This window comes from Rhizobium esperanzae (genome assembly GCF_014197615.1).
GTDB classification, from domain to species: Bacteria; Pseudomonadota; Alphaproteobacteria; order Rhizobiales; family Rhizobiaceae; genus Rhizobium; species Rhizobium esperanzae_A.
Genome location: NZ_JACIFY010000003.1, coordinates 115,344 through 230,686, shown reverse-complemented (window position 1 = coordinate 230,686; position 115,343 = coordinate 115,344). Strand labels below are relative to the sequence as shown.

Below are 115,343 nucleotides of genomic sequence, written 5' to 3'. Positions count from 1 at the left end.
GAGAAAATACTACCGTCCATTCCCGGCGGAAGATCGGCGATGTCTCTTCAGCCCGGCGGTTCCGACGGAGCCTGACCTCCTCGCCCCCGAATTAGCCGACCAGATGCAACCCTGACATCTCCGCCGCCTCTCAGACCCGAGAGGCTGCTGGGATATGTCCGGGAATTTCGCACCCCCGTATCTACTTTCGACATAAGGATATCTTCGTGAAGCACATGCGCAAATTCCACCTGATGATGGCAAGCACCGCCTTCCTGACGCTCGCCGGCCCGGCGCTTGCTCTTGATGGCGCAGATATGATGAAGAAGCTCAATGCTGCAACCAGTGCCGGCGGCACGGTCATCACCTTCGAGAAGGCCGATGTCGATGGCGACACGGTAACGGCGACGGGCGTCCAGGTGGGATATGCCAATCTGCCCGGCGATACTTTGAAGATCGGCGAACTTACCTTCGAGGGCGTCGAGGAAACCGAAGGCGGCGGTTACCACGCCAAGACCGTCTCCTTCCCGGATATCGACATGAGCCAGGGGGAAGGCCGTTTTTCCGCCAAGGATATCGAGATCACCGGCCTGACGATTCCCGCCAATGCAGCCGGCGACACTCTGAACGATATTCTCCTGTACGAGACGTTCAGCACCGGGCCGATCGCTGTCAATGTCAAAGGCAAGGACGTCTTTGCCATCGAGGGCATCGACTCGAACCTGGAACGCCAGGAAGGCGGCTTTGCCTATGACGCCAATGTCGCCGGCCTGAAGGGCGACCTGTCGCAGGTCGAGGATGCAAGCGCGAAGGAGGCCATCGAGAAACTCGGGCTGACGACGCTCGACGGCACGGTGACGATGAAGGGCAGCTGGGAAGTCGAAAGCGGCAAGATTGCCGTCGACGAATACGCTTTCGACTTCAAGAATATCGGCCGGCTGAATATCGCCGTCGACTTTTCCGGTTACACGCTGGGCTTCGTCAAATCGCTGCAGGAGGCAATGAAAACCGCCGAGGCCAATCCGAACAAGGAAGAGGCCAACCAGGCCGCCGGCCTGGCAATGCTGGGGCTGGTGCAGCAACTGACGTTCAACAGCGCCTCGATCCGCTTCGACGATGCCTCGATCACCAAGAAAGCGCTCGACTATGCCGGTTCGCAGCAGGGCGTCACGGGCGAGCAACTGACGCAATCCCTGAAAGGCCTTGTGCCGATCATGATGGCGCAGCTCAACCTCCCGGAGCTGCAAAACCAGGTATCGGCAGCCGTCAACACCTACCTCGACGGGCCGAAAAGCCTGACGATCAGCGCCGCGCCGGAAAAGCCGGTCCCATTTCCGATGATCATAGGCGCGGCCATGGGGGCTCCGAACACCATTCCTTCGGTGCTCGGCGTCAAGGTCACAGCGAACGACTAAAGTGCGCTTCATCTTCCAGAGGCGGGTTTCCGACCTGCCTCTGGAATCCCCGGATTTCTCAGCAGTGGCTAAAGCTCGTCACTGCGACGCTTCACGACGTGCTTCAGCGCCATCATATGTCTTCGCCGCTCCAGCAGATAATCGGTATAGCCGACGCAGATGAACAGAAATGTCGGCCCGGCGTAGATGATGATCAGAGCCAATGCGATAACGATGAATGCGGTCGTCATGGTTTTGTTTCCATATTGGTCGTGCCGCAGTTAGAGCGGCGGAAGCGGATAGGCCCTCGTCTCGACATTCGCTGTCCTTCTTTGTTCAAAATTCGCCGGCTCCATATTCGTTCCGTCCCCGATCGATATCCATTCGCGCAGCGCCAGATCGGGCGACAATCACGAAGCGGACAATTCGCTCAACCGCGATCACTCCCGTGGCCTTTCCTCCCGCATTGCCGCCGTTACGCGTTTAAGCAGCGGGCTCGACATCAGATCCTCCAGCAAATCCGATAGTTTCGGTTTCCAGTTCGGATAGCTGTCGCTGGTGCCCGGAATATTGGTCGGTCTTTTCTCGTCGGTGAGATCGGCAAGCCGCACGGCGGCAAGAATCGACGGCGTCCGGGCAATGAAACGGTAGGCGCTGACGGTCAGATCTTTGAGCGTCTCTTCGCTTGCCCGCGCAGCAGGAAGCCGGGACGGCAAGCTGAGACCGGCGGCCTTGAACGCCGCTTTCAGATACCTTCGCTCGCGCTTGCGGTCTTCAAAATGTTCTTCGGTGAGATCGGGCGGCACGATACCGTGCTCGCAGCGATCCTGAATGTCGGCACCGCGCCACCAGCCGGCGAGCGTCTGATGGTCATGCGTCGAAATGCAGGCGAGTGCGAGGACGGGATAGGCATCGGCCGGCTTGAAGCCTTTTTTGTCCTGTTCATAGGAAAGGATCCGATAGGAGAGAATGCCGGCGGCGGCCAGATCCTCCGGCAATCCCTCCGGAATCATTCCGAGCGATTCTCCGATCACGAGGCATCGATGTTCGGCAGACGCCTCAGCCAGGATCTGCAGCAGCCGGTCTTCGGGATAGCGTACATAGGCGCCGCTGTTCGGCCTGTCGCCCAAGGGAACCAGGAAAAGGCGGCGGACCGCCGGGGCGTGGTCGATGCGAATGGCGCCTGCATAGCGCATGGCTGCACTCACCATGCGCCGGTAAGGTGACATGCCGCCTCCGGCAATTTCGGAAGGCAGGTATCCGGCCAGATGCCAGTCCTGCCCCTCGACGGCGAATGGGTCGGGAGGGCTGCCGATCGTGGCCTTGGAGACATAGACGTCAGGCTCGCTCCACGTCGCCGAGCCGTCGACCGCTTCCCCTACGGCAAGATCGAGATAGAGCCCGATGCGCAGGCCGACCTTGCGTGCCCTATCTGCGGCCTGCATCAGTTGGCAGTGTGCGAGCCATTGCAGCCACATATGGAAGAAAACATCATCCGCGTGATGGCGTTCGAAATCGCCGACGGCGGCACTGTCGAAACGCTGGAACTCGGCCGGCCACCGCTGCCAACCGGCGCCCGCCCCGCGCTCGACCATGGAAAACGACAGGCATTCGAAAAGCGCATGCAGCCGCAAGCTGTCGCCGCCTCGCGCGACAAAGGTGTCGAAATCGGCGGAGCTACAGTCCCTATCACCGGCGCGGCGCTGTCGCCAGGCCGGCCAGAGATCATGAAGGACCCCAAGCTTGGCTCGCGCGACGCCGATGTAATCGACGAGATCGGATTGGCGGAGGCGCTCTAATTCGCGTTCGAGTTCGGGACTGCCGGAGAAACCTGGCACCTCGTCGGCCGCGATATAGAGTGGGTTGAGATGCTGGCGGCTTGAGGGTTCATAGGGGCTGCAGCGGTCGGGATCGGCAAGGAACGGCGCGTGAAGCGGGTTGAGTCCGATGAAATCGGCCCCCAACGATCCCGCCAGATCGGCCAGATCAGACAGATCCTTGAAGTCTCCGATTCCCCAGTTGCGGGCCGAACGGAGCTCGTAAAGCTGCAGGCTGACACCCCAGACCCTTGTGCCGGAAAGGAAATCCGGCAGAAACGACACCGGAATCCTCCTGCGCTCCGGTTTGGCTTGCCGCCCCGGCGCGCCACTCTGCGGATCTGCCGTCGCCGTCATGTCGATGTTGAGCGCGGCGAGTATCTTGCGCTTGGTCACTGCGGAGATCGCCACTTCCCTGTTGTCGGGGCTCGGCCTTGTCGGGCTGATGCCGTGAAGCCGGGCAAGCTTGTCGAGCTCGGCGGATTTCATCGTTCGATCCTCTCCTCCCACCGCCGTCACCCGGCGCTGATGCTCCAGATCACCGCCCACGGGCCGAGTCCGCCGCCCCCGCTTCCGCCGAGACGGAATATCGTCTCGGCGTCGTCCTGCTGCGGCTCGAGCAGCGCCGCTGCCGCGTTGCCGAGGTTGGCGCGCAGATGAAGACGTCGGCTTTCCGCAAGGGTCCAATCGACCGCGATCGCATTTCCCGCCGAGCGGTAGACCGCGTTTCCGCCAACGGCACCCTTCAGCAACGGAACGATCCGCCGGTGCCGGAGGTCCAGAAGTGTCCTGTAATAGTCAAGCATGTCGGAGGCGGTGCGTTTCGACCAGTCGAGCTTGGCCGCAGCAAAGGTCGATGGCGCCGTCGGGTCGAGAAGGTCGTCCGCGTCGAAGCCGGGCAGACGCGAAAGCTCCCGGCGCCGGCCTTGCCTGACCTTCTCGTTCAAATTCTCATCGAAATCGCAGAAAAAGGGAAAAGACTCTCTGGCGCCCCATTCCTCTCCCATGAACAGCATCGGGATCTCGGGCGCCAGCAGATAGATTGATATGATGGCTTTGACAGCATCGACCGGGCTCGACGCCAGAACCCGGTCGCCCAGTGCCCTGTTGCCGATTTGATCATGGTTCTGGATGAAGGATACGAAGGCTGTGGGTGGCAGGTGGCCGCTCGGCCTGCCCCGGCTTCCGCCGCGATATGGCATATGTTCGCCCTGGAACACGAAACCTTCCGCCAGCGCCCGCCCGAGCTTACCCATGTCGCCGGCGTAATCGGCATAATAGCCGAAGGTTTCATCCGTGGCGGCGACATGCAGCACATGGTGCACATCGTCGTTCCACTGGGCGGTGAACAGCCTCGCCTCGCCCTTATCGTCACGCTGCAGAAGGTCGGCGTCGTTCTCCTCGTTTTCGACGATCAGATGAACATGCCGGTTGCCGGCCGCAGCCCTGGCGCGGCGGGCAAGCGCCTGAAGAAGATGCTCGTCGCTGTCGTCCTTGATGGCGTGGACGGCATCGAAACGGAAACCGTCCAACCTGAACTCGGTGATCCAGTAGATGGCATTCTCAATGATGAATTCGCGGATCATCTCCGACCCGTCGCCGTCGTAATTGACCCCGTGCCCCCAGGGCGTTTTATGATGGTCGGTAAAGAGCGGCGCATAGGACGGGATATAGTTTCCGTCAGGCCCGAAGTGATTGTAGACGACATCGAGAAACACGGAGATGCCGCGCTCATGCGCCGCGTCCACCAGCGCCATAAAATCCTCCGGCCGGCCGTAGCTGCTGTCGGGCGCATAGGGTAGCACGCCGTCATAACCCCAGCTGTAACGGCCCGGGAATTCACTGAGCGGCATGATCTGCAACGCCGTGATACCCAACGCTTTCAGATGATCGAGGCGCTCGATCGCGGCCCTGAAGCTGCCCTCCGGAGTGAAGCCGCCGATATGCATCTCATAGATGACCATCTCCTCCCAGGGCCGGCCGGTCCAGCCGCCCGCCTTCCAATGATAGGAGGAAAGGTCGACTACTTCGCTCGGGCCGTGCACGTCCTGCGGCTGGAACCGCGAGGCAGGATCTGGAATTTCGAGACCGTCCGGCAGGACGAAGCGATAGCGCGCCCCCGGACGAGCATCCGCGACCGCGCAGCGGTGCCATCCGTCTTCGCCCGCCTGCATCGGGCGCGGGTCGGCGCCTTCGATCTTTAAGGACACGCTTTCATGCAGGGGAGCCCAGAGGCGAAACAGAATACCCTCTTCGGTGAAAACGGGGCCGAACGTCATTCTGGTCAAGGGAAAGCCTTCGATGAAGTGAAGATGGGATTTGAGTAACTTTTGCGGGAGCAAAAAGTTTCATCCGCGGAGCTGCCGCTGCTGGACGTGTATCGGCGGATGCCAAGAAGAGTAATATCCGTCCTATCCGGAGTAGGATTTTATCCTATCAAGTGCTATAAGAATGCAAACGATAGGAGTCCAATCGATGCGTTCGACGCAACAGATGAGCATCACATTGCCCGTAGAAATGGCGAAGCGCGTCAAGCAACGGGTATCCGATGGCGATTACGCCTCTGAGAGCGAAGTTATACGCGAGGGACTGCGGGCTTTGCAGGAACGCGAAAATGCCGTCGAGCACTGGCTGCGAACGGAAGTTGCGGCTACCTATGACGCCCATAAGGCCGATCCCACCAAGGCCAAACCTCTCGGCGAGGTCTGGAAGCGGCTCGAAGCACGAATGGACGAAATCGATCGGGAAGAGGATTGATGAAGCGCTATTATATCCGCTTCACCGATGAAGCGGAGTTAGATTTGGCGCGCATCTATGGTTTCGTCCGTAGGAAATCCGCATCTTCTGCAGTCGCCCGTAATTATGTGGCCCGCATCAAGACCTTTGTGGATGGGTTCGAAACATATCCCGAACGTGGCAGCGTCCGTGATGATGTCCGGCCAGGATTGCGGATTGTCGGTTTTGAGCGCCGGGTAAGCGTTGCGTTCGTCGTCGAGTCCGCCGAGGTTATTATCCTCCGTGTCCTCTATGCCGGGCAGCGGTTTGAAAGCGGCGAAAGTTAGAGTCGTCCGTGAAACACGCCTGCGCCCCAACCGTCAGGCCGCCGCGACCTTGCCCGAAAGCGCCTGATCCATGGCCCTCTGAAGCTGTTCCTGGGTGAACGGCTTGGTCATCCTCAGCATCCGGCCGAGCCCATGGTCTTCGGAAAACTCGGCATAGCCCGAGGCGAGAATAATGGGCAGGCCCGGGAAAGAGGAACGAAGATGACGAGCAAGCTCGGCGCCGGTCATGCCGGGCATGGCGTGATCGGTGATGACGAGATCGCAATTCGGTCCGCCGGCAAGGAATTCCAAAGCCTGGGAGGCCGAAGATGCTTCCCGCGGCAAATGTCCGAGATCCTCCAGCATCGCCACGGTTCCTGTCCGGACAAGCGCATCGTCATCGACAACGAGAATGGCAAGCGGCCGCGATACCGGCATCAAGGGTTCCGTCGCAGGGGGCTCGACGGCGGGCTCCGTCTTGACGAAAGTCTCGGCGACGGGCAGCCACAGGGAGACGGTCGTACCCTTGCCCCTGACGCTCGATATCTGGATCGAGCCGCCGGATTGCGCGGCCAGGCCATGAACCATCGACAGGCCGAGACCCGTGCCTTTGCCGACCCCTTTGGTGGTAAAAAACGGTTCGGCGGCACGCGAGACGGTTGCCTCGTCCATGCCTTCGCCATCGTCCGACACCGATATTCTGATGTAATTGCCGCCGGTCAAACCAGCCGGCCGGGCCTCTTCGGTGTGAGCCGCGGCAACCGTCACCGCCCCTCCGCTTTCCAGCGCGTCGCGCGCATTGACGAAGAGGTTGAGCAGCGCCAGCTCCAGCTGGTTGCTATCCACCAGGAGGGGCGCGAGATCGGCCGGGATGCTTTTGCGGATTTCGATACGCGGACCCACCGCCTTGGCGAGAAGATCCTCGACATTCTCGAACAGTCGGAGGAAATCGATCGCTTGCGGCTTCAATTCCTGGCGGCGGGCGAAGGCAAGCAGGCGCTGGGTCAGCGCCGTGCCGCGTTCGGCCGCCTGGATCGCGTTGGTCACCAGGCGTTCGCTGCGTTCATCGGCCGGAAGCCGTTTTTTCAACAGGCTCAGGCTGCCGAGCACCGCCATGAGGAGGTTGTTGAAGTCATGCGCCACGCCGCCTGTGAGATGGCCGATCGTGTCGAGCTTCTGCGCCTCGAAGAGCTGGGCGAGCGCCTCCTCGCGCTCGCGCGTCCTTTGATCAATCCGGTTCTCGAGCTCCTCGTTGAGCTGACGCAGTTGCGCCGCCGAAGCCTCGAGTTCGGCTGTGCGCTGGCGAACACGAGCCTCCAGATCGGCATTCAGGCGTTCGAGCTCCCGCGTCTTCCTGTAGAGATCGGCAAAGACCCTGACCTTGGCTCTCAGCACCTCCGGAACGATCGGTACGGAGACGTAATCGACGGCGCCGACGGCATAGCCGCGCAGCCGGTCGGGTTCGGCCAGCATCACCGCGGAAACGAAGATGATCGGCGTGTTCTGGTAGCGCGGATGCTGGCGGATCATGCCGACGAGCTCGAAGCCATCCTGCTCGGGCATGCAGACATCGACGAGAATGACCGCGATTTCGGTGCGCAACAGGTGCTCGAAGGCTTCGCGCGCCGATTGCGCCTTGATGAGGTTTTCCTCGAGTTCTTCGAGAATGACCTCATAGCTCAGGAGCTTGGCGGGCTGGTCGTCGACGAGGAGGATGTTGACGGGGTTCATGGCCGGGTCCTCAGCGATGCAGCCACATGCGCAGCGCCGACAGGAGCTGCTCGGTATTGACGGGCTTTGCCAGATAGTCCGACGCGCCGGCTTCCAGGCATTTCTCCCGGTCACCCTTCATCGCCTTGGCCGTCAGCGCCAGGATCGGCAGCCGCCGGAAGCGGGGCTCGGAGCGGATGACCTGCATCGTCTCGTAACCGTCCATTCCGGGCATCATGATGTCCATCAGCACGATCGCGACAGAGGCTTCGTTGTTGATGACGTCGATGGCTTCGCTGCCGGTCGTCGCGGTCAGCACCCGCATGCCCCGCCGCTCCAGCACGCTGCTCAGCGCGAAGATGTTGCGGGCATCGTCGTCGACGAGCAGCACCGTTTCGCCGACGAGATCCTCGTCCGAGCTGTGCAGGTCCTGCAACGTCGCCTGTTTTGCCGCCGGCAGGTCGGCGACGACCCGGTGCAGGAAGAGCGCGGTCTCGTCGAGCAGGCGCTCGGGCGACTCCACCCCCTTGACCACGACGCTGCGGGCCATGCTGTGCAGCGTCGCATCCTCCTCGAGCGAGAGCTCCCGGCCGGTGAAGACGACTACCGGCACTTCGCCGATCGCGTCGTCGTCACGGATCTGCTCCAGCACGTCGAAGCCGGACATATCGGGCAGCGTCAGATCAAGCACGACGCAATCGGCGGAGCCCTGCCGCAGAACGGCGAGCGCCTCCGATCCTGAGCCGACACTGGTGATGTCGATGTCGTCGTGCCCGAGAAGAGCGGTCACGCTCATGCGCTCGGCCTCATTGTCTTCCACCAGCAGCAGTTGCTTGCGGCGCGGCTCGGCATAGGCTTTCAGACGGGACAGGGCCTTGCCGAGGCCCTCCGGCGTCGTCGGTTTGCTCATGAAGGCAAAGGCGCCGCGGGTCAGCCCATGCTGGCGGTCCTCGTCGAGGCTGATGATCTGCACCGGAATATGCCGCGTCTGCGAATTCTGCTTGAGCTGGCTTAGCACCGTCCAGCCGAGCATGTCGGGCAGGAAGATATCAAGCGAGATCGCTGACGGCTTGTATTCCTGCGCGAGAACAAGCGCATCGCTGCCGCGCATCGCGACCAGCACCTTGAAGCCATTGTCGCGAGCCAGATCGACGAGGACGCGGGCGTAATGCGCATCGTCTTCGACGATGAGCAGCACGGAGTCGCCGACCGCTATCCGATGACGATCGTCTGCGACGTGTTCGACGGGTTTCTCGGCGCGGCGGGCAGCCGCTTCGGCAAATTCCACGACATTCGCCGGCGCCGGGGCGGGCTTGGGGCTAACCGCACCGGCACCGACATAGGTCAGCGGCAGGTAAAGCACGAAGGTGCTGCCGACGCCCGGCGTGCTGCGCAATTGGATCTCGCCACCGAGCAGGTTCGCCAACTCGCGGCTGATCGCCAGGCCGAGGCCGGTGCCGCCATATTTGCGGCTTGTGGAAGCATCTGCCTGCTGGAACGCCTCGAAAATGATGCGCTGCTTTTCCGGCGGAATGCCGATGCCGGTGTCGACGACTTCGAAGGCGATCACCGAAGGCGCATGCCGGAGCGACGGATGATCGGGCGACCAGCCACTGGTTGCCAAGGCGACGCGAAGCGTCACGCCGCCCTGCGCGGTGAATTTGAAGGCGTTCGACAGCAGGTTCTTGAGGATCTGCTGCAGGCGCTTCGAATCGGTAATGATGCTCTTGGTGAGATCGCCGCCCACCTCGACCGCGAACGACAGGTTCCGGTTTTCGGCCTCATGCCGGAAAGGCCGGGCCATCATCTCGAGCAGGTTGCTGACGAAGATCTCCTCGGCATCGACCGAGACGGTACCGGATTCGATCTTCGAGAGGTCAAGAATGTCGCTGATGAGGTTCAGCAGATCGGTTCCTGCGCCGTGGATCGTCTTTGCGAACTCGACCTGCTTGCCCGACAGGTTGCCGTCGGGGTTTTCCCCAAGCTGCTGGCCGAGGATGAGGATCGAATTCAGCGGCGTGCGCAGCTCATGCGACATGTTGGCGAGAAATTCGGATTTGTATTTCGATGTCAGCGCCAGTTCGGTCGCCTTTTCCTCCAGCGCGCGCCTTGCCTGTTCGATCTCCTGGTTCTTCGCCTCGACTTCGACGTTGCGTTCCTCCAGCTGCTGCGCCTTCTGGCCGAGCTGTTCATTGGTCTGCTGCAGCTCGCGCTGCTGCGTCTGCAACTCGGCAGCGAGTTGCTGGGATTGCTTGAGCAGCCCTTCGGTCTGCATCGTCGCTTCGATCGAGTTGAGGACGATGCCGATCGAGGTCGTCAGTTGGTCGAGGAAGGAGAGCTGCAGTTCGGTGAATTCGCCGGCCGAGGCAAGCTCGATCACCGCCTTCACCTGCCCCTCGAAATGCACCGGCAGCACGATCGCGCTCCGCGGTAGCGTCGTGAACACGCCGGAGCTGATCGGGACGACGTTGTCGGGAAGATCGGTGACGAGAATGCGGCGGGCGTCGCTGGCGCATTGCCCGACGAGGCCCTGGCCGAAGTCGAGCCGCAGCGGATGCGCTGCCTCGACGCCCTGCGCATAGACCGAAAGCAGCGACAGAAACGCCTGCTCTTCGTCGGCATCCACCTGGTAGATGACACCCTGATGCGCACCGACCAGCGGCGCCAATTCCGAGAGCATCATCTTGCCGACCAGCGTCAGGTCGCGTTGGCCCTGCAGCATGTTGGTGAAGCGCGCCAGATTGGTCTTCAGCCAGTCCTGCTCGGTGTTGCGCTCCGTCGTCAGGCGCAGGTTGTCGATCATCGTGTTGATGTTGTCCTTGAGCTCGGCGACTTCGCCGCGCGCGTCGACCTTGATCGAGCGCGTCAGGTCGCCCTTGGTGACGGCGGTGGCAACCTCGGCGATGGCGCGCACCTGGGTCGTCAGATTGGCGGCCAGCAGGTTGACGTTGCCGGTCAGGTCTTTCCACGTTCCCGCGGTGCCGGGCACGTTCGCCTGACCGCCGAGGCGGCCCTCGACGCCGACTTCGCGCGCAACCGTCGTCACCTGATCGGCGAAGGTCGCAAGCGTGTTGGTCATGTTGTTGATGGTTTCAGCAAGCGCTGCCACTTCGCCCTTGGAGGCGACGGTGAGGTTCTGCTTGAGGTCGCCGTTCGCCACCGCCGTCACCACCTTGACGATGCCGCGCACCTGTTCCGTGAGGTTTGCGGCCATGACATTGACGGTGTCGGTCAGATCCTTCCAGGTGCCGGCAACCCCAGGCACCTGCGCCTGGCCGCCGAGCTTGCCTTCGGTGCCGACTTCGCGCGCCACGCGTGTGACTTCGCCGGCGAAAGCGTTCAACTGGTCCACCATGGTATTGATGGTGTTCTTCAATTCGAGGATTTCGCCCTTCACATCGACGGTGATCTTGCGAGAGAGGTCGCCGCGCGCCACGGCGGTCGTGACTTCGGCGATGTTACGCACCTGGGTCGTGAGGTTGGCGGCGAGCAGGTTGACGTTGTCGGTCAGGTCCTTCCAGGTGCCGGCGACGCCGGGAACGACGGCCTGGCCGCCGAGGCGGCCATCGGTGCCGACCTCGCGGGCGACGCGCGTCACCTCGCCGGCGAAGGAGCGGAGCTGATCGACCATGGTATTCAGCGTGTCCTTCAGCAGCAGGATTTCGCCGCGCACATCGACGGTGATCTTGCGCGACAGGTCGCCATTGGCGATCGCGGTCGCCACCTCGGCGATGTTGCGCACCTGCGCCGTCAGGTTGCCGGCCATCGAGTTGACGCTGTCGGTCAAATCCTTCCAGGTGCCGGCGACACCGGAAACCTGCGCCTGGCCGCCGAGCTTGCCTTCCGTGCCGACTTCGCGGGCGACGCGTGTGACTTCGCCGGCGAAGGCGTTGAGCTGGTCCACCATCGTGTTGATGGTGTTCTTCAGCTCGAGGATTTCCCCCTTCACATCGACGGTGATCTTGCGCGAGAGGTCGCCGCGCGCCACGGCGGTGGTCACTTCGGCGATGTTGCGCACCTGACCTGTCAGGTTCGAAGCCATCGAGTTGACGTTTTCGGTGAGGTCCTTCCAGGTGCCCGCGACACCCGGCACCTGCGCCTGGCCGCCGAGCTTGCCTTCGGTGCCGACCTCGCGCGCCACGCGCGTCACTTCCGAGGCGAAGCGATTCAGCTGATCCACCATGGTGTTCAGCGTTTCCTTGAGTTCGAGGATTTCGCCCGAGACCGATACGGTGATCTTTTTCGATAGGTCGCCATTGGCGATCGCTGTCGAGACTTCGGCGATATTGCGCACCTGCGCCGTCAGGTTGCCGGCCATGGAATTGACGCTGTCGGTCAGGTCCTTCCAGGTGCCGGCGACGCCGAGCACGTTCGCCTGACCGCCGAGCCGCCCTTCCGTGCCGACTTCGCGCGCCACACGCGTCACCTCGCCGGCAAAACCGTTGAGCTGATCGACCATCGTGTTGATGGTTTCCTTGAGTTCCAGGATTTCACCCGACACCGTGACGGTGATCTTCTTGGAAAGGTCGCCCTGGGCGACCGCGGTCGCGACTTCGGCAATGTTGCGCACCTGGCCTGTCAGGTTCGAGGCCATGGAATTGACACTGTCGGTCAGGTCCTTCCAGGTGCCTGCCACACCGCGCACATTGGCCTGGCCGCCGAGCCGGCCCTCCGTGCCGACTTCGCGGGCCACACGCGTCACTTCCGAGGCGAAGGCGTTCAGCTGGTCGACCATCGTGTTGATGGTTTCCTTCAGTTCGAGGATTTCGCCCTTCACGTCGACAGTGATCTTTTTCGACAGATCGCCATTGGCGATCGCGGTGGAGACCTCGGCGATGTTGCGCACCTGCGCCGTCAGGTTGCCGCCCATCGAGTTGACGTTCTCGGTCAGGTCCTTCCAGGTGCCGGCGACGCCGCGCACGTTCGCCTGGCCGCCGAGCCGGCCTTCCGTGCCGACTTCACGCGCCACACGCGTCACTTCCGAGGCGAAGGCATTCAACTGATCGACCATCGTGTTGATGGTTTCCTTCAGTTCCAGGATTTCGCCCGACACCGTCACCGTGATCTTCTTCGACAGGTCGCCATTGGCGATCGCTGTGGAAACCTCGGCGATATTGCGCACCTGCGCCGTCAGGTTCGAGGCCATAGAATTGACGTTGTCGGTCAGATCCTTCCAGGTGCCGGCGACACCTGGCACCTGCGCCTGACCACCGAGACGGCCCTCGGTGCCGACTTCGCGGGCGACGCGCGTCACTTCACCGGCAAAGCCGTTCAGCTGATCGACCATCGTGTTGATGGTTTCCTTGAGTTCCAGGATTTCGCCCGAGACGTCGACGGTGATCTTGCGTGAGAGGTCGCCGCGCGCCACCGCCGTCGTCACCTGGGCGATGTTGCGCACCTGCGCCGTCAGGTTGCCGCACATGGCGTTGACGCTGTCTGTCAGGTCCTTCCAGGTGCCGGCGACACCGGGCACCAGCGCCTGCCCGCCGAGCTTGCCTTCGGTGCCGACTTCGCGGGCAACGCGCGTCACTTCGGAGGCGAAGGAGCGCAGCTGGTCGACCATGGTGTTGATCGCTTCCTTCAACTGCAGGATCTCGCCGCGCACGTCGACGGTGATCTTCTTGGAAAGGTCGCCGTTGGCGACCGCGATCGTCACCTCGGCGATGTTGCGCACCTGCGCCGTCAGGTTCGATGCCATCGAGTTGACGCTTTCAGTGAGGTCCTTCCAGACGCCGGTCACTTCAGGCACCTGCGCCTGCCCGCCGAGCTTTCCGTCGGTGCCGACCTCGCGGGCGACACGCGTCACCTCGGAGGTGAAGACGCTCAGCTGTTTGATCATCGTGTTGACGATATCGGCCGAGCGCAGGAATTCGCCTTTCAGCGCCCGTCCGTCGACGTCGAGCGGCACGGTCTGCAGCAGGTCGCCCTTGGCGACCGCGGTGATTGTGCGGGTGACGGCCGTCGTCGGCCACAGGAGATCGTCGATCAGGCCGTTGATCGAGCCCTCCATCTCGGACCAGGAGCCGTCGGACAGGCCGAAGCGCACCCGCGTGCTCGTCCGCCCGTCCCGACCGACGACCTGCCCGACGTGTTCGAGCTGCTGGGCCATGCGCTGGTTGGCGGCGATGATATCGTTGAGGGCATCTGCGACCTTGCCGGTGACGCCGGTGAGATCCGAACGCATCCGCACAGAAAAGTCGCCGCGCCTGACGGCGACCAGAACCTCCAGAAGCGCGCTGGCATCATCGAACGCCATGCTTTTGTGGTCATGCCCATTGAGGCTTTCGGCCGCAGCGTCGTCGCGCGAAAATTCACTGGTTTGCTTGCTCACGAAATCCCCCTGTTCGACAGAGGGTAATTAGTGCTCCGCTGGAAAAAGGGTATGGGTGTGCCGCAGGGTTGCAGAGATTGGCCTAACCCAACGTCAACGGCCAAACTTTGTCTGCGCGGGAACAGTTTCCCGCCGGCCGTCGTTTCCGTCCTGACAAGGAGAACGACATGTCGAACGTCTCAAGAACCGGCAAGGACGACATCAACAACGCGACCAGCCCGACCACCTTCGGACGGTCGGTCGAGAGCCAGGCGCAGATGCAGGATGCGGCGGCGGAGGCATCGCCCGAAGCCGGCGGCGAGATTCTCAACATTTACCGACTGCAGCCGATTGCTAAACCCAACGATCCCAGATGGGGCAATGCCCCCAACCACGGCACCATCGTTGTGGCCGCCCGGACGCCTGGTGATGCCAGGATCGTCGCCGCCAGCCGCGAGCTCGATTTCATGGAAGTCGATGCGGCGCCGGCCGAAGATGTCACGACGGCCAACGCCAGCGCTTTTCGGGACGACAAACTCTACACTGTCATCGAGATTGACCGGGATAGACGTGACGTCAAACGCGGGGTCGTCGACGGAGTGATTTCGGTCGACACGATCCGGCCGGTAGAGCAGGATTGATGTGGATTTGACAGCGGCGGGCGAGACCGCTTCTTTTCGTTGGAGGGCACGATGAATACAGCGAACCTGCAGCTCGAAGGCCTCATAATGGCCATGGCGTCGATATCCCAAGCGATCGTCGAAAAAGGACTGCTCACCCATGAAGAGATGGCAGTTGCGCTTTCGAAGGCCAAGAAAACGGTCGAAGACGACAACGGACCCGAACTATCCGACGCCAACCGGGCAGCGACCCTCTTTCCCCTTCGCGTACTTCTGCTTGCCAACGAGGCGAGCCAGAAGGGGGAGCGGCTGGCGTTCTCCAGCTACGCCAAGCTGGTGGCAAAACTGAGCTGAGTAAGTTCTGCTGCTTATTGCTGACCCTGCAGAACAGGTCCGCGTCGATATCGCAATCGGGAGCGTCCCGATCCGCCGGGTTTCGACTGTTCCCACGAGCGCTGTCGACTTTTCATATAAGTTGATTTTTTTCGTCTTGTTTTCCAGTGATCCCTCAGTCTATACCCCGGCAGACATACTCACGCACCGGGATTTCTTCGTGACCAGCCTCAAATCACTTCTGGCCGCCTGCGGCCTCTCCGCCCTGATCGGCCTTGCCGCAGCCCCGTCATTTGCCGGTTCGACGACATACCCGCTGACGCTCGAAAACTGCGGCGCTCAAGTGACGTTCAAGAAGGCGCCCGAGCGGGCGATCGGCCTTGGCCAGAACAGCGCGGAAATCCTGCTGCTGCTCGGCCTCCAGGACAAGATGGTCGGCACGGCCTTCTGGCCGAGCAAGGTGCTGCCGCAGCTTGCCGAAGCCAACGCCAAGGTCAAGCTCCTGACTGTGGAGATGCCGACCTTCGAATCCATGCTCGCCGAAAATCCCGATTTCGTGGCCGTCGCCCTGCCGAGCCTGGTCGGACCGAACAGCAAGATCGCCAAGCGCGAGGATTTCGACAAGGTTGGCGTTTCCACCTATCTCTCGCCGAGCACCTGCCTCAGCACCAAGGACGTCAAGGACCAGTACGGCAGCCGCGGCGAGCTGTGGAACATGGATCTCCTCTACAGGGAGATCGACGAACTCTCTCAGATTTTCGACGTCGCCGATCGCGGCCAGGCTGTGATTGCCGACTTCAAGGCGCGTGAAGCCAAGCTTCGCAGCAGCGTTGCCAAGGATGGCAAGAACCTGTCCTACGTCTTCTGGTTCTCCAGCCCCAGCCCGTCGGCCGATGCCTATGTCGGCGGCAAGAACAGCGCCTCCGGCTTCATCGCCGACCTGCTTGGCGGACACAATGCGATCACCGCGGATGCGGAATGGCCGACCGTCGGCTGGGAAGGCATCATCGCCTCCAACCCCGACGTCATCGTCGTCGCCAGCCTCGACCGCAACCGCTGGGAGCTCGACAAGCCCGAGGCGAAGATCAACTTCCTGAACACCGATCCGGCCGTCAGCCAGATCCCGGCCGTCAAGAACAAGGCGCTCGTCGTGATGGACGGCCAGGCCATGAACCCGACCATCCGCACGATCTACGGCGCCGAGCAGGTTGCCGAGCAGCTGAAGGCCCTCGGTCTGCTGAAGTGACCGACGCGGGCCGTCTCTTCCGGCAGCTGGGAGCCGCCACCGCACTGCTCCTGGCTTCCCTCTGCCTCATCGCTGTCGCCATCGGCGTCAGCGTCGGGATCGGCGACCTGCCGATTCCGCTTGCGACCACTTTTTCGGCCGTCACCAACCGGCTCGGCTGGACCGCGGTCGAGCTCAACCGCATCCATGAGACCGTCATCTGGGATTATCGCCTGAGCCGCGCGCTCGTCGCCGCCTTCTGCGGCGCGGGGCTGGCGCTGTCGGGCGCCGTCATGCAGTCGCTGCTGCGCAACCCGCTGGCCGAGCCCTATGTGCTCGGCATCTCCGCCGGGGCCTCCACCGGCGCGGTCGCGATCGTCATCCTGGGCCTCGGCGCCGGCGCGGTGTCGCTCTCGGCAGGCGCATTCGCCGGTGCTTTCGCGGCCTTCTTCTTCGTGGCGCTGCTGTCGAACGGCACGCGCGGCGGCGCGGACCGCACCATCCTTGCCGGTGTCGCCGCATCGCAGCTCTTCAACGCCTCGACCTCTTATATCGTCACCACCTCGGCCAATGCGCAGCAGGCGCGTGACGTCATGTTCTGGTTGCTCGGCAGCTTCAGCGGCGTACGCTGGCCGGAATTCGCGCTGGTCTCGATCGTCGTCGGCTTCGGCCTCGCCGCCTGCCTGCTCTATGCCCGCGTGCTCGACGCCTTCGCGTTCGGCGATGAAGCGGCATCCTCGCTCGGCGTCAATGTCGGCCGCGCCAGAATGGTGCTCTTTGCGCTGACCGCGATGATGACGGCCACCATCGTCAGCATGGTCGGCTCGATCGGCTTCGTCGGCCTCGTCGTGCCGCATGTCGCCCGCTTCGTCGTCGGGCCGCTGCATATCCGTCTCCTGCCGGCCTGCGCCATCGCGGGCGCCATCTTCATGGTGCTCGCCGACATTGCCGCGCGCGCGCTTATTCCCAACCAGATTCTGCCGATCGGCGTCGTCACGGCGTTGGTCGGCGTTCCCTTCTTCTCGATCATCCTCTACCGGTTCCAGCGCGCGTCATGAGCATCAAGGCCGACAACCTCACCTGGAAAATTGGCAGGAAGACCATTCTGGACGGCATCTCCATGGAGGCGCAGCCCGGCCGGATGCTCGGCCTGCTCGGGCCGAACGGCTCCGGCAAGACGTCGCTGCTCAGGCTTCTCGCCGGTCTGAAGAGGCCGCATTCCGGCCGCGTCACGCTCGACCGCAGCGATATCGGCACGATCAGCCGCCGCTCGATCGCCCGGCGCATCGCCTTCGTCGAGCAGCACGCGACGACCAACGCCAATCTGAAGGTCGTCGACGTCGTCAAGCTCGGCCGCTTCCCGCACCGGTCGATGTTCTCCGGCTGGACGAGAGCCGACGAAGAGGCGGTCGAGGCCGCACTGGCGCGCGCCGGCATGGCGGAAAAGCGCGACGAGCGCTGGCAGAGCCTCTCGGGCGGCGAAAAACAGCGCACCCACATCGCCAGGGCGCTCGCCCAGTCGCCGCAGGAGCTGATCCTCGACGAACCGACAAACCATCTCGACATCCAGCACCAGATCGGTCTGATGCGGCTCGTCTCCCGCCTGCCGATCACCAGCATCGTCGCCCTGCACGATCTCAACCATGCCGCCATGTTCTGTGATGCGCTTGTTATCATGCAGCAGGGCAGGATCGTCGCTTCCGGCGCGCCTGAGGACGTGCTGAGCGAAAAGCTCCTGCGCGAGGTCTTCTCGATCGAGGCGCGCGTCGAAGCCTCGCCCTATCACTCCCGCCCGCACATCCACTATCTCAAGTGAGAGCGGCCAGAACAGGATGATTTTAGGCCCGATTGGCCTAAAATCTGAATCCTGTTCTAAATTAAAGAGTTAGAGCATGATGTCGTCCGAAAACCGCTCACACTTTTCGGCATCATGCTCTAGTCCACGCAGGTCGACTTTGCGGCGTCCAGGCGAACGTTCTGCACGAATACCTGGAGTGCTGGCCACATTTCCCAATAATAACGATTCAGCGCTGGATCAACATGGTCGAGAACGGGGCGAGGCTGGCCCAGAATCGCGGCCATATCGATTTCAAACGCGCTCATGTCGCCGAACGGTCGCTTGAAATTGACCACGGGCGCGGGATAGCCTTCACCGGCGACGGTCGAGATGATCCGACTGTCCGGCCACTCGAAGCTCAGGTGGTGCAGGAGTTGGAGATGCTGGCGGGTGAATTGAAAAAAGCCATCTGGCTCAAGGCGCGGCATTTCTGCCAGATATGAATTAATCCGTGCACCCGGCAATCCAGCGAGATCGTTCCGAAGCCGGCGTTGCATCGTCGCATTATCGAGATGGTCGAGGTGATATTGTCCGTCCGCTAGGCCGCAGTTCGCAAGAGCCCAAGTCAGCAGTGTCGAGACCTCGCGGTGAAATCGGGCGATGGCAATTCGATCACTCGTGCCGATGATCGGGCCGAGGTCAGCGGCCAGATCGTCGCTGCCATATGGAGCGAGTGGATTGACAACAGGCCCCCCGCTTTCGATCGAGGTGCTCCACGCAAACTGCAGTTTCCGCAATGCCTCGATGTGCTGAGGTGTGATGGTCAGCGCGGGGTCTTCCGGATCGGCGTAGATCTGATGCTCGGCGTGCCACTGCCAAGCGATCCAGGCCGGCGAGGAAAGCACAGCCACGATCAGAGCGAGCCCAAAAAGCCGCCACCCGAATACCATTTGAGAGTTCTCCCGGTATCAATACGCAGAGATCATGATTTCTTGGCTATCGGGTCTTGGTGGGCTTTGGCAAGTTCGGTATGCGTGTCTCTCTGTTTGCTGCGGCAACTTCCATGCGCTGACACGCTCACGTCATGATTTGCAGCGGCAGAGCGGTGGTCTTCTTGATCGTCTTGAGCACGATGCTCGATTTGACCGAGGCCAGATTGTCGGTGACCCGGATCATTCGTTCGAGAAACTGGCTGAGATGGTCGAGGTCGCGCGTCATGACCTTCATCAGAAAATCGGCGTCGCCGGTCTGCGAATAGCACTCCAGGATCTCCGGCGCGGTCTCGATGAAGCGATGCAGCCGCTCATTTCCGCCCTCGGTATGCGCCCGGAGGCTGACGAGCGTATGCGCGACGACGGTAAAGCCCAGTTTGACAGGATTGAGGATGGCGACGACGCTCTGGATATATTGCTCCTTGCGCAGCCTTTCCAAACGGCGGGCGCATTGAGTGGCGGAGAGATTAACCTTCTGGGACAGCTCGCTCTGCGTCAACTCGCTGTTCTGCTGGAGGGCGGCAAGCAATTTGATATCGAACTGGTCGAGCATTGATGCCCTCTCATATAAGGGGAATTTCTGCGCAATATAGCCGTTATGCGCCGATTGTCTGCATCGATTCACCTATGAAAGGAGATAATCGCAGAAATTCGTCGCGAAAGTTCCGTTAATCTCCGGCCAATGACACTAAAAACGGAGGTGGAGCTCGTGTTTGAGGAACTGAAGAACCGGCCGGCCGACAGCCTGCTTGCACTCATCAAGGCCTTTCAGGCCGACGAGCGCTCCGGAAAGATCGACCTCGGCGTCGGCGTCTATCGCGACGCCATGGGACGCACGCCCGTCATGCGTGCCGTCAAGGCGGCGGAGCAGCTTCTTCTCGAAACCCAGGACAGCAAGAAATATCTCGGCCCCGAAGGCGATCTGCAATTCGTCCGCCTGCTTGAGCCGATTATCTTCGGACACTCGCCGAAATTTGCCCAACGCCTCGTCGGCATTCAGACGCCGGGCGGAAGCGGCGCGCTCCGCCTCGGCGCGGAGCTCATCCAAACGGCAAACCCATCGACGAAGGTTCTCCTGGGGACGCCGAGCTGGCCCAACCATGCGCCGATCTTCTCTTCGGCGCGCCTGACCGTGAAGGAATATGCCTTCGTCGACCTTACGTTACAGCAGGTGAAATTCGAAAGCGTGGTAGAAGCCTTGTCTTCCGCCAACGAGGGCGACGTCGTGCTGCTTCATGGTTGCTGCCATAATCCCACGGGCATCGATTTCACCATGGAGCAGTGGCGAGAGATTGCCGATCTCCTCGTTGCGCACAGGCTGGTGCCCTTCATCGATCTTGCCTATCAGGGGCTCGGCGACGGTCTCGAACAGGATGCCGCGCCGGCACGCATGATCCTCGATGCGGTCGACGAGGCGCTGATCGCCTATTCCTGCGACAAGAACTTCGGCCTCTATCGCGAGCGCGTCGGCGCGCTCTACGTCGTGGCCCGCAATGCCGACGACGTCGCAAAGGCCGAAAGCAATATGGCGGCGCTTGCCCGCGTCAACTGGTCCATGCCGCCGGACCATGGCGCGGCCGTCGTCAGGGTCATTCTCGAAAGCCCCGAAATGACGGCAATGTGGCGTGCGGAGCTCGAAGAAATGTGCGAGCGCGTCAACGGCAATCGCGCGGCACTGGCCGCCGCCTCTCCCGATCTCGCCTTCATCAGCCGGCAACGCGGCCTGTTCTCCAATCTCTCCATGCGTAGGGAAACGGCAGTCGCGCTCAGGGCAAACCACGGCATCTACATGGCGAATTCCGGACGCATGAACCTCGCCGGCATGCAGCCCACCGATGCCGGCGCCATCGTCGCGGCGCTCCGGGCCGAAGGCTGCCTGAAATCATAACCAATCGCATTCTTGGAGCTTTCGAATGAGCAGGAAAGAAACGACCGGCCAGGCGATCACCCGTTCGCTTGTCGCCCACGGGATCGACACGGTCTTCGGCATCCCCGGCGCCCATATGTATGATTTCAACGACGCCCTTTGTGACGCCGGCGATAAGATCCGGTTCATTCACACCCGGCATGAACAGGGTGCGGGCTACATGGCCTATGGCTATGCCAAATCCACCGGCCGGATCGGCGCCTATACCGTCGTGCCAGGCCCAGGTGTTCTCAACTCGGGTGCGGCCCTCTGCACCGCTTACGGCGCCAATGCGCCGGTACTCTGTGTCACCGGCAACATCATGTCGCACCTGATCGGCCGCGGCAGAGGGCAATTGCACGAACTGCCGGATCAGCTCGCGACGATGCGCGGGATTACCAAGACAGCGGAGCGCATCGACCATCAATCCGAGGCCGGGCCCGTCATGGCCGAGGTCGTCGCCAAAATGCTCTCCGGCCGCCAGGGCCCGGGAGCGGTCGAAGCGCCGTGGGACGTGTTCGGACAAGCCGGCCCTGAAATCGACGTTCCCGTAGCAACGCGCGCGCCTCATCCGGCGGTCAATCCCGATCAGATCGCCGCCGCGGCGGCACTGATATCAGGCGCCAGTAATCCGATGATCATGGTCGGCGGCGGCGCGGCGGATGCCGGTGCGGAGATTGCCGCGCTGGCGGAACTGCTGCAGGCGCCTGTCACTTCGCATCGTTCCGGCAAGGGCATCGTCGCCGACGACCACCCGAACTACCTGAATTTCGTCGCCGCCTATGAATATTGGAAGAAGGTCGACGTGCTGATCGGGGTCGGCAGCCGGCTCGAATTGCAGTTCATGCGCTGGAAATGGCTGCCAAAGGGGCTGAAGATCATCCGCATCGATGTCGATCCGACCGAGATGGTGCGCCTCAAGCCTGATATCGGTATCGTCGCGGATGCAAGCGATGGGACGCAAGCTCTGATCGACGCCCTCACGGGCACGCGTCGCGAGAACCGCACGAGCGAATTTGCCGAGTTCAACAGGGAGGCCAAGGCGCGCTTCTCGGCCGTGCAACCGCAGCTCGCCTATCTCGATGCCATTCGCGAAGCCCTGCCCAGAGATGGCTTTTTCGTCGAGGAGGTCAGCCAGATGGGCTTTACGGCGCGCTTTGCATTCCCGACCTACGGTCCTCGCCAATATGTGACATGCGGTTACCAGGATAATCTCGGTTTCGGCTTCAACACCGCCCTGGGTGTGAAAGTCGCCCATCCTGATAAAGCCGTTATCTCGGTTTCAGGGGATGGCGGCTTCATGTTCGGTGTTCAAGAACTTGCCACCGCCGTCCAGCACAAGATCAATGTCGTCGCCATCGTCTTCAACAATTCCGCCTACGGCAATGTGCTGCGCGATCAGAAGCAGACCTATAAAGGCCGTTATCTCGGCTCGGATCTCACCAATCCCGATTTCGTCGCCCTGGGCGAGAGCTTCGGCATCCGCTCCTTCAAGGCGACGAGCCCCGGCGAATTGAGGGAGGTATTGGAGAAAGCGCTTGCTCTCGATGAACCTGTCCTCATCGAGGTTCCCGTCGAAAAGGGCTCGGAGGCGAGCCCCTGGCCTTTCATTCATCCGGCTCCGCACGCGGAATGACCGGAAGGGACGTGAAGCTCTATCAAGGTGACTTGAGAAAAACCGTCGCCAGCGGCGGCAGCGTCAGCGAGAGCGAATGCGGCCTGCCGTGGGCGGGTACGGGTTCGCTCGGCACTGCGCCGTTGACAAGCCCGGAGCCGCCATATTCGCGCGCATCCGTCGTCATCCGCTCGATCCACACGCCGTCCCGCGGCACGCCGATCCGGTAGCCGTAACGCGGCACCGGCGTGAAGTTCGAGACGACGAGGACGGAGGACGAGCGCTCCGGGGCATAACGCAGCATGCCGAGAACGGAATTGACGCTGTCGTTCGCCGCCGCCCATTCGAAGCCTTCGGAATGAAAATCGCCGAACTGCATGGCCGGCTCTTCTCCGTAAAAACCGTTCAAATCCTTGACCAGCCGCTGAAGCCCGGCATGCGCCGGCCGGTCCAGCACATCCCAGCTGATTGAGGCGTCATGGTTCCACTCGCCGGGCTGGGCGATCTCGCCTCCCATGAACATCAGCTTCTTGCCGGGATGGCCCCACATGAAGGCGAGGTAGCTGCGCAGATTGGCGAATTTCTGCCACTCGTCACCCGGCATCTTGCCGAGCAGCGAGCCCTTTCCGTAAACGACCTCGTCATGCGAAATCGGCAGGATGAAGCGTTCGGAATAGGCATAGATCATCCCGAAGGTCATCGTACCGTGGTGATAGCTCCGGTAGACGGGATCTTTCTCGATATAGCTTAGGCTGTCATGCATCCAGCCCATGTTCCACTTCATGTCGAAGCCGAGCCCGCCCTCTTCCGGCGGCTTCGTCACCCCGGGCCAGGCTGTCGATTCCTCGGCGATCGTCATGGCATGCGGGCAGCGCTCGTGAATGATGCTGTTCAGGTGCTTGAAGAATTCCACCGCTTCGAGATTTTCGCGCCCGCCATATTGATTGGGAATCCATTCCCCCTCGTTACGGCTGTAGTCGCGGTAGAGCATCGAGGCGACGGCGTCGACGCGCAATCCGTCGATGTGGTAGCGTTCGAGCCATTCGAGCGCGCTGGCGATCAGGAAGCCCTTTACCTCGTTGCGGCCGAGATTGTAGATCAGCGTGTTCCAATCGCGGTGAAAGCCCTCGCGCGGATCCTCATGCTCGTAAAGCGCCGTGCCGTCGAAGCGGGCGAGCCCCCAGACATCCGTAGGGAAATGGGCCGGCACCCAGTCGAGGATGACGCCGATCCCGGCGCCGTGGCAGCGGTCGATGAAATAGGCGAAATCCTCCGGCGTGCCGTAACGGCCGGTCGGAGCGAAGAGGCCGAGCGGCTGATAACCCCAGGAGCCGCCGAAAGGATGCTCCATGATCGGCAGCAGCTCGATATGAGTAAACCCCATCTCACTTGTATAGGGAACGAGCCGCTGGCTGAGCTCGGCCCAGTCGAGTGATCGCCCGCCGCTTTCGCGCAGCCAGGAACCGGCATGCACCTCGTAGACGGAGATCGGACCGTCCAGCCTCTCCTGTCGCGACCGGCCCTTCATCCAATCATCGTCCGTCCATCGAAACCGCGTCGACGATGCGACGATCGATGCGGTGGACGGGGCGGCTTCGCTCGCTCTCGCCACCGGGTCGGCCTTCTGCGGCAGGCAATTGCCATGCGCGTCGATGATTTCGAATTTGTATCTCTCGCCGGGCGCGAGCCGAGACACGAACAGTTCCCAGACGCCGGCCGACTGCCGCAGCCGCATCGGGTTTCGCCGCCCGTCCCAGGCGTTGAAATCGCCGACGACAGAGACGCGGCGGGCATTCGGCGCCCAGACGGCGAAACGAACCCCAGCGACCTCGTCGACCGACATCTCCACCGCGCCGAGCGTCCGGCTCAGGCTGTAATGGGTGCCCTCGGATATCAGGTGGAGATCGAGTTCCCCGAGCAGAAGCCCAAAGCTATAGGGGTCCTCGGTGATCTGTTCGCCGTCCGGCCATGTGATCCGCAACCGGTAGGGCATCCTCGAACCCACCGCCGCCGCAAACAGGCCGGAGGGATGAGCGATGCTGAAAGGCGCCACCACCCTGCCGCTCGCCGCTTCGATGAGGTCGACGCCTTCGGCGCCCGGCAAATAGACGCGCACGATCGTCATGCCGCCGCTCTCATGCGGGCCGAGGATCGAGAAGGGATCGCCGTGGCGGCCTTCGATCAAGGCCCAGAGCGCATCGTGCCCGATGCCTGCGAGAAGTTCCGAGCGTTCGACATTCATGCCGTTACCCCCGCCAAGCGCGATACGATTTCGGTTAGGCCGGCAAGCGGGATCGGCAGCCACTTCGGCCTGATGCGGGCTTCATAGGCGACTTCGTAAGCGGCCTTTTCGAGAAGAAAAGCATCGAGAACCCTCCGCCGCTGTTCCGTCGGCATGGCGAGCGCCTTCGATGCGGAGACCGCTTGCCAATAAGCATCGAGAAAGGCCTTCTCGGCATGGCGCCCGAAACGAGCGATGGCGTCGCGGCGCACCTCGTTTTCGTGTTCGGTGACCGCGTCATTGTCGAGCTGGGCGGTGGCGACGAGGTAGCTGAGCGACCTCAGAAGCCCGGCGACATCTCGCAACGGAACCGTCTTCGCCCGGCGTTCGGCGAGATTTTTCGCGGGCTCGCCTTCGAAGTCGATGATGACGGCATCGCCCTCGCTGACCAGGATCTGGCCGAGATGGAAGTCGCCATGCGTGCGCGTCATCAGCGTGCCGCGGGCGCTCTCCGCCAGCCTCGCGCCAAGTTCGACGAGCTCGGAACGGCGCTCCAGAAGCGGGCGGGCGAGAAGATCGATCGCGGGATCGGCATTTTCCTCGCGTTCCGCCAGTTTCGACATGGCATAGGCGACTTCGCCCGCCACCGCCTTCCTGATCGCCTCCACCTCATCGTCGCCGGCGACGACGGGACTGAAAGCCTCGTCGTCATTTTCCCCGGAAAGCACGACATGCAATTCGCCGAGCCTCATGCCGACCATGGCGACGAAGCTGATCAGCGGCTGGAAGACGTCGTCGCCGGGCTCGACCGCCGGGTCGGCCAGCACGAGTTCGTCGGCGCCGCGGCGCAGATTGTTGAGCATCCAGTTCCAGGCGTCGCCCTGGTTGCGGATCGCGCCCTGGACGATGATCAGTGTCGAGCGCCGCCCGCTGGAATCGGTGTGCGCGACCTCGCCGAGCAGCGGAGCGGTGTGATCATAACCCGCGCAGGTCAGAAACCGCGTCATCTCGACCTCCGGATGGACACCCGGGAAAATGTGCCGGATCAGCTTGATCATGGCGGTATCGCCGACGATGAGCGAACTGTTGGATTGCTCGGCCGAAAGCCAATGAACCGGCATGTCGTCGGTCACATCAAGACGGTCGAGCCGCTCGGTGCCGAGAAATTCGAGGGTGCCGGTGCGCCCGGTGATGCGCGAGCGGTCGGCCAGCCCGCGCAGGATGCCGCGCGCCATCGCCTCCACAGCGAACCCATCCGTGAGGAAACCGACCCGCCTGCCCTGGCGAACCCGCCCGAGCGCAAGCTGCTGCGTCAGAGCGGAGGGCTGCGCATCGTCCCAGGCGACCGCCAGCGGCAGCTGGTAGGCTTCGCTGTGATCCGGCAGCTCCACCTCCAGTTCGCCGAGGACGATCCCGTCGGCATAGGGGATCGGCGTCGCCGAGATCAGCCGCGCCGCCTGAAGCGGCTGGTCCTTCGCGCCGAACCAGCGCCGCTTGGCGAGGTAAGCAGGTAGAATTTCGTTGCTGAGGACGCGTCCGAGCCGCGGCTCGTCGACGAGATCGAGCAGGCCGCGGCGGATCACCATCGTCACGAGATCGGGCAATTGTTCGGGCGGCGCGGTGCGCCATGCCGGCGGATCGGCATCGGCCTCCAGCAGGAACCAGAAAAAGCCGTAGGGCGGCAGCGTCAGCAGATAGGTCAGCTGGCCGATCGGCGGAAAGGGCGACATGCCCGTCAGTTCGATCGGCACGCGGCCCTCGAAGGCCGAGAGGTCAAGCTCGACCGCTTGCGGCAGCCGCGACAGGTTCGCGACGCACATCAGCGTCTCGCCCTCATATTCCCTGAGATAGGCAAGGATTTTCCGGTTCTCTGGCGAGAGAAACCGCAGCGAGCCGCGCCCGAAGGCCGGATGCCGCCCACGCAGCGCCAGCATCTTGCGCGTCCAGTTGAGCAGCGAATGCGCGTCGGTGCTCTGCGCCTCGACGTTGACGGCCTCGAACCCGTAGAGCGGATCGCCGATCAGCGGCAGGACGAGACGCGCCGGGTCCGTCCGGGAAAAGCCGCCATTGCGGTCGGGCGACCATTGCATCGGCGTCCTCACCCCGTCGCGGTCGCCGAGATAGATGTTGTCGCCCATGCCGATCTCGTCGCCGTAATAGATCACAGGCGTTCCTGGCATCGAGAGCAGAAGCGCATTCATCAGCTCGATGCGCCGGCGGTCGCGCTCCATCAGCGGCGCCAGACGCCGCCTGATGCCGAGATTGATGCGGGCGCGCTTGTCGGAGGCATAGGTCTCCCAGAGATAATCCCGCTCGGCGTCCGTCACCATTTCGAGCGTCAGCTCGTCATGGTTGCGCAGAAAGATCGCCCATTGGCAATTCTCGGGGATTTCCGGCGTCTGGCGCAGGATATCGGTGATCGGAAACCGGTCTTCCTTGGCGATCGCCATATACATGCGCGGCATCAGCGGGAAGTGGAAAGCCATATGGCACTCGTCACCCTCACCGAAATATTCGCGCGTATCCTCCGGCCATTGATTGGCCTCGGCCAGCAGCATGACGCCGGGGTGGGTGGCGTCTAGCGCGGCGCGGATGCGCTTGAGGATCGCATGGGTTTCCGGCAGGTTCTCGTTGATCGTGCCCTCGCGCTCGACTAGGTAAGGGATCGCGTCGAGGCGGAAGCCGTCAATGCCGGTTTCCAGCCAGAAGCGCATCACCTTCAGCAATTCCTCCATAACGAGCGGGCTGTCGAAATTGAGATCCGGCTGGTGGGAATAGAAGCGGTGCCAGTAGTAGGCGCCGGCGACGGCATCCCACGTCCAGTTGGATTTTTCCGTATCGAGGAAGATGATGCGGGTTTCCGGGAATTTCTGGTCGCTGTCCGACCAGACGTAGAAGTCGCGCTCGGGCGATCCCGCGGGCGCCTGGCGCGCGCGCTGGAACCAGGGATGCTGGTCGGAGGTGTGGTTGATGACGAGCTCGATGATGACGCGGATATTGCGCTGGTGGGCTGCGTCGACGAAAGCGCGGAAATCCTCCACGGTCCCGTAATCCGGGCTGACATTGCCGTAATCGGCGATGTCGTAACCATCGTCGCGGCGCGGCGAGGGAAAGAAAGGCAGGAGCCAGATGGCATTGACGCCGAGTGCGGCGATGTGATCGAGCTTGTCGTGCAGGCCGGCAAAATCGCCGACGCCGTCGCCATTGGCGTCGTAGAACGACTTGATGTGCAGCTGGTAGATGATCGCATCCTTGTACCAGAGCGGCTGCTCGGTGTTGCCGGGATTCATCGTGTCCATTCATGCCTCCGCTGCGCGAACGCGCCAGATCGCAAAGGGCAGGATCTGAGGATTGAAGCTCACCCTCTGCCGTTTGCCGTTCCACCTGAACCGATGCCCCGTGACCAAATCCTCGGCGTCGAGCCCGCCGCCGTCGCCGAGCGACCACTTCCAGAGCGGCAGCTCGACATCGCTTTCCTGAAAATTATGGGGGTCGAGGCTGATCGCGATCAGCAAAACATTGTCGCGGGCGCGGCTCGCCTTCTCGAAGAACAGGATGTTTTCATTCCACGCATTCAGCAGCGTCAGCCCGAGATGCGAATGCAGCGCCGGGTTTTCGTTGCGAATGCGGTTCAGCATCCTGATTTCGGCGATGATGTTGCCCGGCCTGTCGTAATCCCAGGCGCGGATCTCGTATTTCTCGCTGTCGGCATATTCCTTGCGCTTGGCATCGGGGCGCCCCTCGCAAAGTTCGAAACCGTTATAGACGCCCCAAAGGCCCGACAAGGTGGCGGCCAAAGCCGCGCGGATCAGGAAGGCCGGGCGCGGCGCGTTCTGGAGAAAATCCGGATTGATGTCATGGGTGTTGACGAAGAAATGCGGGCGGAAGAACTCCTTCGGCGCCGTCTGCGTCAGCTCCCGCATATATTGCTCGAGTTCCCACTTGGCGTTGCGCCAGGTGAAGTAGGTGTAGGACTGGGAGAAGCCGATCTTCGCCAGCCGGTACATGACCTTCGGCTTGGTGAAGGCTTCCGACAGAAAAACGACGTCGGGATGGCGCGTCCGGATATCGCCGATCAGCCATTCCCAGAATGGGAAAGGCTTGGTGTGCGGATTGTCGACGCGAAACAGCTTGACGCCCTGGTCGACCCACAGTTGGACGATATCCCGAAGCTCCACCCATAGAGAGGGCAGCGCGTCCTTCGTGTAGAAATCGACATTGACGATGTCCTCGTATTTCTTCGGCGGGTTTTCGGCATATTTGATCGTGCCGTCGGGCCGCCAGTCGAACCAGCCGGGATGCTCCGTCAGCCAGGGATGGTCCGGCGAAGCCTGGATCGCAAGGTCGAGGGCGATCTCCAGCCCATGCCGGCCTGCCTCCTCGACCAGCCGGCCGAAATCCTCGAAATCGCCGAGCTCGGGATGGATGGCATCATGGCCGCCCTCCTCGGAGCCGATGGCATAGGGGCTGCCGGGATCGTCAGGCGCGGCCTTAAGGCTGTTGTTGCGCCCCTTCCGGTTGGTCGAACCGATCGGATGGATGGGCGGGAAGTAAAGCACGTCGAAGCCCATGTCGCGGATGGCGGGCAGTCGCGGGATGACGTCATCGAAGGTGCCGTGCCGGTTCGGGTCGCCGCTCTGCGAGCGCGGGAAGATCTGATACCAGCTGGCGAAGGCTGCCGATTTGCGTTCTGAATCGACGGCGCTCGCCGTGGAGCGAAGCCGGAATGGCCGCCTGTCGGCCCGGTTCATCAACTCGGAAGTCTGGGGATCGAGCAGGATCGCCGTGCGTTCGGAATCGGAGGCGTTTTCGAGATTGCCGATGAGAGCCTGCAAATCGGCGCCGAGTGCCGCTGGCGCCTCAGCCTTCGCGGCGCGAACGAGGTTCAAGCCCTCCTGAAGCTCCAGCTTCAGGTCCAGCCTCGCATCGTTCTTTTTGGTCAGCTCGTAACGGAAGATCGCGAAGGCGTTCTTCCATGCCTCGACCGCGAATTCGTAGCGCCCGACGCGTTCCAGCAGGAATTCGGCGCGCCAGCGGTCGTTCTCGACCAGTTGCATCTCAGTCTCGTTCCACTCCGCCATGGCATCGTGCGGCTTCGAGAGCAGGACGGCGGCGATCGGATCCTGGCCGTCGGCGAATATGTCGGCCTCGACGGTGACGGTCTCGCCGACGACGCGCTTGACGGGGAAGCGTCCGTCATCGACCCGCGGCGTGATGTTTTCGATGGCAAGCCGCGGCGAGGCTGTCGCCTGTTCGACGTCAAGGGCCGGCCGCGATGTGATCGGTTCCGGCGCCTGGCCTTCGATGATCCGCATCTCCCCTGCCCGCAGGCGCAGGACCGCGCCATCGGCCGTGACAGGGAGATAACCGGAAACAGCCTCGCGAAGCGCCGTCACCGGCGCGGGCGCACTTCGCCGGAGGTCCCTGTTGATCAGGACGAACCGCACATTCGACGCGCTGCGAAGATCCTGCTCCTCGGACTGCACCAGCGCTGAAACCGGCCCGCTGGCGTTTCGGATCAGGCGAAGCGATGGAGCGCGCGCACGGCCGGCCTTGGCGATCTCGGTATTGGCGAGGCGTATCTCGGAGGAAATATCGAAGGCGAGATCATGGCGGAGCTTCCGCAAACCAGAGCCGTCTCCATGCGTGGGATCGAGCGGGGTGGCCGCACCGTATTCGAAACCCATGGGAACCATGAGGCCGCCGCCAAGCGAGGCGGCGAGCCGCAGCGCCCTGACGGCGCACCGCTCGAGGATTTCGCGGCTCTCGGTCCCATGCGCGATCCGCCTTGCAAAGGGCGGCTCGGGAAAGGCGACCTGCCAGCCAAGCGGCTCCTGAACGTTATGCTCCTCGACGAACCATCTCTCGTCGAGATCCCACCAGGCCATCGATGAGAAACATCCTGTAAAACCCGCATCCGCGATCGCTCGCCTCACCGCAAAATCGGTGCCGGGCGTCCATGCGAGGAATTGCGTGTCAGCCTTCTCACGGACCGCCGTGATCAGCGATTTGAAAAACGCGGGCGCTGCGCGATCGATCCCGAGCACCCGATAGCCGGAGAGGCCGAAGCCGGAGAACCGCCGCAGCCGTTCAGTCCATTCCGCCAGCAACTGCGATTGCCGCTCCGCTCCCATCATGGTCATCGGCTCCGCCGGGTCGAGCGGCGAGCGGCGGGGATCGACGGGACGAAAGCCCGCTTGCGGGTCTCGGGCCTTCCCGTCGAGCATCAGGTCCATCATCAAGCCGACGCCGCTCGTGCCGGCGGCCTCCACGAGGCGCGACAGCCCCTCCTCGACCGCGCTTCCCAGTTGCAATTCAGGGTCGAGGCGGTCGAAATCCCGAGAGGTAAAAATGCTGCAATCCCCACCCCGGTCGAAGAGCGGCGCCGTCAGCACATGGTCGAAGCCGGTATCCGCCGCATGACCGAAAACCTCGCGCCATGCATCGATGCCTTGGAGAAGTAGCGGATTGACATAATAGATCCGGGGTGGGGTGCTGAACGCACCCTGCTTCGCAGAGAGTAACATCGGCCGCCGCCTCGAGTTGCTTTTCAGGCAAACTTCCTTTGGCGGAGGTTGTTCCACTCAACCCGTCAATTCACGGCTGCATGAGGCATCGTAAGGAGAGATGGAAGACGACATCATCAGACAGGTCGACCCCGCTCAACGAGAGAAGGAAGGCCTCACATTTGCCGATAGAGATATTGCCGCCATGCGTTAAAAGACCCTCTGACTGTTTCCAACCCAGAAATTATCGAGCGGTTGAAAGCCCATCAATGCTTCGATCAATAGTTTTCATCACCGCCCTCACGGCTTGCATACCGTGCCTCGCCTCCTGGAGCATCGAGACCGACCGCTCGACACCGGATAAACATGGCCTGTTCGAAATCCGCGAGGAGGCCAGGCGCTTCATCGCGCAGGAGAACGCCAAGGGGCAGCCGCAATGGGACGCTCAGGAGCCCAATGCGAAAGTGTTCGTCCCCCGATGCGCTGTCCCGCTCCAGGCAGAATGGACGCCGAAGAGCCTCGGCCGCTCGAAGCCCAGCGTGATGGTGATCTGCCCGGCCGCCGTACCGAATACGGTGATGAAGCGGTGGGATGTGTTCGTGCCGGTAAAGCAGAAATCGGGCAGCCCTTAAAAGGCAGGTATCCGAACGAAACTTGATGTAGTGGATGAAGTCGCTGCGAGTGCAATGGAGGCAACCGGACATGAACCCAGCGGTAGAATTGTGCTCCTATCCCGGGCTCGACGAGCGCATCGTCATCGTCCGGGCGGGAGACGAAGTGGATGCCGTGTTTGTCCGGACCGAGAGATTCAACGTCCTGATCGATACGCTCGGCACCCCCGAATTATGCCGGATGGCGCTCGATCTGCTTGAGGAAAGAGCCGAGGCCCGTCCGCTGATCGTCGTCAATTCGCATATGGATTGGGATCACTTCTGGGGAAATGCAGCTATTGCAGGGCGTGCTCCCATTATCGCGCATGCCGCCGCACTCGACCGCCTGCGCGATGCCTCGACGCAGCAGGTCCTGACGGACAAGGCGAGCCAGGAGCCGCGGTTTCGCAATGTCGAACTCATCGGCCCGGATATCACCTTCTCCGGCTCGATGGTTCTCAACGGCGGCGATCTGACGCTCGAACTCATTCATACGCCGGGACACACGCCCGATCATATCGCCGTCTGGATTCCGGAGCTCCGCATTTGCCTCGCCGTCGATGCGGTGGAGTCGCCCATTCCCGAAGTCTGGAGCAGGAGTGCCGGGGATCTTCGCCTGATCCGCTCCTCGCTCACCCGGATCCGTGACCTCGATGCGAGGCTGGTCATCCCTGCGCACGGCAGAACATCTTCCCCTTCGGCAGTGGACGGGAATCTCGCCTATTTCGAAGCCCTGACCGATCGTGTCGCCACGTTGAGCGAGAGTCGGCTGGCCGACCCGCAACTCGGAGATATAGAGGGTTTCCGGCTCGAAGACTTCGTCGCCATCCCCGTGGGGATGCCTTCGGACACGGCGACTTTTTACCGAAGCTGCCATGAAACCAATCTCGGCGCTACGGTTCAGGCGCATATCGAAAAACTGAAATCCGCGTAGGAGACCACGGGTGAAACAGTTGGAGGGCGGGCGAGCCGGACAGATCTGGCGCGACGGCGACACCGTCATCAGACCATCAGGCGCGTGGACGCCGACGGTATATCGGTTTTTGCGCCATCTGAGGAGCCGAGGCTTTGCGGGCGCGCCGCAGCCGATCGACATCACCGGAGAAAACCGGGAGATCGTCAGCTACGTCGCCGGGCGTGTCTGCGAAGATTTGGGTGACCCATTTGTCGGATCGGAGCGCATGCTGCATTCGGCGGCCAGGCTTCTGCGTGATTTTCACTCGGCATCCGAGGGGTTTCTGGAGAGGGATCACGAGGCCCAGAGCTGGATGCTGCCGCCGCAGGAACCACGCCAGATCGTCTGTCACGGAGATTATGCGCCTTACAACCTTGCCACAGTAGGTCATCAGGCTGTCGGGATCATCGATTTCGACACGGCCCATCCCGCCCCGCGCTTATGGGATCTGGCCTATGCGGTCTATCGCTGGGCGCCATTGTCCGGTCCCTCCAATCCCGGCGTGATATCGGGCCTCGACGAACAGCTGCGGCGAGCGGAAATCTTCTGCGCGGCCTATGGGACAACGGCAGAGGAACGGCGCCAGCTCCCGGAGATGATCTGCAGGCGGCTGCAGGCTCTCGTCGATTTCATGCAGGCAAGGGCCTCTGCGGGAGACGAGACCTTCGTGGAGGACGTGGCGGCAGGAGACGCCCAGCTGTATCTGAGCGATATCGCCTATGTGCAGAAATATCGGGACCGGCTGCTGAAAGCGCTCTCCTGAACCGCCTGCAAAAACTAGAGCCATTTCCTCCGGCGGAAGAAGCCGAACAGCCCCAGACACAGGACGGCGATGACACCAAGCACGACGAAATAGCCATACTGGGTTTTCAGTTCGGGCATGTCGCTGAAGTTCATCCCGTAAATGCCGGCGATCGCGGTGGGAACGGCGAGGATTGCCGCCCAGGCGGCAAGCTTGCGGGCAATCTCCGTCTGTTCCGTCTGGCCGATCATTACGCTCGCCTCGAAGGCGAAAGCGAGGACTTCGCGCAGGGCGTCGATATCTTCCTGCACCCGGCGCACGTGATCGGTCACATCGCGAAACAGCGACTGGAGCGTCGGATCCATGCCGGGAAGATCGATGTGTTCATATCGCCGGCAGACGTCGACGAGCGGCACCACGGCATTGCGCAGCCGCAGCAGCTTGCGCCGCAACAGGTAAAGCCGCTCGATATCGGACTTTCCCAGTTGTTCGCGCAACACGAGATCCTCGAGCTTCTCGACCTCCTCCTGCACGACTTCGATGACAGGCATGTAGTTGTCGACGATGAAATCGAGGATGGAATAGAGAATATAATTTTCGCCGTGAGCGAGCGCCGTCGGAGTCGCTTCGCATCGTTGCCGAACCGCCAGGTAAGAGGATGAGTCCCCGTGGCGAACGGACACGACATACCCGCGGCCGACGAACAAATGCGTTTCGCCGAAGACGATTTCGCCGTCCTTCATATGGGCGGTGCGGGCAACGATGAACATCGCCTCGCCATAAATCTCCAGCTTCGGGCGCTGATGAGGCTGCGCCGCATCCTCGATCGCCAGCGGATGCAGATTGAACTCGGCCTGAACCTGGTGCAGCAGCACCTCGTCCGGCTCGTGCAGACCGATCCAGACGATGGCATTCTCCCGGCTGCGCCATTCGCCGGCTTCCTCTATCCTGATGTCGCGGATGCGTTGCCCATGCTGATACACGGCGGCAGCCACCACGCCCCGCCGCTCATGCGGCAGCGATGCAGAGCCGCTGCCGGCCCGCGGGGAAACACTGTCCAGATCCTTCAGCTGTTCCAAATCCTGCCGTCCTCCCACTCCCGCGCGGACAGATCCGCCACTAACGCCGGCTACGCCTTGCGTCGATCATAATGCTATTTCGTAAAACATGCATCTGCCTCGACGAGAGGACTGAGGAGGCTCGCCCCGCCCGGCAAAAGCGCGGAACGGGCGACCGAAATGCTTTGTACGCCTTACTTATCCGCTACGGATAGCCATGCGTGGATATCCTCCAAGGAGCGAATGAGGATCGAAGAGATCGATACATTTCCTGCGTTATCGGGATATGCCTTGCGCAAAAACGACCTCGCTTCTGCGCGAAGGTGGTAAACGGCATTTTACCCATTGAGCAAATCGTTAAATTTTTTTTGTTAGAAAATGCCTTATCAGTCCGGCCTGAAGCCGGAGGTTCTATTGAGGACTTTCAATGCGTCGCCCAAACATCAAATCCAGTTTGCTGTTGATTTTCAGTGTCATAGCCATTCTTTTCGGCGTTGTCGCCTACCTCGCGGTCGACGGTCTTCGCAAGACGAACGGCTCGACCGAGGAAATCGCCACCGACTGGCTACCGAGCGTGCAGGCCTCGCAGGCAATCAATCTCAACATGACGAATTTGCGCCTCACTTACCGCGATCACATCATCGCGCAGTCGGAGGCGGAAAAGAAAACACGCGAGGACGCCATCAAGGTCGCCGAGGATGCCATTCGCAAATCGGCGGACGCCTATCTTCCCCTGGCCTCGTCCGATCGGGAGCGCGACTTGATCAAGACGATCAAGGAAAGCGTTGAAGGCTACATCTCCAGCAGCTCGCAGCTCCTCGTCCTTTCGCGCGCCAACAAAACCGAGGAAGCCGGCCAATATCTGGGCGGAGAGATGCGCTCTTATTCCGACAAGCTCAAGGAAGCTACGGCGGCCCTAGTCGAATTGAACGTCAGCGGCAGCAAGAAGGCTGCCGACCTCAGCGCGGAGACTTTCGACTCCATAGAATTCTATCTGCTTGCAACGATCGGCGTCGCCGGATTGCTCGTTCTCGGCGCTGTCGCTTTCGTGCTGACGGCCATTGCCAATCCGATTACCGGCATCACCGCCTCGATGCGCCGGCTGGCCGAGGGAGACACCGGTTCAGAGATCCCATTTGCCGACCGCGCCGACGAAATCGGATCGATGGCCGGCGCGGTGGAGATTTTCCGCCAGGCCGCCATTACGAACAAGCAGATGGCACTGGAAGCCGAGGAAAATCGCGGCCGGGCGGAGGCCGATCGCCTCGACGCGCAAAGGCAGGCGGAAGCCGCTGCATCGGAGCGGTTGCGCATCGCCACCTCGGGTCTTGCCGCCGGTTTGAAGCGGCTCGCCGCAGGCGACCTGGCCTTCCAGCTCAACGAGGCCTTCGCCCCCGATTTCGAGGCGCTGCGCCATGACTTCAATCAGTCCGTCACCCAGCTCGGTGCAACGCTGAGAGCGATTTCCGAAAGCATCGGCACGATCGACGAAGGCACACGGGAAATCTCCTCGGGAGCGAGCGATCTTTCCAAGCGCACGGAGCAACAGGCAGCTTCGCTGGAAGAGACGGCGGCGGCACTGGAAGAGATCACGGCGAACGTATCGAACTCCAGCAAGCGAACCGAGGAGACCCGCGCGGTGGCCACCGAGGCAAATCGCAGCGCCGGGGTCTCTGCAGAAGTCGTTTCCCACGCCGAAGAGGCGATGGAGCGCATCGAGACCTCGTCGCAGCAGATTTCCAACATCATCAGCGTCATCGACGAAATCGCCTTCCAGACCAACCTTCTCGCACTGAATGCCGGTGTCGAAGCGGCAAGAGCGGGCGAAGCGGGCAAGGGTTTTGCGGTCGTCGCCCAGGAAGTGCGCGAACTTGCCCAGCGCTCGGCAAGTGCGGCCAAGGAAATCAAGGGCTTGATTCAGAATTCCTCCAAGGAGGTGGAAAGCGGCGTCAAGCTGGTGCGCGATACCGGTCAGGCCCTGAAGACCATCGGCGGCTTCATCACCCAGATCAATCACCATATGGATTCGATCGCCACCTCTGCGAAAGAGCAGTCCATAGGCCTCAGCGAAGTCAATGTCGCGGTCAACCGGATGGACCAGACCACGCAACAGAACGCGACCATGGTGCAACAGTCGACCGCCGCATCCGATTCACTCGCTCAGCAAGCCCAGACACTTCGCGAACTGATCGCCCAATTCAGGCTTGACGATGCGGCCAGCCAGTCGTCCGCCCTTCGCTCGACGGCGAGAACGATGGCGCAACCCGCGCCGCGTCCAGCCATGCACGCAGTTGCCGCACGCCGCTGAAACAGACGGCTGAGGGCAACCGATCATGAAAAAGCGCCCGGCTATTTGCCGGGCGCTTTTCATTCATTCGGTCACGACGCGAAGGCCGGATTGCGACGCGCGCCCATTCTCAGCACGAAATAGATCGCCCCGCCAATCCCGACGCCGAAGAACCAGCCATAGGTCCCCCACCAATCCGGCAGGATGCTGGTGAAGGTCGGCAGGATCGAAGAGAATAGCGCGCCGACCACAAAGGCGATAAAGGCATTGCCGTGCCAGCCGTTCTGGAAGCGGAACTCGCCATTCTCGTGATAGAGCGCCTCGACGTTCAACTGGCTCTTCCGGATGAGGTAGTAGTCCACCATCATGATGCCGAAGATCGGCCCCATCGTCGACCCGATGAAGTTGACGAAATGCGCCGCACCCGTTTCCCAGGGGGCAAACGGATAAAGCACGAGAGCGATCAAGGCGGCGATGTATCCGCCGCGTTTGAAGTTGATCTGGCGCGGGAAGACATTGGCGAAGTCGAAGGCTGGCGAAACGAAATTCGCCACGACGTTGATGCCGAGCGTTGCAATCGCGAATGTCAGCGCCGCAAGCAGCGCCAGGAACCAGCTGTCGAATTTCGCCGATATCATTTCCGGATGCAGCAGGACTTCGCCGTATACGGTGAAGGCGGCCGTGGTCGTGACACCCGCAACAAGGCAGAACGCCAGGAGGTTGATCGGCAGACCCCAGAGGTTGCCTTTGCGCAGCGCCTTTTCGCTCGTTGCATAACGCGAGAAATCGCAGAAGTTCAGGTAGAGCGCTGCGAAATAGGTGATCCAGGTGGCGGCCACCGCGGCAAGTGCGGCAAACGAGCCGGGCTCACCCGGTACGCCGGCGTCCTTGGTCTTCTCGATCAGCACGTCGCGCGGGATCTCTGAACCGAAGGAGAAGGTGCCCGACTTGACGACCAGATAGACGGCCAGGATCAGCATCATGATCCAGACGGCCGGCCCGGCCCAATCCTGGAAGCGGCGAACCGTTTCCATCCCCCGCTGAATGATCAGCAGCTGCAGCGCCCAGACGATGACGTAGCAGATGAGTTCGAGGGTCGAATGACCGAGCATATGGCTGTTCTGGTGGAAGGCGAGCAGGCTGTCGTTGCGGATCAGCAAGGCGACGATGGCGCCGGATGCGGCGGCGGTCTGCGCGCCGTACCAGAAGCAGGCGACCACCGCCCGCACCAGTGCCGGGACGTTGGCGCCGAACGTGCCGAAGGAAGCGCGCGCCAGAACCGGAAAGGGCACACCCGTGCGCACACCCGCATTGCCGACAAGGCTCATCAGCAGGAAGATGACCAGGGAGCCGATGCCGATGGCGATGACGAAGTTCACGAAGCTGCCGCACAGCAGGAACAGGCTCGCCGCCAGATAGTAGCCCCACAGGCTGTGAACGTCCGATGTCCAGACGTTAAAGATACTGAATGCACCCCATTTGCGCTCCTCGGCAGGTGCAAGATCCTCGTTGTATAACGAGGGAGACGGATTTCGAATGCTCATGAATGCCCTCCCATATCCCCTGAGGCCGACTCGACCCCGGACAGAAGTCTGCGCTTCATTTAGGCATCTGACAATTTAATAGTCACATTGTACACAATGTTGGCGGCCGCCTGTACAGATGCGCCTGAGCGTGCTCGCAGCTATTGGGCGCCGACGACCCGTCCGGCCAGGCGAAACGGGCTCGCGACTGCGGCGCCGGCGGCATCGAAGACGAAGGCGCCGACATCGCCGGCGGTCGAGCGTCTGCCGCTTTCGAAGGAGGCAAGCTGCGCCCCGAACTTGGCGAGTGACGCGTAGCGGTCATGGCCCAATCCGTCGGAGGTCTTGATCGATGTGATGTCGATGACCCGAAGCCTCGCTTTCAGAGCGGCCTCCTCGATGACGGGATCGTCGATATCGAGGCGCCCGACGCGCGGCCGCTCGCCCGCTATGAAGCTCGATGCCACGAGCGCCCGGTCGTCCTTTGAAACCAGAAGGGAGATCGGCATCGGCATCGGACCGATATCCCTAAGCTGCGAGCGGAAGACATCGACGTCGATGTCGGGGGCGGCGAGCACCACCGCCAGCTTACCGATGACGGCGTCGCGATGCTGCAGCTTGAGCTCTCGCACCGTTTCCATGACAAGGAACCCGCCCATGCTGTGCCCGAACAGGATGATGCGCTTCACCTTGGCCGATGCCGAGAGCGATGTGACGAGGGAATCGAGTTCGCTGCGCGAGGAAAGCGCGGCGTCGCGGTCGGCGACATATCCGGCGACGGATGCAGCCGAAGGCCAGGAAAACAGGATCGGAGCGCCCGGTAGCTTCGCATCGGCGGCGATCTGGGCGGTGCGGTAAAGCGCCTCCTGGTAACTGTAGTTGTAGCCATGGACGAAGATGCCGATGGTGCCGTCGGGCTGCACAGAGGCGAGCGCCTGCTGCACGAAAGCATCCCCAGGCAACTGCTTGCGCTCGATGACGGCAAATTGCCGTTCCGGATCCGGCTTCGCCTTGGGATAGGTGATCACGGTATCCTTCCTGCCGGGAGGAACCGAGAACGCGTATTGCTCATAGGTCAGTTTCTCGGCCGATGTGCTGCCGAAGCCGCCCCGCACGCTATCGGGGGTTCTGTTGGTCGCGACGAGCACGCTCACCTTGTCGGGAGCCGTTTGGGAAGAGGCCGGCTCGCTCAGATGAACAGGCGTCAAGACCTCAGGCGATGGCCGCGTGGCGCAGCCGGCAAGCATCGCCAGGCCGATGGTGACGATGATCGCCGGCATTGCCCTTGGCAGGCATCGGAAATGTCGCTGCATTATCGATCCGTTCTCCCTCAAGCCCAGACGCTCTCTTGCCTGTGGTTCTGTCCGCGTCATCAAGCCATGCCGTTCCCACGCCGGCGCGGGACGGCATCGCCTGGGCCGTCCCACCCATCTCCGCCGCGGCGGCCGCAGGCGATCGACGGCGAAGCCTGGTCCTCATGCCTCCGCCGAGGCTTCGGTCCGAACATTTTCATCCCTGGGGATCCTGAACCACGCGACATAGAGTGCCGGCAGGAACAGCAGGGTGAGTGCGGTGCCGATGACGATGCCGCCCATCATGGCGTAAGCCATCGGCCCCCAGAAGATCTCGCGCGAGATCGGGATCAGCGCGAGCGTGGCGGCCGCCGCCGTCAGCATGATCGGCCGCATGCGGTGTTCGGTCGCCTCGATGACCGCCTGCCATGGCGCCATCCCTTCGGCGCGCAGATGCTCGATCTGCACAACCAAGATAACGGAGTTGCGGATGAGGATACCGATCAGCGCCAGCACCCCGAGGATCGCGACGAAGCCCATCGGCGCATTGCTGAGCAGGAGTGCCGCGACCACGCCGATCAGAGCCGTCGGCGCCACCGCAAAGACCAGGAACAGGCGGCTGAAGCTCTGCAGCTGGATCATCAGGATCGTCGCCATCGTAAACAGCATCAGCGGAGCCACGGCGGCGATCGGCCCCTGGGCTTCGGCGCTGGACTCGACCGCACCGCCGATTTCCACCTTGTATCCCACAGGAAGGGCCTTCTGGAACTCCTCCACCTTCGGCTTCAGCTGTTCGACGATCGTCGCGGGCTGCGTCGGCCCGACAACGGCCGCCTTGAGCGTGATTGTCGGTTGACGGTCACGCCGCCAGATCGTCGGCTGCTCCAGCTCATAGCGGAAATTCGCGACCGCCGAGAGAGGCACAACCTTGCCGTTCGAGGTGGAGAGCTGCAGATTCTGCAGCGTCTGGACGGAATCGCGCTCGTATTTGCTCGCCCGGCCGATCACGTTGACCAGGTAGATATCGTCGCGGATCTGTGTCGCCGTCGAGCCTTCGACGATGCCGTTGAGGGCGGTGGCGATGTCCTCGGAGGAGACGCCGAGCTGGCGCGCCTTGTCCTGCAGGACATCGACCTTCACCACGCGGGAGGGCTCATTCCAGTCCAGGACCATGTTCGACAGCAGCGGATGTGTGCCGACGACGCCTGCAAATTGCTGGGAGATGTCGCGGACCTTTTGAATATCGGGGCCGCTGATCCGGTACTGGACCGGCTTGCCCACCGGCGGGCCGATATCGAGAAGTTTCACGAAGGCGTCGGTGCCCGGGAAGGTTTTCGTCAGATAATCCTGCAGCTCCGCCCGCACCTTGTCACGCACGTCGAGGCCTTTGGTGACGATGATGGTCTGTCCGAAGGTGACATCAGGCGTCTGCACGTCGAAGGACAGGATGAAGCGCGGCGCGCCCGCGCCGACATAGGTCGTCCAGTGATCGATATCCTTGTTATCGGCCAGCATCTCCTTTTCGAACTTGGCCATCTGCCTGTTGGTCTCGGCGATCGAGCTGTTGTGGGGCAGGTTCCAGTCGATGACGAGTTCGGTTCTGTCCGAGTTCGGGAAGAATTGCTGCTGCACCAGCCCCATGCCGCCGACCGAAAGGGCGAAGACGCCGACCGTCAGCACGATGGTGATCCAGCGCCAGCGCATCGCGAGCTTTAAAAGCCAGGAGAAGACGGAGGCGAAGCGTCCCTTCTTCTCGTGGTGCGACTTCATGGTCTTCGGCAGGATGGTGACGCCAAGAAGCGGCGTGAACAACACGGCGACGATCCAGGAAACAACCAGCGAAACCGCGATGACCACGAAAAGCGTAAAGGTGAATTCGCCGGCGGCGCTGCTGTTGAGGCCGACAGGGATGAAGCCCGCGACGGTGACAAGCGTCCCGGTCAACATCGGGAAAGCCGTCGATGTATAGACGTGGGTAGCGGCTTTCCTCAGGTCGTCGCCGGCTTCCAGACGGGCCACCATCATCTCAACGGCGATCATGGCATCGTCGACGAGCAGGCCCAGCGCGATGATGAGCGCGCCGAGCGAGATACGCTGAAGCGAAATGCCGGAATATTCCATCACCACGAAGGTGATGGCGAGCACGAGCGGAATGGAAATCGCCACCACCATGCCGGCGCGGGCACCGAGGCTGATGAAGCTGATGACCAGGACGATGACGATCGCTTCGAAGAGCGCGCGGGTAAAGCCCGAAACCGCTTCGTCGACGACGGCCGGCTGATCGGAAACACGGTGGACATCCACGCCGATCGGCAGATCGGCAACGACGTGCTTCATCTGCGCGTCGAGCGCCTCGCCGAATTCGAGCAGATTGGCGCCCTGCTTCATGCCGATGGCAAGCCCGATCGCCGGCTCGCCGTTAAACCGGAACAGCGAAGACGCTGGATCCACATAGCCGCGCGTGATCGTGGCGACGTCGGTCAGCGGGAAGAAACGGTTGTTGATTCTGAGGTTGATCGACCGCAGGCTTTCCTCGGAGGTGAACTGTCCGCTGACCCGCAAGGCGATGCGTTCCGGCCCGGCATCGACGAAGCCGGATTGCGTGACGGCATTCTGCGCCTGCAGGGTCTGGATGACCGACTGCTGGTCGATCCCGAGGGCTGCGATCTGACGCGTGGAGAATTCGAGATAGATCGCCTCGTCCTGAGCGCCGATGACATCGACCTTGCCGACATTGGGCACGGTCAGCACCTCGGAGCGGGCGTTTTCCACGAGGTCGCGAAGCTGCCGCTGGGTCAGCCCGTCACTGGTAAAGGCGTAGATATTGCCGAATACATCGCCGAAGCGATCATTGAAGAAGGGACCGACGACACCGCTCGGGAAATCGCCTTTGATGTCGGCGATCATGTTGCGGATGCGCAGCCAGGTCGGCGCAACGTCCTTAGCCTTCGTCGTCGGCAGCAGCTCGACGAAGACGGTGGTCTGGCCGGCAACTGTCTCGCTTTTGGTGTAATCGAGCGATTCCAGTTCCTGGAGCTTCTTCTCGATCCTGTCGGTCACCTGCCGCGTCACCTCGTCGGCGGAGGCGCCGGGCCATTGCGCGGTGATCACCATCGTCTTGATCGTGAAGTTCGGATCTTCCTCACGGCCGAGGTTCAGATAAGAGAAGGCGCCGGCGAGAATGAAGACGATCATAAAGTACCAGACGAGCGAACGGTGTTCGAGCGCCCAGTCGGAAAGATTGAAGGACTTCACTGGCTGATCTCCTGGTCGATCCTGATGGCCTGGCCATCTTCAAGTTTATGCACGCCTGCCACGACCACCTTTTCTCCGGGAGCAAGCCCTTCGGTGATGCGGACAGTGCCGCCGTCGACGACGTCGCCGTCGATCTTCACGCGGCGGAGCGTTACCTTCTTGGCCGGTACGTCGACGATCCAGACGCTCGGGCCTTCGCTGCCGGCAAGGATTGCCGAGGAAGGCAGCAAGATCTCGGGATCCGCGGCAATTGTGGCAGAGGCGGTGATCACTGCGCCGAGCCTGAAGGCTTCAGGCGGATCCGAGAGCGCGATCTTCGTCCTGCTCGTGCGGGTCGCGGTTTCTGCCTCCGGCGCAATCTCGCGCACGACGCCTGTCGTGCGGATCGAAGGTTCGAGCTGCAGCGTCACTTCGAAGGGCGCACCGATCTTCAGTTTCTGGGCGGCGGCCTGGGGCACGTCGACCACCGCGTCGCGCTTGTCCGGCCGCGCGATCGTGACGACCGTCTGGCCGGCCGAGACGACCTGGCCGACCTCGGCGGAGGTCGCCGTCACGACGCCATCGAATTCCGGCTGAAGCTGGGCGTAACCGAGCTGCTCCCTGGCCTTGTCGAGATTGGCCTGCGCCTTGGCGACCGCGGCTGCGGCCGTCCGCCTTGCCTGTTCTGCCTCTTCGAGCGAGGCTTCGGTGCCGGAACGCGATTCCACCAGCGCGCGCTGGCGTTGCTCCGTGGTCACCGCATTCCTGAGCTGGGCATCGCTGTTTTCCACGTCGGACTGGGCATTGCGCACAGCAAGTTCCAGCGCCAGCGGATCGATGGCGGCCACAACGTCACCCTTTTTGACGATGTCACCGACATTGACGTTACGGGCGATCATCCGCCCGAGGATCCGGAAGCCGAGGTCGGTCTCGATCGTCGGCTCGATCGTTCCAGTCAGGCCGAGGCTCGAAGCCGCTGTCTGCTTGACCGTCGTCGACAGCACGGGACGAGGCGCTTCATCCTTGCTTTCCTCCTGCTTCGTGCAGGAGATCAGGGCCGCACCCATCATCAGTGCGATTATCTTGGGACGAATACTCACTTGGAAGCTTCCTTGACATAAGACACGATTTCAGCCGGCCTCAGGAATTGGGTCCCCTCGGTCACCACGACCTCTCCTGCCGACACGCCCGACTTGACGATGAAGCTGCCGGTTTCGTAGCCGGCGACGTCGATCGCCTTCACCGAAACCGCAGAGGATGCGGGATCGATGATCCAGACCGCCGGCTTGCCGTCCTTGGAGGTCATGGCCGACCAAGGCAGTTGAATGACGTCCTGCGCAGCGTAATTGAATTTCCCTACGACGGGAGCGCCGAGCGGAATGGGGGCGTCGCTCGACAGCGCGACCTTCACCCTGACGGTGCCGGTGGAGGAATCGATCGTCGGTGAAATCTCGCGAACCTTCGCCGTGATCTTCTGCGTCGGGTCCGACAGAAGGTTCACCGTTCCGTCGCCGTCGATCGGGCGCAGGAATGCGCTTTCGACCACTTCGAAGACGGCGTCCCGGCCGCCGTCATGGGCAAGGGTGAAGACAACCTGGGCGGCCTGCGCCACTTGCCCAACCTCGGCATTGCGGGCGGTGATCATGCCGTCGGCGTCGGCCTTCAGCTCCGTATAGGTCAGAGTGTCCTGCGCGGTCTCCAGCAGCGCCTGCGCCGACTTCGTCGATGCCTGCGCGGTCAGAAGCGCCTCTTGCGCCTGGTCGAGCGCGGCGCGCGTCGTTACCTGCGTTCGAAACAGGCTCTGCTGGCGGTCGAATGCGAGCTGCGCCTGGGTCTGCTGCGCCTCAGCGGACTGAAGATTGGCCGCCGCAACATCCAGGTCGGCCTTCTGCTCTTCCGGATCGATACGTGCCAGGACCTGCCCGGCCTTCACCGATTGCCCGACGTCGACCAGCCGCTCGATGATCTTGCCGCTGACGCGAAAGGACAGATCGGTCTGGACGCGCGCCCGGACTTCTCCCGTAATTGCGCCGCCCTGAACCAGCGGCTCAGATTTGGCGACGACGACGCCGACCTGCCGCGCGGCAGGCTTGGTCGGCCCGCCCCCATCGCTGCAGGATGCGAGACCGGCGGCACATACGATCGCTGTGGCGACCAGAATGGTTCTCATAGTTGACCTCTTGCTCTCAACGGCAGCTCATATATAATTGACTGACGCATTAGTCAATGAAACTTTGTGCCGCGGGGAATGAGGGCGGTGCGACAAAGAGAGCCGAGGAAAAATGGCAGTTGAGAAAAAGCTCACACGCGCGGAACAGAAGGCGCTGCGGCCCATGCAGATCCTCGATGCCGCCTTCGAGGAATTCGTCAGATGCGGTTTCGCCGGCACGCGAGTCGAAGATATCGCCGACAGGGTCGGCGTCACCAAAGGCACCGTCTACGTTTACTTCGAGACGAAGGAAAAGCTTTTCGAAGCGATGATCAATCACTTCTCCGTGCCATTTCAGGAATTGCTCGCAATAACCGACGGGCTCAGCGGCACCACGACCGACAGGCTGAAGGCCATTCTCGCCCTGCTTTACGAACAGATCGCCGAGGATCGCACGACCCGCGAGCTGACGCGGCTCGTCATTGCGGAGGGGCACAGGTTCCCCGACCTGATCGACCGCCACCACGATCAGTTCATCGCACCTGTGATCGCCAAGCTCGACGCCCTCCTCCTGGAAGGCGTGGCGTCGGGAGAATTCCGCGAAATTCCGGTGGAATTCTCCGACATCGTGGTCGCGCCCATCCTGACGACGACGGTGCTGCGGCTGATATTCGACGACCGCCGCGTGCCCACTCCCAACAAGGAGGCCTTCCTGCGGACCTATTTCGACCTGTTGTTTAACGGCCTGCTCGCCAAGTCTCCCTAATCGCCAATGGCACCGACGTTCGTATTCATCGTTCGTTTGCTGCTCAGCCCTGCAGCCGGTTTTCGCCGAAAGAGGAAAAATAGACTCCAGCGCAACTAGCTTTTTTGGAGTCTTTGTGTGAAAACATCGAGTTAGCTTGTGCTTCGTAAGCACGACCTCAATTCGCGACGGAATAAAGTGGAACGCAAAGTCAATCTCAAGGATGTCGCGCGCGACGCGGACGTATCGCTGAGCACGGCCTCGCACGCGCTGAACGGTACCGCGCCGCTGACGGTCGAAGTGCGCGAAAGGGTGCTGGATTCGGCCAAACGCCTGGGTTACCTGGATCGCCGGCGGAAGAAGGCGACGATTGCGGCGCTGCGCGTCCTGCTTCTCGCCATTCCAGACGATGCCGCGCCGGAAAGCGACCTCAACCTGGTGAGCTGGACGATCCTCAACGGCCTCAGGAAAGAATGCGAGCGCCGCGGGATCCGAATCGTGCCCTTCGTCAGCACCGGCCGGCGCATCGATGGTGCCCAGGTCAGGCAGATCGCACTCATGGAGCGTGCCGACGGCATCGTCGTCCTGAATGACGATCAGCCGGAACTGATCCGCAGCCTCGCCTCCCCTGATATGCCGGTTGTCATCGTCAACGGCGAGGATCCGGCGATGCTGGTCGATACGGTGACACCCGAAAACCGCTTCGGCGCCCGGCTCGGCATCGAGCATCTGCTGGCGCTCGGGCATCGCCGCATCCTGCATCTGACCTGGAAAGGCCGCACAACGATCCAGCGCCGATATGACGGCTTTTCCGATGCCTATTTCGCCGCCCAGCTTCCGATGCCCAACGATATGATTCTAGAGGCCGAAGGATATGAGCCGAGGCACGGCGAGGCTGCCATCAATGCGCTGCTCGATCGCGATTCCAAGATGAAAGGCGCCACCGCCGTCTTCTGCGCCGCCGACAATCTGGCGCTCGGCTGCCTGAAGGCCTTGGCCGATCGCGGCATACGCGTGCCCGAAGCAATATCGGTGCTGGGCTTCGACGATATCGTCCCCGGCGAATTCAGCCGCCCGCCGCTTTCAACGGTCAGCGTTCCCACCGACAAGCTCGGTGCCGCGGCCTTGGCGCTCATCGAACAGAGATTGATCGCCAACGACCCGCAGCGGCCCGCCCATCGCCTGGAACTCGGGTGCCATCTCGTCTTGCGCGGCAGCATCGCGCCACCCCGCCTCTGAAAGATCGCGCCGCGCTCAGCGCGGCGAACTCTCCGCCCGCAGGCGGGTGTCGCGCGGGCTTTCTCCGAAAGCACTGCGATAGATCGCAGAAAACCTGCCCGGATGAAAGAAGCCCCACGTGATGCAGATGTCGCGAAGGGTTTGCTGGTTGAAGGGATCCCGCAATTGGTCGTGAACGGCTTTCAGTCTGATCGTGCGCAGATAGGCGCCTGGCGACGTTCCCCGGAAGGCTTTGAAGCCCGTTTGCAGCGCGCGTAGTGAAATCCCGACTTGATCAGCAACCATCGACATGGTGAAAGGCTCGGCGATATTGGCGTGCATATAGTCGATGGCGCGCCGGACGTGCCACGGTGCAACCGCCGATACTTTCTTCTTTTCGAAATGGCCGGAGAGACGATGATGGCCAAATCGAATCACGAGATCGGCGAGCGTTTCGCTCATCGTCGATACAGCCAGCGGCGAAGATAGAAGCGGGCCGCCGTTGCGCATGCCCTGCACGATGGTTTGCGCGAGGTTGCCGATAAGCCGGCCTGACGGCGTTGCAAGGTCCACGACGGGTTCCAAGTCGATCGAATCGAGGGTCGGCGTTTCCAGGAGCGAAAAGAGCGTTCGCCTGACGACCTTCCAATCCAGGAAAAGAACGTCCGAACAGTGCTGATCGCCTTGAACGACCCGATCGCCGGCTTGGTGGTTATTGGCCATGAGAATACGACCTGGCGCCCCTTCGACCGTCCGCTTCCCGACCGTCAGGCGAAAAGACCCGGTGTGCGGGATATAGAAAGCAAGGTGTTGCGGGGTTTCATCGAGCGTTCGAATCTCCCAGGAGTTCTGAAAAACCGAATGAACCGCCGTCAGCGTTCCGCTTGCCCTCAAATCCGTTGCCCAGGCGAAGCTTCGCTCATTGTGCAGCGGCTTCGCGCCAAAGACCCCATAGCCAGTCGTAAAGGCTTGTACCATCGACTCGAAGTCACCGCCTTCATGAGTCGGCAAGAAGCCGTAGTCACGTTCGCGCGGATAAGCCGGTTTCTGAGATCTCAACCATACCATGCAGCTCGGTTCTTCTCCTTTTTCACGCCCGCCGATCCACCGTGCTCTCCATCTTCTCGGATATAGTCCCTTCGTCTCCAGGAAATACCGTCACCTTGGCTGGCTTGGCCGACTTCGATGCGGTAAGCAGGACTTACAAATTGGGGACTGACCCTCGGTTTGACAGAAGCAAAGCATTTCCCTCGGCAGGTTTCACACCTGCAGTGTAAATCAAAACGATCTGAAAATGAAGTACGTCCCTCTCAATCATGTTGCGACGCAATTCTTGCGGGATACGCAACCTGCGCGCGTTGCCTCCCGCAATGAGCGGGACCTTTTGCGGCTGATCTGGAAGTCTCCGGGGATCGAACGCTCCGACCTGACCGAACCGCTCGATCTTACCCAGCAATCGCTGCACAGGATCGTCGGGCGGCTTCACGATCGGGGAATGATCGTCTTTTCCCCGTCGGAAACCCGACGCCCCGGACCGCCCAGTCCCGAGCTCAGCCTTTGCAGGGATTGGTGTTTGACGCTCGGCATCTCCGTGAATGTCGGCTCGATCGGTCTCTGCCTGATGGGTTTTGGAGAACCGTTGGAAAATATGGAAATTCCGCAGGCCGGATCGTCGCTCGCCGCGGAGATGGCGCGGATCGAAGCGGCGGTCGAAGAGCTTCTTGCCCGCCGGGATGCCAAGCGGCGCGATATCCTCGGCGTGGGTCTGGCGGTCGCCGGCCACCGCATGCTGGACACAGCCTTCAACTGCCCTCTGCCGCTTGCTCATTGGTCGTTGATCGACCTGGCGCCCGTGCTTGGAGCGCAGCTCGGCCTGCCTGTCTGGGCAGACAATGTGGCCAGAACCGCCGCTTTGGCGGAAGCGATTTTCGGCGTCGGCCGCAATGTCGCGGATTTCGCCTATATTGCCCATCTTCATGGCTATGGCGGCGGCCTCGTTTCCGGCGGCATGCCGTTTCGTGGCAGTTTCGGCAATGCCGGCGAATATTCCGTTCTTTTCGATCGCCAGGAATACGACGATCGCCCTGCACTCAGCCTGCTGCTTCAACATCTTCATGCCAAGGGTCGCTCCGACCTGACGCTGGCGGACTTGAAAAACGAGGCTTTGGTGGATTGGGACGGCGTTGCGGAATGGGTCGACCGCGTCGCGCCGGCACATAATCGAGCCATCAACGCGATCTGTGCGGTCTTCGACCCGGCCCTGATCGTGCTTGGCGGCGGGTTTCCGCATTCGCTGGCAAGAATGCTTATAGACCGGACCGAATTCAACAATCTGCCTCGGCACGGGGTCCTGCGCGACGTTCCCAGCCTTGCGGTGGCTGAGGTCGTCGATGCCCCCGGCGCCATCGGCGCGGCCTTGGTCCCGCTCTTCGAAACCGTTTTGTGACACAATGAATTCGCAGTCACAAAACCTCTGCGCCGCTTCATGAATGGATGTCGATCGTCCGGCCGACAAGCCGAAGGACCGCTGAGAGAATCGAGCGGCTCAAGCGACCAGGCCTGAACCACTCTTCTGCGAGGCGGGAAGGCCGAGCCGCCCCGCCGCATTGTCCCGGTTATATCAGAATTCGGTCCATTCTTCCTGCTTCAGGGCCGTATTGCCGCGCGCGACGGGCCGGCCGGCCCCGGGGCTGGGGCTGCGCACCGGCGCCGCCATGGCCGTGACGGTCCTGCGGAGTGCCGCGGCCTGGGATGAGCCGCCATCGCCGAGCTGGAAGCCGGCGATGAGATCACGAAGGCGGCCTGCCTCGCCGGCAAGCGTTGCGCTCGCTGCATTGCTTTCCTCGACCATCGCCGCATTCTGCTGCGTGACCTGGTCCATCTGGTTGACGGCGGTGTTGACCTCCGAAAGTCCCAGGGATTGCTCCTTCGCGGATGTGGCGATCGCGTCCATGTGCTGGTTGACCGTGACAATATAGTCCTCGATGGTCTTCAGCGCCTGGCCGGTTTCGCTGACGAGCCGCACACCGCTCTCCACTTCCACCGAGGAATTGCGGATAAGATCCTTGATTTCCTTGGCGGCCTGTGCCGAACGCTGGGCAAGCTCACGCACTTCCTGTGCGACGACCGCAAAACCCTTGCCGGCATCGCCGGCACGCGCGGCTTCCACACCGGCATTGAGCGCCAATAGGTTAGTCTGGAAGGCGATCTCGTCGATCACCCCAATGATGTTCGAAACCTGGTTGGAGGACTGCTCGATCTTCTGCATGGCGTGGACCGCATCGGCAACCACCTTACCCGACTGAACGGCGCTGGCATTGGCCTGCACCGCGACAGTGCGGGCCTCGTCCGCACGTTTCGAGGAGTTCGAAACATTCGCGGTGATCTGGTCGATGGCGGCTGCGGTCTCCTCGAGCGAGGAGGCTTGCTGCTCGGTACGCTTGGCAAGATCCTGGGCGCTGATGCTGATCTCGCGCGTGCCGCTGTCGATCTGACCGGTCTATTGGGCAACCGCACGCAGGGCCTGCTGGAGCTGCGCGACGGCGGCGTTGAAATCGGCTCGCAGGCTTTCGAAATCGGCGCGTCAAAACAGGCAGGCGGTAATGCCTATCCGGCAAATCAAACCAAACCGGCCAATTCGAATTACACCCGAATGAAATTCCTCGGAATAAATAATTCAAGGGCGGTTATTGCCCTGCGGCCGAGAGATATATTTATGGTTTTCTAAAAAAATACTGAATTATTTTCAGCCTTCATGGCCGGTATTATTTCTATTTCTGTTCATGCAAGAAATTGCACGTGGAAATTAAGATGGTGTAAACGCTACCGCGGCCTGACCCGGCAAGGCTCATCATTCTGCGTTATTTGGATACATATGCACAGTTCGTATAGCCGTGACTGCGAGCCTGCGGATCTGCATAAGAAATAAGCAGGTTGGCGCCAAGCCGAACAGAGACAAAAACCTGAAGCGCGCCGCACGAACCGAGTTCGATACAGCGCGCTTCATCGGCGCGTGAGACGTGGAATGCGGTTCTTGGACGCTTGGGAGGAGGCCTCCGCGCCTCGGAATTACGCGCCGGCCTCGTTTACTTCATGCCGGTTCCGGCAATGCCCGTGGTGATGTACTTCTGCAGGAACAGGAAGACGACGGTGACGGGCAGCAGGCTGAGGAAGGTCATCGCCAGAATGTAGTGCCACTGCACCGAGAACTCTCCCTGGAAGGCGTTCAGGCCGACCTGCAGCGTGAAATTCTCGCGGCTGTTGAGAACGATCAGCGGCCAGAGGAAGTCGTTCCAGCGCCAGAGCACCGAGAAGATTGCCAGCACCGCGAGCGCCGGTGCCGTCAGCGGCAGGATGATACGCCAGAAGATGCAGAATTCGCTCGCCGCATCGACGCGCGCCGCCTCGATCAGTTCGTCGGGTATGGTCAGCATATATTGCCGCAGCAGGAAGACGGCCGTCGGAGAGGCGATCGTCGGCAGGATGACGCCCCAGAGGTTGTCGGCAAGCCCGACCCCGACGATGACGAGATAGGCTGGGACCATGACGACGGCGAGCGGGATCATCAAGGTCGAAATGATGATGACGAAAACCGTCGTATCGCCGCGAAATTTATATTTCGACAGCGCAAAGGCCGCCATGGCATTGACAACAAGGGTCAGAAGCGTCGCAACCACGGTAACGAACACCGAATTTTTCAGGAAGGTCAGGAAGTTGAAGCGCGTCAACGGATCGGTGTAATTCTCCGTGGCGACGGTCAGGTGCTGCACCGGCGTGATCCCCTTGACGTCGACGCTGACCGGCTGCCCCGGATTTGCCGGATCGACCATCTGGGCCTTGAGGCCGATGCGCCTGATCATAGCCATTTCGCGCTGCTGATCGTCGATGGTGACCTGCCACAGGCTGAGCGGTTTGTCGAAGCCCGGCACGGTCTGCTCCACGGCAGCGCGCGGCAGCAGCGTCGGCGGAAAGCGGGTGATTTCGGCCGCCGGCTTCAGCGAGGAAAGGCCTGCCCAGACGACCGGAACGAGCACCGCCAGCGTTCCGCCGATCAGCCAGACCCATGACAAGATATCGGTGATGTCGATGCGTCCGGTCCGGCGCGTGCGCGTCATGAAGCGGATCGGATTCATAGAGCTGTTCATCTCAGGACTCCATTCGCTTGCCGAGGCGCAGCTGTATGAGGGTGAGAACCAGAAGCACCAGCCCCATGAGAACCGATGCGGCCGAAGCAAGTCCGAAGAGACGGAGATCGCTGCTGAATGCCATCTGGTAGATATATTGGACGATGAAGCTGTTGGCTGTGCCCGGGCCGCCGCCATTCGTCAGAACCCACGCCTCATCGAAGATCTGCACGGACTTGATCATCAGAAGGATGAAGACAACGAGCAGGTTCGGCGCAAGGAGAGGCAGCGTGATCCTGAAGAGGGTGCGGCGCGGCGAAGCGGCGTCGATAGAGGCTGCCTCATAGAGCTCCTTCGGGATCGCCTGGAGGCCGGCGAGCAGGATGAGGGTGTAAAAGCCCATGTGGAACCAGACCGACACCACGACGACGAAGAAGCGCGACCAGCCGACATCTAGCAGGAAGATCTCGGGGGGCACGCCAATCATCTGAAAGAAGGCGTTCAAGAGTCCGTTGCGGTCGAGGAACCATTTCCAGATCAGACCGATGACGACGGGCGACAGGAGAACGGGATAGAAGAACATAGCCCGGAAGAAGCCGCGCGCGAAGATCGCCCGGTTGAGGATCAGAGCCGTGATCAACGCCACCAGCAATGTGGCGGTGACGTTCAATGCCACGAACCAGAGCGTGTTCCACACCGCCGTCCAGAATAGCGATTCCTGGCAGGTTCCCGGCTGCAGGTAATTGCCGCAGGAAAGCAGGGCGCGAAAATTGGCGAAACCGACGAAGGGCCGCTCCGAGACGAAAAGATTGGTGCCGCCGGTGAAGGCGTAACCGACCGCGATCGCGATCGGAAGGAACGTGAAGATGGCGAACAGAACGAGGTTCGGCGCCAGGAACAGCCAGGGCATGCGCTTGCGGCCGAAGATGCGCTCGAACGCATTCATCGGAGCCTCGACCACCCTCATCGCCGTTTCGCCCACCTGGGAGAGCAATGCACCAGCCGCCATGATCAGCGCCTCCCCTGTCCCGATCGACGGGCAAAAGCAAGTTCGCTTTTGGGATCGAACAGATGAACACGTGCCGGATCGGCATCGATCATGAGCCGGTCACCCTGCTGAGGCGAGAAATGGCCGGCCTCATGGATGATGATCTGCTCGTCCTGTCCCTCGAGATTGCCATAGACATAGGTCTCGGTGCCCAGGCCCTCGTGATACTGCACGACAAATGGCAGGCCCTGACCGCTGGAGCGCGAGAAATGCGCCGGCCTTATACCGGCCAGAACCTCCTGCCCCACGGCAATGCCGGCGGGATCGACATCGCTGACGATCCTGCCGCCGTTGGCGACATCGATGGCAATGCCGCTCTCCGTGATGGCTGCAACCTTGCCCTTGATAATGTTCATGCGCGGCGAGCCGAGAAAGCCAGCGACGAAGAGATTGCGCGGGTGGTCGAAGAGTTCGAGCGGCGCGCCGACCTGCTCGACCCGCCCGGCGCGCAGTACGACGATCTTGTCGGCCATCGTCATCGCCTCGACCTGGTCGTGGGTGACGTAGATCATCGTCGTCTTGATTTCGCGGTGGAGCTTGGTGATCTCCGCCCGCGTCTGGACGCGCAGTGCCGCATCGAGGTTCGACAGCGGCTCGTCGAAGAGGAAAATATCCGGTTCGCGCACGATGGCCCGGCCGATCGCCACCCGCTGCCGCTGGCCGCCTGAAAGCTGTTTCGGACGCCGGTCGAGATAGGGTTCGATCGCCAGCATCCGGGCGGCTTCGGCGATCCGCGCCTCGATCTCGGCGCGCTTGAACTTCAGGTTTTCAAGGCCGAAGGCGAGGTTCTTGCGCACGCTCATATGCGGGTAGAGCGCATAGGATTGGAAGACCATGGCGATCTTGCGCTCGGCCGGCGAGAGCGCGCTGACGTCACGCCCGCCGATCGCGATCTTACCCTCCGTCACCTCTTCGAGGCCGGCGATGACACGCAGCAGGGTCGACTTGCCGCATCCGGACGGGCCGACGAAGACGACGAATTCGCCGTCCTTGATATCGAGTTCGACGTCGTGCAGGACCTTGACCGTGCCGTACGCCTTGTTGACGGTGGAAAGTTTCAGTTCTGCCATGCCCCACTCCCATCAGGTGCCGCCGTTTCGAAGACGACGTCGTTTTCGTTCCAGCCTTGCGGCAGCGGTGTCGGCCTTGTGATCCGCACCTCGTTCATCAGGATTCCGGTAACCCCCGCCACGTAGACGGTGGGCATTCCGCCCGGATAGTCTTCAAGACCGATCACCCGGCCGTCCGAGCCGCGGGTCCAGGCATTGGCGCGGCCGCCGCCTTCGGCTTTCGGCGCAAGATCGGCGTTTGTCGGACGCAGGTCGTAGCATTGCGCGGTGCCAAGTTTGCCGGGCTTCTGGTCTATGCCGATGCGCGCCAGCGATACGTTGCGGATGCCGCCGGGCGAAGCCGCAATGACGGTGATCGCCCCCTCCATGCACCCGGTAATGTCTTCGACAATAAGGTTTTCGATCGCGCCTGCCGTGCGCTCAGTAACACGGTCGACGACATTGACGGTCAATGCCTCGCCCGAGCCCCAGAAGCCATCGAGCGTTTCGCGGCACTCCACCGCAATCCGAGAAAACCTCACATTCGAGATGCGGCCGCCGTCGCGCGAAAATATGCCCAGCGCCCGGTTGGAGGATGAGACGCCGCAATCCTCGAAGACGACATTGGTGACGTCGCCATGCGTTTCCGTACCGATCTTCAGCGCGCAGCTGAGGCTCTGAACGGAGCAGCGGCGGACAAGAATGTTCTCGCATCGCCCGATGGCCACGCCCTGCGGACCGATGCTGGTCTTCAGGCATATGCCGTCATCGGCCGTCGAGATCGTGCAGTCCTCGATGACAGCGCCGCGGCAGGCATCGAGCACGATGCCATCCGTATTGGGAAGCCGGCGGTCGTTTTCGATGGTGACGTTGCGCACCGCGACATCGGTGCAGTCGACGAAGTGCAGCGTCCACATCGGCGAACGGCAGATCTGGACGGCGCTGATCTCGACCTCGTCGCAGCTCTCGAAGACGACGACGCGGGGGCGGAATTCCGCAGGAATAAAGGTCCCTACCGTCTCGTCGTCTCCGATGATGAAGCTCTCGCAGCCGGCTTCGATACGCCCCGGCCCAGTCAGGCTGATCCGCCGCGCGTCCTTCGCCACGATCATGCCGCGGTCCGATTTCTCGGCGACCACGGAAACACTCGTATGCGCGTAAGCCGCATAATCGGGGACGGGACGCAGGATCGCGCCGGCAGCCAGATGCAGATCGACGCCGGAGCGCAGCCGGAGCCCTTGGCAGATGTGGATGCCTGCCAGGAGCTCCAGGCGTCCGCCGCCGGAAGCCGAAAGGCTGTCGATCGCCGCCTGCAGACGGTCGGTATTGTCGCTGTCGAGCGCCTCAATCGCGACAAGGGAGGGAGCGCTCATTGGCGGCGGCCGTTCTCGATGACGACTTCCGTCAGTAGCAGCATGGTCAGCGCCTGGCCATAAGGGGTCGGCAGGTTCGGGATGCGACGGTAGAAATCGAGGTCATGGCCCATCGGCGTGCCGTCCGAGACGCCGTGGACGACGCCTTCCTCATCGATCTGCGTCAGCACTGCAGCAAGCGCGCGCTCCGCATGAACCTTGTCGCTCTTATCGAGAATGCCGGCGTCGACGGCGCGCAGGATGCCATAGGCGATGCCTGCCGTGGCCGAGGTTTCCAACGGCGAGGACGGATCGTCCAGAAGCGTCGTGAACATACCGTCCGGCCGCTGATATGCCTTCAGTGAACGCACCTGGCTGACGAGGACGTTCGACAGGAAACGCCGGTCCTTCTCGCTGAGGGTCGGCACGAGGTCGAAAAGTTCAGGGATGGCAACGGTGATCCAGGCATTGCCGCGCGCCCAGAAGGCGTTGGCGAAATTATGCCGGCCGTTGAAGGTCCAGCCGTGATACCAGAGGCCGCTGACCGGATCGGAAAGATAGCGGGTGTGGAGCACGAACTGATAGACGGCCTCGTCGATCCAGTCGTTGCGCTCACAGAGCACACCCGCCTGGGCAAGGAAGAGGCAGGCCATGAACAGCGTATCGTCCCACAATTCGCCGTCGTTGACGCGTTCCTTGCAGACGTGCTGAAAGCCGCCGTCTTCGGTCTTCGGCAATTCCTTGATGAGCCATTCGGCCCAGTCCTCGACAAGTGCACGAAAATCGGGGCGGTCGACATGCTGCACGAGGATCGCGAGCGGCAGCATCGGCGCCGTGCTGTTGATCTGGCGCGGCGGGATGCCGCGTTCGATCTGGGCGCCGTACCAGGCGACGAGCTCGTGCAGCGCCTTTTGGTCATTGGTGGAAATCGCGCGCCTGAGGAACCCGTAGAGGCCGACGCCGACTTCCCAGTCCCATTCGTCGAACTGGATCCCGGAGGTGGCGCTTCCGGTCACGAGACCTTCCTTGATGCCTCTGAGCCGGCTGAAAGCCGTCGCCACGCGATCGATCGTCGTCAGGAGCGCGGCGTTATCGACAGATGTTGTGTTCATGCTGGAGACCTATATTTCAGGAGTAGAACGGTCCGTCAGTGCCGGCACCGGCGGCCGCACTGTCGTGGGTGAGGATCGGCTGCGGCTGGTCGTGCGTGAACGGCCGAGGCTTGCCGGCAATCGAAAGACCGTCGGCATAAGAAAGCGAGAGCGCCGGGCCGCCCGGCGGCGTCAGCGAAAGACGCCGAAGTGCTGGATCGAAGGAAACCGTCGTCTGGCACAAGCGTTCGACGAAAGCCTTGAAGGCATCGCCATTGCCGCATCCGACAATGGCAGCCCAGCCGCAGAGCGGCCCATAGGAGCGCGCCTCGCGGCCAGCGGTCGGCCCATTGGCAATCAGTTCCAGGCCGTTCGACGCCCAGAGGGCGGAAAATCCCCGGCCCGATCGCGCGATCAGCCACTTGTCTTCGATGATGAGATCATCCAGGCCATCACGGCCGATATAGGCGTGCGTCCATGCATGCCGTGCGTCGCCCGTGTCTTCGATCAGGAGGGCGACGTCACGATGCTGGGCGACACGCGGCAGGATGCCGTTGCCTGCCCAATAGGACGGCCTTTGATTGCCCCACGGATCGTCTTCACCCGGATGATTGACCCACAACCTCGCCATCGGATGGCCGGCCAGCCTGACGTCGAGGACGTGCTGCTGGTGGCCTTTCTGGCCGGTCTTGTGATCGACGACCGTCGAAAGCTGCGCCGCCTCGTTCTTGAACAGCACAAGTTTGCCGCTCTCGAGCCCCTGGCTGTAACGCGCCTCGACATTTCGGCCCTTGGGAAGGACGGCAAGCTCGGTCAGATCGGCGGGCGGCTCGTAGCCGCCGGCGCAAAACATCGTCAATGCCGCCACGCCATTGTTGAGCCAGCCGGTGCCGAAGGCCACCTGGGCGAAGGGCGCAAGCTCGGTCAGCGGGCCGGCGCGCAGCTCTTTGTCGTAAGCGCGGCCCTGCGAGCCGGCCGGAACGCCGGCGAGCGTGTGAAGGGCGATCATGCGGAAGATAAGATCGATCTGGCCGCGGGCACGATCGGCGATCCCGCTCTCGGCCCAGCGCTCCAGCGCCAGCAGGCCGATGAAATCGATCGGGTAATAGGCGGCCGAATTCCATTCCGCCAGGCCATGGGCCTCGACGCTGTCGAACCAGCGTCCGAGACGCTCGACGGCGAGTTCCGCCTGCTGCCGTCCCGTCCGCCCCGAGGCCGAGAACAGCTCGTCGGGCAGGAGAAGTCCGGCCAGCAGCTGGCTGGTATGGAAGCAGAGCACATGGTTCTCACTCCAAAACCACATCGCATCGTTACCCGGCTCGTCGACCCAGTAGCGATAGGAGAGAACGGAATGGCGGATACGGGCAACGACAGCGTCGGGCATGCGGTCGCCATAGGCGCCGAGCAGCCAGAGCAGCGGCACCATGATGAAATCCGAGCAATCCTCCCGCGCATCGATCGAGGCGAGCGTCGCATCGACGATACGTTCGAAGCTCTCCGGGTCGTCATAGCCGGTTTCCATCATCGCGATGAGGCGGCCGGCGCGATTGGCGCCGAAGTGGGCGCTGTATTCCAGCGCTTGCCGCTTGCGAGCCGAAAGCGACGTCTCGGCGGGCAATGGCGCGATGCTGCTCATGAAGGCGGCATCGATGACGCGGGTGACCGAGCCAGGCCCGGAACCGATCGTCATGTGCACACCGTGATAACCGTCGGCGACGCCGCAGACATCCTCGACGATCAGGCGATCCTGATGGGCGTGCAGGCTCAGTTTCACATGGGCAAGAACCGGCCGCTCGTGACCGTGACCGATCACCTTGATCTCCACCGGCAGGTCGCGCACCGGCGCCGTGTCGAAAATGATCTCTAGCGGCTGATCGACGAAGACGTCGCGCGCCGGGCGCACGCCGCGAGAAAGCGCTTCCAGCTCGCGCACCTCGTCCTGGTCGAGCGATACCGGCAGCAGGACGCAGAGCGGCTCCTCGTCCAGCATTTCGAGCTCGAAGAACCACGTCGTGTCGCGCTCGGCCAGGTCTTCGGTATGGACGAGGATCTCGTTATCGCCCGCTTCGAGCTGCAAGCTGATCTCAGTCGCGCTTTCGATATTGCGCTTGAAGGGCTCGAAGCGCACCGCCTCCTGCCCGTTGACCCAGATGCGAACGCCGCCGCAAGTCTTCAGGGCCAGGTTGAGCGTACGCGCGGCCCCGGTCCTGAACGTGCCTTTCAGCCATTTGCTCACATGAGTCGGCACGTGCCAGAAGCTGGTGAACTCGACGCGGCGGTTCGAGCCGGGAAGATAAAGGCTCTCGGTCGACCAGGACGTATCGGGCAGCAGCGGCCGCCCCACCATGGTCGACCAGAAGGCCTTGCGGCAGGGCAGATCGCCGACATCGACGAAACCATTGATGAAACGATAGTTCACGCGATCTTCGGCCGGGGCCGGCTCGCCGGGAAAATAGCTGGCGATGAGGCCGGAAACGGCCCATGCCGTCACCGTCTGCCCCTTAGCCACGCTGTATGCCGGCTCCATGTCGCCGGGCTGCTTGATGCTTTCCGTTTTCACAGATCGCCTCCTCCGCAATCCTATGAAAATATTTTCATTAGGTTATTTGAGTGCGTGATTTTTGAAAATTGCTCAAAAACATCGCTATTCGCGTAGAAAATAGCTTGACGGGACGAATGTCAAGTATATGAAATTCACTTAGTCGATGGCTAAGGCCGCGATTGATGAAAATGTTTTCATGGGAGGATGAAAATGAAAACGTATCTTTCAGGGGCTTTCGCACTGGCGCTGGCCACCGTTTCTTTCGCATGGTCCAGCGTGGCCATGGCGGAAACCCAGACGATCACCTTTCTCTTCACCGACGACGACCAAGCTTACGTCGAGCGGATGGAAGCGCTGAGCAAGGAATTCGAGACGGCGCATCCCGACATCAAGGTGAATTTCGTTTCGTCGGGCTATGATGCCGTCGCCAAGCAGCTGCCGGTGCAGCTCGCCATCGGCGAAGGTCCCGACGTTGCCAAGATCACCGACTGGCAGCTGGCGCCCTATTACCTCGACATGCGCCCGCTGATGAAGGATCCGGACGGCTTCGCCAAGCTGCACGGCGACAGCCTGAACACGCTTCGTTTTCCTGGCGTCAACGATCCGAACTCGATCAACGGCTATGTCGCGTCGCAGACCTTCAACCTGCCCTTCGTCAACAAGACGCTGTTCGAACAGGCGAAAGAACCGCTTCCCCAGCCGACCGCCACGCTGAAGGACATCGTCGAAGCCTCGGCTCGCGTCGCCAAGGCGACGGGCGCCCAGATCCCCTTCACGATGGACCGCTCGGGCCATCGCTTCTCGGGAGCCGCCTTCTCCTACGGCTCCAACTACGTCAAGGACGGCAAGTTCTCGTTCCCGGACGATGCCGCCAAGCACTACATCACCGATCTCTACAACTGGACGAAGGATGGCTCTTTCCCCAAGGAAATGTGGGGTGCGGCCGGCGGAACCCAGTACAAGAACATGGGTGACGAGTTCGTCAACGGCAATGTCGTGACCTATCTCGCCGGCAACTGGATGGTCAATCCGTTCCAGAAGAAGATCGGCGATGCCTTCGACTGGACGGCGATCAGCGCGCCCTGTGGCGATGCCGGTTGCTACGCGATGCCGGGCGGCACCGCGATCGTCGGCTTCAAGCGCACCAAGTACCCGCAGGCCGTCGCTTCCTTCATCGAGTTCCTCGGCTCTGAAAAGGTCCAGCGTGAAATCGCCGAAAACTACGTCATCCTGACCGGCGCCGACATCAAGGACCCGCAGTACAAGCTCGAGAGCAAGAATGCCAAGGACGCCATGGCCGTCTTCCTCGCTGCCCGCAACAGCGCACCGAAGGCAGCTCGCGACCTGGAACGCCTCAAGGGATCGTCTGCCATCTATCAGCTCATCGTCCAGCGCATGAGCCAGCTGATCGTCGGCGAGCTTTCTCTCGACGATACGTTCAAGGCGATGAGCGCTGACGTCGACAAGGTGAACGTGGCGCTCGCCGCCAACAAGTAATCGGCCGCGCCTGCGCCCTCCGCAGAATGCGCGCTGAATCAGCCACGGCCTCGCAACGGGCCGTGGCTGATCGTTTTTTGTCTTACTCACATTCCGATCTCGGACAGTTCGATCAGTTTCGAATTGTCGATGGACCGAACCACGCTACGTCTTCCCCAAGGAAAGGTAGCGTCATGAATGTCATCGAACGAAACAGACAATCCCGCCCGGACCTGAAACCTGCCGCCCTCGCCATTCTCTGCCTGGGCGTGATCGTGGCACAGGTCGATACATCGGTCGTCAATCTCGCGGTCCAGCCGATAGGGCTCGATCTCGGAGCCTCGGTCACCCAGTTGCAATGGGTCGTCGACGCATACAATCTCGTCTACGCAGCACTTCTGATCAGCGGCGGCCTGTTCGCCGATCTCTACGGCCGGCGCCTGATGTTCGTCATCGGCAGCGCTGTCTTTGCCGTCGCGAGCCTCGGCTGCGCCTTCGCCCCGACCATCGCAATCCTGATAGCGACGAGAGCCTCGACCGGCTTCGGCTCCGCCCTGCTCCTTCCGGCCTCGCTTTCACTGATCCGGGTCATCTACCGTGATGAGAAGGTCCGGGCGCGCGCGCTTGGAATCTGGGCCGGCTGCAATGGCATGGCGCTGGCGATCGGCCCGAGTCTCGGCGGCGTCCTCATCCACGATTTCGGCTGGCGATCAGTGTTTTTCGTCGTCATCCCCGTTGGCTTGCTCGCGGCGGCGGGAGCGCAGCTTTTCCTTCCGGAAAGCACCGATCGGCAAGGCAGGTCCTTCGACATGCGGGGTCAATTGCTGGGGATAGCATCGCTGACCGTCCTCACGCTTGCCGCGATCGAATCCTCGCATCTGCCGCTCCAGTGGACCGCGCTGCTGGTAATTGCCGGCGCGGCGCTGTTATTGCTCTTCATCGGGGTCGAGCGACGCCTGGGGCAGCGGGCTCTCGTTCCCATCTCGATGTTTTCCGGCGGCCAATTCCGCGGCGCGATGGCCGGAACGGCAGCCATGACATTCGGCATGTACGGCACGCTCTTTCTCTTTCCACTCGCCTCCCTCGGCCTTGGCCGCCTGACCTCGATCGAGCTTGGGTTGTCGCTGCTGCCGATGGCCCTCAGCTTCATCGCCATCTCGCCCTTCTCCGGCCTGATTGCGGAGCGCTTGGGAAAGAAGAGCACCATCTCGGCGGGGCTGGCGATGATGGGTCTCGGCAACCTCCTGCTCGGCTTATCTTTTTTGGCCGACTGGTTCATCGCCGAAGAGATTGGACTGTTGCTGACCGGCGTCGGCATGGGCATGGCGACAGGGCCTCTGACGGCAGTCGCGGTGTCGACCGTGACCGCCGATCGCGCCGGCACGGCGAGCGCCCTGATCAACGTCGCCCGCATGGTGGGAGCGACTGTCGGCGTCGCCGTCCTAGGCGCTATTTTCGCTTTCCTCGGCGAAGCCGAAACGGCCTTCATCGTCGCGATGGCGGTCGGCGGCAGCGTGCAGATGCTTGGAAGCTTCGTTGCATGGCGCTCGCTGTGAACGGTCGAGCAGCGGTGCGACGATACGATGCAGCGCATATCCGGGTGGTCTTATATATCGGCCGGCAAAGCCGTCGTGACACGAGCCTCGGGAGAGGCTATAGGCGTCGTCGTCAATTCCAAAAGCCGGTAACGCCGGTCATGTCAGCCGTCGATCCGTCTACCATATAGAGGTGCATCTCCATGCCGATGGGTTCCGAGCATCCGCTGCGCAGGGAGTTGCATGACGAGCTCCATGCGCGGCCCTCGCTTTACTTCGACGGCGACACCGATGTCTGGCACGTCGCCATCGTCGGCGATAACGGCTCGTCTCCGCTGCCGGTTTCTCTGCCGGGGCTGGATGACGTCTCCACCACCCACGGAGGCAACCACGGCATCGGCCGCTTCGGCGAGGGCAGGCTGAAGTGGGAGGCCCATACCGAGTTCCTGACGCTGACCTTCGTCACGCCCACGGCTGCCGCGCCCGGCAGCCATCCGCCGGAAGCCTTTCAGGCCTGCTACGGCAAGATCGAAGGAAAGGTGATCGCTGCCGTCCGGGTGCTGGTGCGTGACGAAAAGAACGGACAGGCTCTCGAAAAACCGAATCTTGATTATGTCGCCTCCGAGGTCGGCGGCGGCGATGCCGAAGTGCATTCCAACTTCCGGCTGAGCGACAGCGGCTTCGTCGAATTCCTGTTCTTCAACCGCAATCTCAACGCCTATCGCACCGGCCGCATGGTCCGGCGGTTCCTGGAGATCGAGACCTACAGGATGATGGCGATGCTGGCGATGCCGATGGCGCGCGAGACGATCTCGCAGCTTTCGGCCTTCGACCAGCGCCTCGATCTCCTGATCGCGCACATGCAGAGCGCCGTCAAAGTCGACAAGGCGCTGCTGTCCGAGGTCACCAGGCTCTCTTCCGATGTCCTCAATTTCTCGGCCCTTGCTCGCCACCGTTTCGGGGCGACGACAGCCTATGCCGAGATCGTCGCCAGCCGGGTGTCGGAACTGCGCGAGGAACGCGTCGAGCAGCGCCAGCGGATCGGCACCTTCATCCGCCGGCGCTTCCAGCCGGCCGTCCGCTCGGTGCATGCCGCCGAACGCCGCCTTGATGAACTCGCCGAACGCGTCAGCCTCGCCGGTGACCTCTTGAGAACCACCGTGCAGGTCCAGCTCGAAGATCAGAACGCCTCGCTGTTGACCTCGATGGAGGAGCGGGCGCGTATCCAGGTGCATATCCAGCAGGCGGTCGAAGGCTTCTCCGTCATCGCCATCACCTACTACACCGTCGGCCTCGCCAAGATCTGCCTCGAAAGCATTTCCGAACTCGGCGTCGATCCGCACATGGCCAAGCTCGCCGTGCTCGCCGCCATCCCGCTCGTGCTTTTCGCCGTCTGGACCGCGGTTCGCCACGTCCGCAAGAGCATCGCCGGCGGCACGCACGGGCCGGTATCCGGAAGCCACTGAAGCAACCGTCTGCCGAAGCGGGCGTCAGATCTGCTCCCCGGCGTCATCGCCTCCTTCCAGCTTCTCCAGAAGCGCTTTCATGACGCTGTGTGTCGTCCTGATCTCGGAGACATCGAGACCGTCGGCAAGGCCGCTGGCCCAGGGGGCCTGGAGGCGCATAGCCTCGTTGAAAATCTCCCGCCCCTTCTCCGTCAGCAGAACGAGTTGGGCGCGCCGATGATGCGGGTTGGCCGCAAAGGCGACGAGCCCTTCCTTCTCCAGATCGTTGACGATGCGCTGCACGTTCTGACGGTTGGCGCCCATGTCGCGCGCCAGCCAGGCGACCGGCTGCGGGCGCTCCGACTTACCGACCGTGCCGAGAACATGCCAGCGCGCGCTCGTCAGCCCGAGACCAGCGACCAACCGGTCTCCTGAGGTCAGCATTCGGTTGTTCAGCCTGAACAAGTCGAGGATGAGATCGGTCAATGCGGAACCTGCTGCACTTTGCTCGGCCTCGGTCATTTGTCACCATGCAATTAGATTGACATCATAATGTCAATATCATATGTTTTCTTCATGTCGAATTGACATCATGGAACCATATAGAACGGAGCGAGTCGTGTCACACATTCATCCCTGGACCCTGCCTTTCCGATCGACCGGCAGATCGGGCTCGATGCCTCCCCGGTCGTGCTCATCAATCTCTTTACGCTCGATTTGGACGACGAAGCGAAATTCCTTGAAGTCTGGCAAGACGACGCGGCTTTCATGAAACGCCAGCCCGGCTTCCTCTCCACCCAACTGCACCGTGCTTTGGGCGAAAACCCGACTTATCTCAATTACGCCGTCTGGGAATCCAACGCGCATTTCCGCGCCGCCTTTATCCATCCGGAGTTCAGGGCGAAAACCTCGGCCTATCCGTCTTCCGCGGTTGCCTCACCGCATCTCTTCCAGAAAGTCGCAGTCGCCGGCATCTGCGTCGCCTAGCCGACGAAGCCGAGCCTTTCGGCCATTGGCGCGCCGCTAACGCCGCGCATTATCGTTACAACTTTACTTTGCAGCCATCTTCGCAGCGATGATCGGCATCCCGTTCATCGCACGGAGAAGTGCCGCGCCGTACGCGCTTTTCCCACAATAAAATTTGGATATCGAGTCATGCTGAAAAGACAGGGCGTTCTTGCCGTCGCCGGCCTCATCGCCGTTTTCGCGATCCTTCATCTCGGCCTATCGCCGGATGACTATTCCCTTCGGCTGCTCGGCGCGACCACGCTTGGCGGCGCAGCCTTCTTGCTGATGACGGTTGCCGTCATCCTGTCGACCCGGGCGAGACGGCTGGAGAACCTCTTCGGCGGGCTCGATCGCATGTATCAGGTACATCGCGCAGTCGGCGCCTGCGCTGCGTTCGCCGCCCTCCTGCATTTCTTCACCGTGCCGAAGGCGCTTCCACCCGGCGCCGATCTTGCCGCCAACTCCCTTGTTCCCTCAGCGCCTCTCGGCATCCTCGGCCTTGTCCTGCTGGTCGTCGGGCTGTTCCTCGCACTCAACAGAAAAATCAGCTATTCCCGATGGCGTCCCGCGCATAAGGCGATGGGACTCGTCTATCTGCTGATCCTCGGTCATTTCATGGCCGCACCGCCCGCCCTGCTCGACCATACGAGCCCATCGGTCCTGTTACTGATCGCCGTGGCGGCCATCGGTGTGCCGGCGCTGTTCTATTCGATTTTCGGGCTGGGCAGACGCAGCGCCCGCTCATTCACGATTGAGGCGGTGAACCCCATGGAGCGCGCCACCGAACTCGTTCTGAAGCCCATGGGCAAGCTCTTCGACTTTACGCCGGGGCAGTTCGCCTTCATCGAGGTGCAGGCCAAAGGATGGAACGAGGCGCATCCCTTCACCATATCGAGCGCGCCGGCCGAAAGCCGCCTGCGCTTCACCGTGAGGGATCTCGGCGACTGGACCCGGAAAGTTCGCACTGAGCTGCGCCCCGGCGGCACCGTGCTGGTCCATGGCCCCTATGGCAGGTTCGACAGTGCTCGCGCCGGCACGAAACAGGTATGGATAGCAGGAGGCGTCGGCCTCACCCCGTTTCTGTCGACGCTGCGCGCCATGAAGCCCGGCGACCTCAGGAAGATCACCTTCATCTATGCCGCGCGCAATGAAAGCGAGGCGATCTTTCTCGACGAATTGAAGGCAAAGAGCGCGGAACTCGGCAACGTCGATCTGATCCCGCTGTTTTCCGACAGCGGCGCCTTAGCGCGCGTCGACGATTTGAAGAGCCGGCTGGCGGAACCTCTGCCAGCTTATGATTATTTCCTGTGCGGGCCGAAGCCCATGGTTGAGGGATTGATCTCGGATCTGCGCAAAGCCGGCGTACCGCGCACCCGCATCCATACTGAAGCTTTCGCCTTTCGATGAACGCGCTTTCCCGCCGGGGGCTAACCCGACGGGAAAGGTCGAAGGTTTACGTGGATGGACGTCAGGACGCCATCGCGTAATGGCGATGGTCCGATGCCCGGGCGCTACCCGTCTTGAAGCGCCGCAACAATTCGGCGAGGCTTTCGGTTTCCTGCGTCAGGCTCTGGGCGGCCGCCGTGGTCTCTTCGACCATCGCGGCGTTCTGCTGCGTCACCTTGTCCATCTGATCGCCGGCGGCCGAGACCTCGCGCAGGCTTGTCGCCTGCTCGCGGGCGGCCACCGCGATCTCGGCGACGGTCGCGTTCATGGCGGTGACGTGCTCGACGATCTGTTCCAGCGAGACGCCGGATTCGCCGACCAGCTCGACGCCCGTCTTGACCTGAGTGGAGGAGGTGGAGATCAGTTGCTTGATCTCCCGCGCCGCATTGGCCGAACGCTGGGCAAGCTCGCGGACTTCCTGGGCGACGACGGCGAAGCCCTTGCCCGCCTCGCCGGCGCGCGCCGCTTCGACGCCGGCATTGAGCGCCAGCAGATTGGTCTGGAAGGCGATTTCGTCGATGACGCTGATGATATTGCCGATCTTCGACGACGAATTTTGGATTTCCGTCATCGCCGCGATGGCGCGGGAAACGATCTCGCCGCCCTTTTCGGCATTGGTGCGGGCTGTGGCCACGACAGCCTGGGCGCGGCTTGCGCCCTCCGCCGTTCCATTGACACCGCGGGTGACGTCGCCGAGCGCTGCGACTGTTTCCTCAAGGGAAGCTGCCTGCTGCTCGGTGCGGCGGGCAAGATCGTTGGAGGCCGTGGAGATTTCCGAAAGGCCCGACCGGATCGTGGCGACCGCCCGAATGACGGAGGCGACGGCCTCTTCAAGGCTTGCGACCGAATTGTTGAAATGGTCGCGAATCCTGACGTAGCGATGATCGACTTCGCCGACGCGGACGGTGAGATCGCCCTTCGAGAGTGCGTCCAGCCCGACGGAGATCTGGCGGAAAGCATGTTCCATCACCTGCGCGTCGGAGAGCCGCTCGGCTTCCTGGCGCAGCCGCTCTTCTTCGGCCGCCAGACGGGCGCGTTCGGCATTGGCTTCAGCGATCAGCTTGGCGCGTCCGGTCTCCTGGAAAACCTTCAGCGAACGGGCCATGGCGCCGAGTTCGTGACGATGCTCGACGCCGGTGATCACGATCCGTTCGTCGCCGCGGGCAAGCTGCTCCATGGACTGCGCCATCTTGCGAACGGCCGAGGAAATCAGGCGACCGACAAAATAGGAGAGCACGAGACCGATGACGATCAGCAGGCCGCTGATGACGAGCGTCGTGCTGGTGGCGGAGGCAACGGTCGCTTCCACAGAACCGTCAATGTTCTTCTGTGCGCCGGTGACGGTCGCCTGCAGATCCTTGAACTCGCCCGATATTTTCGACGCCAGCACGTTGAGCTGCGTCTGGCGGATATTGCCGGAGGCCTGCAGCACTTCCTTCATATCGCCGAGACGGGCGGTGTAGTTTTGCATGAGCTGGCCGGCGCCCATCAGGCGCTTCTTCTGCAGCTCGTTCTTGGCAGCCTTGGCGGCGGCATCGTTCAGCGCCACCGCTTCGGCGAGCGCTGCCTGCGCCGTGTCATAGGCGGCGAAATCGTTGGAATGGACGAAGCGCTCGGAGAAATAAAGGCTGCGGTTCAGGGCTTCCAGCGTTTCCGCAGTCATGTGCAGCAGGGCCACGTCATTCTGGCGCCAGGCGCTGCGCATGACGTCATTGAGCGCGATGCTGGTCCAGGGGCCGAATTCGGTCACCTTGGAGATCAGCAGATCGCGCCGGGCCTGAAGGGTGACGATCTGTTCGAAGGCCTTGCCATAGGCGGCAATGTCCTGACGGATCGCGGCAAGACCAGCCTGCAGATCCTTATTGTCGGCAAAACGCGGATCGTCCGTTTCGAAAGCTTTGACGCCGGCACGGAAACTGTCGACGACAGCCTGCGACGGCGTGGAGCGGAAGGCCTCGGCCGACATCTGGATCTCGTGGAGCTGGTCGCTGTAATCCGAGATGGCAAGGCTCTGGCCGGCGGTGGCGCGATAGGAGGCGAAGATGGCGGCGAGCCCGTTCATGCCGGAGATCGCGCTGACGGTAAGAAGGCTCATCAGCAGGATCAGCGGCACGAAGCCCGAGGTGATCTGCGCGCGAATGCCGAATTTATTCCAGAAATGCAACATCATAGGCCTCTTATGCTCACTGGCTCTTCGGCAGGTATTGGGCAATGTTTTCAGGTGTGACGAGTTCGAAGGGAACGTTGTTTTCGCGCGGCACCTTCTCCTTTTTGATGAGCTTCATGGCAGCATCGACCGCAGCCGCGCCCTGGCCGACAGCGCTCTGGAGAACGGTGACATCGAGATCGCCCGCTACCATTGCGGCAAGCGCATCGTCGGTCGCGTCGACGCCGCCGACGACGACGTCCTTCATCGGGATATTGGCTTTCTTCATGGCGCGGATCGCACCGAGCGCCATCTCGTCATTGTTGGCGATAACAGCATCGAACTTGACGCCGGCCGCCAGCCATTCCTGCATCTGCTGATCCGCATAATCGCGCGACCAATAGGCCGCTTGCTGCTCGACGATCTCGAGGCCTTTGCATTCCGGCGTCGCGATGACATCTGATATGTCCTGAGTGCGGGTGCGGGCGGCCACATGGAAGACCTCCCCCATCAGCACGACCACGCGGCCCTTGCCCTTGAGGAGAGAGCATACTTGCTTCGTCTCCAGCGTACCGGAGTCTTTCTCATCGGAGGCGACAACAACCTGATTGTCCGGCAAGTCCGCGAGATTGGAGGGCGTCGTGTTGATGTAAACAAGCGGAATGCCGGCATCCCCTGCGATCTTGGTCATTTGCGGTCCGAGATCGCCATCAGACAGCATCATGATAATGGCATCGACCTTGTCGGCGACGAACTGCTGAACCTGCTTCTTCTGCAGTTCATTGTCGCCATTGGCATTCTCGGTGACGAGCTTGAGACCCGGTATCGTCTTCCCGTGCGAGACGACGCCGTTCACCAGCATCTCTCTGAATTTGTCGAGATTGGTCATCGAAACCCCGATCGTCTGCGCATTGGCGACAGAGACCGATATCGCCAGAGCGATGAATGCAAGCGTGGCCGTTTTCATGAATTCCCCTGCACAATTCGGATATGAACGCCTTATTTCAAATCTTGGTTAAAATATTACTTTTCATCCGGAAGGCAGAAGCATCGAATGGCGACATGATCTTGCCGCGATGCAAACGCCTCTCGCCGGCAAGTTGCTGCGCCGGAGCACATCGCGCCGAACTTGACGCGAAGGCTTCAAATCTTTGTTTAACCGGAGCTATCTTCCGCCGAATCCGGAACTGACGGCAATGCCTCTATAGATCACCCGCTGCAGCACGATGGCCAGGATCACGCCCGGCACCATGGAGATCGTCGCACCCGCCATGATGTAGTTCCAGGCGGTGCCCTGCTGTGTCTGAAACAAGGTCAGCCCGAGCGGCAGCGTCGCCTTTTCGACGCCGCTGGTGGCGATCAGCGGCCAGAGGAAGCTCTTCCACTGGGCGATGAAGGTGAAGAGCGCGAGCAGGCCGATCGCCGGCATGGCGAGCGGAACGATGACGGTCACCAGGATGCGCAGGCGCGAAGCCCCGTCCATCATCGCCGCCTCGTCGAGATCCTTGGGAATGCCGAGGATGAACTGGCGCAGCAGGAAAGTGCCGAAGGAAGAAAAGGCGACCGGCAGGATCATGCCGTGATAGGTGTTGATCCAGCCGAGTTTGCTGACGACGAGGAAGAGCGGGATGACCAGCATCACCTGCGGGATCATCAGCGTGCTGAGATAGGTGAGCAGCAATCCTTCCTGTCCTGGAAACCGCAGCCGGGCGAAAGCATAGGCAGAAAGGCAGGATACCACGATGACGATCGCTGTCACGCCGCAGGCGACGACGAGGGAATTCAACAGGAAGACGCCGAAGGGCAGCGAGACCAGCGCTTCGACGAAATTGCCCCACTGGTACTCCTCGGGGAAAATGCGGACCGGCACGGCCATCACCTCGGCATTGGAGCGCACCGCGTTCGATACCATCCAGAAGAAGGGAAAGAGGAAGAGCAGCGCGACCAGTGAAAGCCCCGCATAGCTGACGAACGTGCCGATGCGCCGCAACAGGCGATGCCGGTTCGCCGAGACGGAATGCGGATGCCGTGAGGTCGGGCTATTCGTCATAATGCACCCATTTGCGCTGCATGCGGAACTGCAGGATGGTGAGCGCCATGATCATGACGAACATCACCCAGGCGAGCGCCGAGGCATAGCCCATCTGAAAATTGGTAAAGCCCTTCTGATAGATGGCGAAGCCGAGGGTCGCCGTCGCCGAGCCGGGACCGCCGCGCGTCATCGCGAAAATCTCGTCGAAGACCTGCAGCGAGGTGATGGCCGTCATCACGGTGGCGAAGAAGACCGTCGGCGAAATCAGCGGCAGGCGGATGCGCCAGAAGCGCCGCCAGGGACCGGCGCCGTCGATCATCGCCGCCTCGAGATAATGCTTCGGCACCAGATCGAGCGCGGCGTTGAACATCACGACGTTATAGCCGACATTGGCCCAGAGCGTGACGATCACGACCGCCTGCATCGCCCAGCTCGAACTCAGCAGGAAATTCGGCAGGCCGAGGCCGAGCGAGCGGATGACGCTGTCGGCGAGCCCGTCCGGCGTGAAGATCAGCAGCCACACCACGGAAGCCGCAATCGTCGGCGTGAAGGTCGGCAAGAAGAAGATCACCCGGAAGATCGCCTTGCCGTGCTGGAGGCTCGATATCCACACCGCGAGCGTCAGCGAGACGATGATGTTTACGGCCAGATATTCGACGGCGAAGAACAGCGTGTTTCCCAATATGGTGGAGAATGAGGGATCGACGGTGAAGAGCTTGATATAATTCTGAAAGCCGACGAAGGACGGCGTCGAGATCAGCTGCCAGTTGGTGAAGGAGAGCGCCAGCGACGCCACGATCGGCAGGGCCATGAAGATCATGAAGCCGAGGAAACTCGGCAGCAGGAACACCATCGCCGTCTGCGTCTCAGGCTTCAGGAAGCGCCGTGGCTGAACGGGCTGCAAGGGGAGTTCGGCGACGGCGCTTTCCGACATGTCTTCCTCCATGCCCGGCAGGTTCCGCCGTGGCGAGAGCTTGCGCATGATCCCCGAAATCGCAGCGGATTGTCCAAGGGATCATGCGGGGATTCAAAGCGACGGCGCCCTATTGCTGCGCGAGGCTCTGGATGGCGTCCATCGTCTGCTTGGCGTCGGCGCTGCCGGCGAAGGCGGGCGGGAAATACTGGTTGAAGAGGTTTTCCACCGCCGCCCAGTTGTTGGTGATCACGTAGGGCACGGAATGCGCCAGGGAATAGTCGATGGCCTCGCCGCCGTTGGTAATGTCCTTGGCCGCCACCTTGTACCACGAGGATTGCGAGGCCGTGCGCGCCGGCAGCGCCCGCCCCTGTTCGGCGAGATACTGCAAGGCCTCCGGGCTGGTCAGCACCTGGATCGCCTTCCAGGCAGCGTCCTTGTTCTTGCTCGTCGTGGCAATGCCGAAACCGGAACCGGCGGTGACGGCCGTAAGCTCTCCTTCTCCGCGCGGCAGTGTGGTGGAACCGACCTTGAACTTGACCTTGTCCTTCATGCCGATGATCGACCACGGACCGTCGACATACATGGCGACATTGCCCGAGTAGAACCGGCCTTGGATGACCGTGCCGGCATCGGCGCTCGACGGCACCAGCGGCGCGATCTTGTCCTTGGCGGCAAAGCCGATCACCGTCTCGGCAGCGGTAATGGCACTCGGATTGGTAAGGTCGAGTTCTCGAGCATCGTTGACGTATTTATCGCCCCAGGCCGATGCCAGGACCGAATAGTTCTGCGGGGTGATGCCGAAGCCGTATTTGCCGTCCTTCGTCAGCTTCTTGGCGGCATCGGTGAATTCGGCCAGCGTCCAGCCCGGTTTCGGCAAGGCAATGCCGGCGGCTTCGAAGGCATCCTGGTTGTAATAGACGACCCACGGACCGACGTCATAGGGCAGGCCGTACAGCTGCTTGTCGATGGACATGCCGCCGATGATCGAGGACGTAAAGGCGCCGACATCGAATTTATCGGCGGCGATCCGATCGTTCAGCGGCTCCAGCAGCGAATAGAAGTTCGGCATGCGCAGCGATTGCATGGAAACGATATCGGCAAGCTGGCCCGATGCCGCCAGCACAGGCAGCCGGGTCCAATAATCGACCCAGCCCGTCGTCGTCAGCGTCACCTTGATATCGGGATACTTGGCGGTCACCATATCGGCCAGGTGCTGCCAGCCTTTGGTGTCGGCATCGGAGCCGGTCCACATCTGCCAGGTCAGATTGACCTGCTCGGCCGATGCGGCTGTGGCAAAAAGGCTGCCGCCGATTGCGGCAAGCATAAGCGTCTTCTGCAGAACCTTCATGGGTTTCTCCTCCCTCCATGAACGCAATGGACAGGCAAGTGCGATCGACTACGCCTTGAGGACGATCTCGATCACCGGCACGGTAACGTCGGGTCGCCGGACCGGCAGTTCGAGCATGATCATGCCTTCCGGCACCATCACGCCGATATTGGAATCCACATCCCTGGTATGGCCGAGCCAGCGAACTTCGCTCGCGTCATGCAGGAACTGCGCATAGGCGATCCTGTCGGCAAGGCCCTCGATATGGATGTGGCGGTAGGGCCAGTTGTAGACATGCAGGTAGAGGCGATTGCCGCGCTGGGTATAGCGGCAGCCGGCCGGCGCCGGATAGGCGGACGGCCCTGCCCCGTAGATGGAACGTCCGTTGACGGCCGTCCAGTTCTGGTAGACTTCGAGCGCATCGATGGCGCGCGCGTCGAACGTCCCGCGGCCGGTCGGACCGACATTCATCAGGAGGTTGCCGCCGAGCGCGACGGAATCGATCAGCAATTGGATGATCTGCTCCGGGCTCTTCCAGCTATCCTCATCGCGGTGATAGCCCCAGGAGCCGCTGAAGGTATGGCAGGCTTCCCAGAGCACCCCCTGGCTCGCAATAGCCGGTGCCACGCGCGGCGTATATTGCTCCGGCGTCGTCACGTCGGGCAGCGTGCCGGGCGGCAGATCGAGGCGGTTGTTGACGATGATTTCGGGCTGCAGTTCGCGCACCAGCGCAAGCAGTCGCTCGCTTTCCCAATCGGCGCGCCCCTTGCCGGGCAGGCCGCGATATTCGCGCCGGGGATAGCTGAAATCGAACCAGATGATGTCGATGCGGCCGAAGCCGGTCAGGAGTTCACGCACCTGTTCGCGCATATAGGCGGCGTAATTGGCGATGTTGCGACCGGCGTTCAGAGCCTCGGCTTGCGGATGGTTGCGCAGGGGATGATGAACATCGATCGGAAAGTCGGGGTGGTGCCAGTCGAGCAGTGAATAGTAGAAACCGATCTTCAGCCCTTCGGCGCGGAAGGCTTCGACGAGCGGCGTCAGGAGATCCCTGCCGCAGGGCGTGTTCGGCGCCTTGTAGTCGGTCACCTTGCTGTCCCAGAGGCAGAAGCCTTCGTGATGCTTGGTCGTCACCACGACGTATTTCATGCCGGCAAGACGTGCGCGGCGCGCCCACTGCTTGGGATCGTAAAGATCGGGATCGAAATTGTCGAAATAACGCTGATAATGATCGTCGCTCAGCTCCTCGCGGTTCTTCAACCACTCGTGCCGCGCTCCCAGCGCATAAAGGCCCCAATGGATGAACATGCCGAGGCGATCATGACTGAACCAGGCGTGTTTGCCCGCTCCCGATGCCGGATTTTCCGGCAGGCGCTCCGAACTCGTCACAGGTTTCTCCTCCCTGTTTTCCGGCTCCACATCATGTCGAACCGGTTCGGTGACTGACCATCTTCCTTGATCCCATATCTGTCAAGCCGAAATTCGCGAATTGCAGAACTGCGAAGTAAATGCGCCACAAATGAGTAATCCAGCAGGATATGTTGCGCAGACGAATAAAATCTGACAAAAGAAAGCTTTAGAACCGGTTCGATAGATATGACAACCATACGCGATGTCGCACGCCTTGCGGGGGTTTCGATCTCGACCGTCTCGCTGGCGCTCAACAGCCCGAAGCGGGTCGGCGCCGAGACACTCGACCGCATCCAGCAGGCGATACAATCGACGGGCTACCGCATCGATCCGGTGGCCCAGACGCTGGCGCGCGGGCGCAGTTCGCTGATCGGCTTCGTCTCGGCCAATCTCGGCAACATGTTCTTCGGCGACATCCGCCGCGAGATCGAGCACCAGGCGCTCGACCACGGCTATTTCGTGCTGATCGCCGACTCCTCCGGCCGGGCCGATCTCGAACGGGCGCTGCTGGAGCGACTGGAGGCACAGAAGATCGCCGGCATTGCGCTGGCGACAAACGGGCGCGGAGCCGAATACGCGACTTTCCTGCGCGACTTCAAGACGCCGATCGTCATGTTCGACCAAAAGGTCGAGGGCGCCCAACGCGATTTCGTCGGCTCCGACAATCCGCTGACGACGACCATCCTGACCGAGCACCTGCTGCAACTCGGCCACCGGCGCATCGCCTTCATATCAGGCCCCTCCGGCCTGCACACCGCCGACGAGCGTCTGAAGGGTTTTATGGACACCATGGCCGGAGCCGGCGTGGACGTCGACCCGTCACTGGTGGTCGAGGGCGGCTATACCAGGAGCGGCGGCCATGCGCAGGCGATGCGCCTGCTCACCCGCCGCGACCGTCCGACCGCCATTATCGGCGCCAACAACATGACCGGGCTGGCAACCCTGCAGGTGATGCAGGAAATGGGCTTCCGCTGTCCCGACGACGTCTCGCTGGCAATGGTCGACGACGTACCCTGGAGCAACGTCATCACGCCGCGCATCACCATGGTCGTGCAGGATGCGCAGAAACTCGGCGAACTGGCCGCCCAGCGCCTGCTCGCCAGGATCGCAAGCCCGGAAGCCGCCACCGAGCCGCCGCAGGATTTCATCCTGACGCCGAGATTCGTGCGCGGGGAGTCGACAAGGCGGCTGTGAGGCCGCTGACCTAAACTTCCTTACGAGGCAAGGGAAGAGGCCGATCATCATCGAGGCTATCGGCCCATGTTTGCATCAACCCGTGATCGACAGTCCTGCCCTCGTCCACATCGACCAGTGCTTCAAGAGTCAAACTGCGGCGCTTTTCCTGCACACGCGGAGGCGGAACCTGTTCAGCCGGGATTCTGGTTTCCATCGCAGCTCTCTTATCGACCATCGCAATCATAGCGAATAACTCAGATCATATGCAACGGGGGCCACCCTACCGCCAAAACCGGCAAGCACCCACAATCGTGCGTCCATTGAAAGATCACAAGATTTGTCATACATGTGTGATGAATCGTAAAATTTCGGGATGTCGCGGCCCTGGCCGGCGGGATCGAAGCCGATGCGGGGATCGAGGCGTGGCTATGCAGGGGAAGGATCGCAGCAGGGGCTCGGGGTCGTTGGTCGCACAGGTCGGCGAGAGCCTGCGGCAGGCGATCCTAAGCGGCCAATATGCCGCCGGCGACAAGCTTCCGAGCGAGCATGAGCTGACCGAGACGCACAGCGTCAGCCGGACCGTCGTGCGCGAAGCCGTGGCAGCCCTTCGCTCCGATGGGCTGGTCGAAGTGCGTCAGGGCGCGGGCATTTTCGTACTTGGCACCGATCCCGCGCTCTCCGGACGGAAAGTGGACAAGGCTCGCGTCGCCTCCGATCTGGAAGTGCTGGAGATCCGCACACCCGTCGAAATCGAGGCGGCGGGGCTTGCCGCGCTCCGCCGTTCGCCGGCGCAGGAGGAAGCGATCTTCGAATGCCACCGGAAAATCCTCCAGTGCATCGAGGCCGATCAATCCATCCGCGAGGCCGATCTCGATCTCCATGTCGCGATCGCCGAGGCGACGAACAATCCGCTGTTCAAGCACTTCCTGGAATCTCAGGGCGCAGCGATCATTCCACAGTCGAGGCTCGTGCCGGAAACGAGGACCGTCGAGCAGACCGCCTACCGAAAGCTCATCCACAGGGAACACGAAGCAATCGTCGTCGCCATTTCCGACCGGGACGATCAGGCCGCCCGCAATGCCATGCGCGAGCATCTGGTCGGCAGCCAGGCGAGATATCGCAACCTGCTCAAGGATCTGCGAAGCTTTACCAGCTGATATCCACTCCCGAGCGTTCGAACGCCCTGGCGGGAGACAAAGCCGGCGAAAAGCTCCTCAACGTTGCAAGCCGCCCGCCCTGCAGGCGTGGGCGTCGGCGCATCATTTTCCCGCCGGTTCACTCAACAGATTGATCGTCTGCCGCTGAAAGCTAGTTGAAAGCTTCGACGTCTTAGGAAAGAGCAGCATCGTGGAGGAGACACGGGTTGAGGTGACGAGACGACGATGCATGCAAACCATCAGGAGGAGATATCAATGCGTTCTTCACGCAGCCTTTTTCACACCGTCGCTTTTTCCGCGCTTCTCGCCGCAGCCACGTTCACATCAGGCGCCGCCCATGCGGCCGACAAGATCACCATCATGGTCGGCGGCTATGAGAAGCAGATCTATCTGCCCGCCAAGCTCGCCGAATCCCTCGGTTACTTCAAGGACGAAGGTCTCGACGTCGAACTGCTGAACGAAGCTGCCGGCGTCGATGCCGAAAACCAGCTTCTGGCAGGCGCCGTGCAGGGCGTCGTCGGCTTCTATGACCACTGCGTGGACCTCCAGGCCAAGGGCAAGTTCGTCGAATCCGTCGTCCAGTTCAGCCAGGCGCCGGGCGAGGTCGAGATGGTCTCGAGCAAACATCCCGAAATCAAGTCGCCGGCCGACTTCAAGGGCAAGAACCTCGGCGTCACCGGCCTCGGCTCGTCCACCAACTTCCTGACGCTGTTCATGGCCTCGAAGGCTGGCCTGCAGCCCGGCGACGTCGTCACCATTCCGGTCGGCGCCGGCGGCACTTTCATCGCCGCCATGCAGCAGGATCAGATCCAGGCCGGCATGACGACGGAGCCGACCATCTCGCGCCTGATCAAGACGGGCGAAGCGAGCGTTCTCGTCGACATGCGCACGGTCGACTCGACCCGCAAGGCGCTCGGCGGAACCTATCCGGCCGCCTCGCTCTACATGGAAACCTCCTGGGTCGACGCGCACAAGGAAGAGGCGCAGAAGCTCGCCAATGCCTTCGTCAAGACGCTGAAGTACATCAACACGCATTCCGCCGCCGAGATCGCCGACAAGATGCCGAAGGATTTCTACGTCGGCGACAAGGACGGCTACATCAAGGCTCTCGACGAGGGCAAGGGCATGTTCACGCCCGACGGCGTGATGCCGGAAGATGGCCCGAAGACCGTGCTTGCCGTGCTCTCGGAGTTCTCCAAGAACGTCAAGGGCAAGCAGATCGATCTTTCCAAGACTTACACGACTGAGTTCGTCAAGAACGTCAAGTAAATCAGTCGCGCCGCTTCCTGCTTCCGCCGGGAGCGGCGTCCGTTTGATCATGGGCTTTGCGTGCGCGCCCTCAAGCACGCCTCAGGTATCACCATGCAACAGGACAACAAACAGATCCCGGCGATCGAGCTGATCAATGTCAGCCGGCGCTTCGTCTCGCCGACCGGCAAGTCCCTGACGGCGCTGCGCGATTTCAACATGACGGTCGCCCGCGGCGAATTCGTCGCCGTCGTCGGCCCCACAGGATGCGGCAAGTCGACGACGCTCAATCTCGTGACGGGCCTCGCACGCCCGAGCGCCGGCGAAGTCCGCCTGATGGGCGGGCCGATCACCGGCATCGACCCGCGTGTCGGCTTCGCATTCCAGACCGATGCGCTCTTTCCCTGGAAGAACGTAATCGAAAACGTCATGGCCGGCCCGCTGTTCCGCGGCAAGTCGCGCACCGAGGCGGAACAGAGCGCCCGCGACTGGCTGGCGCGCGTCGGCCTGTCGAAGTTTCTCCATCACTATCCCCATCAGCTCTCCGGCGGCATGCGCAAGCGCGTCTCGCTGGCGCAGACCTTCATCAACGAACCTGAGATCCTGCTGATGGACGAGCCCTTCTCGGCGCTCGACGTCCAGACCCGCACGGTCATGCACGAAGAGCTGCTGAAGCTCTGGGCGGAGCGCAAGGCGTCCGTGGTGTTCGTCACCCACGATCTCGAAGAAGCCGTGGCGCTTGCAGACAAGGTTTATGTGCTCACTGCCGGCCCAGCCACGGTCAAGTCGGTCTATCCGATCGATCTTCCGCGCCCGCGCGTGGTCTCGGAGATCCGCTACGAGCAGAGCTTCATCGACTATTGCAAGACCATCTGGGAGGACCTGCGCGAAGAGGTCGAAACCAGCTACCGCCGCGCAAGCGAAGCGGCCTGACGGGAGGATATCATGGCAAACACGACTTTCGAGGCCGCATCGGCCACCCTGTTTCGTCCGGGCACGTCGGATGCCGAGATCGAAGCCTCCGCAATGAAGGCGATACGCCGGCGCAACACGCTGGTGCGCTTCTGGCAGATCGCCATCCTGGTCTTCGTGATCGGCATGTGGGAGCTCTCCTCCAACATGAACTGGATCGACCCGTTCTTCTATTCGAGCCCGAGCGGCGTCCTTGCACGGCTCTACGAATGGGCGACCGAAGGCACCACCGAAGGGTCGCTCTGGTATAATCTCTGGGTGACGATGGAGGAGGCGCTGATCGGCTTCTTCGCAGGCTCGATCACCGGCGTCTTCGTCGGCATCGGCCTCGGCCGCAACCGCTTCCTGTCCGACATTTTCTCGGTCTACATCAAGGCGATCAACTCGATCCCGCGCGTCGTCCTTGCACCGATTTTCATCATGATCATGGGGCTCGGCCTGCCGTCCAAGGTGGCGCTCGCCTTCATCATGGTGTTCTTCGTTGTCTTCGCCAACGCCTTCCAGGGTGTGCGCGAAGCCGACCGCAACATGATCGCCAACGCCCGCATCCTCGGCGCGTCCGACTGGCAGGTGACTCGCACCGTCGTTATCCCTTCGGCGATGAGCTGGATCTTCGCCAGCCTGCACGTCTCCTTCGGCTTTGCGATCATCGGCGCCATCGTCGGCGAATTCGTCGGCGCCCGCTTCGGCATCGGCCAGTTGATCTCGATCGCCAAGGGAACCTTCGACGCCGCCGGCATGTTCGCGGCCATCCTCCTCGTCATGGTCGTCACGCTTGTTGCCGAATACATCATGACGCTGATCGAGAACCGCCTGGCGAAATGGCGCCCGCAGCAGCATCTCGATACGCAGTAATCAGATCGGCCTCCCCTCCCAAGGCAGATCGAAACGAAGGCCGGGCGCAACACCCGGCCTTCTTTTTATTGACCGTGTCATCCGGCGCATGCCCCTTCCGCCTGCCAGCTTCGTAACGCGGGGCGAAGGGGATATGCCGCAACCTCTCCGTTCCTCTCAGGCCTCTCGTAAGGCACGTCCCCTCGCCCCGTTTACGGGGAGAGGGTTAGGGCGAGGGGCAGCTTTCGGGTCCGAACCGGACAGCATGGACAAGCCCAAGCACGACCGTTCAGGCAAGCGGAAGCCTCACGGTCACGATGAGACCGCCGCCGTCCGCGTCGTCAAGCGAGACCGAACCTCCCGCCCCTTCGACGACCTCGCGCACAATCGCAAGCCCGAGGCCACTCCCTTCGCTATCGGTTCCCATGATCCGGTAGAATCTTTCAAAGACCTGTTCGCGCTCGCCTTCGGGAATGCCCGGCCCATTGTCCTCGACGGTAATCAACGCGCTTCCATCCGCCTGCCCGACGGCGACGGTCACCCGTCCATCGGCGCAGGTATAGCGGATTGCGTTGTCGATGAGATTGACGAGCATCTCGCGCAGCATCGTGCCGTCGCCCTCGACGACGACAGCCCCGTCCGCTTCCAGCCCGAGATCGATGTTGCGCCTCAGCGCCTCTTCGGCATAGGCCTCCAGGATCTCACGGGCGGCCTTGCTGAGATCGGTAGCATCGCTGCGCGGGCGGCGGCTGCCGGGCTCGGCCCGCGACAAGGTGAGAAGCTGGCTGGCGAGACGCGAAATCTGCCGAGTGCTGGTGCGCAGCGCAGCAAGCGCCTCGTCGCGGCGGGCGGCATCGTCTTCGCGGGAAGCCACGCTCGCCTGTGTCGAAATCAGTGCGAGCGGCGTTCTCAGCTGATGCGCCGCGTTCGATACGAACCGCCGCTGCGCTGCCATCTGGTTCTGAACGCGCTCCATGTAATCGTTCAGCGCGTGCACGAGCGGGCGCAGTTCGCTCTGGACCATCTCCGGCGGCAGCGGATCGAGACGGTTGCGCCCTCGCCGGCGCACGGCGTCCCGCAGCCTGAGCGCCGGCGCCAGGCCGCGCTGAAGCCCGAGGATGGTCACCAGGCTTGCGACGAAGACAAGCACGAACTGCTTGGAAAAGTCCGAAAGCCATAGCTGCCGCCGCATCGCATACTGGCTCTTATGGGTCACCGCGACGGTCACCGAAATCGTGCCGTCATCGGGAAGCCCGACGACGGGATGGTCGAGCATGATGACGCGCACGTCGGCGCCATGGAAAGTGCGATCCTCGCCCGCCCGCTGGACGGCCGGCCTCGGCAGGTCAGGAAAGCCGCTCACCAGGCTGCCCCAGGCGGTGATGACCTGGTAGGATACGCGGTCGCCGAAGCCTGTATCGAACATCTCGAGAGCAGCCGGCGGCACATCCACCTGAACATTGCCGCCCTCATCGACGCGGACGGCCTCGGCGATGACGCGGGCGGAGGCCAGAAGCGTTCGATCCGTCACCAGCTTTGCCGTCGCGTCGGCCGACCAGAAGCTGTCGTAAAGATTGAAGGCGATCGCGCCGAAGAGCGTCAGCAGCACCCAGCAGAGCAATTGTACTCTCAGGCTCTGGCTGAGCTGCGCGATCGTTCCGCCAGCCTTTGTCACGATGCTATTGGACATGTCTGAGGAGATAGCCGAGCCCGCGCAGCGTCGCGATCTGAACCGAACTGTTTTCGAGCTTCTTGCGCAGCCTGTGGACATAGATTTCGATGGCGCTCGGATCGGCCTCGTCGTCGAAACCGAAGACGCTTTCGGAGAGAGCGGCTTTCGAGACGGTGGTGCCGAGCTTCATGACCAGTTGTTCGAGAACGGCATATTCCCGCGGCGTCAGCTGCAGCGGCTCGCCTTCGACGAAAAACTGCCGCGTGCCGCCGGAAAAGCGCAGGTTCCCGACTGTGATCTCCGAGGATGCCCGATCCTGGCCGCGGCGGACGACCGCGCGAATTCTCGCTTCGAGTTCGGCGATTTCGAAGGGCTTGGCGAGATAGTCATCAGCGCCGCTGTCGAGCCCGGCCACACGGCCGTCCAGGCTCGCATTCGCAGTCAGGATGATGACCGGCAGCTTGTTTCCCGATTGCCTCAGCCGCTTCAAAAGCGTCAGCCCGTCCAGCTTGGGCAGCGAAAGATCGAGGATCATCGCCGAATATTCCGCCACCCTGAGCATATGCTCGGCGTCCTCGCCATCATAAGCAATGTCGATAGCGTATTGCGCCTGTCGCAGGGCTTTGCCCAGCCAGGCCGCCAGATCCTTGTTGTCCTCCACCACAAGCAGTCTCATCCATCCCCCTTAGCATGTGCAGAGGGCTTGGCGGAAGCGTGTGCATGCAAGGCCGGCGTGCGTTGGATATCGCCCGCCCCTCCGAACACAATCCCACCCATGGAAGCCATTGGCGTGATTTGTCCGCTATTTGTCCGGCACGTGCATTTTCCTGTGGCTTGAGATTGCGGAATATGGCTTCATCATCAACATCCAAGGAGCAAAAAATGTCCGGCCACGATACCATCCTTCTCGTGATAGACGCCCAGGAGTCCTTCCGGCAGCGCGATTATTGGGATGAAGGTCTCGCCTCCGCCTATATCGGTCGCCAGCAGGCACTGATCGATGGCGCCGAGGCCAGCGGGATACCCGTCGTCCAGATCTTCCATGTCGATGGAAGCGGGCCGTTTTCGGAGGCCTCCGGCTTCGTCAGAACACTCGCCCCGCTCAGGATCGCACCTGAAGCGATCTTCAAGAAGAGCCGCCACAGCGCGCTCGTCGGCTCCGGGCTCGACGTATGGCTGACCGAAAATGGCGTTCGCCGCATCATCGTCTCCGGCATCCGCACTGAGCAGTGCTGCGAGACAACGACCCGCCATGCCTCGGATCTCGGCTACCGGGTCGACTATGTCGGCGAAGCGACCCTGACTTTCCCGATGACCGACGCGGCGGGACGCACCTGGAGCGCCGGAGAAATCCGAGGCCGCACGGAACTGGTCCTGTCTGGCCGTTTCGCCCGGATCGTCACGGTCGACCAGGCGCTGGCGGGGCGCGGAGAGCAACTCGCGGCATGACGGATACAGCGCAGCCCTTCGATATTTCCGTCTACGTCGTCGTGCCGCCGCGCGTGCTGCTGCTCGATGTCGCCGGCCCGATCGAAGTGCTGCGCAAGGCGAACATCGAACAGACGGCGGTGCGTTTCACCGTCACCTATATCGGCCCATCGGCGACGGTCGGCAGCTCAATCGGCCTTGCCGTGACCGGTGTCGCCGCCTTGCCCGAGCGCCTGCCCGATCAAGCGCTTGTCGTCATCGCCGGCAGCGCTGACGCGCCGATGGAAAACAACCGTCCGTGGGACGAAGAGGAGCGCGCCGCCCAAGCCGCGATCGTCGCTTGGCTGAAGCGGGCCATTCGTCCGGGGGTTCGGCTGGCCTCGATCTGCTCGGGCGCCTTGCTCGCCGCCGAGGCCGGCATGCTCGACGGCCGCGAATGCACCACCCATCACGGCTGCATGGAGGACCTCGCGAGGCTTGCGCCCACCGCGCGCATCCGGGACAACAGGCTTTATGTCGAGGATGGAGAGCGCCTGACGAGCGCCGGCATCACCGCCGGCATCGACCTCATGCTGCACATCGTTGCCGAAGCGGCCGGACATGCCTGTGCGCTTGCGGTGGCGCGCTATCTCGTCGTTTATCTCAGGCGCGGCGGCTCGGATCCGCAGCTTTCGCCCTGGCTCGAAGGCCGCAACCATATCCACCCGGCCATTCATCGCGCCCAGGACGCAGTCGCCGCCGATCCCTCCCGTGACTGGTCGGTCGCCTCGCTCGCGCGCCTCAGCGGCGCCAGCCCGCGAAACCTCTCACGACTGTTCAACGAACATACCGGCATGAGCGTCACGGATTTCGTCAACCGCATGCGCGTGGCGCTCGCCCGCGAGATGCTCGCCGGCTCGAGGCTGGATATGGAGGCGGTGGCAATGCGCGCTGGTTTCGGCTCGGCCAGGCAGTTGCGCCGCGCCTGGAACCGCCTGCATGACAGCCCGCCGAGCGCGGCGCGGCCCAAAATGGCCCTCGGCTCATAGAGGAAGCGGAAGGGCGTGCCCGGCCTCGTCTTCGACAGCGACGGCCGCCACTTCCGTCCCCCAGATTTCGATCTGAGTCAGCGCCGGAAAGGGCGAACTGTCCTCGGCCTTTACAAGGCCGTGCAGTTCCATCCATACGATGATGCACGACTCTATCGCAAAGCTCTGCGCGGCGCCCGATTTCACCAGCGACAATGAAAAACTCGTGCCATTCGAGAAGGTGACGTTCGCCTTTTCCCACCAGGAATCATGCGGGAAATCCGCCCGGAGATAGACGACGATCTCGTCGATCCGCACCGGCCGGCCGAATTCCACCGTCAGCGCGGCTTGAGGATCGCGGTTGATGCCCCAGCTGGTATAGGGCCAGAAGCCGTGATTGTCGTTGGCCTTTTCACCGTCAATGGCGTTGCGCGCAGCGAAGGCGGCCTCGCCGCGGGTTTCCACATTGGCATGCGCATGCGGAAACAGCGTGCGGTTGGCGTGATCGTCCCAGGGGTTCAGGGCAAGATTGCGTCTTTGAGCAACCTCGTCGGGCCGAGCGCGTCTTGCAGAAAGCCGGTGGATCTCACCCTTGAAGGCGTTCGGCGAATAGGACTTTCGCTTGTCGCCGAAGGGCACGGCAAGCGAATAGGCGCCTTCCCTGATGTAGACCAGGGCGGGATGGACCGCGCTGTCCAGAGCGAGGAAGATATGCCCCGGCTCGGAAGCCTCGACGATGACGCAGTCGCCCTCGCTATAGCTCAGACGATAGACCAGAAACGTCTCGTCCTGCCCTGTCGAGCTTGCCAGCACGAACCCATCGGCATCCACGATCTTCAGCGTCAATTCCATGCTCACCCTCCCGAGAGCATGATGCCGAAAAGTGTGAGCGGTTTTCGGACAACATCATGCTCTAACTATTTAATTTAGAACAGGATTTGGATTTTAGGCCGACCCGGCCTAAAATCATCCTGTTCTAGACGATCCGCAATCTCAGGCGCTTACCGGCAAGCGGCAGGCGCAGACGGAAGAGTTTTTCCGGCCAGGCCGATCTCAGCCTGAGATCATTCACCTCGATCTCATCGATTTCGATCGTGCCGGCGCCCTCGACGAAAATGCTGCCGAGATCGGCAAGATCGATTTTCTCCGACGTGACGGCCGGCGCGAGGCACGTCATCAGCGACAGCACGGCCGGTTTACCTCCATCATGAGCGTCGACGATCTCGACATGTCGGCCCCGCATCAGGGAAACGGTGCGCCGATAACTGCGCAGATCCGCGTCCGGGGGATAAGCGCCTGATATGTCGAGCGATATGCGCGCACTATCATGGCTGAATTCGACATCGACATCCCTAGCGCCGAAAGCTTCGCCGGCCGACTGCATGATGCCTTCGAAAGTCGGCAGGTTGTGATAGGCCGACTGCATCGTCCATATTTCGTAGCGGCACGGCGAGAAGGTCTTGGCGGCATAGGTCTCGACGCCGACATCGATCAGCAACGGGCGTCCGTTCTTGTAGAGCGTGACGCTGCCGACATCGTTGTGATTATGGCCTTCGCCATTGTTGCCGCCCTTGACCGCGAGCGAAAACTCTCCGTCGCGGGCGACGAAGAGGCCGATGCCGGGATAGAAGATATCGCGCGGGGGTTCCGGACGCGGCTCGGCTGAGGGCAGCGTTCCCACCAGCAATTCCTGCACGCGATACCAGAGGTTCCATTCCCCGGGCAGGTGCGGATTATCCGCTGTCGCCCTGTCGGCTGCGGCGAAATCCGCCAGCATCTCGGAACCAACAGCCTTTCCGAACAGATATTCCCGCGCGCTGCAGGGCTCGACGACGGCGGAGGAATCCGCGAAGTTGAAATAATAGCGGCCGGCCACATGCATGTTGGCGATGTATTCGGCCATGTTGCGGATCTTCGGCTGCCGCCAGATCTTGTCGAACAGGCCGGGTGCCGCGCTATCGAGAACAGTCAGTGCGCCGTGGAGGCAGAGTGCGGCGTGGCGGTAATAGAGCACGCCCTCCTCGCAGGCGCCGTCCTCGGCATAATCCTTGAGGAAGGCATCGAGACTGCCAAGCGCCTTTTCGACGACGGCACGGCGCGTCGGTTGATCGGTGTTCAGCGAGAAGGCGGTCAGCAGGACGTTCTGGCTGATCCAGGCCGTCCAATTGTTCATCCGCTCGCCACCGCGACCCATCCACCAGAAATGCAGGCCGAGATAGGGCGTCAGGATGCGGGTTTCGATCTCGCGTTTCACACGCGCCGCAATCTCCGGGCTGATGCCATCAAGCTCATCGCCCAGCAAGGCGACGATCGTTGCAAGCAGGGCCGCGGTTTCAGCGGCGAAGAGATCGACGACCGGCTGCGAATTGTCAGGCAACGGCAGGCGCGGGCCGCCGCGTTCATAGGCATTATGCGCCGGCAGCTGCCAGCCGCTCTCCTCCGTTATCAGGAAGATGCCGTCGACGATGCCAGGCAGGAACCGGCCGCCGCCTTCGACGAGTTCGCCAAGCACCAGATCGTTGAGCATCCGCCGCCGCGTGAAATAAAGCTCCTCGAAGCGCGAGCGGTTGCCCGTCTCCGTATACTGCCGGTAATCGGAGGCAGTGATGAGAGGCCAGCTGCGCGCAAGCGTGGTTTCGGCATCGCGAAGGACGGCGTTCCGCATCGTCTGCGGCACGGCGTTCCAGATGGCGCGATCCGCAGCGGTAGCGCCGGGAGTGAAATCGCCCAAACTGTCCGGCAACTCTCCTGAAATCTCGCTGAACATGTCCCTCCCCGCATTCGAATAGCCTCGACGCGCAACCGGTCTTCACGTTCACCTATCATATGTTTTCGGCGCCCGCCACAAAATTTGTATGATCTATTCAGAACTTGTTTGACCAATACCGGATATGTGCTATGTCGATGGCAGGAGGAAGAACTGGCGGCATTCGGCCGCCCGGATGTTCCGGATCGAGGATTCGGAAATCTCCGCGAGCCGTCAGCCGCAGAATGTCCGCCCAGGAGGAAGCATCGGTGTCCATATCGAATTCGGCCATCGCAACGGATGGCGTTCCGGCAACGCCCCGCCGGAAGGTCGCCGTCCTGTCCAAGCGCCAGCGCAAGCTGCGCAATGCGCTCGTCGCCTATTCCTTCATCGCGCCGAATTTCCTCGGCTTCGCCGTCTTCACGCTCGGCCCGATCCTCTTCGCCTTCGCGCTCGCCTTCATGCATTGGGACGGCTCGAATGCGATCACATTCGCAGGCCTCGACAATTTCTGGCGTCTCTTCGAGGACAAGGCCTTCATCGCCGCCTTCTGGAATACGGTGATCTATACGGTCGCCTCGGTGCCGGCGACGCTGCTCTGCGCGCTCGGCCTCGCCGTCCTCCTCAACCAGAAGATCGTCGGGCGGAATTTCTTCCGCACCGCCATGTTCTTCCCCTATGTCGCCTCGCTGGTCGCCGTCGCGGTCGTCTGGAACATGATCTTCAACCCCGAGATGGGGCCGGTGAACATGATCCTCTATACGCTCGGCCTCGATCCGAAGAACATGCCGGGATGGGCGGCCGACCGCCATTGGGCGATGGTCACGGTGATCCTCTTCGGCATCTGGAAGAACATGGGCTACTACATGGTCATCTATCTGGCCGGCCTGCAGGGCATCAATGCCGAGCTTTATGAGGCCGCCGATCTCGACGGCGCCAATTCCTGGCAGAAATTCATCCACGTCACCGTGCCGCAGCTCGGGCCGACGACCTTCTTCGTCACCGTCATGCTGACGATCCAGTCCTTCAAGGTGTTCGACCAGATCTTCATGATCACCCAGGGCGGCCCCGGCACCTCGACGCTCGTCCTCGTCTATCACATCTACAACGAGGCCTTCATCTCCTGGGATCTCGGCTATTCCAGCATGGTGTCGCTGGTGCTGTTCTTCCTCGTGCTCGCCGTCACGGTCTTCCAGTTCCGGCGCCAGCGGGAGGACGAGGCATGAGGATCGCCGGACGCAAGATCACCCTCAAGACGGTCCTTCTCTACGCCATCGTGATCACGGTGACGCTGGTCATGCTGATGCCCTTCGCCTGGATGCTCTCGGCCTCCCTGAAGCTCAGCCGCGACGTCTTCGCCTTCCCGATCGAGTGGATACCCTCGCAGCCTCAATGGCAGAACTATGTGGATATCTGGACGAAGATCCCGCTCGCCCTTTTCATCTACAACACTTCGAAGCTGACGATCATCGTCACGCTGCTGCAATTGCTTACCTCCAGCTTCGCGGCCTACGCCTTCGCCAAGCTGAACTTCCCCTACAAGAACACGCTGTTCCTCGGCTATATCGCCACCATCGCCATGCCCTGGCAGGTCTATATGGTGCCGCAATTCCTGCTGATGCGCGAATTCGGCCTCAACAATACGCATCTGGCGCTGATCTGCCTGCAGGCCTTCACCGCCTTCGGCGTCTTCCTGATGCGGCAGTTCTATATGTCGATCCCGACCGAGCTCTGCGAGGCGGCGCGCATCGATGGCATGAACGAGTACCAGATCTGGGCGCGCATCATGCTGCCGCTGTCGAAGCCTGCGCTCTCGACGCTGACGATCTTCACCTTCGTCACCACCTGGAACGACTTCCTCGGGCCGATGATCTATCTCACCAAGACGGAGCTCAAGACCGTCCAGATTGGTCTCCGCATGTTCATCTCGCAATATTCGGCCGAATACGGGCTGATCATGGCGGCCTCCGTCGTCGCCCTCATTCCGGTTCTCGTCGTCTTCCTCTCTCTCCAGCGCTTCTTCGTCGAAGGCATCGCCTCGACGGGACTGAAGGGTTAACCCATGAACGCCGTTTCCTCTGTCGCCCCGCAGCCGATCACCGACGAAGAGGTCAAAGCCGCGCTCGATCTCGCCGTCGCGCAGATCCGCCGCAACCTTCCCGAATTCACCTACGCCTCGCAGAACCATTCGAGTGTCGGAAACTTCTATCCCGCCGTGGCCAACACCCAATGGACCGCCGGCTTCTGGCCGGGCGAGCTGTGGCTCGCCTTCGAGCATAGCGGCGACCCGGTCTTCCGCCATGCTGCGCAAATCCAGGTCCAGTCCTTCCTGCACCGGATCGAAAATCGCATCGAAACCGACCACCACGATATGGGCTTTCTCTATTCGCCCTCCTGCATCGCCGCCTGGAAGCTCGTCGGAGACGAAGACGGGCGCAAGGCTGCGATCCTTGCTGCCGACCAGTTGATCGAGCGCTTCCAGCCGATCGGCCAGTTCATCCAGGCCTGGGGCCACAAGGGCAAGGCGGAGGAATACCGCTACATTATCGATTGCCTCTTGAACCTGCCGCTTCTCTACTGGGCAAGCCGCGAGACCGGCGATCCGAAATATCGCGAGATCGCGCTCATTCACGCCCGCACCACGCTCGCCAATTCGGTCCGCCCTGACGATTCCACCTATCACACCTTCTACATGGACCCGGTCACCGGCGCGCCCGTGCGCGGCGCCACCAAGCAGGGCTACAGGGACGACAGCGCCTGGGCGCGCGGACAGGCCTGGGGCATTGCGGGCATGGCGATCTCCTATCGCTATGAGCGGATCAATGAATATCAAGAAACCTTCGACCGGCTGCTCGCTTTCTATCTCAATCGGCTGCCGGCCGACATGGTGCCCTATTGGGATCTCGTCTTTTCCGATGGCGACGGCGAGCCGCGCGACAGTTCCTCGGCCTCGATCACCGCCTGCGGCCTGCTTGAGATGGCCGATCTCGTCGAGGCGCAAGCCGCCGAGCGCTATCGCACCCTGGCACGGCGCATGATGAAGAGCCTCGCCGATCACTATGCGGTCAGGGACCCCACCGTTTCCAACGGCCTGGTGCTGCACGCCACCTATTCGAAGAAATCGCCCTTCAACACCTGCCGCGGCGAGGGCGTCGATGAATGCGTCTCCTGGGGAGATTATTATTACATGGAAGCTTTGACGCGCCTTTCGCGCCGCTGGTCTTCCTATTGGTGACGTCAGGAGAACCCGATGGCCAGCATTTCGCTTAAAGAGCTGAACAAATCCTACGGCGCGCTCACCGTCGTCCACGATATCGATCTGGAAATCGCCGATAAGGAATTCATCATCCTGGTCGGTCCTTCCGGCTGCGGCAAATCGACGACGCTCAGGATGATCGCCGGCCTCGAGGAAATCTCCGGCGGCGAGCTCCGGATCGGCGGCGACGTGATGAACGACGTCCCCTCCAAGGACCGGGATATCGCCATGGTCTTCCAGAACTATGCGCTCTATCCGCATATGACCGTCTACAAGAACATGGCCTTCGGCCTGCAGCTCCGGAAGGTATCGCGCGATTTCATCGATGCCCAGGTACAGGACGCTGCGAAAATCCTAGACATCACCCATCTCCTGAACCGCAAGCCGAAGGCGCTTTCGGGCGGGCAGCGCCAGCGCGTGGCGCTCGGCCGCGCCATGGTGCGCAATCCCGCCGTCTTCCTGCTCGACGAGCCGCTTTCCAACCTCGACGCCAAGCTGCGCGGCACGATGCGCAGCGAAATCACCAAGCTTCACAAGCGCCTCAACGCCACCTTCATCTATGTCACCCATGACCAGGTGGAGGCCATGACCATGGCCGACCGCATCGTCGTCATGAAGGACGGGCACATCCAGCAGGTCGACACGCCGCAGAACCTCTACGACCGTCCCGTCAACATGTTCGTCGCCGGCTTCATCGGCGCGCCGCAAATGAACATGCTGCCCTCGACCATCCTTCGCCGAGGCGACGGCTACGTCGCGGTCTTCGACGGCCGGGAACTGCCGCTGCCCGCCCATTTCGACAAGGGCAGGATCGCGCCCTATGAGGGCCGCGACGTGGTGCTCGGCATCCGTCCGGAGAATTTCCACGAACTGCCGCCGGCCGATATTCCGGCCGAGAATCTGGCGCCACTGAAGGCGGTGGTGGAGCTAGCCGAACCCATGGGTTCTGAAGTGCACCTGAACATGGTGGCAGGCGGGCGCAATCTCATCGCCCGCGTCTCGCCGCGTTTCTGGCCTGGCATCGGCGAAGAGGCGACGCTGGTCGCCGACATGAGCAATGCGCAGCTGTTCGACAAGGAAACGGAACGCTCGATTCTTTACTGAGGCGCCTGCGGGAGACGGCCATGCAGTGGTTGCGGGACATGTGGACGAAGGAGGGGCCGGGCATTCCGAAGGATGCGCCTGCAAAGACCGGCCTTGCGCTCTTCGCCGACATCCTCGCCCGCGAATGGTGGGAGATGGTCAAGCTGAACATCCTGTTCCTGCTGGTCTCGCTCCTCGTGGTGACGCTGCCGGCAGCACTCGCCGCCATGGCCCGCGTCTCGGTCGCCTTGGTCGAAGACCGCAATACCTATCTGCTCAGGGACTTCACCGAAGCATTCCAGCGATACTTCCTGCGCGCCACCGCCTGGGGCCTCGTCTTGGCGGGCGCGCTTGCAATCGGCGTCCACGCGATCGTCACCTATGCCGCCGGCGCGCGTGATAATCTGATGCTGGCTGCACCGCTCGCGATCGCCCTCGTCGCGACCGCCTTCCTCGCCGTCACCGCCTGCCATCTCACTGTGCTGATGGTGATGCGCGACCTGCCGGCGCTGCGGCTGCTGCGCCTCGCCGCACTCGCCTCCATCGTCCGTCCGCTTCCCGCACTTGCCGCCCTCGCCTTCAATGCAGCGCTGTGGCTGGCGCATATCCTCTTCTATCCGGTTTCCGTCTTCATGCCGGCAACCTTCAATTTTTCACTCGGAATGTTCGCCGTCGCATTCGGCGTCCATCGGACGGCGGTGATGGTTCTGGACTTGCCCCCGCACCGTAAACCGCATGCACCAAACGCTTCATAAAACAACTGATCCAGAGACGATCCAGGGAAGGAGAACAGGAATGTATATGGATAAATTCGGGAGGACGATGAAACTCGCCGTGGCGGGTTTCACCTTGGCCGCAACGACGGCAGGTGCTGCACTTGCCGAGGACGCCGTGACGCTCAAATGGGCTTTGTGGGACTGGGACAAGACAGCCTATTACAAGCCGCTGATCGAGGCCTATCAGGCCAAGCATCCCAACGTGAAGTTCGAACCGATGGATCTCGGCTCGCAGGACTATCAGCAGATGATCTCGACGCAGCTGACCGGCGGCTCGAAAGACATCGACATCGTCACCGTCAAGGACGTGCCGGGCTACACCAACCTGGTCCGCGCCGGCAACATCGCCGATCTCAGCGGCTTCGTGAAGGACCAGAAGATCGATCCGGCGCCCTATGGCGGCCTGATCGAAGAACTGACGATCGACGGCAAGATCTATTCGATACCGTTCCGCTCCGACTTCTGGGTCGTCTATTACAACAAGGACATTTTCGACAAAGCCGGCGTGCCCTATCCGACGAATGACATGACCTGGGCGCAGTTCGACGAGACCGCCGAGAAGCTTGCCGGCGGCATGGGCACCAACAAGACCTATGGCGCGCTGCTGCATACCTGGCGCTCCACCGTCCAGCTGCCCGGCATCCTCGACGGAAAGCACACGCTGGTCGATGGCGATTATGCTTTCCTGAAGCCCTGGTACGAACGGGCGCTCGCCCTGCAGAAAGACGGCGCGATCCCCTCCTACGCCTTCCTGAAGACGTCGAACACGCATTATTCGGCGCTTTTCTTCAACGGCACGATCGGCATGCTGCCGATGGGGACCTGGTTCGTCGGCACCCAGATCACCAAGGTGAAGTCGGGTGAATCGAAGAGCAAGAACTGGGGCATCGTGAAGTTCCCGCATCCGGACGGCATTGCGGCCGGCACGACGGCGGCGCAAATCTCGGGCCTCGCGGTCAACGCCAATTCCGAACATAAGGAAGCCGCGCTCGATTTCATCAAGTTCGTCACCGGCCCCGAGGGCGCAGCCGTCATCGCCTCGACCGGCACCTTCCCAGCGCTCAAGACCGCTGACGTCAGCGCCAAGATCGCGGCAACGCCCGGCTTCCCCGAGGACGCGGCCAGCAAGGAAGCGCTGATACCCTCGAAGGCCTATCTGGAAATGGCGGTCAACCCGAACGCCGCCAAGATCGAGGTAGTGCTCAACCGGGCACATGACGCGATCATGACCGACAACACCTCCATCGACGACGGGCTGAAGGAAATGACCGAAGGCGTGAAGGCCATCAAGTAAGCCTCACGCGATATCAACGGCCGCGGGCCAGCATCCGGCCCGCGGCCGATCCTGTTTTTAAGTATCGAGCTGACGATGATTTATGATCCCGCCAGGGCCAACCCGCTTTTCGGCAATCCCCTGAGGACCCGCGACGACCTCGCCAAGGCCGTCAACGATCTCTTCGCGCCGCTCCTGCCCTATTTTTCCGAAGGCGGCGCCCGCGTACGCCTCGGTGCAGCCGGCGCGATCTTCGACCGGGCGGCGGCTGACCTGGAAGGGTTTGCCCGGCCGCTCTGGGGCATCGTTCCCCTTGCTGCCGGCGGCGGAGATTTTCCGCATTGGGATCTCTATCGGCGGGGCCTTGCAAACGGCACCAATCCCGCCCATCCCGAATATTGGGGCGATCTCGCCGACCGCAACCAGCGGCTCGTCGAGCTTGCCGCCGTCGGCTTCGCGCTGGCGCTCGTGCCCGAACATATCTGGGAGCCGCTTGACGACAGTCAGAAGAAGACTGTTGCTGCCTATCTGCTTGCGGCGCGCGAACTGGAATTCATCGATAACAACTGGAAATTCTTCCGCGTCCTCATCGATCTCGGGCTGGAGCGCGTCGGCGTGGCGTTCGACCACGGCAAAACCGTCGCCTATCTCGACGAGTTGGAAGCCTTCGACCTCAGCGACGGCTGGTATCGCGACGGGCCGGTCAGGCGGGTCGACCACTACATTCCCTTCGCCATGCATTTCTACGGCCTGATCTACACCGTGCTGGCGCGGGGCGATGAAGCGCGCAAGGAGCGCTTCCGCAATCGCGCCCGAACCTTTGCCGGGGATATCCGCCACTGGTTCGGCCCCGATGGCGCCGCCCTCGCCTTCGGCCGCAGCCAGGCCTACCGCTTCGCGGCCGGCGGCTTCTGGGGCTCGCTCGCGTTAGCAGGGGTGGAAGCGCTGCCCTGGGCTGAGATCAAGGGCTATTACATGCGCCATATCCGCTGGTGGTCGGCGATGCCGATCGCCGATCGCGACGGCGTTCTTTCTGTCGGCTACGGCTATCCGAACCTGTTGATGAGCGAGAGCTACAACTCGCCCGGCTCGCCCTATTGGGCGCTGAAATTCTTCCTGCCGCTCGCCCTTGCCGCCAATCATCCGTTCTGGACCGCTGCGGAAGCGCCGCAGCCTGTTTTCCCGGAGCCAGTCGCCCTGAAGCAAGCGGGAATGGTCGCCATGCACACGCCGGGAAACGTCGTCGTGCTTTCCTCCGGCCAGCAGCACGACAAGATGCGCGGCGCCAACGAGAAATATTCGAAATTCGTCTATTCCACCCGCTACGCCTTCAACATCGAAGCCGACGACCGGAATTTTGCCGCCGCAAGCTTCGACGGCATGCTCGGCCTCTCCGATGACGGCGTCCATTTCCGCATGCGTGAAATCATGGAGGAGGCGCTGATCGCAGGCGACCGGCTCTATTCCCGCTGGCGTCCCTGGAGCGATGTCGCCATCGAGACCTGGCTGCTTCCGGCAAATCCCTGGCACATCCGCATCCACCGCATCGCGACCTCGCGCGCGCTCAGCAGCATCGAGGGCGGCTTTGCGATCGAACGCGCCGATTTCAATGCCGATCGCTCCGAACAGGCGGAAGGCCGGGCCGTCTGGTATGGACAGACCGACATCAGCGCGATCATGGATTTATCGCTTCGTCCGAGGGCCGGACATACGATCAGCCCGATCCCGAATACCAACCTCATCCACGCCAAAACGCTGCTGCCGCAGCTGCGCGGCGAAATCGCTCCTGGAACTACGGTGCTCGTGACCGCGGCAATGGCGCTGCCGAGCCGCGAGGATTGGGCAAAGGCGCTTAACAGCCCGCCCGCCTGCCCTCGCCTCGACGAACTCGAACGGCTCTTTAGCGAAAAAGGCATGCGGGTGCCAGCATTCGCCCTTCAGTCGTAGCTCGGGATCGGGGACAGGATACGGCGAAGCCACCGGCTTCCGCAATGACCCGTCGGCAAGCCTCGGCTATAATATATTATAGTTACTTGTAATTATATTTACACTCTCGACAGACAGTAAGAATGCCTCCTTAAATTCAATATTATTGGACTGATATTCAACCAATTCCAGTGGTATATTCCGCTTTCAATTTCAGACCATGAGGAGGACGCAATGCCGACCATAATGATCTGTCACGACGTCAAAGACACGAAACACTGGCTCGCCTCACCTGTTCGCAAGCAGGTATTGGAACCCGTTGGCGTCACGAATATCCGTACGTTTACAGACCCTCGAATGTCCAATCACGTCGGTTTGGTCATGGACGTTGCTGACATGGAAAAGTTGATGGCTTTCATGCAGACCAAGGCAGCCGCCGATGCCATGGCGAGTGACGGCGTCTTGCCCGAGACCTTGATGTTCCTGGTTCAATCCTGACACACATCTCGGCGAGATTTGGAAATGCAACGCGGGAGGATGACATGACGACGTTATTTGTGAGGCACGAAGTCTCCGACTATGCCACTTGGCGCAAGATATATGATGCGTTTCGTCAGGTGCAAAAAGCCAATGGCGTTATGGCGGAAGCCGTCTATCGGGCCACCGACAATCCGAACGACATTACCGTTACGCACGAATTTGCCACGCTGGAAGCGGCTCAGGCCTTCGGCAAGCTGGAAGAACTGAAGGCGGCGATGCAAAAGGGAGGCGTGCTCGGCACTCCGACCGTCTGGTTTGCCAATAAAACATGAAATAGGCCAAAATGCTCTCGCTGGTGAGCGATGGAGGCCGTTGCGGCCGCTCTCTGCAGAGCGGGTGCAGCCAATGGCGTTCTATTGCCCATTCCCGATATCGCGCAGGAGAGCTAGGCCGCGCTGGTATTTTTCGGTTTTCTTGCCGGTCTGTTCGGCCTGCCGGAGATTGTCTTCGAGGTCAGCCTGTTTGACCGGCAGGGCCAGCGGGTTTGATGCGGCACGCCTGACGAAGTCATCGTCCGGCTCGTCCGGCCGCTGTGTCAAAGCATCCACCGCGGAGATAATCGCCGATGGAAAACCTTCCTCTCTCAGCCTATCGAGCGTCCACCCGCTTCCCTTTTCGACGACGTCATGAAGGTAGGCGACCATTCGCGTCTCGTCGCCGGAAACGAGAAGTGCCACCCGTTGGCAGTGTTCGAAGAACGGCCGGCCGGTTTTGTCCGCCTGACCTTCATGCGCTGCGAGAGCGATTTGGATGGCGTGGTCGAGATGCTGCATGGGATCACGGCCCCGCGGTCTTCCTGATCTTCGGCTGCGGCGGCCTTTCGCCCGTGATCTCGATATCAGGCACGCGAACCCCGGCTATCCCGAGCTTTACCGGCGGATCGAAATCGCCGCTCTCACCGGCGCCTTGAAGCAGGGCGGCATCATCCCTGTCGTCTTCATCGAGCAGGTCTTGCAGCGTCTCATGCTCATCCTCGCCGGCCAGTTCGTCGCAGGCTTGAAGCCAATGACGCTGGTCGGCGCCGTCCGGGCGGCCCTCGGCCTCCCAGATTTCGTAAGCGCGGCGACGGATCTGCTCGTGCTTGTCTATAGCCATGATCGCCTCCAGGCACATTTGAAGCAGCCGGTCAGGGCGTATTGATGGTCGGGAGAAAAACCTCCACCTGTTTACGTTCATCCTTTGAAAGCGTCTCCACCCGTTCCTTCCAGAACCGCTCGGCCTCCGGCGGATCCTCTTCCCATTGGCGGACATCGGTGATGTTGTCGTCAATTTTGGACCGGCGGCGGCCGCCAAGGCTGAGATATTCCTTCGCAAGCTTCAGGCTGGGGGTTTCGGTGTCACAACCGCCGCCTAGCGCCGAACTCGCGTTGCGCCGAGCCGCTTCCATTGCCCGGTTGCGATCGGCCTCGGCACGTTCCGTGTCAGCGGAACGTGCGTCGTCGGTAGCGCTCTCGGGCGGGACGTTGGATCTGGAAGTCGCCATGGATCACCTTTCGCTGTTGTGGTTCAATAACCTCCGCAGGCGGCGAGAGTTCCGCGAGGGTCGCGTGTGACCTGAAAAGAGCGATCGAGCTTGGGCCGCCGGCCTGCCATCAATGAACAGCCATGCTCACCATCCGATAGGGGTGGACGGCCTCGAACTGCGAGAGCATCGCCGTTGCCTGCTGCAGGACGAGTTCGGCATTATCGGGATCATCGCGGGCGAGTTCATCGGCGTTGATACGGATCGCTTCGGCCATGTCGTTGGAAATTGCTGCGAAATGCATGTTGCCCTCGACCAGCGCCTCACGCGCAGTACATTCCAGCATACGCGCGATATCGACGAAGATTTCCTCGCGTTCCTCGATACTGAGGTCTCTGATTAGACTGGTGATTTCTTCCATTTCAGTCACTCCAAGAGATGCGGGAAGCGGCCGAGCTCATTGAGCCTCGATCACCAACGAGCAGAAAACACCGAAATCCGGTTCAAACCTCGGTGTGGCTTGCCCCTTTCAACGCGAGGGCAACAGCCATCCATTATTTCGAACGCAGGAGCCGATCTTCGGTTCCCCGAGGGGCCGGATTGGAGCGCGCAAACGGGAATATGGTGAGCTGCAGAATAGCCGCAGCAAGCCGCTATGCATAAAGGATGGCGTCAGCGCAGGGGCGGCCCGGAGGTTTTCCCCCGGAAAACGGTCATCTGTTCCTGCTGCACTTCATTGTCGCCGTTCAGAACGGCGCGCCAAAGCCTGTTGCCGAGCCGGAGCGACACCCGCGTGGTCCCCGCGTGTTCAGCGGTGCCGATTTCCACGGTACTGACGACGGAGCCATGTCGCATGTGACGGCGGAGGTCGGCTAGCGACAGTCCGAAGCGCTCCGCAAGTTCGGATGACTCCAGAATGAAATCCCCATTCGGATCACGTTCGATCAACACCGGCCTATTCCCCGCTTTGCTTCACATGTCTTCGACAATCGGTTACGCCACCGCCGAGATCGGGGCGCTGTCGTTCGGCAGCAACCGCGCCACGGCACTCAGAAGATCGGTCTGCGAGATCAGGCCGAGAATCCGGTAATCGTCATCGACGATGATGACGGCATGCGTGCGCCCGTCCGTCAGAACGGGCAGCAGTGACAGGGCCGGATCCGAAGGCTTTGCCACTGCCGGTTTTGAAATCGCGCCTGCGATCGTATCGATGCTGGTCGACAATTCCCGCAAGCCGACGCTGCCGATGAGGCGGCCCTCCGGATCCTTTACGGGCAGCGTACGGATATTATGCTTCAAAAGCAGGTGACGTGCGGCATCCGGTTCGGCGGCTTGGCCGACCGCAATCACGTCCCGGGACATGATATCGGCACAGCTGATCTTGCCGTTTGAGCGGATCGCCGCCTGCAGCTCGACCTGCTGCAGCAGCCGGCCGAGATCGGCGCGATCGATATCGAAAGTTTCATCGAGCGCGGCAAGGGCGGCATCGACGTCCTCCTCACGAAAACCTACCCGCACGGCGGACGGCAGGTCGATCGTGCGATGGGTGTTTTCCGCGGGTTTCGGAACGACATGCGGATAGTTCCGCCTGGAAAGCTTGTGGAACAGCAGGCCGAGGCCGACGAGAATACAGGAGTTCAAGGCAACCGGCACGAAGGGAAAGAGAAATCCCCAGCCGGCGACGACAGGACCGCCGAGCACGGCGGTCAGCGCCGCCGCGCCTCCCGGCGGATGCAGGCATCGTGTAAAAGACATCGCGCCGATGGCAAGCGACACCCCGACGCCGGTCGCGATGATCGGATCGCGGATGAAATAGGCGGCGATGATCCCCATCAGGGCGGAAATGGTATTACCGCCGATGATCGACCACGGCTGCGCAAGCGGGCTGGCCGGCACCGCGAAAAGAAGCACGGCAGAGGCGCCCATCGGCGCGACGATCAAAGGAAGATGCGGCCCCTGCCCGAACAGATAACCGCTGATGACGCCGGTGAGGCCGATGGCCACTAAAGCGCCGAGACATGCGATCAACCGCTCCCGCAAGGTCGCGCCGGCCAAGATCGGTGAAAACAGACGGAAGCGCCGGAAGCGACTCGGTCCCACCTTCGGGGAAACGGGATACTGCATGACTAGACCAATTTTGAGCGAGGATTATCCGGCGGATTGAGGGAAAGGTGAGGACTAGTTTGTTGCCAGCCTGATATCTCTGCCTTTTCTAGCGCTGAGAACTTCGTGGAATGCGTTGAATGCGCTTGGGTGATCGTTCTTGCGGGAGATAAGCAGCGTCTCGACGAGCCCCAGCTGGTGGGTCTGAACAGAGGTCGGCCAGGGCATGAGGTCGAGAACGGATCTCGGCATGACGCCGGCGGCCTTGCCGGTCGCAACGCTCGCCAGGATCGCATGGTAGGAGCCGAGTTCGCTGGTCGGCAGGGCGCTCGATTTGCGCGCCCAGTTTTCGGCGATCCTGCGATAGGTGCAGCCGGGTTCCAAAGCGGCAATCGAACCGACGCGAAGGTCGGCAGCCGACTTGATCGCGGGATGCCCGGACGGCAGCACGATCAACAGCTCTTCGACAAAGACCGGCTCCATATCAAGCGCCTTGAGCCCGGCCTCGAAATCCGCATCTTCCCCGCGCATCGCCTTCGGCGGACGAGCAATCAGCGCGCAATCCAGCGCATCGCCCACGACGGCGCGGGCAAGATCGCGGGATGCGCCCATCGTCAGATGAAGCGACACATCAGGCCACATCCGGTTGAACTGCGTCAGCGCTGCCGGCAGCCGGCTCGCCGCCGTGCTTTCCATCGTGCCGACACGCAATGTCCCCGACGGGGCGAGAGGCCGCACAGCCTGGCGCGCTTCCAGCGCAAGCGCCATCAGCCGGTCGGCATAGGCAAGGAACGTCTCACCCTCCCGCGTCAATGTCATCTTCTTGCCGTCGCGGCTGAAGAGGGAAACGTTGAGATCCTCCTCCAGTTGCTGGATGCGCGTCGTCACATTCGACGGCACCCGCCCGACGGCCTTGGCAGCTTTGGTAACGCTGCGGTCCCTGGCGACAGCGAGAAAGATTTCGATCGACGAAAGATCCAAGGAAAAAATCTCATTTCCGGAATTATGGAGAAGGATAATTCTCTATATAAAAATCATCGCCGCAGCTCAAGCCAGTTCGGCACCGAAAATCGCTTGTCACTGCATCCACGCGATACGCTGCATGTTCTGGCGATCCTGCAGGACACGAAGCGCCTGCATCAGCTCGGGCGCCATCTTGCGGATCTCGAACAGATGGGCACTTGCCAGCCGGTCAAGCGCACCCTCTGCCTTGCTGGTGAGACGAACGAATTGCTTGCTGGGACCTGCTGCCGCGGGATCGGTTTCGATATAGGCCTTGCCGACGAACTCTTGAACGAGGCCATCCGCCACCTTCCGGTCCATGAGAAGACGCTCGGCCAGCATCCGCGTGCTCATCTTCTTGCCCGCCGGTTGCCCCTTTATCGCGAGCAGCGCCTGATGCTGTTGCGGCGTAAGGCCAAGCCTTTGTGCCTCCTTCGCACTGAATTGCCGGAACCGGCGGATGCGATAGCGCAAATTGGCCAAAGCCTCGTAATCTCCCTCGTGGAGACGCTCCTGCTGCTTCATCGCCATATCACCTCCAGCTTTTGCCGTGCGTTACGTCCGTATCGCGAGGTGTTTCGGTTGCTCGAGCGGACCGAAACGGTTGCCGAAAAAAGGATCGCGACGCCGAGGAAATAGCCAGGCAAGCCGCGACGTTGCCTCTGGCGCATGACATTTCAAGCGTTTGAGGCTGGCACGGGGTTTGCATCGGCAATTCCATCTGCAGATCGATCGGCGCCGACCCATGTTGCATCTTGTCCTGACCTGTCTTCTTCTCAGTATCGCTTCCGGCTTGAGCATGCGGCGCTTTCTGCTGCCATATTTCCCGGGCGGCGATCTCGCCGAGAAGTCTGCGCCCGTGACGATCGTCGCAAGCGCCGTCTTCCTGGCGACACTGGCATTCACCGTCTCCGATCAGGACCTTTGGGCGAAATCCGCCATCCTGATGATCGGCCTGTTCCTGGCGGCCACGTTCGATGATGGACGACCCAAGCTGACGATCGCTCTCTCCGTCCTCAGCCTGGCGGCTTATCTCGGCTTACGTTCGATCAACTGAGTCATCCGGCTTTTCCAGGCGACGGCAGCAGCCTATTTGGCGGTATCGAAGCCCCTGTCGAGATGCTGCATCCAAAGACGAAAATCGTTGGCGAGCAGGGCCACATCATACAGCCACTCCGCCCACAAAAGCTCCCAACGGCCTGCTTTTCGATTATTAAGCAAGGCATGAACCCTTATCCTGAGATTTTCAAAAGCCTCATCGGCAGGATATGGTGTCGAGTGGTGCAATGTGGGCTGCAATCTTTCCATGGAGCTTACTCCTCTATGATCGATACACATCAGATATATCGTATTACGACATATTTTCAAGGTGCCGCGGAATGCGTTCAAGAGCTACCGCAGCGGCCCCTCGATCGGCTGGCTATCACACTCAGCCATAGCCCAATCCAGACCGCTCGATACAATTGACTGGCGATGCCCGCGCAAAAACAACGATCCACCAAATCCCGGCCGCTTTCGGCAAACAAAGCCTGAGCCTGCCTCTACAGTGATTGCAGCGCGCACGGCCTGCATCTGCAGGAGTCGGCTGCTAGCGAGAGCTTGCTCATCAGCCTGTGAGGATCTGCCATGAAGACCTACAAGATCGCCCTTCTGCCAGGAGACGGCATCGGCCGCGACGTGACGGAAGCAGCCACGACAGTGCTCGAAAAGGTGGCGGCGCGAAACGGATTTTCGCTCGCGACATCAAGCTATCCCTGGTCATGCGACTACTGTCTGGAGCATGGCAGCATGATGCCCGGCGATGGCATCGAAACGCTGCGTTCCTTCGATGCCATTCTGCTCGGCGCCGTCGGATGGCCGCGCAAAGTGCCCGATTCCGTGTCGCTGCACGGACTTCTGCTGCCGATCCGCAAGGCTTTCGTGCAATATGCCAACATTCGTCCGCATCGACTGCTGCCGGGCGTGCAGGGACCGTTGCGGTCGGAGAATTTCGACATCCTCTGCATTCGTGAAAATACCGAAGGCGAATATTCCGGCGCCGGCGGCCGCGTCCATCAGGGGACCGACAGCGAGGTGGCTGTGGAAACCTCGATCTTCACCCGCAAGGGGGTCGAGCGCATCCTGCGTTTCGGTTTCGAGCAGGCGCGTGCGCGGCGCGGCAAGCTGGCCTCGGTGACCAAGTCCAACGCGCAGAAATACTCGATGGTTTTCTGGGACGAAATTACGGAGAGGCTTTCGGCGGACTATCCCGATGTCGAGGTGACCAGCTATCATATCGACGCCATGGCCGCCCGGATGGTCATGGCGCCGGAGAGCCTCGATGTCGTCGTCGCTTCCAACCTGTTCGGCGACATCCTGACCGATCTCGGCGCCGCCATTCAGGGCGGGCTCGGCTTTGCGGCGTCGGCCAACATCAATCCCGATCGGTCGGCGCCGTCCATGTTCGAGCCCGTCCACGGCTCCGCGCCTGACATCGCCCATCTCGGCATCGCCAACCCGATCGCCGCCATCTGGTCGGGCGCAATGATGCTGGAGCATCTGGGAGAAACGGCGGCAGCCGGAAAGGTGATGGCCGCAATCGAGGCGACGACGGCGCGCGGCATCGGCTCAGTCCCCGGCAAGGACAAGACGGACGCAATCACGTCGTCGGTGCTTTCGGCGCTCGACTAATGGACGTCGCCCGGACGTATGCTCTGTTCCGGGATAATGACAGGCATTTGGCCGCACCTCAGGGCATTGCGGCAAGCGACGGTTTCAATCATCATCGTGATGGTGATGCGATGGAAGCTCGAGGCCGAACGTATCGACGAGATCGGCCACCTGCGCCGGGCTGAGGAAACGCGGATTGAGGTTGCGCAACAAGAGATAGAGCTTCGCCGTCTCCTCCAGTTCCTCGGTCGCGAAGACTGCCGCCTCCAGGCTGTCGCCGGCAACGACAGGTCCGTGGTTGGCCAGAAGCACCGACGAATACTTGCCCGCCAGCCCGCGGATGGCGTCGGCCACTGCCGGATCGCCCGGACGATAATACGGCACCAGTGCGGTTTCGCCGGCGCGCATCAGATAATATGGCGTCATCGGCGGCAGGACGGCGCGCGGATCGATCTCCGGCAGCATGGTCAGCGCCACCGCATGGGTAGAATGAAGATGGACGATGGCGCGGGCGCTGCCGCGCGTATCGTAGAGAGCAGTGTGCAGCGGAATTTCCTTGGTCGGCTTGTCGCCGGCGAGCAGCCGGCCTTCGGCATCGAGCCTGGAGATCCGGGCCGGATCGAGAAAACCGAGCGAGGCGTTGGTCGGCGTCACCAGCCAGCCACCGTCATCGAGCCGCAACGATATGTTGCCCGACGAACCGGGCGTCAGTCCGCGCTCGAACAGCGAGCGGCCGTATCGGCAGATTTCTTCACGCTGGCGCGCGTCGGACATGACAATTCCTCCAATATTAAGCGGTGGCCCCTTCGATCAGTTCAAAACCGAGATCGACGGTCTGGGGCGGCGCGTTGGCGACGACCAGTTGTGCGGCTATCTTTCCGGTCGCCACGCGCGGCGTGCGGATGGTCGACAGGGGCTGCGGCATTGCCCGGCCGATATCGAGGCCGTTATAGCCGAAAATAGCGAGCTTCGAGGGAACGGCGATCCCCTCGGCCAGACAGTGAAAATAGCCGCCGAGCGCCATATCGTCGTTGGAGAAATAGACCGCATCGAGATCGCTCGCCCGGGCAAGCAGCCTCTGCAGCCCCAGCCTGCCGTTTTCCACGGACGAAGCATCGGCGACAATTTCGCGGGCGACGAGGGGAGCGCCACGAGCTTCGAGCGTTTCGCAAAAACTTGAAAACCGCTTGCCGGCACGGGTGTCGCGATTGAGGTCGTGACCGACATAGCCGATCCGGCGATAGCCGCGTTCGAGCAGGAAGGCGGCGCTCTCCCGGCCGGCCGCGCGGTTCGAGAAGCCGACGGCGATATCGAGCGCATCGCCGTCCAAGTCGAGCAGTTCCACGACCCGGCACCCGCTGGCGCGCAGCATCTTCACTGTCCCCTCGGTATGTTCGTATCCCGCCAGCATGACCGCCGCCGGCCGCCAGGCGAGCATCGCGGCGGCGAGCTCTTCCTCCTTGGCCGGATCATAATCGGTGACGGAAAACACCGCCTGGTACCGGTTTTCCTCCAGAACGGCGCTGGCGCCGCGCAGCACATCGGGGAAGACGATGTTGGACAGCGAGGGAATGACGAAGGCAACGAGACGCGAACCGGTGGAGGCCAGCGTCCCCGCGATCCGGTTCGGCACATAGCCGAGCCGCTCGACGGCGGCCATCACCCGCTCCCGTGTCTTGCCGGAAAACGAGCCGTGATTGCGCAGCACGCGCGACACCGTGCTCTCACCGACACCGGCCGCTTCCGCGACCTCGGCAAGGGTTACCGCCACCTGCTGTTTCAATTCCATCACCACGTTTGAAATCCGGATTTCAGGGTGCGCGTTCTGTACGTGCGCCGACCCGCTGCCACTATTTTCACTGCTTCCGCCAAGAAGCAATGTTTTTTTGGCAGCGCTACCAATCCACTGTTGGCAGCGCTGCCAAAATAGACTAATAAAATGGCAGCGCTGCCAACGGCGGCACGGCACTTCCTCTAAGAGCGGAGCACCTCTCATGTCATCATTTGCTGAAAACCCGGGCCCTGTCGTCGCGGCCGTCATCGGCCTTGGTTCAATGGGGCTCGGAATGGCCCGGTCGATGAAGCGCGCAGGGCTCGATGTCGTTGGATATGACATCACGCCGGCGGCGGTGGACCGCTTCATCGCCGACGGCGGACGGGGTGCTGCGACCCCGGCCGGCGCGGCAAAGGATGCCGACATCGTCGTCTCCGTCGTCGTCAACGGCGCGCAGACCGAGGCCGTGCTGTTCGGCCCTGAAGGCGTTGCGAGCACGATGAAATCAGGCGCCGTGTTCATCTCGTCGGCAACCATGGACCCCGCTGTCGCGCGCGCTCTGGCACAGCGGGTGGAGGCTCTCGGCCTGCATTATCTCGACGCACCGATTTCGGGCGGCGCAGCCAAGGCCGCGCTTGGCGAACTGACGATCATGGCATCCGGCTCCAGCCAGGCCTTCGACAGGGCGCGCCCGGGCCTCGACGCCATGGCCGGCAAGGTCTACGAACTTGGCGACGGGGCCGGAACGGGCGCTGCCTTCAAGATGATCAACCAGCTTCTCGCCGGCGTGCACATCGCCGCCGCCTGCGAGGCCATCACCTTTGCCGCCAAGCAGGGCCTCGACCTCGACAAGGTCTATGAGGTGATCACCGCGTCGGCCGGCAATTCGTGGATGTTCGAAAACCGCGTGCCGCATGTGCTGGCCGGCGACTATACGCCGCTCAGCAGCATCGAGATTTTCGTCAAGGATCTCGGTATCGTCCAGGACATGGCCCGATCCGAGCGTTATCCGGCCCCGCTCGCGGCAGCAGCCCTGCAGATGTATCTGGCTGCCGCCGGCGCCGGCATGGGCCGGGACGACGACTCCTCGCTCGCGCGGCTCTACGCCAAACTTTCCGGCGCTGAATTGCCCGGTTCCAACGAAAAGCCGCAGAGCCTCTAAAAAGGAACGCTAGACATGCCGGTTTTCGCCGCCAACCTGACGATGATGTTCAACGAATGGGCATTCCTCGACCGTTTCGACGCCGCAGCCGATGCCGGCTTTACCGCCGTCGAATATCTCTTTCCCTATGAAGCCCCGCCGGAGGCAATCGCCGAGCGGCTTGCCCGCAACAATCTGCAGCAGGCCTTGTTCAATCTGCCGCCGGGCGACTGGGCGGCAGGCGAGCGGGGCATTGCCGCGCTTCCCGGACGGTTCGATGCGCTGAAAGCCGATGTCGAGAAGGCCCTCGACTATGCGGCAGCGACAGGGGTCGGACGGCTGCACCTGATGGCGGGCATCGCCGACCGTCACGACGAAGACGCCTCCGCCCGTTACCGGCGCTCCGTCACCTATACGGCCGAGCGGCTTGCGGAAAAGGGCATCGATCTCCTGCTCGAGCCGATCAACGGACGAAACATGCCGGGATATTTCCTCAACGACTTCAACGCCGCCAAGCGGCTGATTGCCGAATGCGGCCTGCCGAACCTGAAGCTTCAGTTCGACATCTATCACCGGCAGATCATCCATGGCGACGTCGTCATGGCGCTGCGGCGCCTGCTGCCGATCACCGGCCATATTCAGATCGCCAGCGTGCCGTCACGCAACGAGCCTGATGGGGAGGAGCTGAATTATCCCTATCTGTTCGGCGAAATCGACCGCCTGGGTTACGACGGCTTCATCGGCTGCGAATATATACCGCGCAGCCACACGCTGGACGGTCTTGGCTGGTTCAAACCTTTTGCACGGAGCTAGACGATGGCCATTTCACTTGGATCAATCGCTGACGACTATACGGGCGCGTCCGACCTCGCCAACACGCTGACGAAGAACGGCCTGCGCACGGTGCAGACGGTCGGCATCCCCGACCCGTCGCTCGCACTGCCCGACGTGGATGCCGTTGTCATCTCCCTGAAAATCCGGTCGGTCCCGGCCCCGGAGGCCGTCATGGCCGCCACCGAAGCCGAGCGATGGCTGCGCCAGCGGGGCGCGGGCCACGTGCTGTACAAGATCTGCTCGACCTTCGATTCCACCGATGCCGGCAATATCGGCCCGGTCACGGAGGCATTGAGCGATGCAGCGGGCGGCGGCTCAGTGCTGGTGACACCGGCCTTTCCGGAAACCGGACGCACCGTCTATCTCGGTCACCTCTTCGTCGGCGGACAGCCGCTGAACGAAAGCCCGCTCAAGGACCACCCCCTCAATCCCATGCATGACGCCAATCTCGCGCGGGTTCTTGCGCGACAATCGCGCGGCACTGTCGGGCTGATCGACCTCAATGCCATTGCGGCCGGACCGGGCGCCGTCAAAGCCAGGCTCGACGCCCTGCGAACGGAAGGCGTCAGCCTGGCTATCGCCGATGCGATTTTCGAGAGGGATCTTGAAACGCTCGGCGAGATCGCCCTCGAAACGCCGGTCTCCACCGGTGCGTCCGGCCTCGGCCTCGGCCTTGCGCGCGCGCTCGTCCGCTCGGGCCGGATATCGTCCGGCGGTGCGACTACGGCGGACGCCATGCGCCCCGTGGGCGGGCTTTCAGCGATCGTGGCCGGCAGTTGCTCCAAGGCGACGCTGCGCCAGCTCGAGATGGCCGAACGGTCGATGCCCGTCCTGCGGCTCGACCCGGAACGGCTGCTTGCCGGTCCGGATGAGATCGCCGCGGCGATTTCCTGGGCCGGAGACCGCATCGCCGCCGGCCCCGTCGTCGTCGCCGCGAGCGCCGCACCGGAAACCGTGTCCCGGCTGCAAAGCCTTTACGGGCGGGAAGCCTCCGGCCACGCGATCGAGACCGCGACGTCGATTATTTCAGCCGAACTGGTGGAGAGAGGCGTGCGGCGCCTCGTGGTCGCAGGCGGCGAAACCTCAGGTGCTGCGGTCGACAGGCTCGCCATTCCGGCATTTCTGATCGGACCGGAGATTGCGCCCGGCGTGCCGGTGCTGCGCACGGTCGGCAATGCCCAAGGCGACATGCTGCTGGCGTTGAAATCAGGAAACTTCGGAGGCGAGGATTTCTTTGCGGCAGCGCTGGCAATGATGAACTGACATGTCTCCAGCTGGGCAGAAGTGCCGGCGGAAACGGAACCCGCCGCCACCGCCGATTACCCTGTCATGACGGCGCTTGAACGCGCCGGCTTTTGACCTCGTCATCCCTCGCGTTCGGCAATGGCGTCTTTTCCATGCGCTGCCGCGTGCCGCCCCGAAACGACCGACATGATCGCAAAGCGCTCGAGGTTGCCACGAACAAAGCATGAACAACGCAGACCGGCGCGTGGACCGTGCAAGCCTTAGAATATCGCGAAACGGTCAGATTCGGTATTTTGTGCCGCCATATGCCGCCTTTCAGGAGAATCCGGCGCAGTGCAGGTGACAAACTACGATCAGTGAAAGGCGCGGATCCCGGCAGATACGGGCCTTCGAGACAAGAGCGGGACAAAGATCCCGCCTATGGGAACAGAATATTCTTCTTCGAGAACCGTGCTCCCGCCAGAGCCGAACACTGGGGAATTCACGTGAGCAAGAGCCTTCCGGAATTCAAATACATGACATTCGACGTCGTCGGCACGCTCATCGACTTCGAGGCCGGCCTCAAGGGCTGCTTTGCCGAGATCGCCGCCGAGGCGGGGGTCACGGTCGACGGCGAGCAGGCGCTCAGCCTCTACCGCGCGGCCCGCTACTCCGGGGATGCCGGCCTCTTTCCCGACGACCTCGTGCGCGTCTACCTGGCGATCGCACCGGAACTCGGCCTGCCCGCCGATCAAAAATATGGGCAACGGCTGCGGGATTCGGCAAAGAACTGGAAGGGTTTTTCAGACAGCGCCGCAGCGCTGGCCGAACTTGCGAAGAATTACCGCCTCGTTGCAATGACCAATGCCCGCCGCTGGGCATTCGATTTGTTCGAGAGGGAGCTCGGTAATCCCTTCCATGCTGCCTTCACTGCCGACGATACGGGCACGGAAAAACCCGATCCCGCATTCTTCGAGACGGTTTTCGCCTACGTTGCCTCGCAAGGGCATTCGAAGGACGACATCCTGCATGTCGCCCAGAGCCAATACCACGATATCGGGATTTCCAGGCAACTTGGACTGACCAATTGCTGGGTCGAGCGGCGCCATGCCCAGAAGGGCTACGGCGGCACGATCGAGCCGGCCGAATTCACCAAACCCGATTACCACTTCACCTCCATGGCAGGCTTGGCCGATGCCGTGGCTGCCGCGCGCGCCTGATTTTAAAACCGGATCGGGCCTGCCCGGAACGGGCAGCCCGCCACAGAAGAAAAGGGGAATGAGATGAACGACAAGATCACCAATTGGACCACGTCCGACGACGCCATGATCGAAACCGCCATCCGTCGTGGCGCTACCCGCCGAGAGTTGCTGCATATGATGCTCGCAGGCGGCGTTGCCATGTCGGCCGGCGGGCTCGTGCTCGGCCGCGCCGGCAAGGCGCTTGCCGCAACGCCCGTTTCCGGCGGCGCGCTCAAGGCGGCCGGCTGGTCGTCCTCCACGGCCGATACGCTCGACCCCGCCAAGGCGTCGCTCTCCACCGATTATGTCCGGTGCTGCTCCTTCTATAACCGCCTCACCTTCCTCGACAAATCAGGCACGCCGCAGATGGAGCTTGCCGAAGCGATCGGGTCCAAGGATGCGAAGACCTGGACGGTCAAGCTGAAGAAGGGCGTCACCTTCCACGACGGCAAGCCGCTGACCGCCGACGACGTGGTCTTCTCGCTGAAGCGCCATCTCGACCCGTCCGTCGGCTCGAAGGTCGCCAAGATCGCCGCTCAGATGACCGGCTTCAAGGCCGTCGACAAACAGACCGTCGAGATCACGCTTGCCGATCCCAATGCCGACCTGCCGACCATCCTGTCGATGCACCACTTCATGATCGTCTCCGACGGCACCACCGATTTCACCAAGGCCAACGGCACCGGCGCTTTCGTCAAGGAAGTGTTCGAGCCGGGCGTGCGCTCGGTCGGGATCAAGAACAAGAACTATTGGAAATCCGGCCCGAACGTCGATTCCTTCGAATATTTCGCAATCAGCGACGACAATGCCCGCGTCAATGCGCTGCTGTCGGGCGACATCCATCTTGCAGCCTCGATCAATCCGCGCTCGATGCGCCTCGTCGAGGCCCAGGGGGACGGCTTCTTCCTGTCGAAGACCACCTCGGGCAACTACACCAACCTCAACATGCGCCTGGACATGGATCCCGGCAGCAAGCGCGACTTCGTCGAGGGCATGAAGTACCTCGTCAACCGCGAGCAGATCGTCAAGTCTGTCCTGCGCGGCCTCGGTGAAATCGGCAACGACCAGCCGGTTTCTCCCGCCAACTTCTACCGCAATGCCGACTTGAAGCCGCGGGCCTTCGATCCCGACAAGGCGAAATTCCATTTCGACAAGGCCGGTGTCCTCGGCCAATCCATTCCGGTGATCGCCTCCGAGGCGGCGAACTCCTCCATCGACATGGCGATGATCATCCAGGCTTCGGGCGCCGAGATCGGCCTGAAGCTCGATGTCCAACGCGTCCCCTCCGACGGCTATTGGGACAATTACTGGCTCAAGGCGCCGATCCACTTCGGCAATATCAATCCCCGCCCGACGCCGGACATCTTGTTCTCGCTGCTCTACTCCTCTCAGGCTCCCTGGAACGAGAGCCAGTACAAGTCGGAGAAGTTCGACAAGATGTTGATCGAAGCGCGAGGCTCGCTCGACCAGGAGAAGCGCAGGGCGATCTATGACGAGATGCAGGCGATGATTGCCAACGAAGCCGGCACCATCATCCCGGCCTACCTCTCCAACGTCGATGCCACCGCCGCCAAGCTCAAGGGCCTGGAGCCCAATCCGCTGGGTGGCCAGATGGGATACGCCTTCGCGGAATACGTCTGGCTCGAAGCCTGATAATAATGAAGGGAGCCGGGGCTGCAGCAAGCCCCGGTTCTTCCGGAATTGAACTCGAACGCCAAAAGGGAGCCGCGCGTGAACAAGCAGGTCTTATCCCTTGTGCTGAGCAGATTGCTCATCGCCCTGATCACCCTGGTGATCGTCTCCTTCGCCGTCTTCTTTGCGACAACGCTCCTGCCGGGAGACACGGCGACGATCCTGCTTGGTCAGGCGGCCACACCGGAAGCCGTCGAAGGTCTTCGCAAGGCCATGCATCTCGACGAGCCGGCGCTCTTTCGTTTCCTGCGCTGGTCCATCGGACTGCTGCAGGGCGACCTCGGCACGTCTTATGCCAACGAAATGCCGATCGCCGATCTTATCGCCGGCCGTTTCGTCAATACGCTGAAGCTCGCCGGCGTCACCGCGCTCTTCTCCGTGCCGATTGCGCTGACGCTCGGGATCACCGCAGCTATGCTGCGCGGCACGCTTTACGACCGGATCGTCACCGTGATCACCATAGGCGTCATCTCCGTGCCGGAGTTCATGGTCGCGACCTCCGCCGCGCTGCTCTTCGCCGTCTATCTGAAATGGCTGCCGGCGCTCTCCCTGGCCAATGAGGTCCATAGTCTGAGCGACATCCTGCGCGTCTACGCCATGCCGGTGATCACGCTGACCTTTGTCGTCTCGGCCCAGATGATCCGCATGACACGCGCCGCTGTCATCGAAACGCTCAACACGCCCTATGTCGAAATGGCTTTGCTCAAGGGGGCCTCACGGCCGCGCATCGTCTTTCGCCACGCGCTTCCCAATGCGCTGGGACCGATCGTCAATGCCGTTGCGCTTTCACTGTCCTACCTGCTTGGAGGCGTCATCATCGTCGAGACCATTTTCAACTATCCCGGCATCGCCAAGCTGATGCTGGATGCCGTGGCCACCCGCGACCTGCCGCTGATCCAGAGCTGCGCGATGATCTTTTGCCTCGGCTACCTGCTGCTGATCACCATCGCCGATATTATCGCCATTCTTTCCAATCCGAGGCTCCGATGACCATGACCCGTTCCGTAACCGCTTCGGGCCGGCCGTCCGGAACCCGGTTTGGCTATCGCTTCAACGTCGTCGGGGCGATCGGCCTTGTCGTCATCCTCTCCTGGGCGCTGATCGCGATCGTCGCGCCGTTGATCATCCCCTACCCTGTCGGCGAGATCGTCGATGTCGACTATTTCGGCCCGATGAGCCGGGAACTCTGGCTCGGCTCGGATTATCTCGGCCGCGACATGCTCTCGCGGATTTTGATGGGCGCGCGCTATACGGTCGGCATCTCGCTGGCGGCGGTGACGATCGCCTGCTTCAGCGGCGTCGTGCTCGGTATGATCGCAGCCGTCGCCGGCGGCTGGCTGGACACGATCCTCAGCCGCTTCCTCGACGCTCTCAACTCCATCCCGAGCAAGCTGTTCGGCCTGGTGGTCGTCGCCGCCGTCGGCTCTTCTGTCCCGATTTTGGTGTTGACGCTGTCGGTGATCTACATCCCCGGCGCCTACCGCTTCGCCCGGGCGCTCGCGGTCAATATCAATGCGATGGATTTCATTACGGTCGCGCGAATTCGCGGTGAAAACACCCTCTATCTCATTCGCTCGGAAATCCTTCCCAATATCGTCGGCCCGGTGCTTGCCGACCTCGGAATCCGCTTTGTCTTCATCGTTCTGCTCCTTTCCGGGCTTTCCTTCCTCGGCCTTGGCGTCCAGCCGCCCTATGCCGATTGGGGCGCACTCGTGCGCGAGAATATCGGCGGTCTGCCATTCGGCGCGCCGGCGGTGATGTTTCCCTCGCTTGCCATCGCCAGCCTCACGATCAGCGTCAATCTGCTGATAGACAACCTGCCGCAGAAAGTCCGCGACAGGAGCGCGTCATGAGCAGTTTCGTTGAAATCCGCGACCTGAAGGTCGAGGCCACCACCGATTCCGGCCGGCGCGTCGAGATCATCAAGGGCGTCAGCCTCGACGTTGCCGAAGGCGAGATCGTCGCGCTGATCGGCGAGAGCGGCTCGGGCAAAACCACCATCGCCCTGACCCTCATGGGCCATACCCGTGCGGGCTGCCGCATCTCCGGCGGCAGCGTTTCCGTCGGCGGCAAGAACATGGTTGCGCTCAGTGAGAAACAGCGCGCCAAAGTGCGCGGCACCGAAGTCGCCTATGTCCCGCAATCGGCCGCCGCCGCCTTCAACCCGGCCACGTCGATCATGGATCAGGTGATCGAAGTCACCCGGATTCATCAGCTGATGTCGCCGGAGGAGGCACGAGCCCGGGCAGTCGAGCTCTTCCGAGCACTGTCCCTGCCGAACCCCGAAACGATCGGCAGCCGCTATCCGCACCAGGTTTCCGGCGGCCAGCTGCAGCGCTTGGCCGCGGCCATGGCGCTGATCGGCGACCCCACCCTCGTCATCTTCGACGAGCCGACGACGGCGCTCGACGTGACGACCCAGATCGAAGTGCTGCGGGCGTTCAAGTCGGTCATGAAGAAGGGTGGCATAGCAGGTGTCTATGTCTCGCACGATATCGCCGTCGTCGCGCAGATCGCCGACCGCATCGTCGTATTGAAAGGCGGGGAGGTTCAGGAAACCGGCACCACCAAGGAGATCCTCAATAACGCCAAGCACCCCTATACCAGAGAGTTGCTCGCAGCCTTCGAGCCGAAATCGCGCGGCATGGAAGGGGCAGTCGCGCGCGCCACGGCGCCGCTTCTGAAGATCGAAGATCTCGTTGCGGGCTACGGGCAGCGCCAGGCCGACGGCCTTCCCCTCGTGCGCGCGGTCGAGCATGTGAGCCTGACGGTGGAGAAAGGCCGCAATCTCGGCATCATCGGAGAGTCCGGTTGCGGCAAGTCAACGCTCGCCCGTACCATCGCCGGTATCCTGCCGGCCGCGGTCGGCAAGATCGTTTTCGACGGCACGGAACTCAACCGCAGCGCTCGCGAGCGCTCGCGCGACCAGTTGCGCGAGATGCAGATCGTCTTCCAATATGCCGATACCGCTCTCAACCCGGCAAAATCGGTCGAGGACATCCTCGCCAGGCCCCTGGTCTTTTACCACCGCATGGATCGGCAGGCCCAGAACGCCCGCATAGATCAACTGCTCGACATGGTGCGCCTGCCGCGCAACCTGCGCCATCGCCGGCCGGGAGAGCTCTCGGGCGGGCAGAAGCAGCGCGTCAACTTCGCCAGGGCGCTGGCTGCCGATCCGAAGCTGATCCTCTGCGACGAGATTACCTCGGCGCTCGACACGGTGGTGGCCGCCGCGGTCATCGACCTGCTCAAGGAATTGCAACGCGAACTTGGCCTTTCCTACATTTTCATCAGCCACGATCTCTCGGTCGTGGAGGCGATCTGCGACGAGATCGTCGTGATGTATGGTGGCCGGAAGGTCGAGGAAATCACCCCCTCGACGGTGAAGACGCCGACGCATCCCTATTCGCAACTGCTCTTCTCATCGGTGCCGACGCTTGATCCGGCCTGGCTTGACGGGCTGCAGCAGGATCCTGAACTGGTGCGGGCCTATTGCCGGCAATGAGGCTCGGCGTGGCGATCACTTTCCGGCAACGTTGCGCGTTCGCAATCCGGCCATTCTTGTGCATTCGTAAAGGATCCTTAAGCCGATCCGAATGGGTCTCACTGCACACGGTCTCCGCTTGCGATCGCTTATGACGCTGGAACACAGGCGGAAGCACAAATGGCTGCCTCGCTCCAAGCAAGACGGAATCTTCTGCCGCCGCCAGCTGATCTGCGGTAAAGGCGTGGCGCCAAATCCGCTAGACTACTTCCTGGAACCGGAGACCTTGCCATGCCCGCACCGCTCGATCGCGTCGACACCACGCCGGAGCTGCCGACTGCCGCCGATGCGGTGGTGATCGGCGGCGGCATAGTCGGTGTTTTCGCGGCCTATTATCTGGCCCGGCGCGGACTGAAGGTCGCCCTCGTCGAGAAGGGCTTTGTCGGCGCGGAGCAGTCGAGCCGCAACTGGGGCTGGTGCCGCCAGCAGAACCGCGATGCCCGTGAACTGCCGATGTCGACGAAGAGCCTCGATCTGTGGGAGCGCTTCGCCGCCGAGACCGGGGAGGATACGGGCTTTCGTCGCTGCGGCCTTTTCTATCTCAGCAATAGCGACGAGGAACTGTCCGGCTGGGCACGCTGGCGCGATTTCGCCCGCTCGGTCGGCGTCACGACGCATATGTTGAGCAGCGTAGAGGCAACCGAACGCGGGCGCGTCACCGGCGCCATGTGGAAAGGCGGGGTGTTTTCGCCGACCGACGGCACCGCCGATCCGGCACGGGCAGCACCTGCCGTCGCACGTGCGATCCTGAAGCTCGGGGGCACGGTGCATCAGTCCTGTGCGGCCCGCGGCATCGACGTCGAAGGCGGCAGGCTCTCGGGCGTCGTCACCGAGCATGGCACGATCCGGACAAAAATCGCGATCCTTGCCGGCGGCGCCTGGGCGTCCTCCTTCTGCCGCCAGCTCGGCGTTCGATTTCCGCAGGCATCGACCCGTTCGTCGATCCTTGCCGTTTCACCGGGCGCAAGCGGCCTGCCGGACGCGCTGCATACATCGGCCGTGTCGGTGACGCGGCGCGGCGACGGTGGCTACACGCTGGCGATCAGCGGCCGCGGCCGTGTCGATCCGACCCCGCAGCAGTTCCGCTTCGCCGCGCAATTCCTGCCGATGTTCGCCCGGCGCTGGCGTAGTCTTGCACCTGGTGGGCTGGAGGGGTTTCGTTCCGGTCACGAGTCTCTGGCGCACTGGCGGCTCGACAGCCCGACGCCGATGGAGCGCATGCGCATCCTCGACCCCGCGGTCGACGAGGCTACCGTTGCGCTGACGTATGCGCGAGCGCTCGAGCTTCTGCCGGCCCTGAAGAAAACCGCCATCAGCGCGGCTTGGGCGGGCTATATC

Annotated in this window: 94 protein-coding genes and 2 pseudogenes (1 of these 96 only partly in view); 49 read left to right on the top strand and 47 right to left on the bottom strand. The window is 61.9% G+C overall.

All coding sequences use genetic code 11. From position 1 onward, the window contains the following. Positions 1 to 206: 206 nt before the first annotated feature. Positions 207 to 1,394, top strand: a complete 1,188-nt coding sequence (locus GGD57_RS05855; RefSeq protein ID WP_184467764.1) for a hypothetical protein — start codon at positions 207 to 209, stop codon at positions 1,392 to 1,394. A 68-nt stretch (positions 1,395 to 1,462) separates the two neighbouring features. Here GGD57_RS05855 and GGD57_RS05850 read toward each other — a convergent pair whose 3' ends face one another. From GGD57_RS05850 to treZ, 3 genes are all read right to left on the bottom strand, one after another. Then, positions 1,463 to 1,624, bottom strand: coding sequence for a hypothetical protein (locus GGD57_RS05850; RefSeq protein ID WP_184467762.1), 162 nt, complete (start codon positions 1,622 to 1,624; stop codon positions 1,463 to 1,465). A gap of 189 nt (positions 1,625 to 1,813) precedes the next feature. Next, the gene (malQ, locus tag GGD57_RS05845; RefSeq protein WP_184467760.1) at positions 1,814 to 3,679 is read right to left on the bottom strand and encodes a 4-alpha-glucanotransferase; all 1,866 of its coding nucleotides are present in this window, start codon (positions 3,677 to 3,679) and stop codon (positions 1,814 to 1,816) included. 26 nt (positions 3,680 to 3,705) lie between these two features. Further along, positions 3,706 to 5,478, bottom strand: coding sequence for a malto-oligosyltrehalose trehalohydrolase (gene treZ, locus GGD57_RS05840; RefSeq protein WP_184467758.1), 1,773 nt, complete (start codon positions 5,476 to 5,478; stop codon positions 3,706 to 3,708). A 187-nt stretch (positions 5,479 to 5,665) separates the two neighbouring features. Between treZ and GGD57_RS05835 the strand changes: the two genes are divergently transcribed. Both GGD57_RS05835 and GGD57_RS05830 read left to right on the top strand, forming a co-directional pair. Continuing rightward, complete coding sequence (locus GGD57_RS05835; protein ID WP_184467756.1) at positions 5,666 to 5,947, top strand: type II toxin-antitoxin system ParD family antitoxin; 282 nt, start codon at positions 5,666 to 5,668, stop codon at positions 5,945 to 5,947. Next, positions 5,947 to 6,252 (top strand): type II toxin-antitoxin system RelE/ParE family toxin, encoded by a 306-nt coding sequence (locus GGD57_RS05830; protein WP_184467754.1) that lies wholly within the window; start codon positions 5,947 to 5,949, stop codon positions 6,250 to 6,252. Before GGD57_RS05835 ends, GGD57_RS05830 begins: the two co-directional genes overlap by 1 nt. 33 nt (positions 6,253 to 6,285) lie before the next feature. Here the strand turns inward: GGD57_RS05830 and GGD57_RS05825 are convergent, their stop codons facing one another. Further along, a complete protein-coding gene (locus GGD57_RS05825; RefSeq protein ID WP_184467753.1) occupies positions 6,286 to 7,962 on the bottom strand; it encodes a response regulator in 1,677 nt (558 codons plus the stop codon). A 10-nt stretch (positions 7,963 to 7,972) separates the two neighbouring features. Continuing rightward, a complete protein-coding gene (locus GGD57_RS05820) occupies positions 7,973 to 14,272 on the bottom strand; it encodes a HAMP domain-containing protein (RefSeq protein WP_184467751.1) in 6,300 nt (2,099 codons plus the stop codon). 167 nt (positions 14,273 to 14,439) lie between these two features. Here GGD57_RS05820 and GGD57_RS05815 point away from each other — a divergent pair, with 167 nt between their 5' ends. The 5 genes from GGD57_RS05815 to GGD57_RS05795 all read left to right on the top strand — a co-directional run bounded on the left by GGD57_RS05815 (position 14,440) and on the right by GGD57_RS05795 (position 18,245). Further along, entirely contained in the window at positions 14,440 to 14,892 is a 453-nt protein-coding gene (locus GGD57_RS05815; RefSeq protein ID WP_184467749.1) for a hypothetical protein, read from the top strand. Between the two features lie 51 nt (positions 14,893 to 14,943). Further along, the gene (locus GGD57_RS05810) at positions 14,944 to 15,225 is read left to right on the top strand and encodes a hypothetical protein (RefSeq protein ID WP_184467747.1); all 282 of its coding nucleotides are present in this window, start codon (positions 14,944 to 14,946) and stop codon (positions 15,223 to 15,225) included. Between the two features lie 199 nt (positions 15,226 to 15,424). Then, positions 15,425 to 16,450, top strand: coding sequence for an ABC transporter substrate-binding protein (locus GGD57_RS05805; RefSeq protein ID WP_184467745.1), 1,026 nt, complete (start codon positions 15,425 to 15,427; stop codon positions 16,448 to 16,450). After that, positions 16,447 to 17,487, top strand: coding sequence for an iron chelate uptake ABC transporter family permease subunit (locus GGD57_RS05800; protein WP_184467743.1), 1,041 nt, complete (start codon positions 16,447 to 16,449; stop codon positions 17,485 to 17,487). Before GGD57_RS05805 ends, GGD57_RS05800 begins: the two co-directional genes overlap by 4 nt. Next, on the top strand, positions 17,484 to 18,245 hold the full coding sequence (locus tag GGD57_RS05795) for an ABC transporter ATP-binding protein (protein ID WP_184467742.1): 762 nt from the start codon (positions 17,484 to 17,486) through the stop codon (positions 18,243 to 18,245). Before GGD57_RS05800 ends, GGD57_RS05795 begins: the two co-directional genes overlap by 4 nt. Before the next feature lie 119 nt (positions 18,246 to 18,364). Here GGD57_RS05795 and GGD57_RS05790 read toward each other — a convergent pair whose 3' ends face one another. After that, a complete protein-coding gene (locus GGD57_RS05790; RefSeq protein WP_184467740.1) occupies positions 18,365 to 19,156 on the bottom strand; it encodes a hypothetical protein in 792 nt (263 codons plus the stop codon). Positions 19,157 to 19,283: 127 nt separating this feature from the next. Further along, complete coding sequence (locus GGD57_RS05785; protein ID WP_184467738.1) at positions 19,284 to 19,751, bottom strand: Lrp/AsnC family transcriptional regulator; 468 nt, start codon at positions 19,749 to 19,751, stop codon at positions 19,284 to 19,286. Between the two features lie 156 nt (positions 19,752 to 19,907). Here GGD57_RS05785 and GGD57_RS05780 point away from each other — a divergent pair, with 156 nt between their 5' ends. Continuing rightward, entirely contained in the window at positions 19,908 to 21,086 is a 1,179-nt protein-coding gene (locus GGD57_RS05780) for an aromatic amino acid transaminase (RefSeq protein WP_184467736.1), read from the top strand. 25 nt (positions 21,087 to 21,111) lie between these two features. After that, complete coding sequence (locus tag GGD57_RS05775) at positions 21,112 to 22,740, top strand: thiamine pyrophosphate-dependent enzyme (RefSeq protein ID WP_184467734.1); 1,629 nt, start codon at positions 21,112 to 21,114, stop codon at positions 22,738 to 22,740. A 22-nt stretch (positions 22,741 to 22,762) separates the two neighbouring features. On the opposite strand, the gene glgB is transcribed toward GGD57_RS05775, so the two are convergent. From glgB to GGD57_RS05760, 3 genes are read right to left on the bottom strand one after another with little or no spacing between them, the layout of a single operon-like run. Then, positions 22,763 to 24,961, bottom strand: coding sequence for a 1,4-alpha-glucan branching protein GlgB (glgB, locus tag GGD57_RS05770; RefSeq protein WP_184467732.1), 2,199 nt, complete (start codon positions 24,959 to 24,961; stop codon positions 22,763 to 22,765). Further along, a complete protein-coding gene (gene treS, locus GGD57_RS05765) occupies positions 24,958 to 28,239 on the bottom strand; it encodes a maltose alpha-D-glucosyltransferase (RefSeq protein WP_184467729.1) in 3,282 nt (1,093 codons plus the stop codon). The genes glgB and treS overlap by 4 nt, the downstream gene beginning before the upstream one ends. Beyond that, the gene (locus GGD57_RS05760; protein WP_184467727.1) at positions 28,240 to 31,467 is read right to left on the bottom strand and encodes an alpha-1,4-glucan--maltose-1-phosphate maltosyltransferase; all 3,228 of its coding nucleotides are present in this window, start codon (positions 31,465 to 31,467) and stop codon (positions 28,240 to 28,242) included. 248 nt (positions 31,468 to 31,715) lie between these two features. Here GGD57_RS05760 and GGD57_RS05755 point away from each other — a divergent pair, with 248 nt between their 5' ends. From GGD57_RS05755 to GGD57_RS05745, 3 genes are all read left to right on the top strand, one after another. Further along, positions 31,716 to 32,078, top strand: coding sequence for a hypothetical protein (locus GGD57_RS05755; RefSeq protein WP_184467725.1), 363 nt, complete (start codon positions 31,716 to 31,718; stop codon positions 32,076 to 32,078). Between the two features lie 70 nt (positions 32,079 to 32,148). Next, complete coding sequence (locus GGD57_RS05750) at positions 32,149 to 33,030, top strand: MBL fold metallo-hydrolase (protein ID WP_184467723.1); 882 nt, start codon at positions 32,149 to 32,151, stop codon at positions 33,028 to 33,030. A gap of 10 nt (positions 33,031 to 33,040) precedes the next feature. Beyond that, positions 33,041 to 33,814 carry a phosphotransferase gene (locus GGD57_RS05745; protein ID WP_184467721.1) on the top strand — a complete coding sequence of 258 codons (774 nt, stop codon included), beginning with the start codon at positions 33,041 to 33,043 and terminating at the stop codon, positions 33,812 to 33,814. Positions 33,815 to 33,828: 14 nt separating this feature from the next. Here GGD57_RS05745 and GGD57_RS05740 read toward each other — a convergent pair whose 3' ends face one another. Continuing rightward, a complete protein-coding gene (locus tag GGD57_RS05740) occupies positions 33,829 to 34,872 on the bottom strand; it encodes a magnesium and cobalt transport protein CorA (protein WP_184467719.1) in 1,044 nt (347 codons plus the stop codon). 406 nt (positions 34,873 to 35,278) lie between these two features. On the opposite strand from GGD57_RS05740, the gene GGD57_RS05735 reads away from it, so the two are divergent. Continuing rightward, complete coding sequence (locus GGD57_RS05735; RefSeq protein ID WP_184467717.1) at positions 35,279 to 37,159, top strand: HAMP domain-containing methyl-accepting chemotaxis protein; 1,881 nt, start codon at positions 35,279 to 35,281, stop codon at positions 37,157 to 37,159. 71 nt (positions 37,160 to 37,230) lie between these two features. Here GGD57_RS05735 and GGD57_RS05730 read toward each other — a convergent pair whose 3' ends face one another. The 5 genes from GGD57_RS05730 to GGD57_RS05710 form a co-directional block, all read right to left on the bottom strand. After that, on the bottom strand, positions 37,231 to 38,682 hold the full coding sequence (locus tag GGD57_RS05730; protein WP_184467715.1) for an NCS1 family nucleobase:cation symporter-1: 1,452 nt from the start codon (positions 38,680 to 38,682) through the stop codon (positions 37,231 to 37,233). 140 nt (positions 38,683 to 38,822) lie between these two features. After that, positions 38,823 to 39,974, bottom strand: a complete 1,152-nt coding sequence (locus GGD57_RS05725) for an alpha/beta hydrolase (protein ID WP_184467713.1) — start codon at positions 39,972 to 39,974, stop codon at positions 38,823 to 38,825. A 162-nt stretch (positions 39,975 to 40,136) separates the two neighbouring features. Further along, positions 40,137 to 43,208 (bottom strand): efflux RND transporter permease subunit, encoded by a 3,072-nt coding sequence (locus GGD57_RS05720; protein ID WP_184467712.1) that lies wholly within the window; start codon positions 43,206 to 43,208, stop codon positions 40,137 to 40,139. Beyond that, complete coding sequence (locus GGD57_RS05715; protein ID WP_184467710.1) at positions 43,205 to 44,287, bottom strand: efflux RND transporter periplasmic adaptor subunit; 1,083 nt, start codon at positions 44,285 to 44,287, stop codon at positions 43,205 to 43,207. Before GGD57_RS05715 ends, GGD57_RS05720 begins: the two co-directional genes overlap by 4 nt. Beyond that, positions 44,284 to 45,357: an efflux RND transporter periplasmic adaptor subunit gene (locus GGD57_RS05710; protein WP_184467708.1), complete on the bottom strand. Its 1,074-nt coding sequence runs from the start codon at positions 45,355 to 45,357 to the stop codon at positions 44,284 to 44,286. Before GGD57_RS05710 ends, GGD57_RS05715 begins: the two co-directional genes overlap by 4 nt. A gap of 112 nt (positions 45,358 to 45,469) precedes the next feature. Between GGD57_RS05710 and GGD57_RS05705 the strand changes: the two genes are divergently transcribed. Further along, on the top strand, positions 45,470 to 46,102 hold the full coding sequence (locus tag GGD57_RS05705; RefSeq protein ID WP_184467706.1) for a TetR/AcrR family transcriptional regulator: 633 nt from the start codon (positions 45,470 to 45,472) through the stop codon (positions 46,100 to 46,102). A gap of 177 nt (positions 46,103 to 46,279) precedes the next feature. After that, positions 46,280 to 47,320, top strand: coding sequence for a substrate-binding domain-containing protein (locus tag GGD57_RS05700; RefSeq protein ID WP_184467704.1), 1,041 nt, complete (start codon positions 46,280 to 46,282; stop codon positions 47,318 to 47,320). 15 nt (positions 47,321 to 47,335) lie between these two features. Here the strand turns inward: GGD57_RS05700 and GGD57_RS05695 are convergent, their stop codons facing one another. Beyond that, the gene (locus GGD57_RS05695) at positions 47,336 to 48,367 is read right to left on the bottom strand and encodes a helix-turn-helix transcriptional regulator (RefSeq protein ID WP_184467702.1); all 1,032 of its coding nucleotides are present in this window, start codon (positions 48,365 to 48,367) and stop codon (positions 47,336 to 47,338) included. 226 nt (positions 48,368 to 48,593) lie between these two features. Between GGD57_RS05695 and GGD57_RS05690 the strand changes: the two genes are divergently transcribed. Further along, positions 48,594 to 49,745: an ROK family transcriptional regulator gene (locus GGD57_RS05690; RefSeq protein ID WP_184467700.1), complete on the top strand. Its 1,152-nt coding sequence runs from the start codon at positions 48,594 to 48,596 to the stop codon at positions 49,743 to 49,745. Positions 49,746 to 49,919: 174 nt separating this feature from the next. On the opposite strand, the pseudogene GGD57_RS05685 reads toward GGD57_RS05690, so the two are convergent. From GGD57_RS05685 to GGD57_RS05655, 7 genes and pseudogenes are all read right to left on the bottom strand, one after another. Continuing rightward, positions 49,920 to 50,876: pseudogene (locus GGD57_RS05685) on the bottom strand (methyl-accepting chemotaxis protein); the annotation flags it as partial. A gap of 508 nt (positions 50,877 to 51,384) precedes the next feature. Then, entirely contained in the window at positions 51,385 to 52,431 is a 1,047-nt protein-coding gene (locus tag GGD57_RS05680; RefSeq protein ID WP_184468024.1) for a carbohydrate ABC transporter permease, read from the bottom strand. A gap of 13 nt (positions 52,432 to 52,444) precedes the next feature. Beyond that, positions 52,445 to 53,431: a carbohydrate ABC transporter permease gene (locus GGD57_RS05675; protein ID WP_184467698.1), complete on the bottom strand. Its 987-nt coding sequence runs from the start codon at positions 53,429 to 53,431 to the stop codon at positions 52,445 to 52,447. Between the two features lie 2 nt (positions 53,432 to 53,433). After that, the gene (locus GGD57_RS05670; protein WP_184467696.1) at positions 53,434 to 54,540 is read right to left on the bottom strand and encodes an ABC transporter ATP-binding protein; all 1,107 of its coding nucleotides are present in this window, start codon (positions 54,538 to 54,540) and stop codon (positions 53,434 to 53,436) included. Further along, positions 54,528 to 55,892 carry a glycoside hydrolase family 28 protein gene (locus GGD57_RS05665; RefSeq protein ID WP_184467694.1) on the bottom strand — a complete coding sequence of 455 codons (1,365 nt, stop codon included), beginning with the start codon at positions 55,890 to 55,892 and terminating at the stop codon, positions 54,528 to 54,530. Before GGD57_RS05665 ends, GGD57_RS05670 begins: the two co-directional genes overlap by 13 nt. Then, positions 55,889 to 56,983: a glycoside hydrolase family 88/105 protein gene (locus tag GGD57_RS05660; protein WP_184467692.1), complete on the bottom strand. Its 1,095-nt coding sequence runs from the start codon at positions 56,981 to 56,983 to the stop codon at positions 55,889 to 55,891. Before GGD57_RS05660 ends, GGD57_RS05665 begins: the two co-directional genes overlap by 4 nt. Before the next feature lie 16 nt (positions 56,984 to 56,999). Then, positions 57,000 to 59,522 carry a hypothetical protein gene (locus GGD57_RS05655; RefSeq protein WP_184467690.1) on the bottom strand — a complete coding sequence of 841 codons (2,523 nt, stop codon included), beginning with the start codon at positions 59,520 to 59,522 and terminating at the stop codon, positions 57,000 to 57,002. A 192-nt stretch (positions 59,523 to 59,714) separates the two neighbouring features. Between GGD57_RS05655 and GGD57_RS05650 the strand changes: the two genes are divergently transcribed. The 3 genes from GGD57_RS05650 (at position 59,715) to GGD57_RS05640 (ending at position 63,981) form a co-directional block, all read left to right on the top strand. Beyond that, the gene (locus tag GGD57_RS05650) at positions 59,715 to 61,001 is read left to right on the top strand and encodes an ABC transporter substrate-binding protein (RefSeq protein ID WP_184467688.1); all 1,287 of its coding nucleotides are present in this window, start codon (positions 59,715 to 59,717) and stop codon (positions 60,999 to 61,001) included. 173 nt (positions 61,002 to 61,174) lie between these two features. Next, positions 61,175 to 62,536, top strand: a complete 1,362-nt coding sequence (locus GGD57_RS05645; RefSeq protein WP_184467686.1) for an MFS transporter — start codon at positions 61,175 to 61,177, stop codon at positions 62,534 to 62,536. A gap of 182 nt (positions 62,537 to 62,718) precedes the next feature. Then, positions 62,719 to 63,981 carry a DUF3422 domain-containing protein gene (locus GGD57_RS05640; RefSeq protein ID WP_184467683.1) on the top strand — a complete coding sequence of 421 codons (1,263 nt, stop codon included), beginning with the start codon at positions 62,719 to 62,721 and terminating at the stop codon, positions 63,979 to 63,981. A 24-nt stretch (positions 63,982 to 64,005) separates the two neighbouring features. Here GGD57_RS05640 and GGD57_RS05635 read toward each other — a convergent pair whose 3' ends face one another. Next, positions 64,006 to 64,482, bottom strand: a complete 477-nt coding sequence (locus GGD57_RS05635) for a MarR family winged helix-turn-helix transcriptional regulator (protein WP_184467681.1) — start codon at positions 64,480 to 64,482, stop codon at positions 64,006 to 64,008. 114 nt (positions 64,483 to 64,596) lie between these two features. Between GGD57_RS05635 and GGD57_RS05630 the strand changes: the two genes are divergently transcribed. After that, positions 64,597 to 64,947 carry an antibiotic biosynthesis monooxygenase family protein gene (locus GGD57_RS05630; RefSeq protein ID WP_184468022.1) on the top strand — a complete coding sequence of 117 codons (351 nt, stop codon included), beginning with the start codon at positions 64,597 to 64,599 and terminating at the stop codon, positions 64,945 to 64,947. A gap of 168 nt (positions 64,948 to 65,115) precedes the next feature. Continuing rightward, positions 65,116 to 66,375, top strand: a complete 1,260-nt coding sequence (locus GGD57_RS05625) for a ferredoxin reductase family protein (protein WP_184467679.1) — start codon at positions 65,116 to 65,118, stop codon at positions 66,373 to 66,375. 61 nt (positions 66,376 to 66,436) lie between these two features. On the opposite strand, the gene GGD57_RS05620 is transcribed toward GGD57_RS05625, so the two are convergent. The 6 genes from GGD57_RS05620 to GGD57_RS05595 form a co-directional block, all read right to left on the bottom strand. Further along, a complete protein-coding gene (locus GGD57_RS05620; protein ID WP_184468020.1) occupies positions 66,437 to 68,581 on the bottom strand; it encodes a methyl-accepting chemotaxis protein in 2,145 nt (714 codons plus the stop codon). 16 nt (positions 68,582 to 68,597) lie between these two features. Next, positions 68,598 to 69,527 (bottom strand): substrate-binding domain-containing protein, encoded by a 930-nt coding sequence (locus GGD57_RS05615; protein WP_184467677.1) that lies wholly within the window; start codon positions 69,525 to 69,527, stop codon positions 68,598 to 68,600. Positions 69,528 to 69,725: 198 nt separating this feature from the next. Beyond that, on the bottom strand, positions 69,726 to 70,610 hold the full coding sequence (locus tag GGD57_RS05610) for a carbohydrate ABC transporter permease (RefSeq protein WP_184467675.1): 885 nt from the start codon (positions 70,608 to 70,610) through the stop codon (positions 69,726 to 69,728). Next, entirely contained in the window at positions 70,600 to 71,526 is a 927-nt protein-coding gene (locus GGD57_RS05605) for a carbohydrate ABC transporter permease (RefSeq protein WP_432443278.1), read from the bottom strand. The genes GGD57_RS05610 and GGD57_RS05605 overlap by 11 nt, the downstream gene beginning before the upstream one ends. A gap of 109 nt (positions 71,527 to 71,635) precedes the next feature. Beyond that, positions 71,636 to 72,856, bottom strand: coding sequence for an ABC transporter substrate-binding protein (locus tag GGD57_RS05600; RefSeq protein ID WP_184467671.1), 1,221 nt, complete (start codon positions 72,854 to 72,856; stop codon positions 71,636 to 71,638). 48 nt (positions 72,857 to 72,904) lie between these two features. Next, positions 72,905 to 74,224 (bottom strand): alpha-L-fucosidase, encoded by a 1,320-nt coding sequence (locus GGD57_RS05595; RefSeq protein ID WP_184467669.1) that lies wholly within the window; start codon positions 74,222 to 74,224, stop codon positions 72,905 to 72,907. 207 nt (positions 74,225 to 74,431) lie between these two features. Here GGD57_RS05595 and GGD57_RS05590 point away from each other — a divergent pair, with 207 nt between their 5' ends. Beyond that, positions 74,432 to 75,439 carry a LacI family DNA-binding transcriptional regulator gene (locus tag GGD57_RS05590; RefSeq protein WP_184467667.1) on the top strand — a complete coding sequence of 336 codons (1,008 nt, stop codon included), beginning with the start codon at positions 74,432 to 74,434 and terminating at the stop codon, positions 75,437 to 75,439. Between the two features lie 10 nt (positions 75,440 to 75,449). Here the strand turns inward: GGD57_RS05590 and GGD57_RS05585 are convergent. Next, positions 75,450 to 75,590: pseudogene (locus GGD57_RS05585) on the bottom strand (CopG family transcriptional regulator); the annotation flags it as partial. A 259-nt stretch (positions 75,591 to 75,849) separates the two neighbouring features. Here GGD57_RS05585 and GGD57_RS05580 point away from each other — a divergent pair. The 4 genes from GGD57_RS05580 to GGD57_RS05565 all read left to right on the top strand — a co-directional run bounded on the left by GGD57_RS05580 (position 75,850) and on the right by GGD57_RS05565 (position 79,653). Beyond that, on the top strand, positions 75,850 to 76,578 hold the full coding sequence (locus GGD57_RS05580) for a FadR/GntR family transcriptional regulator (RefSeq protein ID WP_184468015.1): 729 nt from the start codon (positions 75,850 to 75,852) through the stop codon (positions 76,576 to 76,578). A 255-nt stretch (positions 76,579 to 76,833) separates the two neighbouring features. Then, on the top strand, positions 76,834 to 77,847 hold the full coding sequence (locus tag GGD57_RS05575) for an ABC transporter substrate-binding protein (protein ID WP_097613638.1): 1,014 nt from the start codon (positions 76,834 to 76,836) through the stop codon (positions 77,845 to 77,847). A gap of 93 nt (positions 77,848 to 77,940) precedes the next feature. Beyond that, on the top strand, positions 77,941 to 78,759 hold the full coding sequence (locus GGD57_RS05570) for an ABC transporter ATP-binding protein (RefSeq protein ID WP_184467665.1): 819 nt from the start codon (positions 77,941 to 77,943) through the stop codon (positions 78,757 to 78,759). Positions 78,760 to 78,771: 12 nt separating this feature from the next. Next, positions 78,772 to 79,653, top strand: a complete 882-nt coding sequence (locus GGD57_RS05565; protein WP_184467662.1) for an ABC transporter permease — start codon at positions 78,772 to 78,774, stop codon at positions 79,651 to 79,653. A 268-nt stretch (positions 79,654 to 79,921) separates the two neighbouring features. On the opposite strand, the gene GGD57_RS05560 is transcribed toward GGD57_RS05565, so the two are convergent. Both GGD57_RS05560 and GGD57_RS05555 read right to left on the bottom strand, forming a co-directional pair. Then, entirely contained in the window at positions 79,922 to 81,322 is a 1,401-nt protein-coding gene (locus GGD57_RS05560; RefSeq protein ID WP_184467660.1) for a sensor histidine kinase, read from the bottom strand. Then, entirely contained in the window at positions 81,312 to 81,980 is a 669-nt protein-coding gene (locus GGD57_RS05555; RefSeq protein WP_184467658.1) for a response regulator, read from the bottom strand. The genes GGD57_RS05560 and GGD57_RS05555 overlap by 11 nt, the downstream gene beginning before the upstream one ends. Before the next feature lie 206 nt (positions 81,981 to 82,186). On the opposite strand from GGD57_RS05555, the gene GGD57_RS05550 reads away from it, so the two are divergent. Continuing rightward, the gene (locus GGD57_RS05550; protein WP_184467656.1) at positions 82,187 to 82,753 is read left to right on the top strand and encodes an isochorismatase family protein; all 567 of its coding nucleotides are present in this window, start codon (positions 82,187 to 82,189) and stop codon (positions 82,751 to 82,753) included. Beyond that, the gene (locus tag GGD57_RS05545; RefSeq protein ID WP_184467654.1) at positions 82,750 to 83,760 is read left to right on the top strand and encodes a GlxA family transcriptional regulator; all 1,011 of its coding nucleotides are present in this window, start codon (positions 82,750 to 82,752) and stop codon (positions 83,758 to 83,760) included. The genes GGD57_RS05550 and GGD57_RS05545 overlap by 4 nt, the downstream gene beginning before the upstream one ends. Here GGD57_RS05545 and GGD57_RS05540 read toward each other — a convergent pair. Next, positions 83,755 to 84,591 carry a carbohydrate-binding protein gene (locus GGD57_RS05540; RefSeq protein ID WP_184467652.1) on the bottom strand — a complete coding sequence of 279 codons (837 nt, stop codon included), beginning with the start codon at positions 84,589 to 84,591 and terminating at the stop codon, positions 83,755 to 83,757. The genes GGD57_RS05545 and GGD57_RS05540 overlap by 6 nt on opposite strands. Before the next feature lie 124 nt (positions 84,592 to 84,715). Further along, positions 84,716 to 86,506: a heparinase II/III domain-containing protein gene (locus GGD57_RS05535; RefSeq protein WP_184467650.1), complete on the bottom strand. Its 1,791-nt coding sequence runs from the start codon at positions 86,504 to 86,506 to the stop codon at positions 84,716 to 84,718. Positions 86,507 to 86,730: 224 nt separating this feature from the next. Between GGD57_RS05535 and GGD57_RS05530 the strand changes: the two genes are divergently transcribed. The 9 genes from GGD57_RS05530 to GGD57_RS05490 all read left to right on the top strand — a co-directional run bounded on the left by GGD57_RS05530 (position 86,731) and on the right by GGD57_RS05490 (position 95,611). Further along, a complete protein-coding gene (locus GGD57_RS05530) occupies positions 86,731 to 87,711 on the top strand; it encodes a carbohydrate ABC transporter permease (protein WP_184467648.1) in 981 nt (326 codons plus the stop codon). Beyond that, positions 87,708 to 88,544, top strand: coding sequence for a carbohydrate ABC transporter permease (locus tag GGD57_RS05525; RefSeq protein ID WP_088684143.1), 837 nt, complete (start codon positions 87,708 to 87,710; stop codon positions 88,542 to 88,544). Before GGD57_RS05530 ends, GGD57_RS05525 begins: the two co-directional genes overlap by 4 nt. Before the next feature lie 3 nt (positions 88,545 to 88,547). Then, positions 88,548 to 89,720, top strand: coding sequence for a glycoside hydrolase family 88 protein (locus tag GGD57_RS05520; protein ID WP_184467646.1), 1,173 nt, complete (start codon positions 88,548 to 88,550; stop codon positions 89,718 to 89,720). 15 nt (positions 89,721 to 89,735) lie between these two features. Then, complete coding sequence (locus GGD57_RS05515; protein WP_184467644.1) at positions 89,736 to 90,845, top strand: ABC transporter ATP-binding protein; 1,110 nt, start codon at positions 89,736 to 89,738, stop codon at positions 90,843 to 90,845. 20 nt (positions 90,846 to 90,865) lie between these two features. Then, the gene (locus GGD57_RS05510; protein ID WP_184467642.1) at positions 90,866 to 91,579 is read left to right on the top strand and encodes a DUF624 domain-containing protein; all 714 of its coding nucleotides are present in this window, start codon (positions 90,866 to 90,868) and stop codon (positions 91,577 to 91,579) included. Positions 91,580 to 91,619: 40 nt separating this feature from the next. Beyond that, positions 91,620 to 92,894: an ABC transporter substrate-binding protein gene (locus GGD57_RS05505; protein ID WP_184467640.1), complete on the top strand. Its 1,275-nt coding sequence runs from the start codon at positions 91,620 to 91,622 to the stop codon at positions 92,892 to 92,894. 75 nt (positions 92,895 to 92,969) lie between these two features. Then, positions 92,970 to 94,820, top strand: coding sequence for a DUF2264 domain-containing protein (locus tag GGD57_RS05500; protein ID WP_184467638.1), 1,851 nt, complete (start codon positions 92,970 to 92,972; stop codon positions 94,818 to 94,820). Positions 94,821 to 95,033: 213 nt separating this feature from the next. Next, positions 95,034 to 95,297: a hypothetical protein gene (locus GGD57_RS05495; protein WP_184467637.1), complete on the top strand. Its 264-nt coding sequence runs from the start codon at positions 95,034 to 95,036 to the stop codon at positions 95,295 to 95,297. 44 nt (positions 95,298 to 95,341) lie between these two features. Further along, positions 95,342 to 95,611, top strand: a complete 270-nt coding sequence (locus GGD57_RS05490) for an antibiotic biosynthesis monooxygenase (RefSeq protein WP_184467635.1) — start codon at positions 95,342 to 95,344, stop codon at positions 95,609 to 95,611. Between the two features lie 81 nt (positions 95,612 to 95,692). Here the strand turns inward: GGD57_RS05490 and GGD57_RS05485 are convergent, their stop codons facing one another. From GGD57_RS05485 to GGD57_RS05450, 8 genes are all read right to left on the bottom strand, one after another. Further along, a complete protein-coding gene (locus GGD57_RS05485) occupies positions 95,693 to 96,112 on the bottom strand; it encodes an HD domain-containing protein (protein ID WP_184467633.1) in 420 nt (139 codons plus the stop codon). A 4-nt stretch (positions 96,113 to 96,116) separates the two neighbouring features. After that, complete coding sequence (locus GGD57_RS05480; RefSeq protein WP_184467631.1) at positions 96,117 to 96,434, bottom strand: DUF2934 domain-containing protein; 318 nt, start codon at positions 96,432 to 96,434, stop codon at positions 96,117 to 96,119. Between the two features lie 31 nt (positions 96,435 to 96,465). Then, a complete protein-coding gene (locus tag GGD57_RS05475) occupies positions 96,466 to 96,822 on the bottom strand; it encodes a hypothetical protein (RefSeq protein WP_184467629.1) in 357 nt (118 codons plus the stop codon). Between the two features lie 109 nt (positions 96,823 to 96,931). Beyond that, the gene (locus tag GGD57_RS05470) at positions 96,932 to 97,222 is read right to left on the bottom strand and encodes a hypothetical protein (RefSeq protein ID WP_184467627.1); all 291 of its coding nucleotides are present in this window, start codon (positions 97,220 to 97,222) and stop codon (positions 96,932 to 96,934) included. Positions 97,223 to 97,473: 251 nt separating this feature from the next. Then, positions 97,474 to 97,752 (bottom strand): DUF6522 family protein, encoded by a 279-nt coding sequence (locus GGD57_RS05465; RefSeq protein WP_184467625.1) that lies wholly within the window; start codon positions 97,750 to 97,752, stop codon positions 97,474 to 97,476. Between the two features lie 42 nt (positions 97,753 to 97,794). Further along, positions 97,795 to 98,925, bottom strand: coding sequence for an HPP family protein (locus GGD57_RS05460; protein ID WP_184467623.1), 1,131 nt, complete (start codon positions 98,923 to 98,925; stop codon positions 97,795 to 97,797). Positions 98,926 to 98,979: 54 nt separating this feature from the next. Further along, positions 98,980 to 99,885 carry a LysR substrate-binding domain-containing protein gene (locus GGD57_RS05455; protein WP_184467621.1) on the bottom strand — a complete coding sequence of 302 codons (906 nt, stop codon included), beginning with the start codon at positions 99,883 to 99,885 and terminating at the stop codon, positions 98,980 to 98,982. A 96-nt stretch (positions 99,886 to 99,981) separates the two neighbouring features. After that, positions 99,982 to 100,437 carry a MarR family winged helix-turn-helix transcriptional regulator gene (locus GGD57_RS05450; protein ID WP_348645953.1) on the bottom strand — a complete coding sequence of 152 codons (456 nt, stop codon included), beginning with the start codon at positions 100,435 to 100,437 and terminating at the stop codon, positions 99,982 to 99,984. 214 nt (positions 100,438 to 100,651) lie between these two features. Between GGD57_RS05450 and GGD57_RS05445 the strand changes: the two genes are divergently transcribed. Continuing rightward, positions 100,652 to 100,963 carry a hypothetical protein gene (locus tag GGD57_RS05445; RefSeq protein WP_184467619.1) on the top strand — a complete coding sequence of 104 codons (312 nt, stop codon included), beginning with the start codon at positions 100,652 to 100,654 and terminating at the stop codon, positions 100,961 to 100,963. A gap of 32 nt (positions 100,964 to 100,995) precedes the next feature. On the opposite strand, the gene GGD57_RS05440 is transcribed toward GGD57_RS05445, so the two are convergent. Continuing rightward, a complete protein-coding gene (locus GGD57_RS05440) occupies positions 100,996 to 101,214 on the bottom strand; it encodes a hypothetical protein (protein WP_184467617.1) in 219 nt (72 codons plus the stop codon). 318 nt (positions 101,215 to 101,532) lie between these two features. On the opposite strand from GGD57_RS05440, the gene GGD57_RS05435 reads away from it, so the two are divergent. Then, the gene (locus tag GGD57_RS05435) at positions 101,533 to 102,576 is read left to right on the top strand and encodes a tartrate dehydrogenase (RefSeq protein ID WP_184467615.1); all 1,044 of its coding nucleotides are present in this window, start codon (positions 101,533 to 101,535) and stop codon (positions 102,574 to 102,576) included. An 84-nt stretch (positions 102,577 to 102,660) separates the two neighbouring features. On the opposite strand, the gene GGD57_RS05430 is transcribed toward GGD57_RS05435, so the two are convergent. Next, complete coding sequence (locus GGD57_RS05430) at positions 102,661 to 103,329, bottom strand: aldolase (RefSeq protein ID WP_184467613.1); 669 nt, start codon at positions 103,327 to 103,329, stop codon at positions 102,661 to 102,663. A 16-nt stretch (positions 103,330 to 103,345) separates the two neighbouring features. After that, complete coding sequence (locus GGD57_RS05425; protein WP_184468011.1) at positions 103,346 to 104,344, bottom strand: LacI family DNA-binding transcriptional regulator; 999 nt, start codon at positions 104,342 to 104,344, stop codon at positions 103,346 to 103,348. A gap of 205 nt (positions 104,345 to 104,549) precedes the next feature. Here GGD57_RS05425 and ltnD point away from each other — a divergent pair, with 205 nt between their 5' ends. From ltnD to GGD57_RS05380, 9 genes are all read left to right on the top strand, one after another. Next, positions 104,550 to 105,491: an L-threonate dehydrogenase gene (gene ltnD / locus GGD57_RS05420; RefSeq protein ID WP_184467611.1), complete on the top strand. Its 942-nt coding sequence runs from the start codon at positions 104,550 to 104,552 to the stop codon at positions 105,489 to 105,491. A gap of 15 nt (positions 105,492 to 105,506) precedes the next feature. Then, positions 105,507 to 106,283: a 2-oxo-tetronate isomerase gene (gene otnI, locus GGD57_RS05415; RefSeq protein WP_184467609.1), complete on the top strand. Its 777-nt coding sequence runs from the start codon at positions 105,507 to 105,509 to the stop codon at positions 106,281 to 106,283. Between the two features lie 3 nt (positions 106,284 to 106,286). Beyond that, positions 106,287 to 107,567, top strand: coding sequence for a 3-oxo-tetronate kinase (otnK, locus tag GGD57_RS05410; RefSeq protein WP_184467607.1), 1,281 nt, complete (start codon positions 106,287 to 106,289; stop codon positions 107,565 to 107,567). A 467-nt stretch (positions 107,568 to 108,034) separates the two neighbouring features. Then, positions 108,035 to 108,748, top strand: a complete 714-nt coding sequence (locus GGD57_RS05405) for an HAD-IA family hydrolase (protein ID WP_184467605.1) — start codon at positions 108,035 to 108,037, stop codon at positions 108,746 to 108,748. A 63-nt stretch (positions 108,749 to 108,811) separates the two neighbouring features. After that, positions 108,812 to 110,422 (top strand): ABC transporter substrate-binding protein, encoded by a 1,611-nt coding sequence (locus tag GGD57_RS05400; RefSeq protein ID WP_184467603.1) that lies wholly within the window; start codon positions 108,812 to 108,814, stop codon positions 110,420 to 110,422. 78 nt (positions 110,423 to 110,500) lie between these two features. Next, positions 110,501 to 111,451: an ABC transporter permease gene (locus GGD57_RS05395; RefSeq protein ID WP_085740471.1), complete on the top strand. Its 951-nt coding sequence runs from the start codon at positions 110,501 to 110,503 to the stop codon at positions 111,449 to 111,451. Beyond that, the gene (locus GGD57_RS05390) at positions 111,448 to 112,314 is read left to right on the top strand and encodes an ABC transporter permease (protein WP_184467602.1); all 867 of its coding nucleotides are present in this window, start codon (positions 111,448 to 111,450) and stop codon (positions 112,312 to 112,314) included. The genes GGD57_RS05395 and GGD57_RS05390 overlap by 4 nt, the downstream gene beginning before the upstream one ends. Further along, positions 112,311 to 113,966: an ABC transporter ATP-binding protein gene (locus tag GGD57_RS05385; RefSeq protein ID WP_184467600.1), complete on the top strand. Its 1,656-nt coding sequence runs from the start codon at positions 112,311 to 112,313 to the stop codon at positions 113,964 to 113,966. Before GGD57_RS05390 ends, GGD57_RS05385 begins: the two co-directional genes overlap by 4 nt. A gap of 270 nt (positions 113,967 to 114,236) precedes the next feature. After that, positions 114,237 to 115,343, top strand: the 5' portion of a protein-coding gene (locus GGD57_RS05380; protein ID WP_184467598.1) for an NAD(P)/FAD-dependent oxidoreductase. Its footprint extends 219 nt past the window's final position; only the first 1,107 of its 1,326 coding nucleotides appear in the window; it begins with the start codon at positions 114,237 to 114,239; its stop codon lies off the right edge, out of view.

Bases quoted from the DNA above. Each gene is read 5' to 3' on its own strand.
- GGD57_RS05640 (WP_184467683.1), top strand. From the start codon at position 62,719: ATGCCGATGGGTTCCGAGCATCCGCTGCGCAGGGAGTTGCATGACGAG.
- GGD57_RS05385 (WP_184467600.1), top strand. From the start codon at position 112,311: ATGAGCAGTTTCGTTGAAATCCGCGACCTGAAGGTCGAGGCCACCACC.
- GGD57_RS05790 (WP_184467740.1), bottom strand. From the start codon at position 19,156: ATGGTATTCGGGTGGCGGCTTTTTGGGCTCGCTCTGATCGTGGCTGTG.
- GGD57_RS05545 (WP_184467654.1), top strand. From the start codon at position 82,750: ATGACGGATACAGCGCAGCCCTTCGATATTTCCGTCTACGTCGTCGTG.
- GGD57_RS05515 (WP_184467644.1), top strand. From the start codon at position 89,736: ATGGCCAGCATTTCGCTTAAAGAGCTGAACAAATCCTACGGCGCGCTC.
- GGD57_RS05675 (WP_184467698.1), bottom strand. From the start codon at position 53,431: ATGGCGGCTGGTGCATTGCTCTCCCAGGTGGGCGAAACGGCGATGAGG.
- malQ (WP_184467760.1), bottom strand. From the start codon at position 3,679: ATGAAATCCGCCGAGCTCGACAAGCTTGCCCGGCTTCACGGCATCAGC.
- GGD57_RS05555 (WP_184467658.1), bottom strand. From the start codon at position 81,980: ATGAGACTGCTTGTGGTGGAGGACAACAAGGATCTGGCGGCCTGGCTG.
- GGD57_RS05495 (WP_184467637.1), top strand. From the start codon at position 95,034: ATGCCGACCATAATGATCTGTCACGACGTCAAAGACACGAAACACTGG.
- GGD57_RS05735 (WP_184467717.1), top strand. From the start codon at position 35,279: ATGCGTCGCCCAAACATCAAATCCAGTTTGCTGTTGATTTTCAGTGTC.
- GGD57_RS05785 (WP_184467738.1), bottom strand. From the start codon at position 19,751: ATGCTCGACCAGTTCGATATCAAATTGCTTGCCGCCCTCCAGCAGAAC.
- GGD57_RS05815 (WP_184467749.1), top strand. From the start codon at position 14,440: ATGTCGAACGTCTCAAGAACCGGCAAGGACGACATCAACAACGCGACC.
- treS (WP_184467729.1), bottom strand. From the start codon at position 28,239: ATGGACACGATGAATCCCGGCAACACCGAGCAGCCGCTCTGGTACAAG.
- GGD57_RS05525 (WP_088684143.1), top strand. From the start codon at position 87,708: ATGAGGATCGCCGGACGCAAGATCACCCTCAAGACGGTCCTTCTCTAC.
- GGD57_RS05830 (WP_184467754.1), top strand. From the start codon at position 5,947: ATGAAGCGCTATTATATCCGCTTCACCGATGAAGCGGAGTTAGATTTG.
- GGD57_RS05660 (WP_184467692.1), bottom strand. From the start codon at position 56,983: ATGAACACAACATCTGTCGATAACGCCGCGCTCCTGACGACGATCGAT.
- GGD57_RS05705 (WP_184467706.1), top strand. From the start codon at position 45,470: ATGGCAGTTGAGAAAAAGCTCACACGCGCGGAACAGAAGGCGCTGCGG.
- GGD57_RS05750 (WP_184467723.1), top strand. From the start codon at position 32,149: ATGAACCCAGCGGTAGAATTGTGCTCCTATCCCGGGCTCGACGAGCGC.
- GGD57_RS05520 (WP_184467646.1), top strand. From the start codon at position 88,548: ATGAACGCCGTTTCCTCTGTCGCCCCGCAGCCGATCACCGACGAAGAG.
- GGD57_RS05535 (WP_184467650.1), bottom strand. From the start codon at position 86,506: ATGTTCAGCGAGATTTCAGGAGAGTTGCCGGACAGTTTGGGCGATTTC.
- otnI (WP_184467609.1), top strand. From the start codon at position 105,507: ATGCCGGTTTTCGCCGCCAACCTGACGATGATGTTCAACGAATGGGCA.
- GGD57_RS05695 (WP_184467702.1), bottom strand. From the start codon at position 48,367: ATGGTATGGTTGAGATCTCAGAAACCGGCTTATCCGCGCGAACGTGAC.
- GGD57_RS05475 (WP_184467629.1), bottom strand. From the start codon at position 96,822: ATGGCGACTTCCAGATCCAACGTCCCGCCCGAGAGCGCTACCGACGAC.
- GGD57_RS05530 (WP_184467648.1), top strand. From the start codon at position 86,731: ATGTCCGCCCAGGAGGAAGCATCGGTGTCCATATCGAATTCGGCCATC.
- GGD57_RS05400 (WP_184467603.1), top strand. From the start codon at position 108,812: ATGAACGACAAGATCACCAATTGGACCACGTCCGACGACGCCATGATC.
- GGD57_RS05755 (WP_184467725.1), top strand. From the start codon at position 31,716: ATGCTTCGATCAATAGTTTTCATCACCGCCCTCACGGCTTGCATACCG.
- GGD57_RS05605 (WP_432443278.1), bottom strand. From the start codon at position 71,526: ATGTCGGAAAGCGCCGTCGCCGAACTCCCCTTGCAGCCCGTTCAGCCA.
- GGD57_RS05625 (WP_184467679.1), top strand. From the start codon at position 65,116: ATGCTGAAAAGACAGGGCGTTCTTGCCGTCGCCGGCCTCATCGCCGTT.
- GGD57_RS05565 (WP_184467662.1), top strand. From the start codon at position 78,772: ATGGCAAACACGACTTTCGAGGCCGCATCGGCCACCCTGTTTCGTCCG.
- GGD57_RS05650 (WP_184467688.1), top strand. From the start codon at position 59,715: ATGAAAACGTATCTTTCAGGGGCTTTCGCACTGGCGCTGGCCACCGTT.
- GGD57_RS05645 (WP_184467686.1), top strand. From the start codon at position 61,175: ATGAATGTCATCGAACGAAACAGACAATCCCGCCCGGACCTGAAACCT.
- GGD57_RS05430 (WP_184467613.1), bottom strand. From the start codon at position 103,329: ATGTCCGACGCGCGCCAGCGTGAAGAAATCTGCCGATACGGCCGCTCG.
- GGD57_RS05665 (WP_184467694.1), bottom strand. From the start codon at position 55,892: ATGAGCGCTCCCTCCCTTGTCGCGATTGAGGCGCTCGACAGCGACAAT.
- GGD57_RS05440 (WP_184467617.1), bottom strand. From the start codon at position 101,214: ATGGAAAGATTGCAGCCCACATTGCACCACTCGACACCATATCCTGCC.
- GGD57_RS05540 (WP_184467652.1), bottom strand. From the start codon at position 84,591: ATGGAATTGACGCTGAAGATCGTGGATGCCGATGGGTTCGTGCTGGCA.
- GGD57_RS05560 (WP_184467660.1), bottom strand. From the start codon at position 81,322: ATGTCCAATAGCATCGTGACAAAGGCTGGCGGAACGATCGCGCAGCTC.
- GGD57_RS05485 (WP_184467633.1), bottom strand. From the start codon at position 96,112: ATGCAGCATCTCGACCACGCCATCCAAATCGCTCTCGCAGCGCATGAA.
- GGD57_RS05480 (WP_184467631.1), bottom strand. From the start codon at position 96,434: ATGGCTATAGACAAGCACGAGCAGATCCGTCGCCGCGCTTACGAAATC.
- GGD57_RS05445 (WP_184467619.1), top strand. From the start codon at position 100,652: ATGTTGCATCTTGTCCTGACCTGTCTTCTTCTCAGTATCGCTTCCGGC.
- GGD57_RS05775 (WP_184467734.1), top strand. From the start codon at position 21,112: ATGAGCAGGAAAGAAACGACCGGCCAGGCGATCACCCGTTCGCTTGTC.
- GGD57_RS05710 (WP_184467708.1), bottom strand. From the start codon at position 45,357: ATGAGAACCATTCTGGTCGCCACAGCGATCGTATGTGCCGCCGGTCTC.
- GGD57_RS05760 (WP_184467727.1), bottom strand. From the start codon at position 31,467: ATGTTACTCTCTGCGAAGCAGGGTGCGTTCAGCACCCCACCCCGGATC.
- GGD57_RS05670 (WP_184467696.1), bottom strand. From the start codon at position 54,540: ATGGCAGAACTGAAACTTTCCACCGTCAACAAGGCGTACGGCACGGTC.
- GGD57_RS05460 (WP_184467623.1), bottom strand. From the start codon at position 98,925: ATGCAGTATCCCGTTTCCCCGAAGGTGGGACCGAGTCGCTTCCGGCGC.
- GGD57_RS05500 (WP_184467638.1), top strand. From the start codon at position 92,970: ATGATTTATGATCCCGCCAGGGCCAACCCGCTTTTCGGCAATCCCCTG.
- GGD57_RS05610 (WP_184467675.1), bottom strand. From the start codon at position 70,610: ATGACGAATAGCCCGACCTCACGGCATCCGCATTCCGTCTCGGCGAAC.
- GGD57_RS05510 (WP_184467642.1), top strand. From the start codon at position 90,866: ATGCAGTGGTTGCGGGACATGTGGACGAAGGAGGGGCCGGGCATTCCG.
- GGD57_RS05725 (WP_184467713.1), bottom strand. From the start codon at position 39,974: ATGCAGCGACATTTCCGATGCCTGCCAAGGGCAATGCCGGCGATCATC.
- GGD57_RS05680 (WP_184468024.1), bottom strand. From the start codon at position 52,431: ATGAATCCGATCCGCTTCATGACGCGCACGCGCCGGACCGGACGCATC.
- GGD57_RS05490 (WP_184467635.1), top strand. From the start codon at position 95,342: ATGACGACGTTATTTGTGAGGCACGAAGTCTCCGACTATGCCACTTGG.
- GGD57_RS05580 (WP_184468015.1), top strand. From the start codon at position 75,850: ATGCAGGGGAAGGATCGCAGCAGGGGCTCGGGGTCGTTGGTCGCACAG.
- GGD57_RS05590 (WP_184467667.1), top strand. From the start codon at position 74,432: ATGACAACCATACGCGATGTCGCACGCCTTGCGGGGGTTTCGATCTCG.
- GGD57_RS05690 (WP_184467700.1), top strand. From the start codon at position 48,594: ATGAAGTACGTCCCTCTCAATCATGTTGCGACGCAATTCTTGCGGGAT.
- GGD57_RS05635 (WP_184467681.1), bottom strand. From the start codon at position 64,482: ATGACCGAGGCCGAGCAAAGTGCAGCAGGTTCCGCATTGACCGATCTC.
- GGD57_RS05795 (WP_184467742.1), top strand. From the start codon at position 17,484: ATGAGCATCAAGGCCGACAACCTCACCTGGAAAATTGGCAGGAAGACC.
- GGD57_RS05575 (WP_097613638.1), top strand. From the start codon at position 76,834: ATGCGTTCTTCACGCAGCCTTTTTCACACCGTCGCTTTTTCCGCGCTT.
- ltnD (WP_184467611.1), top strand. From the start codon at position 104,550: ATGTCATCATTTGCTGAAAACCCGGGCCCTGTCGTCGCGGCCGTCATC.
- GGD57_RS05730 (WP_184467715.1), bottom strand. From the start codon at position 38,682: ATGAGCATTCGAAATCCGTCTCCCTCGTTATACAACGAGGATCTTGCA.
- GGD57_RS05470 (WP_184467627.1), bottom strand. From the start codon at position 97,222: ATGGAAGAAATCACCAGTCTAATCAGAGACCTCAGTATCGAGGAACGC.
- GGD57_RS05810 (WP_184467747.1), top strand. From the start codon at position 14,944: ATGAATACAGCGAACCTGCAGCTCGAAGGCCTCATAATGGCCATGGCG.
- GGD57_RS05600 (WP_184467671.1), bottom strand. From the start codon at position 72,856: ATGAAGGTTCTGCAGAAGACGCTTATGCTTGCCGCAATCGGCGGCAGC.
- GGD57_RS05550 (WP_184467656.1), top strand. From the start codon at position 82,187: ATGTCCGGCCACGATACCATCCTTCTCGTGATAGACGCCCAGGAGTCC.
- GGD57_RS05850 (WP_184467762.1), bottom strand. From the start codon at position 1,624: ATGACGACCGCATTCATCGTTATCGCATTGGCTCTGATCATCATCTAC.
- GGD57_RS05390 (WP_184467602.1), top strand. From the start codon at position 111,448: ATGACCATGACCCGTTCCGTAACCGCTTCGGGCCGGCCGTCCGGAACC.
- GGD57_RS05835 (WP_184467756.1), top strand. From the start codon at position 5,666: ATGCGTTCGACGCAACAGATGAGCATCACATTGCCCGTAGAAATGGCG.
- GGD57_RS05620 (WP_184468020.1), bottom strand. From the start codon at position 68,581: ATGTTGCATTTCTGGAATAAATTCGGCATTCGCGCGCAGATCACCTCG.
- glgB (WP_184467732.1), bottom strand. From the start codon at position 24,961: ATGAATGTCGAACGCTCGGAACTTCTCGCAGGCATCGGGCACGATGCG.
- GGD57_RS05615 (WP_184467677.1), bottom strand. From the start codon at position 69,527: ATGAAAACGGCCACGCTTGCATTCATCGCTCTGGCGATATCGGTCTCT.
- GGD57_RS05570 (WP_184467665.1), top strand. From the start codon at position 77,941: ATGCAACAGGACAACAAACAGATCCCGGCGATCGAGCTGATCAATGTC.
- GGD57_RS05425 (WP_184468011.1), bottom strand. From the start codon at position 104,344: ATGGAATTGAAACAGCAGGTGGCGGTAACCCTTGCCGAGGTCGCGGAA.
- GGD57_RS05450 (WP_348645953.1), bottom strand. From the start codon at position 100,437: ATGGCGATGAAGCAGCAGGAGCGTCTCCACGAGGGAGATTACGAGGCT.
- GGD57_RS05505 (WP_184467640.1), top strand. From the start codon at position 91,620: ATGTATATGGATAAATTCGGGAGGACGATGAAACTCGCCGTGGCGGGT.
- GGD57_RS05825 (WP_184467753.1), bottom strand. From the start codon at position 7,962: ATGAACCCCGTCAACATCCTCCTCGTCGACGACCAGCCCGCCAAGCTC.
- GGD57_RS05435 (WP_184467615.1), top strand. From the start codon at position 101,533: ATGAAGACCTACAAGATCGCCCTTCTGCCAGGAGACGGCATCGGCCGC.
- otnK (WP_184467607.1), top strand. From the start codon at position 106,287: ATGGCCATTTCACTTGGATCAATCGCTGACGACTATACGGGCGCGTCC.